Annotated in this window: 114 protein-coding genes and 2 pseudogenes; 78 read left to right on the top strand and 38 right to left on the bottom strand. The window is 37.2% G+C overall.

Annotation, left to right across the window (positions count from 1 at the left end; translation table 11 throughout):
- Positions 1-236 precede the first annotated feature (236 nt).
- The 4 genes from BKP35_RS01200 to BKP35_RS01185 form a co-directional block, all read right to left on the bottom strand.
- Complete coding sequence (locus BKP35_RS01200; RefSeq protein WP_071311565.1) at positions 237-446, bottom strand: hypothetical protein; 210 nt, start codon at positions 444-446, stop codon at positions 237-239.
- Between the two features lie 72 nt (positions 447-518).
- On the bottom strand, positions 519-737 hold the full coding sequence (locus tag BKP35_RS01195) for a DUF1450 domain-containing protein (protein ID WP_071311564.1): 219 nt from the start codon (positions 735-737) through the stop codon (positions 519-521).
- A gap of 140 nt (positions 738-877) precedes the next feature.
- Positions 878-1,711, bottom strand: coding sequence for a deoxyribonuclease IV (locus BKP35_RS01190; RefSeq protein ID WP_071311563.1), 834 nt, complete (start codon positions 1,709-1,711; stop codon positions 878-880).
- Positions 1,712-1,740: 29 nt separating this feature from the next.
- Positions 1,741-3,060 (bottom strand): DUF2254 domain-containing protein, encoded by a 1,320-nt coding sequence (locus BKP35_RS01185; RefSeq protein WP_071311562.1) that lies wholly within the window; start codon positions 3,058-3,060, stop codon positions 1,741-1,743.
- A gap of 421 nt (positions 3,061-3,481) precedes the next feature.
- Between BKP35_RS01185 and BKP35_RS01180 the strand changes: the two genes are divergently transcribed.
- The 6 genes from BKP35_RS01180 (at position 3,482) to BKP35_RS01155 (ending at position 10,533) form a co-directional block, all read left to right on the top strand.
- Positions 3,482-4,168, top strand: coding sequence for a hypothetical protein (locus tag BKP35_RS01180; RefSeq protein ID WP_071311561.1), 687 nt, complete (start codon positions 3,482-3,484; stop codon positions 4,166-4,168).
- A 353-nt stretch (positions 4,169-4,521) separates the two neighbouring features.
- Positions 4,522-6,252, top strand: a complete 1,731-nt coding sequence (locus BKP35_RS01175) for an ABC transporter ATP-binding protein (protein ID WP_071311560.1) — start codon at positions 4,522-4,524, stop codon at positions 6,250-6,252.
- On the top strand, positions 6,245-8,035 hold the full coding sequence (locus BKP35_RS01170) for an ABC transporter ATP-binding protein (protein WP_071311559.1): 1,791 nt from the start codon (positions 6,245-6,247) through the stop codon (positions 8,033-8,035). Before BKP35_RS01175 ends, BKP35_RS01170 begins: the two co-directional genes overlap by 8 nt.
- 103 nt (positions 8,036-8,138) lie before the next feature.
- Complete coding sequence (locus tag BKP35_RS01165) at positions 8,139-8,609, top strand: GNAT family N-acetyltransferase (RefSeq protein WP_071311558.1); 471 nt, start codon at positions 8,139-8,141, stop codon at positions 8,607-8,609.
- Positions 8,590-9,654 carry a DmpA family aminopeptidase gene (locus BKP35_RS01160; protein ID WP_071311557.1) on the top strand — a complete coding sequence of 355 codons (1,065 nt, stop codon included), beginning with the start codon at positions 8,590-8,592 and terminating at the stop codon, positions 9,652-9,654. Before BKP35_RS01165 ends, BKP35_RS01160 begins: the two co-directional genes overlap by 20 nt.
- A 255-nt stretch (positions 9,655-9,909) precedes the next feature.
- Positions 9,910-10,533, top strand: coding sequence for an NAD(P)-binding protein (locus tag BKP35_RS01155; protein WP_071311556.1), 624 nt, complete (start codon positions 9,910-9,912; stop codon positions 10,531-10,533).
- Positions 10,534-10,611: 78 nt separating this feature from the next.
- On the opposite strand, the gene BKP35_RS01150 is transcribed toward BKP35_RS01155, so the two are convergent.
- Complete coding sequence (locus BKP35_RS01150) at positions 10,612-11,766, bottom strand: glycosyltransferase family 2 protein (protein WP_084031392.1); 1,155 nt, start codon at positions 11,764-11,766, stop codon at positions 10,612-10,614.
- A gap of 342 nt (positions 11,767-12,108) precedes the next feature.
- On the opposite strand from BKP35_RS01150, the gene BKP35_RS01145 reads away from it, so the two are divergent.
- Together BKP35_RS01145 and BKP35_RS01140 are read left to right on the top strand one after the other, a co-directional pair.
- On the top strand, positions 12,109-12,735 hold the full coding sequence (locus BKP35_RS01145) for a CAP domain-containing protein (RefSeq protein WP_071311554.1): 627 nt from the start codon (positions 12,109-12,111) through the stop codon (positions 12,733-12,735).
- A 138-nt stretch (positions 12,736-12,873) separates the two neighbouring features.
- On the top strand, positions 12,874-13,437 hold the full coding sequence (locus tag BKP35_RS01140; protein ID WP_071311553.1) for a DUF2179 domain-containing protein: 564 nt from the start codon (positions 12,874-12,876) through the stop codon (positions 13,435-13,437).
- A gap of 222 nt (positions 13,438-13,659) precedes the next feature.
- Here BKP35_RS01140 and gdhA read toward each other — a convergent pair whose 3' ends face one another.
- Positions 13,660-15,042, bottom strand: a complete 1,383-nt coding sequence (gene gdhA, locus BKP35_RS01135) for an NADP-specific glutamate dehydrogenase (protein WP_071311552.1) — start codon at positions 15,040-15,042, stop codon at positions 13,660-13,662.
- Positions 15,043-15,381: 339 nt separating this feature from the next.
- Between gdhA and gltC the strand changes: the two genes are divergently transcribed.
- Positions 15,382-16,287, top strand: coding sequence for a glutamate biosynthesis transcriptional regulator GltC (gltC, locus tag BKP35_RS01130; protein WP_071311551.1), 906 nt, complete (start codon positions 15,382-15,384; stop codon positions 16,285-16,287).
- 158 nt (positions 16,288-16,445) lie between these two features.
- Here gltC and BKP35_RS01125 read toward each other — a convergent pair whose 3' ends face one another.
- The gene (locus BKP35_RS01125; RefSeq protein WP_071311550.1) at positions 16,446-16,928 is read right to left on the bottom strand and encodes a CarD family transcriptional regulator; all 483 of its coding nucleotides are present in this window, start codon (positions 16,926-16,928) and stop codon (positions 16,446-16,448) included.
- Positions 16,929-17,148: 220 nt separating this feature from the next.
- On the opposite strand from BKP35_RS01125, the gene BKP35_RS01120 reads away from it, so the two are divergent.
- Together BKP35_RS01120 and BKP35_RS01115 are read left to right on the top strand one after the other, a co-directional pair.
- Entirely contained in the window at positions 17,149-17,343 is a 195-nt protein-coding gene (locus BKP35_RS01120) for a hypothetical protein (protein ID WP_071311549.1), read from the top strand.
- Positions 17,344-17,671: 328 nt separating this feature from the next.
- Positions 17,672-19,234, top strand: coding sequence for an outer membrane protein assembly factor BamB family protein (locus BKP35_RS01115; RefSeq protein ID WP_071311548.1), 1,563 nt, complete (start codon positions 17,672-17,674; stop codon positions 19,232-19,234).
- 989 nt (positions 19,235-20,223) lie between these two features.
- Here BKP35_RS01115 and BKP35_RS01110 read toward each other — a convergent pair.
- Entirely contained in the window at positions 20,224-20,796 is a 573-nt protein-coding gene (locus BKP35_RS01110; RefSeq protein ID WP_071311547.1) for a cell wall hydrolase, read from the bottom strand.
- Between the two features lie 305 nt (positions 20,797-21,101).
- Between BKP35_RS01110 and BKP35_RS01105 the strand changes: the two genes are divergently transcribed.
- The 3 genes from BKP35_RS01105 to BKP35_RS01095 are packed head-to-tail and all read left to right on the top strand — an operon-like array spanning position 21,102 to position 24,098.
- Complete coding sequence (locus BKP35_RS01105; RefSeq protein ID WP_071311546.1) at positions 21,102-22,367, top strand: ammonium transporter; 1,266 nt, start codon at positions 21,102-21,104, stop codon at positions 22,365-22,367.
- A 31-nt stretch (positions 22,368-22,398) separates the two neighbouring features.
- Positions 22,399-23,367 carry a DUF294 nucleotidyltransferase-like domain-containing protein gene (locus BKP35_RS01100; protein ID WP_071311545.1) on the top strand — a complete coding sequence of 323 codons (969 nt, stop codon included), beginning with the start codon at positions 22,399-22,401 and terminating at the stop codon, positions 23,365-23,367.
- Positions 23,364-24,098, top strand: a complete 735-nt coding sequence (locus BKP35_RS01095) for an exonuclease domain-containing protein (protein WP_071311544.1) — start codon at positions 23,364-23,366, stop codon at positions 24,096-24,098. The genes BKP35_RS01100 and BKP35_RS01095 overlap by 4 nt, the downstream gene beginning before the upstream one ends.
- Positions 24,099-24,199: 101 nt before the next feature.
- Here BKP35_RS01095 and BKP35_RS01090 read toward each other — a convergent pair whose 3' ends face one another.
- Positions 24,200-24,919 (bottom strand): YwaF family protein, encoded by a 720-nt coding sequence (locus BKP35_RS01090; protein ID WP_071311543.1) that lies wholly within the window; start codon positions 24,917-24,919, stop codon positions 24,200-24,202.
- A gap of 99 nt (positions 24,920-25,018) precedes the next feature.
- Between BKP35_RS01090 and BKP35_RS01085 the strand changes: the two genes are divergently transcribed.
- Positions 25,019-25,540: a type 1 glutamine amidotransferase domain-containing protein gene (locus BKP35_RS01085; protein WP_071311542.1), complete on the top strand. Its 522-nt coding sequence runs from the start codon at positions 25,019-25,021 to the stop codon at positions 25,538-25,540.
- A 37-nt stretch (positions 25,541-25,577) separates the two neighbouring features.
- Entirely contained in the window at positions 25,578-26,204 is a 627-nt protein-coding gene (locus tag BKP35_RS01080) for a flavin reductase family protein (protein ID WP_211274588.1), read from the top strand.
- Positions 26,205-26,389: 185 nt separating this feature from the next.
- On the opposite strand, the gene BKP35_RS01075 is transcribed toward BKP35_RS01080, so the two are convergent.
- The gene (locus BKP35_RS01075) at positions 26,390-27,208 is read right to left on the bottom strand and encodes a DNA (cytosine-5-)-methyltransferase (protein ID WP_071311540.1); all 819 of its coding nucleotides are present in this window, start codon (positions 27,206-27,208) and stop codon (positions 26,390-26,392) included.
- 1,136 nt (positions 27,209-28,344) lie between these two features.
- Between BKP35_RS01075 and BKP35_RS01070 the strand changes: the two genes are divergently transcribed.
- The gene (locus BKP35_RS01070; RefSeq protein WP_071311539.1) at positions 28,345-29,499 is read left to right on the top strand and encodes an acyl-CoA dehydrogenase family protein; all 1,155 of its coding nucleotides are present in this window, start codon (positions 28,345-28,347) and stop codon (positions 29,497-29,499) included.
- A gap of 101 nt (positions 29,500-29,600) precedes the next feature.
- Positions 29,601-30,734, top strand: a complete 1,134-nt coding sequence (locus tag BKP35_RS01065) for a zinc-dependent alcohol dehydrogenase (RefSeq protein WP_071311538.1) — start codon at positions 29,601-29,603, stop codon at positions 30,732-30,734.
- Positions 30,735-30,973: 239 nt separating this feature from the next.
- Here the strand turns inward: BKP35_RS01065 and BKP35_RS01060 are convergent, their stop codons facing one another.
- Together BKP35_RS01060 and BKP35_RS01055 are read right to left on the bottom strand one after the other, a co-directional pair.
- Complete coding sequence (locus tag BKP35_RS01060) at positions 30,974-31,186, bottom strand: hypothetical protein (protein ID WP_071311537.1); 213 nt, start codon at positions 31,184-31,186, stop codon at positions 30,974-30,976.
- A gap of 68 nt (positions 31,187-31,254) precedes the next feature.
- Entirely contained in the window at positions 31,255-31,470 is a 216-nt protein-coding gene (locus tag BKP35_RS01055) for a hypothetical protein (RefSeq protein ID WP_071311536.1), read from the bottom strand.
- A 465-nt stretch (positions 31,471-31,935) separates the two neighbouring features.
- Here BKP35_RS01055 and iadA point away from each other — a divergent pair, with 465 nt between their 5' ends.
- The 5 genes from iadA to BKP35_RS01030 all read left to right on the top strand — a co-directional run bounded on the left by iadA (position 31,936) and on the right by BKP35_RS01030 (position 35,418).
- Positions 31,936-33,084 (top strand): beta-aspartyl-peptidase, encoded by a 1,149-nt coding sequence (gene iadA / locus BKP35_RS01050; RefSeq protein ID WP_071311535.1) that lies wholly within the window; start codon positions 31,936-31,938, stop codon positions 33,082-33,084.
- 203 nt (positions 33,085-33,287) lie between these two features.
- The gene (locus tag BKP35_RS01045) at positions 33,288-33,647 is read left to right on the top strand and encodes a hypothetical protein (protein ID WP_071311534.1); all 360 of its coding nucleotides are present in this window, start codon (positions 33,288-33,290) and stop codon (positions 33,645-33,647) included.
- Positions 33,589-34,422 (top strand): uroporphyrinogen-III synthase, encoded by an 834-nt coding sequence (locus tag BKP35_RS01040; RefSeq protein ID WP_071311533.1) that lies wholly within the window; start codon positions 33,589-33,591, stop codon positions 34,420-34,422. The genes BKP35_RS01045 and BKP35_RS01040 overlap by 59 nt, the downstream gene beginning before the upstream one ends.
- The gene (locus BKP35_RS01035) at positions 34,403-34,597 is read left to right on the top strand and encodes a YwbE family protein (protein ID WP_071311532.1); all 195 of its coding nucleotides are present in this window, start codon (positions 34,403-34,405) and stop codon (positions 34,595-34,597) included. Before BKP35_RS01040 ends, BKP35_RS01035 begins: the two co-directional genes overlap by 20 nt.
- 77 nt (positions 34,598-34,674) lie before the next feature.
- Positions 34,675-35,418 carry a hypothetical protein gene (locus BKP35_RS01030; RefSeq protein ID WP_071311531.1) on the top strand — a complete coding sequence of 248 codons (744 nt, stop codon included), beginning with the start codon at positions 34,675-34,677 and terminating at the stop codon, positions 35,416-35,418.
- Between the two features lie 162 nt (positions 35,419-35,580).
- On the opposite strand, the gene BKP35_RS01025 is transcribed toward BKP35_RS01030, so the two are convergent.
- Positions 35,581-36,003, bottom strand: a complete 423-nt coding sequence (locus BKP35_RS01025) for a hypothetical protein (RefSeq protein WP_071311530.1) — start codon at positions 36,001-36,003, stop codon at positions 35,581-35,583.
- Between the two features lie 134 nt (positions 36,004-36,137).
- Here BKP35_RS01025 and BKP35_RS01020 point away from each other — a divergent pair, with 134 nt between their 5' ends.
- The 3 genes from BKP35_RS01020 (at position 36,138) to BKP35_RS01010 (ending at position 39,327) form a co-directional block, all read left to right on the top strand.
- Positions 36,138-37,478 carry a flavin monoamine oxidase family protein gene (locus tag BKP35_RS01020; protein WP_071311529.1) on the top strand — a complete coding sequence of 447 codons (1,341 nt, stop codon included), beginning with the start codon at positions 36,138-36,140 and terminating at the stop codon, positions 37,476-37,478.
- Positions 37,479-37,497: 19 nt separating this feature from the next.
- Positions 37,498-38,358 carry a nitroreductase family protein gene (locus BKP35_RS01015; protein WP_071311528.1) on the top strand — a complete coding sequence of 287 codons (861 nt, stop codon included), beginning with the start codon at positions 37,498-37,500 and terminating at the stop codon, positions 38,356-38,358.
- Between the two features lie 180 nt (positions 38,359-38,538).
- Complete coding sequence (locus BKP35_RS01010; RefSeq protein WP_139192787.1) at positions 38,539-39,327, top strand: CsxC family protein; 789 nt, start codon at positions 38,539-38,541, stop codon at positions 39,325-39,327.
- A 275-nt stretch (positions 39,328-39,602) separates the two neighbouring features.
- Here the strand turns inward: BKP35_RS01010 and BKP35_RS01005 are convergent, their stop codons facing one another.
- The gene (locus BKP35_RS01005; protein ID WP_071311527.1) at positions 39,603-40,766 is read right to left on the bottom strand and encodes a M20 family metallopeptidase; all 1,164 of its coding nucleotides are present in this window, start codon (positions 40,764-40,766) and stop codon (positions 39,603-39,605) included.
- A 271-nt stretch (positions 40,767-41,037) separates the two neighbouring features.
- Between BKP35_RS01005 and BKP35_RS01000 the strand changes: the two genes are divergently transcribed.
- The 4 genes from BKP35_RS01000 (at position 41,038) to BKP35_RS00985 (ending at position 44,200) form a co-directional block, all read left to right on the top strand.
- Positions 41,038-41,874, top strand: a complete 837-nt coding sequence (locus tag BKP35_RS01000; RefSeq protein ID WP_071311526.1) for an aldo/keto reductase — start codon at positions 41,038-41,040, stop codon at positions 41,872-41,874.
- A 164-nt stretch (positions 41,875-42,038) separates the two neighbouring features.
- Positions 42,039-42,782 (top strand): class I SAM-dependent methyltransferase, encoded by a 744-nt coding sequence (locus BKP35_RS00995; RefSeq protein WP_071311525.1) that lies wholly within the window; start codon positions 42,039-42,041, stop codon positions 42,780-42,782.
- A gap of 54 nt (positions 42,783-42,836) precedes the next feature.
- Positions 42,837-43,592 (top strand): SAM-dependent methyltransferase, encoded by a 756-nt coding sequence (locus BKP35_RS00990; protein WP_071312199.1) that lies wholly within the window; start codon positions 42,837-42,839, stop codon positions 43,590-43,592.
- Positions 43,593-43,912: 320 nt separating this feature from the next.
- Positions 43,913-44,200 carry a CD3324 family protein gene (locus BKP35_RS00985; RefSeq protein ID WP_071311524.1) on the top strand — a complete coding sequence of 96 codons (288 nt, stop codon included), beginning with the start codon at positions 43,913-43,915 and terminating at the stop codon, positions 44,198-44,200.
- A 117-nt stretch (positions 44,201-44,317) separates the two neighbouring features.
- Here BKP35_RS00985 and BKP35_RS00980 read toward each other — a convergent pair whose 3' ends face one another.
- The 6 genes from BKP35_RS00980 to BKP35_RS00960 form a co-directional block, all read right to left on the bottom strand.
- Positions 44,318-44,872 (bottom strand): CBO0543 family protein, encoded by a 555-nt coding sequence (locus BKP35_RS00980; RefSeq protein ID WP_071311523.1) that lies wholly within the window; start codon positions 44,870-44,872, stop codon positions 44,318-44,320.
- Positions 44,873-44,916: 44 nt separating this feature from the next.
- Entirely contained in the window at positions 44,917-45,414 is a 498-nt protein-coding gene (locus tag BKP35_RS00975; RefSeq protein WP_071311522.1) for a hypothetical protein, read from the bottom strand.
- A gap of 12 nt (positions 45,415-45,426) precedes the next feature.
- Positions 45,427-46,221: a hypothetical protein gene (locus BKP35_RS00970; RefSeq protein ID WP_071311521.1), complete on the bottom strand. Its 795-nt coding sequence runs from the start codon at positions 46,219-46,221 to the stop codon at positions 45,427-45,429.
- 150 nt (positions 46,222-46,371) lie between these two features.
- A complete protein-coding gene (locus BKP35_RS18815; RefSeq protein ID WP_084031390.1) occupies positions 46,372-46,503 on the bottom strand; it encodes a YjcZ family sporulation protein in 132 nt (43 codons plus the stop codon).
- A 103-nt stretch (positions 46,504-46,606) separates the two neighbouring features.
- Positions 46,607-47,659 carry an iron-containing alcohol dehydrogenase family protein gene (locus BKP35_RS00965; RefSeq protein ID WP_071311520.1) on the bottom strand — a complete coding sequence of 351 codons (1,053 nt, stop codon included), beginning with the start codon at positions 47,657-47,659 and terminating at the stop codon, positions 46,607-46,609.
- Positions 47,653-48,309: an MtnX-like HAD-IB family phosphatase gene (locus BKP35_RS00960; RefSeq protein ID WP_071311519.1), complete on the bottom strand. Its 657-nt coding sequence runs from the start codon at positions 48,307-48,309 to the stop codon at positions 47,653-47,655. Before BKP35_RS00960 ends, BKP35_RS00965 begins: the two co-directional genes overlap by 7 nt.
- Before the next feature lie 118 nt (positions 48,310-48,427).
- Between BKP35_RS00960 and BKP35_RS19290 the strand changes: the two genes are divergently transcribed.
- Positions 48,428-48,598: a hypothetical protein gene (locus tag BKP35_RS19290; protein WP_169819112.1), complete on the top strand. Its 171-nt coding sequence runs from the start codon at positions 48,428-48,430 to the stop codon at positions 48,596-48,598.
- An 85-nt stretch (positions 48,599-48,683) separates the two neighbouring features.
- Positions 48,684-49,130 (top strand): hypothetical protein, encoded by a 447-nt coding sequence (locus BKP35_RS00950; RefSeq protein ID WP_071311517.1) that lies wholly within the window; start codon positions 48,684-48,686, stop codon positions 49,128-49,130.
- Between the two features lie 93 nt (positions 49,131-49,223).
- Here BKP35_RS00950 and kapB read toward each other — a convergent pair whose 3' ends face one another.
- Positions 49,224-49,604 carry a kinase-associated lipoprotein KapB gene (gene kapB / locus BKP35_RS00945; RefSeq protein ID WP_071311516.1) on the bottom strand — a complete coding sequence of 127 codons (381 nt, stop codon included), beginning with the start codon at positions 49,602-49,604 and terminating at the stop codon, positions 49,224-49,226.
- A 409-nt stretch (positions 49,605-50,013) separates the two neighbouring features.
- On the opposite strand from kapB, the pseudogene BKP35_RS19895 reads away from it, so the two are divergent.
- From BKP35_RS19895 to BKP35_RS00930, 4 genes and pseudogenes are all read left to right on the top strand, one after another.
- Positions 50,014-50,103, top strand: a pseudogene (locus tag BKP35_RS19895) (exodeoxyribonuclease III); the annotation flags it as partial.
- A gap of 138 nt (positions 50,104-50,241) precedes the next feature.
- Complete coding sequence (locus BKP35_RS00940; protein WP_071311515.1) at positions 50,242-51,315, top strand: branched-chain amino acid aminotransferase; 1,074 nt, start codon at positions 50,242-50,244, stop codon at positions 51,313-51,315.
- Between the two features lie 45 nt (positions 51,316-51,360).
- Positions 51,361-52,281 carry a DMT family transporter gene (locus tag BKP35_RS00935; protein ID WP_071311514.1) on the top strand — a complete coding sequence of 307 codons (921 nt, stop codon included), beginning with the start codon at positions 51,361-51,363 and terminating at the stop codon, positions 52,279-52,281.
- Positions 52,282-52,312: 31 nt separating this feature from the next.
- A complete protein-coding gene (locus tag BKP35_RS00930; RefSeq protein ID WP_071311513.1) occupies positions 52,313-54,349 on the top strand; it encodes a molybdopterin-containing oxidoreductase family protein in 2,037 nt (678 codons plus the stop codon).
- Between the two features lie 301 nt (positions 54,350-54,650).
- Here BKP35_RS00930 and BKP35_RS00925 read toward each other — a convergent pair whose 3' ends face one another.
- Positions 54,651-55,853, bottom strand: coding sequence for an MFS transporter (locus BKP35_RS00925; protein WP_071311512.1), 1,203 nt, complete (start codon positions 55,851-55,853; stop codon positions 54,651-54,653).
- 159 nt (positions 55,854-56,012) lie between these two features.
- Between BKP35_RS00925 and BKP35_RS19100 the strand changes: the two are divergent.
- Positions 56,013-56,129 (top strand): annotated as a pseudogene (locus BKP35_RS19100) (EamA family transporter); the annotation flags it as partial.
- A gap of 123 nt (positions 56,130-56,252) precedes the next feature.
- A complete protein-coding gene (locus tag BKP35_RS00920; RefSeq protein WP_071311511.1) occupies positions 56,253-57,560 on the top strand; it encodes a Zn-dependent hydrolase in 1,308 nt (435 codons plus the stop codon).
- Positions 57,561-58,006: 446 nt separating this feature from the next.
- Here BKP35_RS00920 and BKP35_RS00915 read toward each other — a convergent pair whose 3' ends face one another.
- Positions 58,007-58,513, bottom strand: a complete 507-nt coding sequence (locus tag BKP35_RS00915) for a BsuPI-related putative proteinase inhibitor (RefSeq protein ID WP_071311510.1) — start codon at positions 58,511-58,513, stop codon at positions 58,007-58,009.
- Positions 58,514-58,775: 262 nt separating this feature from the next.
- On the opposite strand from BKP35_RS00915, the gene BKP35_RS00910 reads away from it, so the two are divergent.
- The 12 genes from BKP35_RS00910 (at position 58,776) to BKP35_RS00860 (ending at position 74,570) form a co-directional block, all read left to right on the top strand.
- Positions 58,776-60,236 (top strand): amidase family protein, encoded by a 1,461-nt coding sequence (locus tag BKP35_RS00910; protein ID WP_071312198.1) that lies wholly within the window; start codon positions 58,776-58,778, stop codon positions 60,234-60,236.
- Positions 60,237-61,416: 1,180 nt separating this feature from the next.
- Positions 61,417-62,019 (top strand): trimeric intracellular cation channel family protein, encoded by a 603-nt coding sequence (locus BKP35_RS00905; protein WP_071311509.1) that lies wholly within the window; start codon positions 61,417-61,419, stop codon positions 62,017-62,019.
- Between the two features lie 14 nt (positions 62,020-62,033).
- Complete coding sequence (locus BKP35_RS19285) at positions 62,034-62,180, top strand: hypothetical protein (protein WP_169819111.1); 147 nt, start codon at positions 62,034-62,036, stop codon at positions 62,178-62,180.
- A gap of 197 nt (positions 62,181-62,377) precedes the next feature.
- Positions 62,378-63,661: an ATP-binding protein gene (locus BKP35_RS00900; protein ID WP_071311508.1), complete on the top strand. Its 1,284-nt coding sequence runs from the start codon at positions 62,378-62,380 to the stop codon at positions 63,659-63,661.
- 231 nt (positions 63,662-63,892) lie between these two features.
- Positions 63,893-65,521, top strand: coding sequence for a PucR family transcriptional regulator (locus BKP35_RS00895; RefSeq protein ID WP_245741819.1), 1,629 nt, complete (start codon positions 63,893-63,895; stop codon positions 65,519-65,521).
- A 480-nt stretch (positions 65,522-66,001) separates the two neighbouring features.
- Positions 66,002-67,210 (top strand): M24 family metallopeptidase, encoded by a 1,209-nt coding sequence (locus tag BKP35_RS00890; protein ID WP_084031387.1) that lies wholly within the window; start codon positions 66,002-66,004, stop codon positions 67,208-67,210.
- 190 nt (positions 67,211-67,400) lie between these two features.
- Complete coding sequence (locus BKP35_RS00885) at positions 67,401-68,588, top strand: cystathionine gamma-synthase family protein (RefSeq protein WP_071311506.1); 1,188 nt, start codon at positions 67,401-67,403, stop codon at positions 68,586-68,588.
- 12 nt (positions 68,589-68,600) lie between these two features.
- Complete coding sequence (locus BKP35_RS00880; RefSeq protein WP_071312196.1) at positions 68,601-69,785, top strand: M20 metallopeptidase family protein; 1,185 nt, start codon at positions 68,601-68,603, stop codon at positions 69,783-69,785.
- 78 nt (positions 69,786-69,863) lie between these two features.
- Positions 69,864-70,898 carry a homoserine dehydrogenase gene (locus BKP35_RS00875; RefSeq protein ID WP_071312195.1) on the top strand — a complete coding sequence of 345 codons (1,035 nt, stop codon included), beginning with the start codon at positions 69,864-69,866 and terminating at the stop codon, positions 70,896-70,898.
- 29 nt (positions 70,899-70,927) lie between these two features.
- Complete coding sequence (locus tag BKP35_RS00870) at positions 70,928-72,373, top strand: aldehyde dehydrogenase family protein (protein WP_071311505.1); 1,446 nt, start codon at positions 70,928-70,930, stop codon at positions 72,371-72,373.
- A 462-nt stretch (positions 72,374-72,835) separates the two neighbouring features.
- Positions 72,836-73,810, top strand: coding sequence for an ABC transporter ATP-binding protein (locus BKP35_RS00865; protein ID WP_071311504.1), 975 nt, complete (start codon positions 72,836-72,838; stop codon positions 73,808-73,810).
- Positions 73,797-74,570, top strand: coding sequence for an ABC transporter permease (locus BKP35_RS00860; RefSeq protein ID WP_071311503.1), 774 nt, complete (start codon positions 73,797-73,799; stop codon positions 74,568-74,570). The genes BKP35_RS00865 and BKP35_RS00860 overlap by 14 nt, the downstream gene beginning before the upstream one ends.
- A gap of 144 nt (positions 74,571-74,714) precedes the next feature.
- On the opposite strand, the gene BKP35_RS00855 is transcribed toward BKP35_RS00860, so the two are convergent.
- Both BKP35_RS00855 and BKP35_RS00850 read right to left on the bottom strand, forming a co-directional pair.
- Positions 74,715-75,905 carry a hypothetical protein gene (locus tag BKP35_RS00855; protein WP_071311502.1) on the bottom strand — a complete coding sequence of 397 codons (1,191 nt, stop codon included), beginning with the start codon at positions 75,903-75,905 and terminating at the stop codon, positions 74,715-74,717.
- A 658-nt stretch (positions 75,906-76,563) separates the two neighbouring features.
- The gene (locus BKP35_RS00850) at positions 76,564-77,316 is read right to left on the bottom strand and encodes a hypothetical protein (RefSeq protein WP_071311501.1); all 753 of its coding nucleotides are present in this window, start codon (positions 77,314-77,316) and stop codon (positions 76,564-76,566) included.
- A gap of 192 nt (positions 77,317-77,508) precedes the next feature.
- On the opposite strand from BKP35_RS00850, the gene BKP35_RS00845 reads away from it, so the two are divergent.
- From BKP35_RS00845 to BKP35_RS00835, 3 genes are all read left to right on the top strand, one after another.
- Entirely contained in the window at positions 77,509-77,709 is a 201-nt protein-coding gene (locus BKP35_RS00845; RefSeq protein ID WP_071311500.1) for a hypothetical protein, read from the top strand.
- Positions 77,710-78,025: 316 nt separating this feature from the next.
- Positions 78,026-78,985, top strand: coding sequence for a DUF4181 domain-containing protein (locus BKP35_RS00840; protein WP_071311499.1), 960 nt, complete (start codon positions 78,026-78,028; stop codon positions 78,983-78,985).
- A gap of 38 nt (positions 78,986-79,023) precedes the next feature.
- Positions 79,024-79,476, top strand: coding sequence for a hypothetical protein (locus tag BKP35_RS00835; RefSeq protein ID WP_071311498.1), 453 nt, complete (start codon positions 79,024-79,026; stop codon positions 79,474-79,476).
- Between the two features lie 167 nt (positions 79,477-79,643).
- Here the strand turns inward: BKP35_RS00835 and BKP35_RS00830 are convergent, their stop codons facing one another.
- Positions 79,644-81,059 carry a serine hydrolase domain-containing protein gene (locus tag BKP35_RS00830; protein ID WP_071311497.1) on the bottom strand — a complete coding sequence of 472 codons (1,416 nt, stop codon included), beginning with the start codon at positions 81,057-81,059 and terminating at the stop codon, positions 79,644-79,646.
- 337 nt (positions 81,060-81,396) lie between these two features.
- Here BKP35_RS00830 and BKP35_RS00825 point away from each other — a divergent pair, with 337 nt between their 5' ends.
- From BKP35_RS00825 to BKP35_RS00800, 6 genes are all read left to right on the top strand, one after another.
- A complete protein-coding gene (locus BKP35_RS00825; RefSeq protein WP_071311496.1) occupies positions 81,397-82,299 on the top strand; it encodes an ABC transporter ATP-binding protein in 903 nt (300 codons plus the stop codon).
- On the top strand, positions 82,292-83,551 hold the full coding sequence (locus BKP35_RS00820; protein WP_071311495.1) for an ABC transporter permease: 1,260 nt from the start codon (positions 82,292-82,294) through the stop codon (positions 83,549-83,551). The genes BKP35_RS00825 and BKP35_RS00820 overlap by 8 nt, the downstream gene beginning before the upstream one ends.
- 456 nt (positions 83,552-84,007) lie before the next feature.
- Entirely contained in the window at positions 84,008-84,343 is a 336-nt protein-coding gene (locus tag BKP35_RS00815) for a PadR family transcriptional regulator (RefSeq protein WP_071311494.1), read from the top strand.
- Positions 84,336-84,974, top strand: coding sequence for a hypothetical protein (locus BKP35_RS00810; protein ID WP_071311493.1), 639 nt, complete (start codon positions 84,336-84,338; stop codon positions 84,972-84,974). The genes BKP35_RS00815 and BKP35_RS00810 overlap by 8 nt, the downstream gene beginning before the upstream one ends.
- 80 nt (positions 84,975-85,054) lie before the next feature.
- Complete coding sequence (locus tag BKP35_RS00805) at positions 85,055-85,651, top strand: hypothetical protein (RefSeq protein ID WP_071311492.1); 597 nt, start codon at positions 85,055-85,057, stop codon at positions 85,649-85,651.
- A gap of 20 nt (positions 85,652-85,671) precedes the next feature.
- Positions 85,672-86,229: a hypothetical protein gene (locus BKP35_RS00800; protein ID WP_071311491.1), complete on the top strand. Its 558-nt coding sequence runs from the start codon at positions 85,672-85,674 to the stop codon at positions 86,227-86,229.
- 82 nt (positions 86,230-86,311) lie between these two features.
- Here the strand turns inward: BKP35_RS00800 and BKP35_RS00795 are convergent, their stop codons facing one another.
- Positions 86,312-86,839, bottom strand: coding sequence for a hypothetical protein (locus BKP35_RS00795; protein ID WP_071311490.1), 528 nt, complete (start codon positions 86,837-86,839; stop codon positions 86,312-86,314).
- Between the two features lie 306 nt (positions 86,840-87,145).
- Here BKP35_RS00795 and BKP35_RS00790 point away from each other — a divergent pair, with 306 nt between their 5' ends.
- Together BKP35_RS00790 and BKP35_RS00785 are read left to right on the top strand one after the other, a co-directional pair.
- Positions 87,146-87,712 (top strand): NAD(P)/FAD-dependent oxidoreductase, encoded by a 567-nt coding sequence (locus BKP35_RS00790; protein ID WP_071311489.1) that lies wholly within the window; start codon positions 87,146-87,148, stop codon positions 87,710-87,712.
- Positions 87,713-87,847: 135 nt separating this feature from the next.
- Positions 87,848-88,201 (top strand): LysM peptidoglycan-binding domain-containing protein, encoded by a 354-nt coding sequence (locus BKP35_RS00785; protein ID WP_071311488.1) that lies wholly within the window; start codon positions 87,848-87,850, stop codon positions 88,199-88,201.
- Positions 88,202-88,505: 304 nt separating this feature from the next.
- Here the strand turns inward: BKP35_RS00785 and BKP35_RS00780 are convergent, their stop codons facing one another.
- Positions 88,506-88,943 (bottom strand): RDD family protein, encoded by a 438-nt coding sequence (locus BKP35_RS00780; RefSeq protein WP_071311487.1) that lies wholly within the window; start codon positions 88,941-88,943, stop codon positions 88,506-88,508.
- Positions 88,944-89,230: 287 nt separating this feature from the next.
- The gene (locus tag BKP35_RS00775; protein WP_071311486.1) at positions 89,231-90,469 is read right to left on the bottom strand and encodes a DUF418 domain-containing protein; all 1,239 of its coding nucleotides are present in this window, start codon (positions 90,467-90,469) and stop codon (positions 89,231-89,233) included.
- Positions 90,470-90,717: 248 nt separating this feature from the next.
- Between BKP35_RS00775 and BKP35_RS00770 the strand changes: the two genes are divergently transcribed.
- The 3 genes from BKP35_RS00770 to BKP35_RS00760 all read left to right on the top strand — a co-directional run bounded on the left by BKP35_RS00770 (position 90,718) and on the right by BKP35_RS00760 (position 92,530).
- Positions 90,718-91,254, top strand: a complete 537-nt coding sequence (locus tag BKP35_RS00770; RefSeq protein WP_071311485.1) for a hypothetical protein — start codon at positions 90,718-90,720, stop codon at positions 91,252-91,254.
- 202 nt (positions 91,255-91,456) lie between these two features.
- The gene (locus tag BKP35_RS00765) at positions 91,457-92,173 is read left to right on the top strand and encodes a YebC/PmpR family DNA-binding transcriptional regulator (protein WP_071311484.1); all 717 of its coding nucleotides are present in this window, start codon (positions 91,457-91,459) and stop codon (positions 92,171-92,173) included.
- 162 nt (positions 92,174-92,335) lie between these two features.
- Entirely contained in the window at positions 92,336-92,530 is a 195-nt protein-coding gene (locus BKP35_RS00760; RefSeq protein ID WP_071311483.1) for a hypothetical protein, read from the top strand.
- A gap of 65 nt (positions 92,531-92,595) precedes the next feature.
- Here BKP35_RS00760 and BKP35_RS00755 read toward each other — a convergent pair whose 3' ends face one another.
- Positions 92,596-93,273 carry a hypothetical protein gene (locus BKP35_RS00755; protein ID WP_071311482.1) on the bottom strand — a complete coding sequence of 226 codons (678 nt, stop codon included), beginning with the start codon at positions 93,271-93,273 and terminating at the stop codon, positions 92,596-92,598.
- A 421-nt stretch (positions 93,274-93,694) separates the two neighbouring features.
- Here BKP35_RS00755 and BKP35_RS00750 point away from each other — a divergent pair, with 421 nt between their 5' ends.
- Complete coding sequence (locus tag BKP35_RS00750; RefSeq protein ID WP_169819110.1) at positions 93,695-94,114, top strand: hypothetical protein; 420 nt, start codon at positions 93,695-93,697, stop codon at positions 94,112-94,114.
- 125 nt (positions 94,115-94,239) lie between these two features.
- Here the strand turns inward: BKP35_RS00750 and brnQ are convergent, their stop codons facing one another.
- The gene (brnQ, locus tag BKP35_RS00745; protein WP_071311480.1) at positions 94,240-95,559 is read right to left on the bottom strand and encodes a branched-chain amino acid transport system II carrier protein; all 1,320 of its coding nucleotides are present in this window, start codon (positions 95,557-95,559) and stop codon (positions 94,240-94,242) included.
- Between the two features lie 951 nt (positions 95,560-96,510).
- On the opposite strand from brnQ, the gene BKP35_RS00740 reads away from it, so the two are divergent.
- The 5 genes from BKP35_RS00740 to BKP35_RS00720 all read left to right on the top strand — a co-directional run bounded on the left by BKP35_RS00740 (position 96,511) and on the right by BKP35_RS00720 (position 102,591).
- Entirely contained in the window at positions 96,511-96,996 is a 486-nt protein-coding gene (locus BKP35_RS00740) for an NUDIX hydrolase (protein WP_245741816.1), read from the top strand.
- A 942-nt stretch (positions 96,997-97,938) separates the two neighbouring features.
- Complete coding sequence (locus BKP35_RS00735) at positions 97,939-98,160, top strand: hypothetical protein (RefSeq protein WP_071311478.1); 222 nt, start codon at positions 97,939-97,941, stop codon at positions 98,158-98,160.
- A 152-nt stretch (positions 98,161-98,312) separates the two neighbouring features.
- The gene (locus tag BKP35_RS00730) at positions 98,313-98,546 is read left to right on the top strand and encodes a hypothetical protein (protein ID WP_071311477.1); all 234 of its coding nucleotides are present in this window, start codon (positions 98,313-98,315) and stop codon (positions 98,544-98,546) included.
- Between the two features lie 559 nt (positions 98,547-99,105).
- The gene (locus BKP35_RS00725; RefSeq protein WP_071311476.1) at positions 99,106-100,566 is read left to right on the top strand and encodes an aminotransferase class V-fold PLP-dependent enzyme; all 1,461 of its coding nucleotides are present in this window, start codon (positions 99,106-99,108) and stop codon (positions 100,564-100,566) included.
- A gap of 510 nt (positions 100,567-101,076) precedes the next feature.
- The gene (locus tag BKP35_RS00720; protein WP_071311475.1) at positions 101,077-102,591 is read left to right on the top strand and encodes a glycine betaine uptake BCCT transporter; all 1,515 of its coding nucleotides are present in this window, start codon (positions 101,077-101,079) and stop codon (positions 102,589-102,591) included.
- A 180-nt stretch (positions 102,592-102,771) separates the two neighbouring features.
- On the opposite strand, the gene BKP35_RS00715 is transcribed toward BKP35_RS00720, so the two are convergent.
- Positions 102,772-103,071: a DUF3892 domain-containing protein gene (locus tag BKP35_RS00715; protein WP_071311474.1), complete on the bottom strand. Its 300-nt coding sequence runs from the start codon at positions 103,069-103,071 to the stop codon at positions 102,772-102,774.
- 111 nt (positions 103,072-103,182) lie between these two features.
- On the opposite strand from BKP35_RS00715, the gene BKP35_RS00710 reads away from it, so the two are divergent.
- The 3 genes from BKP35_RS00710 (at position 103,183) to BKP35_RS00700 (ending at position 105,159) form a co-directional block, all read left to right on the top strand.
- Positions 103,183-103,461 carry a hypothetical protein gene (locus BKP35_RS00710; RefSeq protein ID WP_071311473.1) on the top strand — a complete coding sequence of 93 codons (279 nt, stop codon included), beginning with the start codon at positions 103,183-103,185 and terminating at the stop codon, positions 103,459-103,461.
- Between the two features lie 97 nt (positions 103,462-103,558).
- Positions 103,559-104,296 carry a tRNA pseudouridine(38-40) synthase TruA gene (truA, locus tag BKP35_RS00705; protein ID WP_071311472.1) on the top strand — a complete coding sequence of 246 codons (738 nt, stop codon included), beginning with the start codon at positions 103,559-103,561 and terminating at the stop codon, positions 104,294-104,296.
- Between the two features lie 230 nt (positions 104,297-104,526).
- A complete protein-coding gene (locus tag BKP35_RS00700) occupies positions 104,527-105,159 on the top strand; it encodes a LysE family transporter (RefSeq protein ID WP_071311471.1) in 633 nt (210 codons plus the stop codon).
- A gap of 36 nt (positions 105,160-105,195) precedes the next feature.
- Here BKP35_RS00700 and BKP35_RS00695 read toward each other — a convergent pair whose 3' ends face one another.
- Positions 105,196-106,563 carry an amino acid permease gene (locus tag BKP35_RS00695; protein ID WP_071311470.1) on the bottom strand — a complete coding sequence of 456 codons (1,368 nt, stop codon included), beginning with the start codon at positions 106,561-106,563 and terminating at the stop codon, positions 105,196-105,198.
- A gap of 220 nt (positions 106,564-106,783) precedes the next feature.
- Complete coding sequence (locus tag BKP35_RS00690; protein WP_071311469.1) at positions 106,784-107,416, bottom strand: SIMPL domain-containing protein; 633 nt, start codon at positions 107,414-107,416, stop codon at positions 106,784-106,786.
- Between the two features lie 187 nt (positions 107,417-107,603).
- On the opposite strand from BKP35_RS00690, the gene BKP35_RS00685 reads away from it, so the two are divergent.
- Positions 107,604-108,929: a serine hydrolase domain-containing protein gene (locus BKP35_RS00685; protein WP_071311468.1), complete on the top strand. Its 1,326-nt coding sequence runs from the start codon at positions 107,604-107,606 to the stop codon at positions 108,927-108,929.
- A 74-nt stretch (positions 108,930-109,003) separates the two neighbouring features.
- Here the strand turns inward: BKP35_RS00685 and BKP35_RS00680 are convergent, their stop codons facing one another.
- The gene (locus BKP35_RS00680) at positions 109,004-109,204 is read right to left on the bottom strand and encodes a cold-shock protein (RefSeq protein WP_071311467.1); all 201 of its coding nucleotides are present in this window, start codon (positions 109,202-109,204) and stop codon (positions 109,004-109,006) included.
- A 299-nt stretch (positions 109,205-109,503) separates the two neighbouring features.
- Positions 109,504-109,665: a YjcZ family sporulation protein gene (locus tag BKP35_RS18810; protein ID WP_084031385.1), complete on the bottom strand. Its 162-nt coding sequence runs from the start codon at positions 109,663-109,665 to the stop codon at positions 109,504-109,506.
- 205 nt (positions 109,666-109,870) lie between these two features.
- Here BKP35_RS18810 and BKP35_RS00675 point away from each other — a divergent pair, with 205 nt between their 5' ends.
- Positions 109,871-112,438 carry a helicase-related protein gene (locus tag BKP35_RS00675; protein WP_071311466.1) on the top strand — a complete coding sequence of 856 codons (2,568 nt, stop codon included), beginning with the start codon at positions 109,871-109,873 and terminating at the stop codon, positions 112,436-112,438.
- Between the two features lie 154 nt (positions 112,439-112,592).
- Here BKP35_RS00675 and BKP35_RS00670 read toward each other — a convergent pair whose 3' ends face one another.
- Positions 112,593-112,817, bottom strand: a complete 225-nt coding sequence (locus BKP35_RS00670) for a YjcZ family sporulation protein (protein WP_071311465.1) — start codon at positions 112,815-112,817, stop codon at positions 112,593-112,595.
- A gap of 221 nt (positions 112,818-113,038) precedes the next feature.
- Here BKP35_RS00670 and BKP35_RS19095 point away from each other — a divergent pair, with 221 nt between their 5' ends.
- From BKP35_RS19095 to BKP35_RS00660, 3 genes are all read left to right on the top strand, one after another.
- Entirely contained in the window at positions 113,039-113,179 is a 141-nt protein-coding gene (locus BKP35_RS19095; RefSeq protein WP_337959624.1) for an OsmC family protein, read from the top strand.
- A gap of 423 nt (positions 113,180-113,602) precedes the next feature.
- The gene (locus BKP35_RS00665; protein ID WP_071311464.1) at positions 113,603-113,836 is read left to right on the top strand and encodes a hypothetical protein; all 234 of its coding nucleotides are present in this window, start codon (positions 113,603-113,605) and stop codon (positions 113,834-113,836) included.
- Between the two features lie 191 nt (positions 113,837-114,027).
- Entirely contained in the window at positions 114,028-114,492 is a 465-nt protein-coding gene (locus tag BKP35_RS00660) for a DUF6232 family protein (protein ID WP_071311463.1), read from the top strand.
- A gap of 141 nt (positions 114,493-114,633) precedes the next feature.
- On the opposite strand, the gene BKP35_RS00655 is transcribed toward BKP35_RS00660, so the two are convergent.
- Positions 114,634-115,029, bottom strand: coding sequence for a (deoxy)nucleoside triphosphate pyrophosphohydrolase (locus BKP35_RS00655; protein WP_071311462.1), 396 nt, complete (start codon positions 115,027-115,029; stop codon positions 114,634-114,636).
- Positions 115,030-115,343: the final 314 nt, after the last annotated feature.

Raw genomic sequence — 115,343 nt, 5'->3', positions numbered from 1 at the left:
CCATGATGTGATTGAGGTCAGTAGCTTCGTTAGAAGTTCAAGGTGAAGTGAGGGAAAGCACCCGTCTTTTCATATTAGATGGTGGCGGGATATCCGCCATTGCGGTTTTGTATGAAAAAAGAACGAGTAATTTCGTGAACGAGCCTCTAAAATTCGCTAGAAGTTTACAGCGAAGAGAAGGGAATTGCTCGTTCTTTTCCATATTAGTGGGGACGGTTACCGTCATGAAGTTTTACTTAAATAAAATTATTTTTAATAAATACCCACCCCATGTATACAACATAAACAACAACGGTTAAAATTCCGAAACGTTTAAATTTTGCTTTAAAATTAGCTTTTTGTTCTTGCGAAGATAATAGCATTCGCAGGATATAATATATGGTTAATATAATTAATAAAGATAGCGTACTTCCAAGTATTATGTGAACTAAAATAGCTGGTTCCATGAAATATCACCTCTCAACGCTTTTGATAAAACTTCATCTGAACTAATGAAACGTTAGGTATAATTTTGTTTATTAATTAACTTTTTTGTAAATTTCCTTGTACAACTCTTTCGAAGTTTCACATTTTAATACGTTTCCGTCAACGACTGAAAAAGGGCTATGTTTGCACGTTTTACATTTTCCGATACAACCTTTTAGTTTAACTTTAATATTGAGATCAAGGGACTTAAGTTTCTTATAAACTTTTTTAGATTTAAATTTATTTTCTTTACAAAAATATATTTTTTCCATGTGTCTATCCCCTTCGTTAATGAAAATGATTATCATTACTATAATTATATCAAAATTTATAAAGTTTACGTGTGTAAATTCTCACATATTGTCATGTGACTTTTTGAATAAAATGTGACTAGTTCCAGTGATAAGAAAAATTAATTTAGCCACTGTTTGACAAGCTGTATTTCATCCTTATGTGAGTGCTTCGCCTCATCAATAGGTGTCTCTAAAATAAGAGGGACATTGTTGACAACTGAGGAGTGTATAAATTGCTCTAATTGTGTTTTAGTTATATAGCCGTTCAATAAGTTAGCGTGACGATCTTTTCTTTTTCCGCTTGCATATTTTGAATTATTTAAATGAATGACTTTTAAATGTTGAAAATACCCGAGTTCTAATCCTTTTTCGACTAGACTATCCCAATTGTCTCCATCCCATAACCCGCTAGCGAACGAATGGCATGTATCAAAGCAGAAACCGATCTTTTCTGGTGCATCTGTTAGTTTTCGAATTTGTACCATTTCCTCTAATGTAGTCCCCATATTAGTTCCTGCACCAGCATTGTTTTCAATAAGTATTAGCGCATTTCCACTCCATTTATGTAACACTGAATTTAATAAGGAAATCATCTTTTTATAACCTTCGAGAGGGTCACCACTTTTCATTGAACCGAAATGTACAACAACGCCAAGCGAGCCACAAGCCTCGGCAATTTCTAAATCATTTAAAAGTGAAGAAATGATTTGTTTTTCTAGGTCACGATTTTCCGAAATGAGCTTTGTAGGATAAGGTGTGTGCGCGACAGAAACAAGTTCATTCAATTGGCAAAATTGTTTGCAAAGTGATGCTGTCTTTTTATCAAAATCTTTAATTGAAATACTTCTTGGATTTTTCGGGAAGTATTGAAAAGCATTAGCACCAAGGGCATGTGCCGTTTTCGCAGCTTGGTCGTAACCGTTTCTAATACTCACATGGCAACCGATGTACATCATTTCACCTACTTTGTCTGCAAAACGAACTACATTGGTTTATACTCATTCTTTTTGTTGGAGGCTTTGGCGAGTCGCTGTAGTTCGTCGTTAATGTATTTTTTGTCTAGGGTAAGTAAATCTTTCGGGTCAATTCCTTCAATAATATGTTCAGTAAATTCCCAGATCGTATCTTTAATCTGTTTTGAGTTCCGTTCGCAAATTAAAGTAAAAGCTTTTAACGCTGATTGAAGGACTGAAATGTCATCAAAGCCGTACTTACGAATTTGGTAAAAGCATTTAAATAAGTAATCGTAAAAACAAGGGTGTTCGAAGATGACACGTAAATTTCGATTAGCATCATTATGATAAGATCTTGGTAAATGTTTTTGGCCGAGTTTAGTTAAGATCTTTCCTAAGTTTTCGATACAATTAATCGCGGTATTCGGATCGTTCACACCTGGGGATAAGGCTCTAAGTGCAATTTCAACAATTTTAGTTAACCCGAACTCTATATCATCGACAGGAGCTTTTTCTTTAGCTACTGAAATATACTTTTCGTAATGATCGATACTATGGTGGCCTCCTATAGCCCAAATCGAGAGAATGTCACTATCCTGGTCTACGTATTCACCAACTTTTTTTTCAATTTTTATAATGTAATCATCTATTGTTGCTTGTTTAATGATTCCGTATAAATCAATATGTTTAATATAGCCAGAAGTGTTTAGTTTCATTTTTTTTGGATTGAGATGAGTTAGTTCATCGCTTTCCCAATCTTCCCATGGCGCATCTTCGTGAACTTTATTTTTATCTTCAAACTTTTGATCGATACGTTTCATGATTTTTAACGTAATATTGTGAATTAAATTACTCACTTGCATCCACTTCGATACGTGGTTGATAAAAAAAACGAACATAATCAGGCAAAAAATTGCTAATAGAACTGCAAAACTCGGTACGATAAACGTTGTTGAAAGATCATCTCTTAAAAAAAGTAATAAAAGAATAGAGTAGGTGAAACCACCAACAAAAACGCCTAATACACGCTGAGTACTATGGTCGGTAATAAAGTTTTGCAATGTTCTAGGTGAAAACTCAGATAGGAAAGTAGTTAACACGACTAAAATCGTCGAAAACGTAATCGTCGTCATCGTTAGGAGTGAAGCTGAAATCGTACTTAAGATCGTACGGGCTAAATCGATGTCAGTAAGAAAAATTGCTGGAATAAGATTCGAAATATCAGAATCTGTCACATAGTAATCCAATCTAAGGCTAGCAAGAGCAAGAAAAATTGAGATAATCCCATATAGCGAAGGAATATACCAAAAACTCGAACGAATATTGATGAGCAACCTTTTTGATGACATCCGCAAACTCCTTCCTTTCTTTCTTTCTTCCTTTCTTATGTAGGTATAGTTTTAAGTAAGAGCAGGTATTTTATGTAAGATGGTTAGTTGGCTAGTTGGTTTGTTAGTTTGTTGGTTAGGGGATAGTTGGAAAGAAAGGCTCGTTTTTTACAAAATTGAAAGTGATTTAATGACGTCATGTTGGTTTTGTATGAAAAAAGGAGGGGGACTTTCCTGAACGAGCCTCTAAAACTAGATAGAGGTTTACAGCGAAGAGAAGGAAATCGCTCTCCTTTTACAATTTAGGTGGTGACAGTGTTGTATGAAAAAGGAAAGCTCCCGACATTTTGAATACTATAAAAATTGGATATATGTGGAATGAACAACTGTTGCTAATCAAGGCATAATAAGTATGTAAACTTTAAAAAGGTGGGATGTACTGATGTCATTAGAATGGTTTGATCGAGTATGTAGTGAAATGCAAGATTCTTTAGAGTCAATTTGCGAAGATTATGATGAACTAGGTCATATGAGAATTGACAGAGCAGCAAAGCACCCGAAACTAGAATTTTTTGTCGAGTATGAAGGTGATGAACGAGAAGATTTCTGTACTTTATTTTTTGATCCACATAATGAAGAATTTTATATGGAGGAATTTGATTTTACCGCTGGAGATACATATCGGCAAATTCTTCCCGATATTGAAGAAATTCTAGATGCTGTTCACGAATCTTTTCACAACTTCATGGACACAGAAGTTGAAGAGGTTGATGAAGATGAATTCTTCGAAGATCATATAGATGAGAGTGAAGAAACCTATGATGAAGATGGTGAGGTTGACGAAGCTTACGTAGACGGAGGGGCGTATGATGTCGTTGTCGATGTCGAGTGGACGACTCCTGAAGTTTTAGCTTATTCTTACCTAGATGAGGTTGAAGTGACATACAAATTTGGTGTTTTAAAAGAAACAGGTGATGGCATCTTGCATCGAGTGAACCGAATTTTTACTGAAGATGATGGAACGATTGAAGATGAAACGAACTTCATTTTTAGTAAAGAAGAAGCAGGAGCTATTATCGAACTAATTGAAGGAAATATGGACGTAATGGAAGGGTTTGATCCGTCTTAAAAGTTGTGAGGGAAGAGTGTTGAGTGAAGAGTTTTGAGTTATTAGTTGTGAGAGTGAATTCAATGATGATTTAAAGAAGCCTCTGTTCAAGGAGGCTTTTTTCAAATAGGAATATAATGAAGAACTTACGCCGTAAAAGCAAAAGAGAAGTTGGAATTTACAGTTGAATGTTTATCATTGCTACTTTTACTAACGAACTTCCTCCAGATGCTTCGCAGCATTACCCACAATAACTCAAAACTCAAAATTAAAAACTATATTAATTGAATATTTTCACCTTTCGATTTACACTAAATACAATGATTTTTATACATAATTTGATTGGTCAGCAACGTATAAACTGGGGGACGTATATGTTAAAAGTACTATCGTTTTTGAAATCTTATAAAAAGCCAATTTATATTGCGCTCTTGCTAATGTTTGTTGAGTTATTTGTTGAACTTCTATCTCCGCTCTTTATTGCTAAAATTATTGATGAAGGAATTTTGAAAAATGACCTTTCTGTCGTCCTTATTTGGGGTGGTATAATGGTCGGGTTGTCTTTAGTAGGGTTTGCAGCAGGAATTATAAATTCATTTTATTCAGCACATGTTAGTCAAAGTTTTGGATATGACGTTCGAAAAAGCTTATTTGATAAAGTGCAATCATTTTCTTTTGCTAATTTAAACCGTTTTCCTACATCTTCATTAATTACGAGATTAACGAATGATGTGACACAAATTCAAGTATTAGTATTTATGGCGTTAAGAATTGCTGCTAGAGCACCGCTACTCGTCATCGGTGGGGTCGTTATGGCTTTAATCGTTAATTGGCGATTAGCTCTAATTTTAGTTGTCGCTATGCCATTGTTACTGCTATTTATGGTGTGGTTAATGTCCAAAGGTGTGAAGCTTTTCCGCGCGGTTCAAGAAAAGTTAGATGCAGTCAATAGCGTCATGCGTGAAAACTTATCTGGGATGCGTTTAATTAAAGCTTTTCTACGAAAAAAACATGAGCAAGAACGGTTTGCGAAAACAAATCATGAATTAAAAGATGAAACGGTTACGGCACTTAGGTTAATTGAATTAACGATGCCAGTACTGTTACTTGTAATGAATTTAAGTATTTTAGTGATTTTATGGTTTGGAAGTGCTCAAGTGAATGCCAATCAAGCTAATGTAGGGGAAATTGTCGCTTTAATTAACTATGCGACAAGAATTATGTTCGCTTTTTCTGTTTTTTCCTTTATTTTAATGGGATTTGCAAGAGCAAAAGCATCGTCAGCGCGGATTTCTGAAGTGTTAGACGTTGAGGTCGATCTTACTGATGGAGAAGGGTCATTACTAAAGGAATCTACAGTTCGTGGGAATATTCAGTTTGATCAAGTGTCATTTAAATACCCTAATACCGACGAAAAAGTGTTAAAAGAGATTAGTTTTGATGTGAGGGCGTCAGAAACGGTCGCTATTTTAGGTGCAACAGGCTCAGGAAAGTCGTCACTATTTCAGTTGATACCACGTTTGTATGATGTAAATAGTGGTGCTATTTATCTTGATCATCAAAATGTGAAGACGATGAAGCTTGAATTTTTACGAAAGCAAATTGGTTATGTACCACAAGAAGCACGTCTTTTTTCAGGAACAGTGAAAGAAAATATTTGTTGGGGAAAAGAAAATGCAACGATGGATGAAATTGTAGAAGCTGCAAAAGCAGCACAAATTCATGAGACGATTGTAAACTTACCACAACAATATGAAACAATTCTAGGTCAAAGAGGAGTCAATCTTTCTGGAGGTCAAAAACAACGCTTATCGATTGCCAGAGCACTTATTAGAAAACCGAAAATATTATTATTAGACGACAGTACGAGTGCGTTAGATTTACAAACGGAAGCGAAAATATTGGAAGCGATTAAAAAACAATCATGCACGACGTTTATTATTACGCAAAAAATCAGTACAGTGATGGTTGCTGATAATATTTTACTTTTAGAAGATGGTATGATCGTTGCAAATGGAAAACATAATGATTTAATGAAAAAAAGCCCTTTATATCAAAAGATTTATGCTTCACAGCATCATGAGGAGGTAGTAGGCCATGGCTAAACATCCGCATTCCGCATCAGGTGGACCTCCACCGAAAACGAAAAATATTTGGGGAACGGTGAAAAGAATTTGGCTTTATTTAGCAGAACAAAAAGGCTTACTTACCTTTATTTTATTTTTAATTACAATAAGTGTTATATTGACGCTATTAGGACCGTATTTAATCGGGGTCGCTGTAGACGATTATATCGTATTAAGAAATACAGAAGGGTTGCTATGGTTACTTATTTTTCTTGGAATTATTTATGTCGTTAATTCGCTTGCGATATGGTTACAAAATTATTTGATGATCGGCATTGCTCAAAATACGGTATACTCGTTGCGGCGACATTTGTTTAGACATCTCCACCGCTTACCGATTAGTTTTTTTGATCGAAAGCAGCACGGCGAACTAATGAGCCGACTGACAAATGATATTGAAAATGTAAGTAGGACATTGAATACTTCAGTTATTCAAATTTTTTCAAGTGTGCTTACACTTGTCGGTACTGTAGCTTTTATGATTTATCTAAGTCCTTTATTAACATTGATTACGTTAACCGTTATTCCTCTTCTTTATTTCGGGATGAAATGGATTACGACGAGAACGAGGAAGTTTTTTCGTGAGCAACAGCGAAATTTAGGGGACCTAAATGGATATATTGAAGAAACAGTCTCAGGACAAAGTGTCGTTAAAACATTTTCACAAGAAGAAAAAGTTATCAAAGAGTTTAATGAAAAAAATGAGCGCCTGAAAACGTCAGGTTATTGGGCACAGGCCTACTCGGGGTTTATTCCGAAGTTGATGAATGTGTTGAACAATTTAAGTTTTGCGATTATCGCACTGGCAGGTGGGGTTCTTGCTTTATACGATCTTGTTTCTATCGGTATCATTGTAACGTTTACTCAATACTCGAGGCAGTTTACGCGTCCATTAAATGACTTAGCAAATCAATATAATACACTTCTTTCGGCAGTTGCTGGAGCTGAGCGAGTTTTTGATGTGTTGGACGAGGAAAAAGAAAAAGAGGCCAAGGATCATATGGAGTTACCAACGGTTAAAGGTAATGTCGACTTTCGGAATGTTTCGTTTTCTTATGATGAAAATGAAGATGGTCAGACGATTTTCGATGTTTCATTTCGAGCAAATGCTGGAGAAACGGTTGCTCTCGTTGGACCGACCGGTGCAGGGAAAACGACGATCATTAATTTGCTTAGCCGCTTTTATGACTGTGATAAGGGATCTATTTTGATTGATGGTAATGATATTTCAAGCGTTACTAGGGAAAGTTTAAGGCAGCATATGGGCTTTGTTTTGCAAGATCCATTTCTTTTTCAAGGGACGATTCGCGAAAATATTCGTTACGGTAAACTCGATGCCTCAGATGAGGAAGTGATTGAAGCAGCAAAATTAGCAAATGCTTATTCTTTTATTAAGAAGTTTCCGAACGGGTTTGATACAGTGTTAACGCAAGAAGGCGGTGGCATTAGTCAAGGTCAAAAGCAACTTCTTTCGATTTCTAGAGCGATTTTGGCTCGACCGAAAATTTTAATATTAGATGAGGCTACGAGTAGTATTGATACAGTAACAGAAATCAAAATACAAGAGGCGTTATCAAGGTTAATGTCAGGGAGAACGAGCTTTGTTATTGCTCATCGACTTAATACGATTCAACAAGCAGATCAAATTATCGTTTTAAATGACGGACAGGTGCTTGAAAAAGGAGATCACCAATCGTTATTAAAACAAAAAGGCTTTTATTATGAGCTTTACAACGGGCACTTAAAAAATGACGTTGTGTAATTAAGAAAACCTAGGTTTTTGTAATGTGAGCCTTTGGTTTTCTTTCACATTACAGCATAAAGTGGATTGTAATATAAAAAAGATTAGTTAGAGGGGAATTCAGATGAGTTGGCAATTAAAAACTTTTGAGGAATTAACGAACGAACAGCTTTACAATATTATTAAAGAGCGGTTGAACATCTTTGTCGTTGAGCAAGATTGTCCGTATCCTGAACTCGATGATATTGATCAACACTGTTTTCATTTGTTTACAGAAGAAGAAGGAGAGATTAAGGCTTATTGCCGGATTTTAGAGGCCGGTCTTAAGTATGAAGAAGCGTCGATTGGGCGTGTGATTGTGAAAGAAAAATATCGTCGTAACGGCTTAGCGACTGAATTATTAAATAATGCGATTGACTTTACAAAAAATGGTTTGAACGAAACGAAAATAAAAATACAAGCACAAGATTATTTAAAAGAGTTTTACGGCTCATTCGGTTTTCAACCGGTTTCTGAAGTTTATTTAGAGGATGGCATTCCCCATGTCGATATGATACTAAACGGAGTGGTGTCAAATGAAGCGGCAAAAGCTTAGAGATCTAGGCGTGAAAATTGGAAAATTGCCAACTGGAGAAAAAAACTGTATTACTGACGTTGGTGATGTTCGTGTCGGGCATGTGACATTGAAAGAAGAGGGGGGAAAAGTTGAGGCGGTCCGTACTGGTGTTACGGCAATATTACCACATGGGGGTAATTTATTTCGTCAAAAAGTGCCTGCTGCAAGTTTTGTCATTAATGGCTTTGGAAAAACAACGGGTCTCGTTCAACTCGATGAGTTAGGTCAAATCGAATCTCCGATTATGTTAACGAATACGTTTGGTGTTCCTGCAGTTACTGAAGGAACGTTACTACATATGCTTGAGAAAACTCCAGAAATTGGTGACACAACAGGGACGATTAACATTGTTGTTGGTGAATGTAATGATAGCTATTTAAATTCGATTAGACAACTACCTGTTAAGCGTGAGCATGCGATTGAAGCGATTGAAGGTGCGAGTCGTGAGGCTATTGAAGAAGGTGCTGTTGGTGCTGGAACAGGTATGGTTTGTTTCGGTTATAAAGGGGGCATTGGCAGCTCTTCACGTATTGTAAAAGATGAAAATGAAGCCTTTATGGTAGGGTGTTTAGTGTTATCGAACTTTGGAAAGCGAGAGGACTTTCGCGGTTGGCAATATATAATAGAAGAGGGGAAAGCTGAAATCCCAGAACCTGACTATACAACTGACGGTTCGATTATGATGATTATTGCAACAGACGCCCCTTTAAGTGAGCGACAATTAAAAAGAGTTGCTAAACGAACGGCGATGGGCTTAGGTAGAGCAGGGGGGCATGCAAGTCACGGTAGTGGAGATATAGCGATTGCTTTTTCTACAGCGATGACTTCTGAACATGTTACTGAAAAGGTTTGCGAATCAAAATCACACTTGAGAGAGGACACTGCGTTAATGAATCAGCTTTTTCAAGCAACGGCTGAAGTGACTGAAGAAGCAATTTTAAACTCGTTAACGAAAGCAACAACGACAGACGGGCGTAACGGCCGTGTCGTTGAAGAGATGCCTTATCATATTTTTAAAAAGTAGTTTAATGAATTTCATAATTCAATATTATCGCCATTAAGTATCTATATGTAGTTGCATTAAACTGCCCGCAACTACATATAGTTTGATATGGCTTAATGTAGGTAATTATGAAATTCATTCAGTTAGGGAAAGATTAATGACGAGTGCATTAATGGCAATGACAAAATTTTTTTAATTCATACCGATTGATATGGTTGCTCAATCCAATTATTCTAATGTGCTAGCGGCACCCCCGCTGTAATAAGGAGATTTTTTATGAAACACTATCCTATAAATTTAAATTTATTAAATAAGAAAGTTGCTATTATCGGTGGCGGGAAAGTAGCTGAGCGGAAGCTTCTTAACCTTTTGGAAACAGGTGCAGTTATTACAGTTGTTAGCCCTGAAGTCACAGAAAAGATTGTTGAGGTAGTGGAAGAAGGGTTAGTTAAATGGAAACGAGGGAAATTTTCTAAAGGGGATATAGGTGAGGCTTTTCTCGTCATTGCCGCAACGAATTGCAAACAAGTTAATTGTGAAGTATATAATTGTTGTCAGGACCATCAATTAGTGAATCTCGTTGATGATCCTACTCGTAGTAATTTTATAGTCCCGTCGACCTTACATAGAGGGAAATTGATGCTATCAGTTTCAACATCAGGAGCAAGTCCTGGCCTATCTAAAAAAATTGCGAAAGAACTGGCCACGCAATTTGATTCTTCGTATGAGGAATACGTAGAGTTTTTATCGCAATGTCGGCTAAAAGTTCTTGAACAAATAGAAGATAGAGAAAAACGAAGACGAATTTTTCAACAGCTACTTGATCCGACTTTTTTAGAATTGACAAAACAACATAACTTTTCGCAAAGACAAAAGTTATTTGCGGATCTTTTAGAGTAAGAATAGATATAAAATAAGTAGTGCAATAAAGTAAAGAGCGGTTTAATATGAGGTATCCCTCAAAACAGAACTAGTTGACTATTTGTGAAGGTCTTTTTTTAGTTGGTGTAATGGATAAAAAGTACCGCGCCAGACGATTCCACCTCGTATTGTCGTTAATATTGTCGCGCGAGCTATACAATACATAAAAATCAACGATGAAATTGGAAACACGACAAAATATTTAAGCGCTCCTTTTGCCATAACGTTTGCCGTTTGCTGGTAAACGAAAAATAGTAATAATATTACGACGCCGTACAAGAAACGTGTCGCACCTTCAGTCACAAACAGCGCTACAAATGGCCAAATTTGAGAAATAAATATCCCGCTAATGGAAAATAACACCATGAAATAACTATAAAAAAGCCCAGCGAACGTGTTTTTTTCTAATCCGATTATCGCCTCTTTTAACGAACGGTACCATGCTACCTCTAAGTACGGTATCGCATTGGCAACTCGTTGTTTTCTACCGTTTTGTTTAATCGTTACTCCAAGCATTAGATCGTCGTCAGGGCGCATCGCAATTTTTCTATGCGTTCCGATTGCTTCATAAGCCTCACGAGATAAAAGGTTAAAAGCGCCGATCCCAATAGCGACTTTACTTTTATCATCATTTGCTTTCCACGGACGTTTAAAATACGAAAATCCAAACAGAAAAAAGGTCACAAACGCTTTCGTCCAAAATGAAGTGACGTTCATATTTGGAGTTAATGTTAAATGATCGATTTTATTGTTCTGAAAAAACGTTAATGATTTCGCGATTACATCTTTATGAAAATAAATATCTCCATCCGTAAATAACAAATAGTCGCCTTTAGCTTTTCGATACCCTGTATAGAGGGCGTGATTTTTTCCTAACCAAGCGTCTGGTAAGTCTTTAATATGAACGGGTGTGATTCGGTCATCCTCTTTGGCTAAGTTATCAATGATTGCCCCTGTTTTATCCGTAGAACGGTCGTTTACTACGATCCATTCAATATTTTTATAAGTTTGTTTAAGTTGAGAACGAAGGCTTGCTTCAATATCTGTTTCTTCATTTTTAGCCGCCACGATGATTGATATTAATGGCCCTTTTTTTATAAGTACATCGTCTTCGACTACTTTTTGCAGCATTGGGAGTCTTCTCATCCCTAGAGTAGCGTCGACAAGGACAAAAAGCCAAAAAAGGCATGTAATAATTGCAAGGGTAAACATTAATAATCCCCCCATAAGTTTTCTTTATTTTATCCAGTGAATTTCATAATTACCAAAAATGAGCCACATCACGCAATATATAGTTTGCGAATGGTTTTGACGCAACTATATATTGATCTTAGTGGTGAGAATAATGAATTATGAAATTCATTGTATCAGGAAAATAAAAAAGCTGCATACGTAATGCTCAAAGAAGGAAATCATCCGCCTTTACAATATTAGACGGTGACGTGCACTTTCAATATTAATTTGTATATTATTTCTACACATAGAAACAAAATGAGAATCCACACTATGAATACTAGGGTATATACCTAAAAAATATAGATGGAGGATTTTCTTATGATCAAAAGAATAATTTTAGCAACAATGATTTTTACGTTTTGTCTACCGATCGTATCAAATGCTCAAGATATACAGTTTTTCAATGAACCACCGTTTGAACATTATAAAGTCTCACCAGGTGATTCTTTTTGGTTTATTGCTAAGCGTTACGGTCTTGATTACCGTGAGTTGATGAGGCTCAATCCGGAAATTGAACCGACAAATATGCATGTCGGTGAAGTTATCCGCTTAAAGGAATCTGCAGAACATTCAAGTACTTTTGAAGATCAAGTTGTTACATTAGTCAATCAACAACGACGACAGAACGGTTTAAGTCCACTTACACATAGGGCTGACTTGAAAAATGTAGCACATAAAAAAGCTGAGGATATGATCAACTCAAATTATTTTTCACATAACAGTCCTAACTACGGTTCACCGTTTGACATGTTAAGAACTTATGGTATAAGTTATCAAACGGCTGGGGAAAATATTGCCAAAGGACAAAATTCACCTGAAGCAGTTATGAACTCATGGATGAACTCGCCAGGTCATCGACAAAACATATTAAATGATCAATATGATGCCATTGGTGTAGGTTTCTATCACGGAGCTTGGGTACAAATGTTTATTAAATCTAGATAATAAATATATTGGGCTAGTTCTACGCTGTTAAATATTACGATTGCTAATGTGCTTTCGTATAGCTATTTTTGAACGGCGTTTTGAGACTAGCTCTTCTTTTGCTATAATGAGCATGAAATAAATGTAAGAGGTGACAGAATGTTACAACCGATGATGATTTTCTTTGCACAACTGTTACTCGTTCCGATTTTAACGATGCGCACAATATTAGTAGTGAAAGGTATGAAAAAGCAAGCTTGTGGTATTGGGATGCTTGAAGGGTTTATCTATGTGTTTGCGATAGGGTTAGTTTTTAGTGATTTATCAAACTATATGAACATAATTGCTTATGCAGCTGGTTTTGGTACCGGGGTTTATTTAGGTGGTACTTTAGAAGAAAAACTAGCGATTGGCTATGTGACGGTCGAAGCGAATGTTGAAAGGTACAATGATGATTTATTGAATAAACTTCGTGATGTGGGATTTAGTGTTTCGACAAACGAAGTAAAAGGTATGAATTCTGTACGTTATTTATTGTATTGTACAGCAAGAAGGGACCGGGAAAACGAATTTTACAAAATTATTTATAAATATGAACCAACAGCGTTTGTTGTTTCTTATGAGCCGAGAAAGTTTGAAGGTGGTTACATAACAAAGTCATTAAAAAATAGAAGAGAATTATTTTTAGAAAAGACGAAGGAAACTTTTCAATTTAAGCCGTAGAAAAGTGGCTTTTAATCCATATGGATCGTGATACACAATGAAGCCAACTTAATAAGGTAATGATTTTCTAAAAAAGAAAGAGGTTGGGACAAAATAAAGTGTCAGACACCGCTAGGCACCAAATATAGACATTCGATTAATCTTTCTTGTCTATATTTAGTACGATCCGCGTGGTGTCAGACACTTTTGTCCCAACCTCTTTCTACTTCAATTATGTTTTAATTAAATCACACCTTGGGAGATCATGGCGTTAGCTACTTTTTTAAAGCCAGCAATGTTGGAACCTACAACTAAGTTTCCAGGGTGTCCGTACTCTACAGATGCCTCAACACTGTCTTTATAAATATTCTTCATGATTTCGTGTAGCTTCGCATCTACTTCAGCAAATGTCCAAGAAAGTCTCATGCTATTTTGGGCCATTTCTAATGCGGATACCGCAACACCACCGGCATTTGCAGCTTTTGCTGGACCGAATAGTACGTCATTTTTTATAAAGATATCAATTGCTTCAAGTGTAGATGGCATGTTTGCACCTTCTCCAACTGCTTTTACACCGTTAGCGACTAAGATTTTTGCAGATACATCATTAATTTCGTTTTGAGTTGCACAAGGAAGAGCGATGTCGCAAGGAACTAACCAAATATCAGTACTTCCTTCATGGTACGTAGCTTCTGGATGATGATTTACATATTCACTAATACGTTTTCTCTCAACTTCTTTCAGCTGTTTCACTGTTGCTAAGTCAATTCCATTTTTATCATAAATATATCCACCAGAGTCACTACAAGCGACAACTTTAGCGCCAAGTTCGTGCGCTTTTTCGATTGCATATATTGATACGTTACCAGATCCAGAAACGACAACTGTTTTACCTTTAAAGCTATCGCCGTTATCTTTTAACATTTCTTCTACGAAGTAAACTGTTCCATAACCAGTAGCTTCAGTTCGAGCTAAACTTCCACCATAACCTACACCTTTTCCTGTTAAAACTCCTGCTTCATAAGCTCCTTTTAAGCGCTTATATTGTCCGAACATAAAGCCAACTTCGCGTGCACCAACACCAATATCTCCTGCTGGTACGTCAACATCAGGACCGATGTGATTAACAAGCTCATTCATAAAGCTTTGACAGAAGCGCATAATTTCACGATCAGATTTTCCTTTAGGATCAAAGTCAGATCCACCTTTTCCGCCGCCAATCGGTTGACCTGTAAGTGAATTTTTGAAAATTTGTTCAAAGCCTAAAAATTTAATAATACTAGCGTTTACGGATGGATGAAATCTTAATCCGCCTTTGTATGGACCAATTGCACTATTGAATTGTACACGGAAACCGCGATTGACTTGAACTTTTCCTTCGTCATCTACCCAAGGAACTCTAAATGAAATAATTCTTTCTGGTTCAACAACTTGCTCGAGAATGTTATGTTCGATGTATTCTGGATGTTTTGCGAAAACTGGAACTAATGAGTCAAAAACTTCCTTAACCGCCTGATGAAATTCCTCTTCACCTTGATTTCTTTTCTTAACGACCTCATATACATCATCTACGTATTTTTTTGCGTCTAATAATTGATCTTGTTTAATCTCTTGTACAGTAGCCATAGTTAGATTCGCTCCCCTTTATTCATTAAAATTTGGTATTATAGAATTAATTAACGAATTTTATGAATTTCATAATTCAATATTATCGCCAGTAAGTATCTCTAAGTAGTTGCGTTAAAACGCTCGCAACTACTTAGAGTTTGATCGGGCTCATTTTAGATAATTTATGAAATTCACTCAATTAAATTTAAAATTCGTAAAAATTTCCCCAGTCTCTTTGTCAGATTATGTGACGTTTTCCACAATCTTATTTTATAATTTTAGAATGATCTAGAACAATATGTATTTGAGATAAAATCAATGCCGCAATTAGATGAAACGAAAAAGAGGATGATTTTCATGGAATTAAGACAAATACAATATTTCATTGAAGTAGCGAAAAGAGAGCATGTTACAGATGCAGCACATGCGCTCCATGTCGCTCAGTCTGCTGTTAGTCGGCAAATTTTTAACTTAGAAGCAGAGCTAGGTGTCGAGCTTTTTATTCGCGAAGGACGAAATGTAAAATTAACTCCGATCGGCAGAATGTTTTTAGAACAAATGAAAGAAGCGATGAACGTCATCGATAGTGCGAAACGTGAAGTTGAAGAATACTTAGATCCAGAAAAAGGGACGATACGAATAGGATTCCCTAGTAGTATGGCGAACTATACATTACCAACTGCAATTTCAGCATTTCGCGATGAGTATCCTCAAGTGAAGTTTAAATTAATCCAAGGGACGTATCGTTATTTAATCGATGCGGTCATAAGCGGTGAGATAGACTTAGCGGTTTTAGGTCCAGTTCCGAAAGAAGAGAAGAAAGTGAAAGCGAAAGTGTTATTTGAAGAAAAGCTAGTGGCATTGTTACCTTTAAACCATGAATTAGCGGACTTTTCTACTATTAATCTTAATCAGTTACGAGACGACCAATTTGTATTGTTTCCTAACGGTTTTATTTTAAGAGAAATCGTCGTGAATGCATGTAAACGTTTGGGGTTTGAGCCAATTGTTTCATTTGAAGGAAATGATATTGACGCGATCAAAGGATTGGTTTCAGCGGGGTTAGGAGTGACTCTTATTCCGGAAGTTACGTTAATTGATAACCTCCCAAGAGCAACAATCAAAGTACCTATTGATCAGCCGCAAGTTACAAGGTCGGTCGGAGTAATCATTCCAAAAGAGCGCGACTTATTACCGACAGAGCAGCTGTTTTATGAATTTCTTTCGAAGTTTTTTGCTAGACTAGGGGGCTTTAGTAGCTAATTAAGTAGTGGAAGAATTAAATCATCGTAAAAAAGACTGCAGCCTTGAGGGGGCTGCAGCCTTTTTGGTTGGTTAGTTGAATTGTGGTGGCGAGTGTGTCGTTTATGTTAGATGATGATGCTTAATTGATGAGGCATCTCTTTTTATTTAAGTTGCTTTTATTGATTTATAATTGTATTTAAATAGTCAGTAGCTTCGTCATGTTTCAAATCATTGACTAGGACAAGTTCACTGATTAAAATTTTTCTAGCGTTGTTTAATAACGTTTTGTCACTAGTACCAAGAGGCTTCTTTTTACTACTTTTTGTTAATTCGCGAATTATTTTTGCCCCTTCAAATATATCACCTGTTTTCATTTTATCCATATTGTTACGGTAGCGCTGATTCGGATGTACCGTTGCTTCTGTTTCGTCTTCACTAGTAAATATTGATAAAACGTTTTCCATAATGGTTGGTTGAACTATGTCTCTAATTCCTAAATTACTTGTTTTTTGAGTAGGAATCATAACCTGTATTTTCCCAAGAGATAGATTCATGATGTAGTACAGTTGTTTCTCCCCTAAGATTTCCTTTTCTTCAATCGCTTCGATAACGCCTGCACCATGCATTGGGTAAAAAATTTTGTCTCCAACTTGATACATAATTCCACCTCCAGAGTTAATGTTACCTATTAAGTATACCATTGTAATTGAAAAATGCAAAATAATATAATATAACATGCATGTAATTATCGTGTCAATGATTTTGTTAGCGTTTTCATTTTTTTATAACATTTAGGGGTTGGGATTAAAATAAATGCCGAGTAGCAATTAACATAACGATTTAAATTCGCTCATATTTTTTAATAAGGGGGGAGTAGCTATGGCGGTAAAACGTTGTGTTGATTGCGGAAAGGCGGATAAAGGAGTAGCAAGGCAAATGAAAGTTAGTTGGAAAGAATGCCCGTATTGTGAGCGTGCGTTATGTTCTAATTGTGCCTACACCCAACAACAAGTATTTAATTGGAACGGTTGTAAAAAGTGGAACGTTGATTATCAATTTTTGAATGCTAATTGAGTGAATTTCATAATCACAAAAACTAGCCACTGGGACGCTATACTAGTTGAGATTAATTAAGCTCAACTAGATGTAGTGTCCTAGTGGCGTTTAAATAAGGATTAAGTAATTTAATTCAATAGAGTAAATCTTTTTATAGTAAGAAGAATCTTCATCAACCAATGATTTTTTCTAAGGTCACGCCATACATATAGAAGGTGACATAGAAAATATACTGGATGGTGTGGTGGAAAAGTGAATACGAAAGCCTTAGTAAAAACAACAATGTGTTTCACACTTCTTTTGGCTGGGTGTAACGAATGAAAGTTCAAATAGTGGTAAAAAAATAGTGGATGTGTCAATTATAGAGCGGAAGCAAGTAGCTAACGATGCTTCGGACGTGGAATTTTTAAAAATTTCACCGTCATTTCAAAGGCTTGTTGAAGTTGAAGAAAATGATTTGTCGTTAGTAAGCGGTGATTTATTTGAAAATGATGAAATTGTTGATCGGTATTTGGCTGATGAAAAACAGTCGTTTCCTGAGGTTTACACGGAAATGGAAGGGGTTTTAACGTTTCGTGGTAACCATTTAAGGGATGGGCCATCATTCGGTGCCATTCCTATCGCCGATAATTATCAGTTGAACTCGCAGTGGAGTTTTTCAACAGGGTTTAGTCAAAGGTGGGGTGGCGGTGCCGGATGGACCGGACAGCCGAGCATTATTAAGTGGGATCAACAGGTTCGTGGAATGATGAATCTTAAAGATGAATTTAAAGTTAAGGATGACTTTGTTGAAGTCATATATGGATCATTAGATGGTCGGGTATATTTTTTAGATTTGAACAGTGGGGAAAAAACTCGGGAGCCGATTTATATCGGAAATCCGGTTAAAGGGAGTGTATCGATTGATCCAAGAGGTTATCCGTTATTATATGTAGGAGACGGTGTTCCGCAAAACGCAAAATTCGGTCATCGAATATTTAGTTTAATTGACCAATCCAAGCTTTATTTCTTAAACGGCAATGATCCTTTTGCTTATCGTAATTGGGGAGCATTTGATAGTTCTCCGTTAATTAATCGGCTGACCGATACACTTGTGGTAGGAGGAGAAAATGGGCTGTTTTATAAGCTTAAACTTAATACGGAATTTAACGTTGAAGAAGCGAAGATCAATGTTACTCCGAAACCGATTAAATATCGTTATCAAGTGCAAGGAAATTTCTATCAAGGAATAGAAAATTCTGTGGCGGCTTATGCAAATTTAGCTTATTTTGCTGATAACGGTGGAAGTATTCAAGGTATCGATTTAATGACGATGGAACCTTTTTTTGCACTACCTCCGTTAGATGATACAGATTCAACCATTGTTATTGAGGTAGTCGATGAGCATCCATATTTATATACAGGAACAGAAGTAGATAATATTGGGCGAGATGGTAATGCTCATATAAGAAAAATAGATGGATTAACAGGAGAAATCATTTGGCATAAAGAGTATACAGCTTTTTATTATCCGGGAGTTGTTGGTGGTGTGTTGGCTACACCGGTGTTAGGGAAAAAAAGTATCGATGATCTCGTTATTTTTACAGTTGCTAGGTATAAGCAACGTTATGCAGGCTTAATGGTTGCTTTGAACAAACAAACTGGCGAAGAGGTGTGGCGTTGGGAGATGCCTCATTATGCCTGGTCTTCTCCGGTAGATGTTTACGATGAGGACGGAAAAGCTTTTTTAGTTCAAGGAGATTCGATAGGGAATCTGCACTTACTTGAGGCGAGGAGTGGGACGATCATTGATACAGTGAACCTAGGAGCGAATATCGAAGCGACACCGGCTGTTTATGAAAATATGATCATCGTAGGAACACGTGGCGGCAAGTTTTATGGGGTAGAGATTCAAGGTTTCGATGATTAATAATTGTACTGTTATGATCTCCTCGGTTTTATTCAGCGAGATTGTTTTATATGATTTCGCTGATGGGGGCGTTCTAAATAAGTAGAATTTTTCATGGTTTGGGGGAGTGCGAATGGGTGGACTATTCAAAATTTTGAGGTGCGTATTATGGGGGGAGTGTGCAGTAGAGCGTGGGTTGATGCAACGGAATTACATCATCTGTAAAATACATATATATAAAACCACGTATGACGCGTGCGAATTCCAGTATTTGTAAATCGCGCCGGTCAAAACCAGTGATAAGCGAGTGTGAATTCCAGTATCTGTTAAACGCGCTCGTCAAAAGCATAGATAAACAAGCGTGAATTCCAGTATCTGTTAAACGCACTCGTCAAATCCATTGTATGGTCTAGGGTGACGCAAAATGATTACTCTCCTCGACTCAAAACCAGAGAAGAGTAATCCAAATGCTTGAATGATTACTCTTCTGAGTTCAAAACGTGAGAAGAGTAACCAAAACGCCAGAATGATTTCTCTTCTGAGTTCAGAACAAGAGAAGAGAAATCCAGTGTTAGAAAGGGCGCATTTCTACTGCATAGCCTCCCGTGCCCGAACAAGCGTCACATCACCCAAAAGGTAACGCGAGACCTTCTCCCGTGCCCGAACAAGCGTCACATCACCCAAAAGGTAACGCGAGACCTTCTCCCGTGCCCGAACAAAGTGTCACATCACCCAAAAGGTAACGCGAGACCTTCTCCCGTGCCCGAACAAAGTGTCACATCACCCAAAAGGTAACGCGAGACCTTCTCCCGTGCCCGAACGAAGCGCCACACTCACCAAAAGGTAACGCAAGATTTTCTCGCGCGCCCGACCCTATAAGGAACCCAACTACAGCACACTCTCCCCATAAATGCATACTACCGAGCGAGTGCGAATTACGGCGCACTCGCCCGATTATGCACACTAAAAAACTGAGCTTGAGTCAACGACTCAAAGCTCAGTTTTTTTCTTTATTTGGCAAATACGTGGTTACCAATAGTGATTGTGTGCGTTCTTGTTGCATTCCAGTTATTTGTTGCAATCGCTGGATTGTAGAAGAATAATGAGCCAGCGCCTTGTCCTCTAAAAGCAATCGCTTCTTCAACGGCACGAACGGCTGAAGCTGTTGCAGGTTGATTAATAGATCCTGTAGTTACTGGTGTAAATTGTCTTGGTTCGTGAATAACACCGTGAACAGTGTTAGGAAACAGATCACTATCAACACGGTTTAGAACAACAGTAGCTACAGCGACTTGACCGGCATAAGGCTCACCTTTTGCTTCCGCTGTTACTAGTTGTGCTAGTAATCTCTTTTCATAAGCTGTTAATGAAGAAGGAATTGATAATCTCTCTCCAATGAAAATAGTATCACTAGTTCTATTATTTAAAGATTTGATCGCATTTACCGATACCCCATATTGCTGTCCTAATGCCCATAATGTATCTCCACTACGAACTGAATGAACAGTTGACGCCTCGACAGCACTATTTCCAACAAAAATTAACGACATCGCTAATGTAAAAGTCATAAATAATTTTTTCATGTTTTAATACCTCCGCTGAAATTTAATAGTTATCTCTAGCACGCTTACAAGACTAACAGAATACTAGAGTTGATTCATTAGGTAAACGGTGGAGCGATTTCCAACGAATTTCAGTGGAATTTAGTAAAAATCAAAAAATAGCTTTATACCAGTTTTTTAAGCGTTTACAAAATTATTGTAAAAAAAGTTGTTTGTTAGAAAACATTCCAAGTTTGTTGTAGTGAAAATTCAGAAGTATATAATCTTACATATCAACGATGTTAACAAAAAGTTAACTCGTTAAATTAAAAAAAGGAGTGTTGGGAATGGATCCGATTTTCTTAATGAACAATGTTTGGATCATCATTTGTTTTACGTTAGTACTATTAATGCAAGGTGGATTTATTTTACTTGAAGCAGGGTCAACTAGGATGAAAAATGCGGGTCACATTGCCGGCAAAACAATTTTCACAGTAGGAGCAGCCTCATTAGTTTTCTGGGCAGTAGGGTATGGCTTTATTTATGGAGAAAGTATTGGAATTGTAGGTTTTTCAGATTTCTTTTACGGTGATTTTACGAGTGTAGTTGATGGATTAGCAGGTTCAGTGGACTTTATCTTCCAATTAGCGTTTGCTGCGATTGCCTTAACGATTGCCTTTGGTGGTTTTGCAGAAAGAGGAAAACTTTCAGCGTATGTTGTTTTCGCGATTTTATTTTCAGCGGTCGTTTATCCGGTAGTTGCTCATTGGATTTGGGGTGATGGTTGGTTAGGAGGTCTAGGTAAACAAGACTTTGCCGGCTCGACGGTAGTTCACTTAACAGGTGCGATGGCGGCTCTAGCGGCAACGATTATTTTAAAACCACGTATTGGAAAATACAATAAAGACGGGTCAGCGAATGATCTAGCAGGTCACAATCAAGTATATACAGCCTTAGGTGTCTTAATTCTTTGGGTAGGTTGGTTTGGATTTAATGGTGGTAGTACGTTAGAAGTTGACGGAGCATTTTTCGGATATGTTGCATTAACAACTCAATTAGCAGCAGCGGCAGGGGCAGTAGCAGCGATGTTTATCGTCTGGGCAATTTCAGGAAAAGCCGATATCCCAACGACGTTAAACGGCGCGTTAGCAGGACTAGTAGCCATTACGGCTTCAACAGCTTTTGTAGCACCATGGGCTGCTGTTATCATCGGTTTAGTTGCTGGTTTTATTGTTTACTTTAGTATGAAGTTTTTTGATAAAGCCAAGATTGACGATCCAATTTTTGCCCTTTCCGTTCATGGTATGGCTGGCATTTGGGGAACATTATCAACTGGATTTTTCGCCACACCTGAGCTTGCTGCCATGAATGGTGGATTACCCGGATTACTCTATGGTGGAGGATTAACTCAGTTAGGTGTTCAAACATTAGGGGTTGTCGCATCAGGATTATACGCATTCATTGCTTCATTTATCATTCTAAAAATTATGGATAAAGTCATGGGTGGAATACGAGTGACAGAAGAGGAAGAAATTATTGGTCTTGACTTAAGTGAACATGGAAGCTACGGTTATCCTGAAAGCATGCCAGAAGAAAAGAAACAAGGAGCTTAAGCGAGAGTTACGAGTGAGAGGATTGATTTCCTTGGAAAATTATCAACAATTAAAAGAGTGGCGCGACCAAAAAATAAAATCGGTGTCTTGGGATCATCACGAGCTAAATAAATTTCATGATAAATTGATGAGGAGAACGGTTCAAATTGCCTTAAAGGAAGTTGAAAGTGAGTGGGGAAGCCCCCCTACTCACTTCGCTTTCTTTGTCATGGGAAGTGCAGGCCGTAGTGAACAATCAGTTTGGAGTGATCAAGATCATGGCATCGTATATGACGGTGAGAACCCTCTCTTTCATGATTATTTTTTAAAAGTGGGTCAAGAAATAACAAAGGGTTTTGCGGTTACCGGTTACGAAAAATGCGATGGTAATGTGATGGCCTCGAACCCATATTGGTGCAAATCTACGATTGAATGGGAAAAGCAAATTTTAGCGTGGCTTGATGAAGCCGATTGGGAATCGTTACGCTATTTTTCTACTTTTTTTGATGCTCGTGTATTAGTCGGGAAAGAAGATTTATTACAGAGAGTAAAGCAAGTTGCATTTTTGAAGTTAGCTGAAGTCCCCTCTTTGTATCAACGATTATATGAAAATGTCGGCTTTATTAAGAAGGGGCTTGGCATATTCGGACAGCTTCTCCCTAAAGAAAAAGGAGAGGACGCTGGTAATATCAATATTAAGCAAACGATTTTATTTCCATATGTAAACGCACTTAGATTATTAGCTCTTCTCGAAAAAATACCCGAATCTTCAACACTTAAACGATTTCAACGTTTACCTGAGGAATACGCATCTATTAAAAAATATCAAACTGATTTTTTAAAGCTGTTAAATTACCGACTGTATTTTCAAAAAGAAACCGTTAATTACGAAAAGGTTCATTTGTTACACGTGAAGTCCATGTCTGCAAATGAAAAAGAGAGTTTAAAAGAGTTGATAAAAAATGGGCGAAAGTTATTTAAGGAGACAAAAAAAATGATTGATCAAAGGTGTTTGCGATGAATATGAACACAATGATGCAATTTTTACGACAAATACCAGAGAAGCTTAGATCAAATTCATATTCTTCCCTAGCTAATCAAAATGTACCTCGTAATGTTGCTTTCGTGAGGCATTTACAAAGGGAAATGAAAAAGCAAGATGTACTTGAAGTGCCTTTTGCCAATTTAAACGTAGTCGTTTTTGATATAGAAACAACAGGGTTTTACCCATATAATGGTGATCAAATTTTATCGATAGGGGCTGTGAAAGTACAGAAAGGAAAAGTTATAGAAGAGGATCCTTTTTATTCGCTTATATATAATGAAAAGGAGCCATCACACAAAATCCAAGCTTTAACACGGATTTTAGAAAAAGAACTATTAAAGGCTCCACCGATTGAGCAAGTATTAAATGATTTTTTTCAGTTTGTGAAAAGTGATCCGTTGATTGCCCACCATGCAAATCATGAACGAAGTTTTATGCAACATGTGACATGGTCAGTTTTAAAAAGCCGTTTTGAACACCGTGTGATCGATACGTCATTTTTAACAAAAATAAATGAAGCTAAGTTAAACCTAATCACATTAGATGATTGGTGTTATCATTACGGAATTCGGATTGAAAAAAGACATCATGCACTACACGATGCCATAGCTACAGCGAATTTGTGGGTAGAAAGTGTTCGACTCATCGAACAAAAAGGGTTTTACTGTTTGAAAGATGTTTATTCCTATTTAGCAGCACAAAGATAAAAAGAGGTAGAGGTGGCTTCGTTCATAATATTCCTCTATCCATGGTATCAAAGCAAATTTTTCTGAGTGAAAAATTGCGGTTGGTTTATCTGAACAAGCCCCTAAACCTTTCGAGCTGAAATAAAATCTTTTAAATAAAATGGAACCGTGAGCAATAAAAATAAAACAATCGCTATGATTTCAAGAGATAAAATATACCAAGGATAAGGGCCGAGCCAATCTAAAATGCTCGGTGTTGCAGGTTTCCTCGCTAAAAACATATAATTTGCTCCCGTCCAAATGTTCACGAAAAACACGAAAATAGCAATACAGTTTAATACTAGAAAAGATTTAACCGCTGACCGAAACGTAATTGTATATTTACATACCCAAATCATATATAAAACCGCTAAAATAATGGCAAAATGAGCAATAAAATAATGAAAAAAGCGAAAGTGTGGAAATGTGTAAAACAATTCTGGTGTAATAATCGCTTGAAAAGCCCCGCCAATCGCGAAAAAATAAATGACCTCAAATACTTTGTAAGAGTTTGTCACAAGCATATAAGAACTAGACAATAAACTGATTGTACATAGGTGTAACGGCAAATTGTAACGAATGTCCCAAATTCCTGTGACTACACTCCACAATATTAAACTAATTTCAGAGAGGACAAGTATGCCGAAAATGATCCATCTCACTTGCTTCATATAACTATGATGACGGTGTAAATAAAGCCAGACAACCGAACAGCCAAATAAATAAAGAGCGATAATATGCTGAAAAGAAAGAAATAGATTTCTTTCGATATGCTCACCGGGGTTAAAAATAAATGGTTTCATTACTTAGGTCACCTCATGCATAGTTTGCCTAATTTTTAAGCTTAATGACGACTTTTTTTGGGTATTATTAAACAGAGTCCAAACGAAGAGGTGACAAATATGCAATTGCAAGGAAAAAAGGTAATCCAAATCGTCAGTGACGACTTTGAAGATTTAGAACTTTGGTATCCAGTGCTTCGATTACGAGAAGAAGGAGCAGAAGTTCATATTGTCGGAGAAAATGCGGATGAAGAATATATCGGAAAGTACGGTGTGCCAATTGTCAGTGACCGTGCTTTTAAAGATATTAATCCTGACGAATATGACGCGCTTTTAGTACCAGGGGGATGGTCTCCAGATAAATTAAGAAGGTATGAAGATGTATTAAATATGACACGAGTGATGGATGAGCAAAAGAAGCCGATCGGTCAAATTTGTCATGCTGGTTGGGTACTAATTTCTGCAGGAATTTTAAAAGGAAAAAAAGTGACGAGTACTCCCGGTATTAAGGATGATATGACAAATGCTGGAGCGACATGGGTTCATGAGCCAGTTGTGGTCGATGGTCACCTCGTCTCTAGCCGACGTCCACCGGATTTGCCTGACTATATGCGAGAGTTCATTAAAGTTTTGGCAAAATAAAGGTAAGTTTTGTTAATATGGAGATGAGGTGATGAAAATGAACATCGATCCATCAAAGTTAACAAGGACGGAAAATTATCAAATGTTAATCGGAAGCGTGTTACCGAGGCCGATTGCCTTTGTGACGAGCCAAAACGAGGAAGGCATCGTGAATGCAGCGCCGTTCAGCTTTTACAATGTCATTACAGCCAACCCGCCGTTAATTAGTATTTCGGTCGGACGCAAGCCGGATGGCTCCTCAAAAGATACGGCTCGTAACATCATTAAAGGTAAGGAATTTGTGGTGCATGTCGTTGACGAATCAAATGTAGAACTCGTCAATGAAACTTCGGCAGATTTTCCACCAGAAGTGAGTGAAGTCACTGAAGTTGGCTTTACGTTAGAAAAAAGTGAGAAGGTTTCCGTTCCGAGTATTAAAGAAGCAAAAATTAAACTTGAATGCAAACTTTCACAAGCATTGACACTTGGAGGAACGGGAGATGAGCCAAGCTGTGATTTTATTATTGGCGAAGTTGTGAACTATCGAGTCGAGGACGACTTGTACTTAGAAGGGAAGATTGATGCCGAGAAATTAGCACCAGTCAGTCGCTTAGGAGGCTCAGATTACGAAAAGCTCGGTGAGACTTTCTCGATACCGCGGCCGGCTCCTCCGACAAAGGATTAATCTGGAAATTAAAATTAAAGCAAAAAATCAAAAATAGGGGTGGCATTTGCCATCCCGTTTTCATTAAATAATGTTTTCGTTTTTTTACAGAACTACCCAAATGTGAAGGTCAAACTCCTTTAGGTGAAGGAGTATCAGAATGATTTCAACTAGTACAATGTTCATAGAGATACCTTAACATGAGGTTAGACTTTTTTAGTTATTATTTTGCTCATCGCGTGTTGGTGTGGGATACCTGATGAATGACAATCAAAGATCACTTCTGGTGAACTTTCTATTAACCAATCGTGATAATGCGACAACAATTCACCTGACCTCCATATAAATGCATTTGGTTCTTTTTCAGGAGGCGGAGCAATAAAAGGCTTTTGAACAAACACATTAAAGAAATGCATGCCACCGTTGTTTGTATATTTCTTATAGTTATCAATTATTTCCTTTCGATAATTAGGATTAATGTAATGTAAAACACCACTTGAAAAAAGTATGTCGTATTGCGTACTTAATCTAAAATCTAAAATATCAGCCTTAAAAACTTTTACATTAACGCCAACTAAATCAGCTAATTTCTTTGTTTTTTCAATACCAGCATCAGAAATATCAAAAGCAGTTACATCATAACCATTCCTTGCAAAAAACACAGCATCCTTTCCTTCGCCACACCCGATATCTAATAATTTTAGGTGACTAGTAGGTGGCATAAACTCAAGAACTTTATAGCAATCCGAATTAGGTTTTATTCCCCAATAATAGTCTGGTGTAGTATATTCCTTTTCGTATATAGTAACTTGTTTATCGTAAGAAACATAACCTAGTAACTTATCTATACTAACCTCTAAAGCTTTTGATATTTCCGGAAGTAAGGTGATGTCAGGGAAAGCCTGTTCATTTTCCCATTTGGAAACTGCTTGATATGTAACTCCAAGAAGTTGTGCCAGTCCCTCCTGAGTAAGTCCTCTTGCCTTTCGATATCTGTTAATATTTTTTGCTAATTTATCTTTCATGTTTCACACTCCTCGTATACCAATTCTAATCCTTTGAATAACGAGTGAACAATAACTTATCAATTGATTTTTTTATTTATTCAACTGACGGTTGAATTAGTCAAACGAACTGGAAACTGGTGCGCCAGAATTAAAGTATTGCGATACGGCACATTGTAGTGATGATTCACAGTATGGGGGGAGTGCGCAGTAAAACAGGGGTTGATGTGCAAATTAGTGTAAGTGCCTGAATTCAGTGTTGGCACTCAAGTTCGGTCACTTAACCCTAGTGTAAGTGCCCTAATCGTACGCTACATCACCAAAAGGTAACGCGAGACCTTCTCGCGTGCCCGAACAAAGCGTCGCATTCACCAAAAGGTAACGCAAGACCTTCTCGCGTGCCCGAACAAAGCGTCGCATTCACCAAAAGGTAACGCAAGACCTTCTCGCGTGCCCGAACAAAGCGTCATCTCACACAAAAGGTAACGCGAGACCTTCTCGCGTGCCCGAACAAAGCGTCACCTCACACAAAAGGTAACGCAAGACCTTCTCGCGTGCCCGAACAAAGCGTCACCTCACACAAAAGGTAACGCGAGACCTTCTCGCGTGCCCGAACAAAGCGTCATCTCACACAAAAGGTAACGCGAGACCTTCTCGCGTGCCCGAACAAAGCGTCACACTCACCAAAAGGTAACGCGAGACCTTCTCGCGTGCCCAAACGAAGCGTCACTTCACACAAAAGGTAACGCGAGACCTTCTCGCGTGCCCGAACAAAGCGTCACACTCACCAAAAGGTAACGCGAGATATTCTCGCATGCCGGACGGATATAAGGAATCCAATTATTGCGCACTCTCCCCAAACTGCGACACACTCTTAGATTACTATTTCATCCTTAAATGGTTTAATGGGTTATAGACCCCCATCTCAACTCGTAGCGTAGGTGGGAACTTTTAATCAGGTGGAGTCGGAACTCATCTGATTTCTCGATGTTTCAGCTTGCTGAAACGAGTTCGCTTGCTCCAGTTTGCGGAACTCATTACTCCGTGTCGAGTTATTTTAATAATCCTTCTTTAAAGGAGCAAGGAACGTAAACTTTAGAGTTCGCTTCTTATTTATACTATAATGAGGTTAATTAATTTTAAGGGGTGGCGATAAGATGAATTTAACAACGGCAAATGGCTGTGAAGAGCGTCTAGAGATTATTCGAAAAGTCGTTAAGCCTTTTTCAGAAAGGGCTTGGCAACATGATCAAGGAGCGTCGTTCCCAGTGGGAAATATTGATGACCTTAAACGAGTTGGTTACCATACCCTCACAGTTCCATCGGAATACGGAGGCCAAGAAATTTCGTTATTAGAGCTTGTAAAATTACAAGAGACGATCGCACAAGCTGACGGATCAACCGCCTTATCGATCGGTTGGCACATGGGAATTGTTAAGCATTTAAGTGAAACGAGGCCGTGGGATGAAAAAATGTTTCAAACATTCTGTCGAGATGTCATCGAGCGGAGAGCACTACTAAACAATGCTGCCTCAGAAGTAGCGACGGGCAGCCCGACTAGAGGTGGTCGCCCGGAAACGACGGCGGTTTTAAGAGACGATAAATGGATAATTACAGGGCGAAAAACATTTACAACACTTTCGCCAGTACTTGATTATTTTGTTGTCAGTGCTTCGATTCATCATAGTGACGAAATTGGGAATTTTTTAATACATCGGAGTTGTGCGGGCTTACATATTGAGGAAACTTGGGACTCTGTCGCAATGAGAAGTACGGGTAGCCACGATTTAGTTCTTACAGAAGTTACAGTTCCAAATGAACATTTAGTTGAATATATAACTCCTGGAAAAAAACAAGCAGCTGGGTGGCTCTTGCATATACCTGCTTGTTACTTAGGGATTGCAAAAGCAGCCCAACATTATGCAGTCTCATTTGCTCAAAGTTATTCGCCGAATAGTATCGAAGGTACCATTGCAGACCTTCCATTTGTGAAACAAAAAATCGGTGAAATGGAACTTCGAATTCAAGAAAGCGAACACTTTTTATACGCAGTGGCAAATGCGTGGGATGAAAATGACGTTGAGAAGCGACAAATGATGCGAGCACAATTAGGCGCAGTGAAACATTCAGTGACTAATAAAGCCATCGATGTTGTTGACTTAGCGATGCGAGTAACCGGTGCGAGGAGTCTATCTGAGCGAAATCCGTTACAGCGATATTATCGTGATGTCCGCGCTGGTCTTCATAATCCGCCAATGGATGACGCTACGATTCTGTTACTTGCTGAAGACGCAATGAAAAGAACAAAATGATTTCTAAAATAGTACAATAATTACCATAGTAAAATTGAATGGTTCATCTTTTGTGACCAAATAATAAAGTGATGATTAAATTGGTCAAAGGATGATGTGAAATGAAGGCTGTAACATATCAAGGGAAAAACTCGGTAGCTGTAAAAGAAGTAGAAGATCCAAAAATTCAGGATCATGAAGATATTATTGTGAAAATTACGTCAACGGCAATTTGCGGTTCTGATTTGCATCTTTATCAAGGAAACTTTCCGTTGCCGATCGGTTATGTCATTGGCCATGAGCCGATGGGCATTGTTGAAGAAGTTGGTTCAAGTGTAAATCAAGTGAAAAAAGGCGATCGTGTCGTCATTCCGTTTACGGTCTCTTGTGGACGATGTTATTATTGTGATCATGAACTCGAGAGTCAATGTGATAACTCTAACCCGCACTACGATTCTGGAGGTTATTTTGGCTATTCAGAGAAATTCGGAAATCACCCAGGTGGGCAGGCTGAATATTTGCGAGTACCGTTTGGGAATTTTACCCCGTTTGTCGTGCCTCAAGATTGTGAACTTGAAGATGAAAAGTTATTATTTTTATCAGATGTATTACCTACAGCATATTGGAGTGTTGTTAATGCTGGTGTGAAAAAAGGAGATACGGTCATTGTTTTAGGGTGCGGACCAGTCGGCTTATTCGCGCAAAAGTTTGCATGGATGAAAGGTGCCTCACGAGTCATTGCGATCGATTATATTCCATTTCGTCTTGAGCATGCAAAAAGAGTAAACAAGGTAGAGGTTTTTGATTTTACGGATCACGAAGATATGGGCGAAGTATTAAAAGAAATTACGAGTGGTGGAGCAGAAGTCGTCATTGATTGTGTAGGAATGGATGGAAAAAAATCTCCAGTAGAATATGTAGAGCAAAAATTAAAACTCCAAGGTGGAACATTAGGACCTATTCAAATTGCGACAAAGGCGATAAAAAAAGGTGGAACATTACAAATAACTGGAGTGTATGGTGGATTGTACAATATGTTTCCGCTAGGCCCATTCTTTGCTAGAAATATAAATATTAAAATGGGACAAGCACCAGCGAGGCATTTTATGCCGCACTTATATGACCTAATAAAAAACGACGAAATTGACCCGACAACGATCATTACTCATTCACTCCCATTAGATCAAGCGAGTGAAGGTTATGAAAAATTTAATAAGCGAACCGATGACTGTATAAAAGTTGTTTTAAAACCGTAATTATTTCACAAAAAAAGGCTAACCCGGACATAAGTGATTGTTAGGAGATAAATTAGTGTAGCCTCGTACCACTAATGTTCCACTCCAATTAGCATTATCACTTATTAGGTTAGCCTTTTTTCTTTTTTAACTTTTCTTAGTACTGGGTCTACTCATTGTAGTTAAAATTACAATGAAAAATAATGTGAGGTAGAGAGTTGTCGTAAGCTAAGTTTTTCTAATGAGGGATTTACTGCCTTTTAGCTTTTATAGTTTCCGGCCTTCGTTTTACTTACTAAGCCTTTTTCTACAAATCGATCTAAAATGTTTTTAATGCCCATCGTATTTTTTGATGTGTCTTGTAGTTGGGGATTTGCCTTTTTCAGATTCTTAGCAGCCACCTCATAAGACATTGCTCTTTTAGAACCTTTGACAATCTGTAATAGCTGGGTTGCGTAAGTTTTTTTACTCATTTATCATCACCCTTTCGCTTAATCTTTTTATTATAACATATTTTTATCTAAATAGATACGAGTGACTTTTAGTGAGTAATGTTTTCCCAGTCAGAAAAAGCACCAGATCCATTGCAACTATAACAACGATAATGATAAGAAGGTAGATATACGTAAGCATTAGCAGCAGTTGCGCTGTGACCTCTACCACGACAATCAGGACAAAGCCCTTGTTCCTTCATTTTCGCAACTTTTTTTTCATAGTTGGCAGACTGCCAGTCGAGAAATGCTTTGATAATTCCCATTTACACCACTCCAAATCTCTTTTGTTAATAGCTTGTGGAAAAATTAGGATTTTATACATTTTTTCAAAAAAACAGTTAAATTTGATTTGTAGTAGAAGAGTTTCGAATTGCTAAATAATTTACTACCATTTAAAATGATTAAATAGAAAGAATTTTTATTTATATGAGTGAATTTCATAATTACCAAAAATGAGCCACATCACGCAATATATAGTTTGCGAAAGGTTTTGACGCAACTATATATTGATCTTCGTGGCGCTAAATATGAATTATGAAATTCATTAATATGGTTTTAAGTGAGTGAATTTCATAATTACCTAAATTGAGCCATATCAAACCTATATGTAGTTGCGAGCGGTTTAACGCAACTCCATATAGATACTTAGTGGCGAAAATAATGAATTCTGAAATTCATTAAAGTTTGTATAATATAGTTTACGAATTTTCAAATTGGAAGGTGATCAAATGTTAAAACTAATTAAAAATGCAGAAGTTTATGCGCCACAATATTTAGGACAGCAATCGGTTCTCCTTATAGATAACAAAATCGCTCAAATAGGAGAAGTCAATGAGAACATAGTAGATGTCGGTTTAGAAGTGGAGGTCATTGATGGGACAGGCTCGATTGTGATGCCAGGAATCATTGATCCTCATGTTCACCTCATTGGTGGTGGTGGTGAAGGAGGCTTTGCGACAAGAACGCCAGAAATTCAGATATCAGATATCGTGCGTTCGGGGATTACGACCGTTGTTGGCTGTTTAGGGACTGACGGTACAACGAGACATATGACATCGTTACTAGCGAAAGCTCGTGGCCTTGAAATAGAAGGGATTTCAACTTACATATATACAGGCAATTATCATGTTCCTACGCCGACAATTACTTCTTCTGTTAAAGACGATATTATTAATATTGATAAAATCATTGGAGCTGGTGAAATCGCTTTGTCTGATTCGCGTGGCGCTCAACCGTCGATTCATGAAGTGGCAAAGTTAGTTGCTGAAGCAAGGATTGGCGGCCTTTTAAGTGGAAAAGCTGGAGTGACTCATTTTCATATCGGGCCTGGAAAGCTGCGCCTGCAAATACTACATCAAATTATGGAAGACTATGAAATTCCAGCATCGAAAATTTACTGTACCCATATTACGAGAAGTAAAGAATTAGTGGACGATGCGATTGCACTTGCTAGTAAAGGGGCGTTCGTTGATATGACGGCATCATCTTCAACATCGAAGTGGCTAGCTTACTATAAAGAGCAAGGTGGAGATATGGACCAGCTGACGTTTTCCTCTGACGGGAATGGAAGTCTCCCTAAATTTGATATAAACGGAAAGCTGACTGGGATTGGAGTTGCTAGTACGTATACGTTATATGAGCAATTTGTAGCATCGGTTCGAGATTTCGGTATTAGTTTAGAAGAAGCCATCCCTGTGGTAACGTCAAATACCGCGACGGCATTAGAGTTAAAACAAAAAGGTAGACTAGAAAAAGGTCATGATGCTGATATTCTTATTTTAAATAAAGAAGATTTAGCGATAAAACACGTTTTTGCAAAAGGAAAGCAAATGGTCAACGACGGAGAAGTAGTCGTAAAAGGAACGTTTGAAAACTAGAATTGACACTAAAAAAGGGCTGTCCCCAAAAAGTGTCAGACACCATGCAGAATTCCAAAATATAGACGTATAAATTTATTACCCCGTCTATATTTGGTGTCTGACGGTGTCTAGCACTTTCTTTTTGGACAGCCCTTTTTCGATCATGAAATTAAAATCGAAGCGGTTTATATGGTAATATACTTAAAGAGGTGAGATGCAACATGGCTTTTGGTATAAAACGTGATGAACTGGTCGCATGGAAAGAAAAAGTGAGGCAAGGAGAAATAGCTTTTCTTACTCATTATTGGTACGACGAACGATTTCCAACTATGAAAACTGTCACTAAAGTAGGCTGTTCAAACAGAGCGAAATTAATTCGTTGGGGCGAGAAATATAATATCCCTGCAAAATATATTGATAACCGTTCTGACTATCCGCATTTTGATTTGTTTGGTGAACGGCAAATAGAAATATTGAGAGAAGAAAATATGATCGATCAATTAAATAGATTTAAAAGAAAGGATGAATTGCGTGAGTTTAAAGGGGAAAAAAGTTGTACTAGCAGCATCGAGAAAGCTTGAAGAAATGAGCCTTTTAGTTGAAAAACAAGGCGGGGTTCCAGTGGTCCGTTCATTACAAGGAACCGTTCTTTTAGCTGGAGACGAAGTCGAACTAGGATTACGAAAGCTCATCACTGAAGGAGCGGATGTATTCATTTTTACAACGGGAATCGGTTTTGATACTCTTGTCAATATTTCGGAAAAGCTAGGTGTGAAAAATCAATTTTTACAAACGATCGAAAAGTCAGATGTTGCAGCAAGGGGCTACAAAACGGTTGCTGCTTTAAAAAAGATCGGGGTCAATCCGCTCGCTGTTGATGAAGACGGAACAACGGCTGGACTAATTCGGGCGTTAAACGATTACGACTTTGAAGGGAAAAAAGTGGTTGTGCAGCTTCATGGAGATCGTGTTCCTAAGTTGATCGAATTTCTTCAATGTAAAGGAGCGATTGTTGAACAAATCCTTCCTTATCAACATATTGCGCCAAACACAGAAACGGTCGAAATGTTATGTAAAGAAATCATTGCACTTGAGGTGCAAGCGGTTTGTTTTACGACAGCCATTCAAGTTCGTTCTCTTTTTGATTTTGCAAAAAGAAATAATTTCAAAGAGGGAATCGATCGAGCTTTTCAACAAGATGTGTTAGCAGTCGCCGTTGGAAAAGTTACTGCTGAAGCATTAAGGGAAGAAGGGGTCGTTAATTATATCGCTCCCCAACTTGAGCGAATGGGAGCAATGATTATCGAATTATCACAGCATTTTAAGGAGGGAAAATATGAACGGTCAAACACGTAGTCAACTACAACAAGGAATGGAAGTTGATATTGTATTAAAGCAAGATCAGCGGACTGGGAAAACGACTCGGGGCATTGTCAAGGATATTTTAACAAAATCACCTAATCATCCTCATGGGATTAAAGTTCGACTTCAGGACGGTCAAGTTGGTCGAGTGAAGAATATATTGAAATAGTTTTCCTGGAATTTACAGAGTAACTATAAAGAAAATGAGGTATAGATAAATATATCATTTGATTAGGAGGTCCCAATATGAGATTACGTCGATTACTACTTGCACTAGGTGCATTTTTACTAATTTTTGGCTGTGCGAATGGTGAAGAGTTGAATGGTGGACAAGTAGGCGAAACTGAAAATGGAACTTCACAGGACGAGCCAAAAACTTCAGATCCTAACGATGAACAATTAGGGGATACTGAAGAAACAACAAAAGAGGAATCCGAGGAAGAGAAAAAGGAAGAGGAAAAAGCAAAGGACGAGAAAGAGGAGCCTAAATTTGCAACCCCTAAAGAAGCTGCAAACGAAATCGTAACAGCTTTCTCTGAAATGGACATGGAGAAGGTTGCATCTTTTGTTCATCCAACGAAAGGGGTACGTTTTTCACCGTACGCTTATGTGTACGTCGAAGATGATGTCGTTTTAACTGCGGAACAAATCAAAGGGGCAATGAGCGATGATACCGTTTATACTTGGGGTGTATTTGACGGTAAAGGAAATCCGATAGAAAAAACATTTGCAGAGTACTATGAACGTTTTATATATGACGAAGATTTTGCCAATGCAGAACAAGTCGCTGTAGATGAAAGGTTAGGGCATGGCAACACGATTGATAATACTGGGGAAGTTTATCCTGAAGCGACGGTTGTTGAATACCATTTTTCAGGATTTGATCCAGACTTTGTCGGGATGGACTGGCGTAGCCTTCGCCTCGTTTTAGAAAAGGAAGACGAGCAATGGTACTTAGTTGGTGTTGTTCACGACGAATGGACAATTTAATAGTTTTAAAATGCGAATCGCATGGATTTTCGTAACGAAATTTCATGCGATTTTTTGTTGATCTGATAATTAGAAAGAATACTGTATTATGAAAAGATGTACCAAAAGTAATACACAGGTTACTTCAAAAGCGATATAAGAAAAAAGACCAATAACGGTCTTTTAAAGGGGAAATTCTAAAGTGTTTAATAATGTAGCAATTTTTGTTTGGAATGTAAAAAAATAAGACTTATTTTCATCATCGAATATAAGTAAATATGGCTCCTCACCCTCAGGGATAATGATGATAACTTCATCAATTAAATCGTTTATCCAATTGTTTTCTAATCGATAAGGTGGATTTAAAGGGATTTTAACCATATAGCCTTTGTCTGGGATAGGGTTGAATTTTTTTACAACACAATCAATTTCTTTAATTATTCTTTCAGCTTCTAGCTGTACGTTAGAATTTATTGGTGTCGTTTTTATTATCTCATTTTTTTCAATATGAAAAATTTCAATATTTATATTGCTATGAGCGTTAACCATAGATAAATTAAATAGGAAAATTACAAGAACAAATGAAAGTAGTGTCTTACGAAACATGTGAATCACCCCTACTGATAGCGTTGCCCTATTTTTTACATTGCATTATTGGAAAGGTATTCACGTAACTGAATGACAAATCATGATTCTACAAATAATAAATTAATATTTTCGAGCGAAAGTAGGAATTTATTTTGTCGAATTATCATGAAGTAGATGTCGTTATTATCGGGGCTGGTCTAGCTGGGTTAACTGCAGCTTTACAACTGAATAAAACGAATCTAACGTTTATCGTTGTAGAAGCTAGAACTCGACCAGGTGGAAGAATTTATAGTCATAGGACAAGTGAAAATGTTACGATAGACTTAGGAGCGCAATGGTTTAGTCGAAAACATCATCGCGTTCAAAAGTTAATATCACAATTTGGCTTACATACCGTTTCAACATTTCGTAAAGGAAAATCCATTTACGAGCTTAATGGAACGATGAATTACCAAAAAAGTGCTCCGGTATCGAGTATGGCTCTTATTGATATTTTCCAATTTTCTAGAAAGTTGAATAAAATAAGTCGTGAATTAGATGAACGTACGCCTTGGCACGGTCCTGCAGCTGATTATGACAAAATTACAATGGAGCAACTTCTTGAATCGAAAATGCATACAAAACTTGGGAAGAAGTATTTAACGCAATTACTTGAAGAACTTTTATGTGCAAATTTATATGAAGTTTCAGCTCTTGATGTATTATGGTGCCTTAAAACAGCTGGTGGTGTCACTAATGTTCGAAACTCTGAACAAATGTGGGTACGCGAAGGGATGGGAGCGTTAACAGATGCAATCTCTAACTTTTTAAAGGAAAAAATACGATATGATCGCCAAGTAGAAAAAATTTACGATGAAAATCACTGTAGTTTTATATATACTAGTAATGATTGTTGGAAGGCAAAGAAAGTGATTATCGCGATACCGCCCAATTTGCAGACGAGAATTCATTTTCAGCCACCGTTACCAGCGTCAAAAGCACAATTAAATGAGCGCTCTGGTTTACCATCGGTGATAAAAATGATCTTCGTTTATAAAACTCCTTTTTGGCGTGAGTTCGGTCTAAATGGAAACGCTTTATTAGAGGATGGACCATTGGTACAAACCTTTGATAGTTCTCCTGAAAAAGCATCAAGAGGTGTTTTAACCGTTTTAATAAACGGAACACGTGCTCGAAATATAGAACGACTTTCAATTGAAGCAAGAAAAAGAGAGGTACTCGTAGCATTAGTGCGCTGTTTTGGGGAAGAGGCAGAGGAACCTCTGTATATATATGAAAATAATTGGTCTGAAGAATTATGGACAAGAGGCGGCTACGGTGTTCATTATGCTCCGGGTATCATTACGAATTTCGGATCCGCTTTGTTTGAACCGATCTCTTCAATACATTGGGCTGGAAGTGAAACGGCAACAGAGTGGAGATTGTATATGGAAGGTGCAGTTCAATCAGGAGAAAGAGCTGCCAAAGAAGTTATAGATTGCTTGGCAAATTAGCTTTATGAGGTGAGGGGTCATGAGGAAATCAATCTTAGAAACGATAAAAAAACGTAAGTCGATCAGAACTTATGAACAAACACCTGTTACAGATCATGATTATTTACTTATTCAAGACTACATAACTAAAGAAGAGAACTTAATTGGGCCACTAGGGAGAAAAGCGAGATTTGAAATCATTGATGTCGCAAATAACGTCTCAGATAAAGGGGTTAAGTTAGGAACATATGGTTTTATAAAAAATCATCAAGGCTATATTGTAGGAATTATAGAAAATTCAAAAATGGGTTTAGTTGAATTCGGTTATATTTTTGAGAAGGTGATCTTATTTGCCACTCAATTAGGAGTTGGAACATGCTGGATTGGTGGAACATTTAACCGCAATTCATTTGAACAAGAAATCAATTTAAATAATGACGAATTCATTCCTTGTATTTCACCAATTGGCTATGCGAAGGGAAGACAACGTCTCTTTGAAAAAACACTTCGATATGTGACGAAGGCTGATAATAAAAAAACGTGGGTTGAGTTGTTCTTTGATGGAAGTTTCGAAAAAACTCTGAAGGAAACCGAAGCAGAAGCGTTTGCCGTCCCGATTGAGATGGTGAGGTTAGGTCCATCCGCTTCTAACAAACAACCTTGGCGACTCGTATTATCTTCGGACAAAAAGCAATGCCATTTTTATATAGCACATACGCCTAATTACAGTGGAAATAAATTAGGATTTGATATGCAGCTTATCGATATCGGTATTGCAATGTGTCACTTTGAACTGGCCTGTAACGAAAAAAATATTGAAGGAAAGTGGATTGTGAATGATCCACAAATTCATGTTCCCGATGAACATACAGAATATATGATTAGCTGGCAGGCGACATAGGAACAGCGAGAAGTAAGCTTTTACCTTGGACTTTAGTAGGTTCACCTATTTTAATAGACGAATGCTACTAGTGAGTTTATATCATTTTTTACAAAATGGTGCATTTAACTAATTGAAGTGTCCACCCTTCTTGGTTTTAGCTACATAAGCTATTAACAAATACCAAGGAGGTGAATGAAAGTGTCAGATAAAAACAAGAAAGTCAATAAGCCAGCACCACCATACTTTAACTATAAACCTATGAAATCCAAAAATGCATTATCGCCAAAGGTTACTAATACTCCACAAGAGCCAGATGTAATCTTAGGCAAAGCTACGGTGAAAGTACCAGTAGTACTCGCGGAAACCGTTGTTCAAATCGATTTAAATCCAACGATTAAGTTTCCAGAGCCTGTTTTAGAAATTAAAGATATTAAGAAAAATTTAAAAATCACGCAATGCCGTCTATTACTACCAACGAATAAACTATTTATTAGTGGTTTTGTTCGAAAAAATATTCAGTATGCAACGCCTAAGTATGGTACGAAAGATTCTGTCATTTCTAGCATCCGTTCCCTCACAATTGATGTACCTTTTAAAGCAGTAACTGAAGTAGATTATATTAGAAAGCCTCAGTTTGCATTTGGACCTGATAGCAAAGAGTTCACATTCTTTACAGAATCTAAACTACCAGATGGCTTTTCTTCAAAAGAAAAACTACTAGCTGGCGATTTATCACAATTCGATCAGTTTAGCGGAGAAGAGTTCAATGAACTGCCATACTGCCAGTTGCTATCTAGTCGCTTTATCGAGTATGATGAGGCTTTAGATCGTAAAATGGGTAGAGTTCATGACGAACATGGTAAGTTAATTGATGCACCATTTGAGGAAGGCACATTTAAAGAAATAGAGGAAAAAATGGTTGTTGAAGTAAAATTAAAAGTTTTACAAAAGCAACAACTGAATGTCGACTCTAGAAAGAAATATTAATAGGATTGATCTGCTAGTGTCAGTTCACCTTAATAGATGGAGGTATATATCTATTACGGTGTCTGACACTTTTTTTGATTGTGTAATTGTTAAATACATATGATAAATTATGGAGTTAAACTACTTTGAAAGATGTTAGTGGCTTATACGAAAATTAAATAATGGTATTATGGTACAAATATTGTTAGAAACCAAATATCCATAAAAAAAGGCATTAAAAATAAGTAGTTTTAATGCCTTGAATGGTAATGCTAATAATATTATTGACAACTAAATTATCGTCTCTTTTCAAATTCTTCCTTAATTTTACTAAGGAGTTCAGGTTTTGTAATAACATCTAAAGCGGTATTTGCCATCGATTTTGCACCTAAAATCAACCCTTCAAAACCTTGATCGCTCATTGCTGCTTCACGGAAACCATGAGTATGACATGCATGAGGTTCATCACAAATTTTGATATAAGGGTGAATGGATGGCACTACTTGACTGACATTCCCCATGTCGAGAGAACCTCCACTACCTTTTTCGTGAATTTCTGCACGGTCAATTCCTAATGCCACAAGGTTATCTGTGAATACTTCTGACAACACTTCGTTTGTAATCATATCGTCGTAAGATAGCTCATAAAAAGAAGTTTCTAATTTTGCTCCGGTAGCAAGAGCAGCACCTTGAGCACACCCTTTTACTTTTTCAAGAAGTTCATTTAAATAGCTGCGGTGTTGAGCCCGAACGTAAAATTGGGCGATAGCATGATCTGGAACGATATTTGCAGCTTTCCCGCCTTCAGGGATAATTCCATGAATTCTTACGTCAGGAGTAACGTGTTGTCTAAGTGCATTAATACCGTTAAATGTTTGGATGACTGCATCTAATGCATTGATCCCTTCGTGAGGGGCTGCAGCTGCATGGGCAGACTTCCCGAAAAACTCAAATTGAATGGCATCCATCGCCAGTGATGAGCCACTTTCTTCATGACGGTATAATGGATGGACCATCATCGCGACATCTAGATGGTTAAAAATACCTTCATCGGCCATCGTTACTTTTCCACCGCGAGTTTCCTCTGCTGGTGTACCATAAACGTAAATTTTTCCACCACATTGTTTCATGACTTTGCTAAGTCCTATAGCTGCAGCAATTGCCATTGTACCAATTAAATTATGCCCGCAAGCATGTCCAATTTCAGGTAAAGCGTCGTATTCGGCCATAAACCCGATTGATGGACCTGGAGCACCACTGTCGAAAACTGCTTCAAAGGCAGTCGTTAAATCGCAAGTTCCCATGTCTACTTGAAAGTCATGATCGGTAAGAGTTTCGGCTAAGATTTTAGAAGCTTTAAATTCTTCATGACCTAATTCAGGATTTTCACCAATATATTGGCTAATTTTATAAAAGTCTGAACGCAACTGTTCAATTTCATGATTGATTGTATTTTTCATGAGAAAACCTCCGTTATGTATAATCTAACTTATTTTAACAAAAGACATAGATGTTTAGTAGGAAAGTTAATGAATTTCATCATTCAATATTATCGCCATTAAGTATCGATATGTAGTTGTGTTAAACCGTTCGCAACTACATATCGTTTGATATGGCTAAATCTAGGTAATTATGAAATTCGCACAAGTGAAATGTTTTTATGTACACCTATCATTTTGTTATACTTTACCATGAATACATATTAAGTAAAAACTGAAGGAGCGATTCGATTTGAAAAATTTACAAAGTACAACGACATTACATAACGGTGTGAAAATGCCATGGTTTGGATTAGGTGTTTTTAAAATGAAAGAGGGTGAAGAAGCTGTTAGTTCAGTAAAGGAAGCGATCGATGCAGGGTATCGCAGTATTGATACGGCCGCTATTTATGGAAATGAAGAAGGAGTAGGCCGAGCAATTAAAGAAGCGAGCGTTCCTCGTGAAGAGTTATTTATAACGACGAAAGTGTGGAACTCAAACCAAGGTTATGAAACGACTCTTGCTGCATTCGAAGAGAGTATGACGAAGCTCGGTTTAGATTATTTAGATCTTTATTTAATCCACTGGCCAATGCCGGCTAAAGGGAAGTATAAAGAAACGTGGAAGGCGCTTGAAAAGCTTTATAAAGATGGGCGCATTCGGGCGATCGGTGTAAGTAATTTCCATGTAACTCATTTAGAAGATTTAATCGCTGATTGTGAAGTTGTGCCGATGGTAAACCAAGTGGAATATCATCCGCGTTTAACGCAAGTTGAGCTTCATGAGTTTTGTAAGCAAAATAAGATTCAGCTTGAAGCATGGTCACCACTTGCCCAAGGTAAATTACTTGATGAGCCAACGTTGGCAAAAATCGGTGAGAAGTATGGAAAGTCTGTTGCTCAAGTTATTTTACGCTGGGATCTGCAAAACGAGGTCGTAACGATTCCGAAGTCGGTAAAGCCAGAGAGAATGAAAGAGAATGCCGACATCTTTGATTTTGAGCTAACAACAGAAGAAATGACGTTGATTAATGGACTAAACGAAGATCGTCGCGTTGGTCCGAATCCGGATGAATTTAATGTAGAATAACTTTAGGCGTGCACATGTTGATGTGCACGTTTTTTGTATGGAAAAGGAGGGAATAGCAAAAGTTCATTGAAGATCGGATTATTTAATTATAATTATTTTTTCACTGTAAGAAATTACTAGTACCTGTAATAATGAAATAAAGATATATACAGGAGGTTGGAAAATTGAACATATTTTTTGAGATTCATAAAGATATTCCGAGAGAGGGTCCAGGAGATAATGCTTCAACGAAAAAAGCATTCCAATCGCTAGAAGGATTACCGAAGCAACCTGCGATTTTAGATATTGGCTGTGGTCCGGGAATGCAGACGTTAAAATTGGCGAGAAATACAAACGGTAAGATTGTTGCTTTAGACATGCACCAACCATTTTTAGATCGATTACAGCAAAGCGTCAATGACGAGAAACTTTCGCATAAGGTTGAAGTGATGAAAGGGTCGATGTTTTCTTTAGAAGATTATTTTAAGGAGTCTAGCTTTGATGTAATTTGGTCTGAAGGCGCAATTTTTATTATGGGATTTGAACATGGGGTGAATTCATGGTTTCCGTTTGTAAAAAAGGGTGGTTTTATCGCATTGTCAGAGTTAACTTGGTTAAAACCAAAACGACCAAAAGAGATTAATGATTTTTGGGCAAAGAACTATCCAGGCATGAAAACTGTAGAGGAGAATTTACAGTTAGTGGAGAATGCTCGATATGAACTGATCGACCATTTTACTTTACCTGAATCTAGCTGGTGGGATCATTATTATGGTCCACTAGAAAAGCGAGTTGCCATGCTACGGGAAGAGCACAAAAATAGCGATGAATGGCAGGGAAAGCTAGATGAATCCCTTAGAGAGATTGAGATGTATCGAAAATATAGTGAGTACTATGGATATGTGTTTTATATCATGCAAAAGATTTAATGGAAAACAACGATTTTTACAAGAAGATAAAATTGTGGGGGCGTTCCTATATTGATGACTAAAGGCGAATTAAAAGAAGCGTTGATGGTTGAACAATTTCCGCTTTCAGCAAAATATGATCCTCAATGGATGATAAGAAATGATATGGGACCGAACTCTGTATGGCTTACTGAGTATTTAGCAAAAGCGATGGATTTTAAACCTGGCATGAAGATTTTAGATATGGGCTGTGGAAAAGCGATGAGCTCAATTTTTTTAGCAAAAGAATTTGGTGTTCAAGTATGGGCCAATGACCTTTGGATCACAGCAACTGATAATTGGAGGCGAATTAAAGAAGCAGGGGTAGAAGATCTCGTTTTTCCAATTCGTGCTGAAGCACATGCACTTCCTTACGCCAAAGAATTTTTTGATGCAATTATTAGTATAGATTCATATCACTATTATGGTACGAATGAACTTTACTTATTTAATTTTGTTGAACTATTAAAACCAAATGGTCAAATTGGTATCGTTGTACCTGGATTAATGAAGGAGTTCGAAGATGAAGTGCCTGTAAAACTGAAGCCTTACTGGGACAGTGAGTGGTATACTTACCATTCTCCTAACTGGTGGTCGAAGCTATGGAGACGAAGTGGTCTTGTCGATATTGAAGTTTCTGATACCATGCCAAACGGATGGAACCTATGGCTGAAGTGGGAAACGACCGCTAAACAATCAGGGTTTTGGGGCAGAAATGGAGATATCGAACTTTTAACTGCTGATGGGGGCGAGTACTTTACCTTTACTAGATTAGTCGCTCGTAGAAGGTAATCGAAAGTTATGAGGTGGCTGAATCTTATAAGTTTGATTTAAATAGATTTATATTATTTAGGTAGAATTGTGGTTATTTTTTGAAATTAATATGTTTGAAATAAAAATTATGTGATAATATGGAAATTGAAGAAAAATTATAAAAATAAGGGGGCTTCGCGTATGTTTGTCGATATTGGTTTAAACAAATGTAATAAGCAAGGAAGTGAGAGGTCTTTATTTTGTTAATTTTTTAATTTATCATAGAGATGAGTGACAAAATGAGATCAGTCCTTGTTTATTCGTAAAAAATCGAATAAAACAAACAGGAGGACTTACTTTTGTCTTATAAAAATGGAAAAGATATATTACCTGAGAAGCTTTTAAATGAATTACAAAAATATATTCAAGGCGAATTAATTTACATTCCTAAGCATAAAGAAAGGGCACGGTGGGGTGCTAAAAATGGAACTCGTAGCACTTTAAGAATTCGAAACGAAGAAATTTATCGAGCATTTGAAAATGGTTGTAGTATTAGATCACTTATGAAAATGCACAATCTCTCAGAGGACAGTATTCGAAAAATTATCGTAAAAATAAGGCGGGAATTAGTGTTAAACGCGCAATAAATTCCTAATAAAAATGATGAACATAGATGAACGCATGAATTTTTCAGATGGAATTCATGCGTTTTTTGTTGGTGTCCGCCTCCAGTGGACATTTTAGCGATTTGTCCACGAGTGGTGTCAGACACCGCTATGGTTTGTTTGGATGGATTTAATTTTCGCTATTACCCACTTCAAGGATAAGCCGATGGCGATATAAACGGGAAAAGAGTAAAAATACTTCCAGTTATGTTCTTCATAAATACCTGCCCAAACATAGAACGGTTCGAATATAAGGCTGAATATCGCTGATAAGATGATTAACGTCCACGTAAACCTTTTCCAGTCACTAAAATATTGATAATGCAACATCATCAGAATGGGTAAAGAAGATAAATGGACAGTAAATAATGAAGGTAAGACAGGTAATAACTTATTAGGATAGCCCCATAAAACGAATGAAACTCCCGTCAAATCAAGTAAAGTTCCAACCAGCATAACCATTAAACCGTAAGTGATAATTTCCATAATTCGTTTCTTATCAACTAACTTACAAAAAATCGCAAATCCGATAATCACAGTAAACAGAATAAACCACCATTGAGTTGTAAATACGTTTTCATTAAGCCAAAATTTCAAAAGGTTATCGGCTAATTGTTTTCTCTGTACGGTTAGTTCATCCCAAGTGATTGCCATTTTATTTGTCCTTTCTATCGATGTTAGTGTTCTCTAACGTTTAGTTATATACGAAACGAGGAACCACTATTCCTTGGGGTGCTGACCTTGCAAAGGCCTAAAGCAGCGTGCGACCATAAAATTTTTTCGGTTTTTTCAAGTTCGTGGTCTTTGCATTCAATGATAATCACGACTTCCGAGATTTTTTCTTTCTTATTTTGTTTAATTTTCTTACCGAGTTTTCGTTTATAAATTGTATAATCAATTAAAAATCCTAACAACAAGCCGAAGATTAATCCGAAAAGCCCCCATAAAATTGGTCCTAATTTTAGAACGTATCCGTAAATGGTTCCTAAAAGCATGAATATCGCCCCGAAAACTGCCGCTAAATCGAATAAACTAATTCCATCGGATTGGTGCATCGAATCAAATAACTTTCCTGGTTCGACACGTTTATCTAATGGGAAAGCGGTAATTTTTTTCTTGGGTATTCCAGTATTTTCTAATTCAGATAAAGCCAATTCTAATGATGTCGAGTATTCAAACGTTGCAATGATATGCATGATGAAACCACCTTAAAATTCATTTAAATTTGTAAGAGTTTCTGAAGGGTTGCATTGATAAAATTTTTGCAAGTAATTCGCTTGTTCTTTTTCGAACACTTTGTTTAATTCAACAGTGTATGAATAACTGTCAAACATAGAAAATACATAAAGCGACGGAATAAAAAGAAGCCATTGGGGATCTAGAATAGCGATAGCACCTGAATAATCTCCAATCATTGTGTAAAGTACCGCTTCATTAAATCTTGAAAAATACACTATAATTACCCACCAAATGATTGTAAAGAAAGCACTTGGTAACCGATTTATGTATAGATACCCTAAACCAGGGGCGAACGCCGAAAATATTACTGTGACCCAAGGTTTTCGTTTATTTAAGTAATTAATTTCTAAAGAACTTATTTTAAACGGAGCGAGGGGACTATTCTCTCTGTATGCTAATACATATAAGCGATTTAAATCCACTGTTCTTCGATAAGAGTCCCAAATGGCAAATACATAAACACCAGCATAAAAAAATAACCAATTGGGATCAAGTATTTCTTTTGCAGCTTCAAAATCCCCAATCATCGAATATACGATGGCCGCATTTATTCCTGCATTAACATTGACGAAAACTTCCCAAGCAAAGAGGATAAATCCAGTTATATATTTGCATAACATTAAGTGTCCAAAACCAGGGAGAGCAGCTGTCCACCAAGCGACTACCCACGGATTTCTATATGTAATTAAATTGTCGTGATAAGAGGCCGAGTGATGAATCGTACGACGCTGTGAGTAGTTCGTTACTAAACGTTTAGTTTTCATTAACATAAACTCCAACTATTTTTTTATTAATATTCCCATTTGTAATTCCTACATGAACTGTTTTTTTTCGAAATGTAAAAATCTAGATTTTCTTTGGGTGGAATAAAATAAAAAAGCAAGGGAAAAGTTCCCTTGCTTCTGTCGACCTAATTATTTAATATAAGCTGACCCTACAACGACTAGTAGGATAAACAGAACAACAATTAGCGTAAAGCCTCCTGTGCCATGAGCACTAGGAAAAGGTTGGCAATGTTGTGGTGCGCCATATTGATAACCCATCATGGAAAAAACCTCCTTTTGATTGGCTACACTATATAGCTATGTGGTCAGCTTAGATTCGAGTGGGCATTTGTAATGTAATTCGCAAGATTAGTTAGTTGCCTAGTTATTTTAATATCTTTTGTAATGTAGGATCTTCACTGAGGAGGCGCAATGCTTTCTCTTTATACGTATCATCGTGAAGAAATGTATAACGATTCGGTTTTATACTTGGAGCGAGTTTGATCGCCTCTGAAAATTCCTCTTTATTTAGGTTGAGTTGCTTTACGTAATCAAAAAAACCAGTTCGTTCAAACACTTTTTTTATGCGCTCAACACGGTGCTCTTGAACGTGAGCGATAATATAAGTTGCGACGCCGACTTGAAGGCCGTGCATTTGTGGTTGTTTTGAAATTTTGTCTAAAGCATGGGAAATTAGATGTTCTGAGCCACTAATCGGAGCGCTATTGCCACTGATTGCCGTTGCAACGCCACCCATTGTTGCTGAACTGATCAGCTCTTTTAAGAAAAGCGGGCTTTGGATATCGTTCATAGGCGTGCGGATAAAGCTATTAACTGCTTTTTTACTTAACATCGCCGCAAAGGCATTGACGTGACTCGTTCCATTTTTTTCCTCAAACTCCCAATCATAAAGGGCGGTAATGTTGCTCATTAAGTCTCCAATTCCAGCTAGGACAAACCGCTTTGGTGCGTGTTGGATAATATCCAGATCTGCGAGTATCCCAAAAGGCACTTTCGCTGGCACGGTCGTTTTTTTGCCATCGACGTGAATTGAACAGTTACTACTAGCAAAGCCGTCATTGGAGGCTGACGTTGGAATACTTATGAACGGACTTCGCCTTGAGTAAGCAATATATTTTCCGTAATCAATAATCGAGCCGCCGCCGATGGCGATGACAACATCGTAACGAGGCATCGCAAACGCTTTTTTTATAAGGTCTTGAATGTCTAGGTTTGAACCGAGGATCACGTTTTCTACTTCAATTGTTTCTATTGATTTTTCGGTAATGTCATGAAAAGCTTCATATGTAAAGTCATCAAAAATAATTACAGCGTTATTGAATTGGTGTTTTTTTAAAATGTCACCTAGACGTGAAAGCCCGCCATTACTAATATTTAAAATGGCGGGGATCGGTACGCTCGTGACAGGAGTTAACATGGTTGAATCACTCCCTTGTTGATGAAATATTGCTCAACTTCTTTGAATGTACTGACAGGAATAAAAGGAGTATTTTGCTTCTTTAGAATATGTTGCAACGCTCCTTTAGCAAAAGTAATGTCAGCGTGTTTGGCAGGATGGCTGTCAGGTTCACTATCACCAATGAAATAGATGTGTTCATATTGATCTTTTAATTGTGTGATCACTTTCGATTTGTCTATTCCATATCTTTTTGAAAAATGCTCATGTTCTTTGTCAATATTTAAATGAATGTTTTTCTCATGAAAGTAGCCTTCATTTGAAAATACTTTGACGTTTTGAATATGATATCTTTTTAAAAAGTGATGGATATAATAGTCTGTTCCAGCACTTAAAATAAAGAAATCTCCGCCATTTTTTTGAACTGTTTTAATAAAGTTGGGTACATAATCATCGATGGGCATCGATGTAATCTCGTTAATAATTTGTTCTTCGTCTTGATTGATCGATAAGAAGACCTTTTGTAAAAAGTCTATATCGAGGATTTCTTCTGCTTTCCATCTTTTAAATAATTCTCGACCTTCTGGAAAATACTTTTCTATAACTAAAGAGTAAAAATCAACTTCAGAGATAGTACCGTCAAAATCAGAAACAAATGCCCACTTCTTCATGTTTTCAACTCCTATATCATTGTACTGAACTATTGTTCCACAAATAATTAGCTGTTAGTAAATTTTGTGTATTTTGTTGGTTAGATGGTTCGTGGTTAGGACCCTCGCCGATTCTTTTATGTTTAATGTTGGCGGCAAGGACGACCGCCATGCTGGTTTTGTATGGAAAAAGGATGGCGATTTTCCTGAACGAGCCTCTAAAACTCAGCCACATCAAGCAATATATAGTTTGCGAATGATTTTAACGCAACTATATATTGATCTTAGTGGCGAGAATAATGAATTATGAAATTCATTGAATTAGCTACGTTTTTAAAATAATATTACTAATTAACATAATAAATGCTCATATTACAATAAGGGAGGGATTTTCGTTGATTTCATTTCGTGGGGATGCTTGGAAGTTTTATTTAAAATTAAAAAGAACGCAACGTAGCGGTATTCATATAGAGAAGTTAGACGAAATTACGGAAATTGAGGAAATTCAAAAGTTTTATGAAGCACTTGATGACCGTCTGTTAATGAAAATTCGCTATCGGATGGTCAAGGAAAAAAAGGGTTCAGGGATGATCCCGATTTTGGTTTCAACAATACCTTGGTTATTGTTTATTTTTTCTAAGCAATTACAAGGGGTGCTGTTTCGAGAGGGAAGCTATTTATGGGCGATTTTTGCATTTCTTTATTTGACAATTTTAATTTCAGGCGTCATTGTTCATTTTCGTGAAAATGCTTGGGCGAATGTACATACTGAAATCATTGATGATATATTATCTGAGCGCCGTGAACGAAGAGGTGAAAATGCAAAAGAGGAAGGAACTTGAGTGTTAAAAAAACTAAGGCTTAGTCAAAGCCTTAGTTTTTTGTTGGTGTGTCCGTCTCCAGTGAACATTTTAGCAATTTGTCCACGAGCGGTGTCAGACACCGAAATAGTCCAATGAACGGAGCATCTCTAATGATTTCAGGGCGAAGGGGCTGCCATCTTCGTTAAGTCTTTGGATTTGTTCGTCTAACGCTTTTCTTAGTGATTCTTCATAGGAAGGAACGTCATCGGTATACGGCTTTACGTAAACGGGTTGAATATTTACTTGCTCGCGATGTGCTAAAGCACGGCGTTCATGAAAAAATCCGACATCAACACTTTTCGGGTTGTGTAGATCTCCCTGCTCGGGGTGTTTTAAAACTGCTAAAACACGCATTACGACATTAGCCTCTTTTACCACGGTAATTTCTCCTATGTATTTACCAGTTTTATATATCCCTGTTACTAATTGACCCACTTCTAAATTTTGACTCAACCTAATCATCCTTTCAGTTATTTTCATTAATGATAACACGTTTTGCTGCTTTTTCACTATGTGAATGGTATCAATGTTGACATTTTAACAGCTTCAAGGTCTTATATTCCCCTATACAAAACGCTCATGCCGGTGTATCGTCACCATCTTGCATGTAAAATTGGTGATGGATTTTCCTTTCCCTTCGCTGTAAACTTCTATCGAATTTTAGAGGCTCGTGAAAGAAAATCCATCACCAAGTATCTATTTACATACAAAACTCTCATTGCGGAATTCTGTCATGATTTAGTATGTAAAAATCAATCGACAAATATTTTTTCCACAAAAGTACTTTAAAGTTTTTCCTCGTTAAAGTATAATCAATTAAATATAGAAATAATCTTCTTCAGCAAGGGGCAAGCACAATAATATGAAACTTATTTCTTGGAATGTAAATGGGATTAGAGCTTGTGTAAAAAAAGGGTTTCTCGATTATTTTAACTTAGTCGATGCGGATATGGAGTTAAAGTTGTAAACTTAGCAAACTAATTTTCCTAAAATAGTAAAATCGCCCTTGTGCTATAACGAAAGGTCGATTTACAATATAAATTAACTGAATATTTAAACAAAAGAACAATTGAAAAGGGGATTTAATCTTATGAGTGCGACAGTTGTTGAAGTGGAAAAAGTGGAAAAAATGAAGAACAAGCCAGAGGATGATCAGCTAGGCTTCGGAAAGTATTTTACAGATCATATGTTTGTTATGGAGTATTGTGATGAAACAGGTTGGGGCAATCCTCGGATTTCACCTTATGAACCAATTACATTAGACCCAGCAGCCGTTATTTTCCATTACGGTCAAACCGTTTTTGAAGGGCTAAAAGCCTATCGTACAAACGATGAGCGAATTTTATTATTTAGACCGGACATGAATATGAAAAGAATGAATAAGTCTTGCGAACGACTAAGCATGCCTCCAATTGATGAAGCAGAAGTTCTCGACTATTTAAAGCAACTTATTAGTTTAGAAAAAGATTGGGTTCCATCCTCTGAAGGAACGTCTTTATATATTCGACCGTTTATTATTGCTACAGAGCCGTTTTTAGGCTTAGCACCTTCAAAGCAATACAAGTTAGTGATCATTTTAAGCCCGGTAGGATCTTATTATCCTCAAGGGATTCAACCAGTAGATATTAAAGTCGAAGAACAATATACGAGAGCTGTACGTGGGGGAACAGGTATGGCAAAAACAGCGGGAAACTACTGTGCAACGTTTAATGCACAATCGACAGCTTCAAAACAAGGGTTTTCACAAGTGTTATGGTTAGATGCCATTGAGAAAAAATATATTGAAGAAGTCGGTACGAGTAACGTCTTCTTTAAAGTGAACGGTGAGGTTATTACACCAGAGTTAACTGGAAGTATCCTCCCAGGAATTACGCGAATGTCAGTGATCGAAATGCTTAGAAGTTGGGGAATTCCAGTTTCAGAAAGAAAAATTTCGATTGATGAAGTTTACGAGTATCATCAAGAAGGAGCTTTAGAAGAAGTTTTCTGTACAGGGACTGCAGCGGTGATTTCACCGGTAGGCGCTTTCGAATGGCGTGGAACTTCAATCAACATTAATGATAAACAAATCGGTGATGTCTCAAGGCGCTTATATGACACATTAACTGGTATTCAAACTGGAAAAATTGCTGATCCTTTCCACTGGACAACAGAAGTAAAATAAAGTTAGTCTTGTAGGTAGCATGTTTTATAGAAAGAAGGGTTTAGACTGTCTCGCACCTTTACGTATTTTTTATTAATATTTGTGATGTTTATTTGGGGTTTAAACGTTGTAGCAATAAAGTTCCTCGTCACCGAGTTGCCACCTCTAGTTATGCAAGGAGCGCGGACGTTCGTTGCCGGGGTCATAGCTACAACCGTTTTATTTTTTCTAAACGACTTACGAAAGTTATCGAAAAAGGAGTGGCTGTATGTTGGTGTTGCGGCTATTTTTGGCCAGTTAGGTCATCACGCTTTGCTAGCGATCGGTCTTGTGCAAACAACAGCATCTAATGCAGGTTTGATCCTCGGATTAATTCCACTGGCAACGGTTATTTTTACGATTATCTTTTTCCGGGAGCGCGTAACATTTTTGCGAATGATCGGTATTTTTATCGGTTTTGCTGGGGTTGCCATCATTGTTTTACAAAATGATGGACTAGGCGCAATTTCTAGAGGAGATTTATTCGTTTTTATTTCGATGGTATCACAAGCTTTTTCGTTTATTATTATTAAAAAGGCAACAACAACCATTTCGGCTAGGCAATTGACAGCAGTAATGTTGCTCATTGGCTCGCTTTCTTTACTAGCGATAAGCTTCTTCGTTGAGCCACAAGCTGTAACACATTTTGCAACAGTACCAACGCTTGTATGGGTGGTCTTTTTTGCTTCAGCTATTATAGCAACTGGGTTAGGACATATCTTGTACAATGTTGCGATCCAAGAAATCGGTGCAGGTGAAACGGCGATATTTAATAACCTAGTACCTTTTTTTGCTTTAATAGGTTCATTCATGTTTTTAGGTGAAACGATTGTTTTTCTACAAATTATTGGCTTTCTTTTAATCGCGACGGGTGTTATTTTAGGAACTGGTTACTTAGAACTGAAACTAAATAAGGTTAAAAAACAAACGATTAAAGAAACTGCATAAATACGAGATAAAGAGAGAAGGGGTTTTTTACATGCAAGATTTTATTAATGAGATGGACGGGGTTTTCCCATCGGTTTGTTCGCTCGACTGTCCTGATCAGTGTGGACTACTCGTTCATAAAAAGGATGGTAAAATTGTAAAAATTGATGGTGACCCCGCTCACCCTGTAACAAAAGGGAACATTTGTAATAAAGTTCGTCATATGACAGAACGTATTTATGACGAAAAGCGCCTTCAATATCCGCTTAAGAGGGTTGGTAAAAAAGGAGAAGGAAAATTTGAGCGTATCTCTTGGGAAGAGGCGATTGAAACAATTCACTTGCGTTGGGTAGAATTAATCGAAAAAGAAGGTCCTGAGGCGATCCTCCCGTACAGTTTTTACGGAAACATGGGTAAGCTGAATTCTGAAGGATTAGATCGCCGCTTTTTTCATCGTTTAGGGACAAGCCGCCTTGCTCGAACGATTTGTAATTCAGCAGGCTCAACGGGTTACAGGTATACGATGGGTGGCGGGTTTGGAACAGACCCAGAAGAAACGATCGATACGAAATTATTTATTTTTTGGGGCGTAAATGCGGTTAGCACGAACATGCATCAAGTCGCACTTGCTCAAAAAGCTCGTAAAAATGGGGCGAAGATTGTTGTGATTGATGTTCATAAAAACCAAACCGGGCGCTTAGCCGATTGGTTTATTCCCATTTTACCAGGAACCGATAGTGCACTTGCGTTAGGGTTGATGCATATCTTATTTGCTGAAAATATGGTAGATGAGAGCTTTTTAGAAACGTATACTGTCGGTAGTGAAGAGCTTCGCGAACATGTGAAGCAGTATGATCCTAGAACTGTTTCTGAGATTTGCGGTGTACCGGTGGAAGATATTTATAAATTAGCGAGAATGTACGGCGCTACATCACCGTCATTCATTCGAATTGGAAATGGAATGCAGCACCATGATAACGGTGGTATGTGCATTCGTACGGTCGCTTGTCTTCCGGCATTAACGGGGCAATGGTCTGTTAAAGGTGGCGGAGCGATTAAAAGTAATAGTAGTTTCCTAGATCATAATAGTGAAGCCCTAGAGCGTCCTGATTTACTGGAGAAAGAGACGCGGATTATTAACATGAACTTAATTGGTAAAGCGTTGCTCGAAAAAGAAAATCCTATTCGTTCAATGTTCGTCTACAATTGTAATCCAGCTCTTGTCACACCGGAAGTAAATAAAGTTCGTCAAGGTTTAGCACGTGAGGACTTATTTTTAGTCGTTCATGATTTATTTTTAACAGAAACAGCAATGTATGCGGATCTCGTTCTTCCGGCGACATCTTCATTTGAAAATGAGGATTTCTATACATCTTACTGGCATCATTATACGCAAATTCAAAAGCCAGTAATTGAAGCGTATGGCGAGAGTAAATCAAATACAGATGTGTTTCGAATCTTAGCTAATGCATTTGGCTTTGAAGAGGAATGTTTATATGATAGTGACGTTGACTTGATCCGCCAAGCGTTGGATTACCCTGAAAACCCTCATCTAGATGGACTAAACTATGAAACTTTAAGTGAAAAACAATATGTGAAAGCTACTAGAAAACCGTTAATGGAAACAAAGCTTCAGACTCCGAGTGGGAAAATCGAACTTTATTCAGAGACGTTAGCTTCAGTTGGCTTTTCACCATTACCAACGTATACACCGATCGTTAAAGATAATGAGTTACCATTTTTATTCATACCGGCACCGAACCATAACTTTTTAAACTCAACGTTTTCGAACAACGAAAAACATATTCGTTTAGAGAAGGTACCACGACTGCATTTAAATAGTAGCGACGCTGAAAAGTTAGCGATCGAAGACGGCGATAAAGTTCGCGTATCGAACGAACGCGGTGAATGTGAGTTAGTCGCTGCCGTCGGTGAAAATGTTCTTCCCGGGGTCGTTGTTAGTCAAGGTTTATGGGCTGACCTACCAGGGGAAAAATACTTTGTCAACGTACTAACTCCTGATCGCGAAGCCGACATGGGCGGAGGAGCAACATTCTTTTCTGGTCGAGTTAATGTTGAAAAAGTATAAATTTTATCGGAGCAGACACTTCAATGGAGTGTCTGCTTTTTTTGGTGATGAACAAGGATTAAAAGTATTTTTCACGAATAATACATTAATAGCTAGAGAAAGGAATGAGTTACGTTATGCGCAGACACGTCCTAGCTGTACTGAAAACGAAAAAAGGCGCTGGCGCTGTTGATGTGATTATTACGCCTTAATGAGCATGGATCAGGTAATCAAAAAGCGGTAATGATTTTTGTGGCTTTATTGCCTTAAAATCATTACCGCTTCAGGCCGCTGTACAGTAAATAATAGTAGTAAAGCAAACTTAGTTCTCAATTGTCTCTTTTAGCTCAAATCGTCTTAGTTTTAACATCGATAGGATCCCGAAGAAGGGACCGATGCTCAGTAAGCTGAAAACCCATTGCCAGCCAATGTAGCTGGCTAGCAAAGGTATGATTTGGATAGTAACTATCGTTACAGCAAAGCCGATACACATTTGAAACGTTAAGGCAGTACCGATATATTCTCCTTCTGCAAAGTCTGTGACAGCTGCAGAGAATTGCGCGGAGTCTGCAATAACAAAAACACCCCAAACCATGGCAACAACAATTGTTATCCAAGTCGCTTGGCCAAATGTAAACCCGATCAAAATTGCACACAGCCCACTAACAAACATCGCGATCACCGTTAAGCGGGATCGGCCGATTTTATCAGCATAATAGCCACCGACGATGCAACCAATTGCACCTGCAACACCTATGGATAAAAATGAGGATAAAGCAATTAGTGCTGGATTTACTTCATTAGAAAAAGCGAAAAAACTTGCAGTAAAAAAGGCTGGTAGCCATGTCCACATCGCATAAAGCTCCCACATATGGCCGAAATAACCGTAGTTGGCGAGCATAACTGGCTTATTTTTTACTACTTCTTTTAGCAGTTTCAATGAAACGACCGTTTTCTTTGCTTTCGTTGGGGCATCTTTAACAATAAAGTACATAATAACACTAGCGAAAATGGCCATTAAGGAACTTGTAATGATCACCGACTGCCAATGAAAGTTAGCAAAAAATATGACGATAAAATGTGGTAGTGCTGAACCTAATGTTAAAGCAGCGATTAAGATGCCGATTGCTAAACCTCTTTTTTTCGGAAACCATAAGGCTAATAGTTTTACGGCGATTGGATAAACGCCAGCTAGAGTGACTCCTGTGAAAAAACGAAGCAAAATAGCGATCAGTGCACTACTAGAAAAGATTAATAGGCCATTAATAGCAGCACCGATGATTGCTGATAGTGCAAAGATTTTTCGAGCGTTAAAACGGTCTGCAAGTCCGAAATACGCACTGAAAAATGCACCGAAAATAAATCCAAGTGGTACTGAGGCAGTAATGAGCGCTTCAGAAATCGGGCTAAGCGTCCAATTAAGTTTTAAGTCTGGAATAATGACTGTCGCACTAAACCACAGTGAAAGTGCAAAAAGTTGTGCAATTGAAATCCAAAATAAAGCATAACAACGATTGTTTTTCACATTCTATCTCCTTGTATGACTATAAAGTAATCCAATCATATCACATTCAAGACAAGTGGTTAATATATTCGAGTAGAGAAGTTTAATATGGTAAAATGATAAATAAAAAGTTCACTTATAATGATATGTATGGCAGTTAACAAAAAGAGGAGAAACATAATGACTTCAAGTGACCGAAAATTAAGAATAATAGGAATGGCGCTAGTTCTTTTTGGAGCAACTTTATGGGGAGTTTCTGGAAAGGTTGCACAATATTTATTTCAGGAGTGGCATTATTTTGGGGTATTGCTTCACCGGTTGCTTTAGCATTTTATAAACTTCAGCCTATTAAACTTTTAAAACAATTAATGAAGGGAAAGTGAAATCACCCCCATTAAAAATGAAAGCGAGGAAAGAAGCATGAGTTTAACGAAAGACTTTTCAAAGCAATTATATGATCGACTAATGACTGACTATGATAACAGTTTAAGTGAATCTGGCATTAATGGAGAAAGGTTGGCAATGCGATTAGCGATGCTATCAGAGGTTGGATTGACGGCAGAAGGTGGCTCTAGTAGGATGGGCTTTTCAAAAGAAGAGCGTGCTGCTAAGGAGTTGGTCAAAACTTGGATGAAAGAAGCAGGTCTCGATGTTCGTGAAGATGGTGCAGGTAATATATTTGGACGGTTACAAGGGCAAGAAAAAGACTCACAAGTCGTCATGTCAGGCTCACATGTCGATACCGTTCCAAACGGAGGTCACTTCGACGGTACGTTAGGTGTTTTAACGGCACTTGAAGTTGTCGAAGCGTGGAGGGAAACAGGATATCAACCGAACAAGACGTTTGAAGTGGCGATTTTCACGGACGAAGAAGGTTCACGTTTTAACGGGGGCTTCAGTGGTAGTGCTGCAATGCTAGGTGATGTCGAACGTGATGAGCAGGTAGCTTTAAAAGATGTTTACGGACAATCATTTCAACAAGTGTTAGAAGATGATGGCTTAACGGTAGACGGGTATTTTTCATCAACAAGGAACAAAGAAGAAATTGCTGCTTTTGTTGAAGTACATATTGAACAAGGAAAACAGCTAGAGAAGAAAGACCTTCCTGTTGGTGTTGTGACAGGGATTGCTGGTCCTAGCTGGCTTGAAGTGACGTTTCTTGGAGAAGCAGGGCATGCCGGCAATACACCGATGAATGATCGAAGTGATGCATTAATTGCGGCGAGTCAATTTATTGCTCAAATTGAAAGTTTACCTCGGGAAACAAGTCCGACTGCAGTAGCTACCATTGGAAAAATGCAAGTTCATCCAAATGGGATTAACGTCATTCCAGGAAAAGTTACGCTTACTGTTGATATTCGTGATATTCACGAAGAGACTCGCGATTTATTAATTGATAAAATTGTTGAGTTAGGAAAGAGGATTGCTGAAGAAAGAAGTGTCGGTATAAATTTTCACGAAAACATTCGCATTAAACCAGTACCAATTTCGTTTAAGATGCAAGGAAAAGTAATGAAAGCAGTGGAAGAGGAAGCACTCAGTGCCCACCTATTACCGAGTGGGGCAGGACATGATTCGATGATTATCGGTCGTCATATACCTGTCGCGATGTTATTTGCACGCAGTAAAGACGGCATTAGTCATAATCCAAAAGAGTGGACGGCGTTAAATGACTGCGTCGTTGCTGCGAAAGTTTTGAAAAATTTAATTGAGGATTTGACAAGGTAGGATTGTTTTTCTTAAAAGATTTATGCAGAGGTAAAAAACGTAGAAATTATTTATAGCGTTTATAGGTGAATAGTAACGATCAATGTGCAATGCGGACATACGCAAAAAATAATTCAGGAACGATAAGTGTTAATGCAATAAGCAATTAGATATAAAAGGGGCGATCAAAACCGAAGTATCAGACACTTTGGTTTTGATCGCCCTTCTTTACTGACCTTTATTGTGTGTATACTTTTGAAAAGGTGTTATTTGCATGTTCACTATGGTTTGATTTACCTTTTCGTATTTTTCAATTAAACCCGTAAATTTTAGGATATGCTTCTTTTAATTTAATGAATTTCATAATTCAATATTTTCGCCATTAAGTAGCCATATGTAGTTGCGTTATACCGCTCGCAACTACATATGGTTTGTTATGCCGCAATTAAGGTAATTATGAAATTCACTCAATCAACGACAATTTCAATTGTTGACGTTAACCCTTCTGTTTCTGCTGCAACCGGCCAAATTTCGAGTGTGTAGACCCCTTTTTCGAGTGTTGCTAAAACTTCTTTAACATCAATGTTGATATTGTATTCTTCTTCTGGTGCTAGAGTTTTCATTTTCATCATCATAGCAAACATTTTATCCATTGAGTACGTATAAATATGATTTCCTTCGCTGTCGTTTATCACATATTCATATTCCTGTGAACTACTAAAGGTTAATTCGATTTCTTTGTCACTATTATTTTTTAATGAAAAGATATAATCCCCGTCTTTAAGCTGAATGGTTGTTGATAACATTTCGTTTGCGATTTCGTCCTTATCCTCTCCATTGTCAGTCGAGGTTTCATAACCAGTGTCTATATTTCCCCCGACATTATTATCTATTTGTTCATCTGCAGTGCCACAACCAGAAATGGTCATAGCAGCGATCATTCCAATTAATAAAATTAGCCAAAGCTTTTTCATTTTATTCACCTCTTATAGGTTTGTTACAATGTTAGTCGTTTTATAACTTAAAAGGTTACATTAATATTGTTTGCGGTTAGAAGTTTAAAGAGAAGATCGAAAAGCGACCCCATGAGAGTTTTGTAGGTGAAAATTGGCTTGTTATAAAGTTTAAATATTAGCAACAATCTTTATTTTAGTTTAAAATGGGTAAAAAAACTAGTTTTCACATAAGTACAAATATTAATGAATAAAAAGTGAAAGTAGTGGTGGTTAATTTATGATGGAAAATCCGAAATTACAGAAACTTCAAGAAACTTGGTTGCAAGAAGCAACGATTGACGGTATTCAAGAAAAACTATCATCTAGCGAACTAACATCAAAGGAACTTGTTCTTCTTTATTTAGATAGAATTGCGAACAACGATCATATTCAATCTGTTTTAGAGGTAAATCCTGATGCTCTACATATTGCTGCAGCACTTGATGCTGAAAGAAAACAGAAAGGGCCACGTAGCAAACTTCATGGTATCCCGATTCTTTTAAAAGATAATATTAACACCGCGGACAAAATGCATACGAGCGCAGGTTCTCTCGCTCTACAAAACTCTATCGCCCAAAAAGATTCTGCAGTTGCTACACAGCTAAGAGAAGCAGGGGCGATTATTCTCGGAAAAACGAATATGACAGAATGGGCAAACTTCATGACACAAGGGATGCCAAGTGGATACAGTTCAAGAGGGGGACAAGTTCTTAATCCATATGGGCCAGGAAAATTCGATGTTGGTGGTTCAAGTTCTGGGTCAGGAGCAGCGATTGCTGCTAATTTTGCGACAGCTGCGATTGGCACAGAAACTTCGGGATCGATCTTAAGCCCTGCAAGTCAAAATTCACTTGTTGGGATCAAACCGACCGTAGGATTAGTGAGTAGATCTGGGATCATCCCGATTTCAAACAGTCAAGATACGGCAGGACCGATGGCAAGAACCGTAACAGATGCAGTACACGTTTTAAATGCAATTACAGTGATTGATCATGAAGATCCTATTACAAATACAAACACGTTGGCCGATACTGACTTTACACAGTTTTTAAATAGGAAGGATTTAAAAGGGGTTCGCATCGGTATCGCTCGAGTAACGTACTTTGATTATTTGAAAGAAGATAAATTAGCGGTCATGAATGAGGCGGTTCGCCAATTAGAGAGGCTAGGTGCTGAGGTAATCGATGTGACGATCCCTTCCACGAAAGCAAAGTGGAGCTACGATGTATTAACGTATGAATTCAAAACGTCATTAAATGCTTATTTAAATTCTCTGGATCAGAGTATCAACGTTCGCTCATTGAAAGATGTGATCGATTTTAACAGTAATGATCGTGAAAAAATGCTCCGTTACGGGCAAACGCTGTTAGAGGGCGCAGAAGCAACAAGTGGTACGTTGACTGAAGCAGAATATATAAATGCCCGTGAAAAAGATATATACTTGTCTACTGAACAAGGGGTTGATGTTACCTTAACAGAACATAACTTAGAAGCAATCGTATTCCCTAACAATATCGGTGCAGCCATTCCGGCTAAAGCTGGTTATCCGTCAATCACCGTTCCAGCTGGATACACTGAAGAAGGAGAGCCTGTCGGAATTACGTTTACGAGCACGGCTTATAGTGAACCTACATTGATCCAATTAGCTTATGCATATGAACAAGCGACTAAGCATCGCAAAGCTCCTGTCATACAAGACTAGCATGAAGGTCTACCGTCATCATTTAGATGAAAAAGGGGTGGAATTTCCTAAGGGTTCCGTATCCTATCGCAAAATCGTAACTACAATTGAAAATGCAGGCTAATATGTACTTGCATTTGCAACTAAAAGGCATGCGAGACCCTCTCGCGTGCCCGACCAAAGCGTCACACTTACTAAAAGGTAACGCGAGACCTTCTCGCGTGCCCGACCAAAGCGTCACACTCACCAAAAGGTAACGCGAGACCTTCTCGCGTGCCCGACCAAAGCGTCACACTTACTAAAAGGTAACGCGAGACCTTCTCGCGTGCCCGACCAAAGCGTCACACTTACTAAAAGGTAACGCGAGACCTTCTCGCGTGCCCGACCAAAGCGTCACACTTACTAAAAGGTAACGCGAGACCTTCTCGCGTGCCCGACCAAAGCGTCACACTCACCAAAAGGTAACGCGAGATCTTTTCGCGTGACCCAGCCGAGTGCTACACCGATCAAAAGGTAACGCAAAATCCTCATCATGCCCCACTATACATGTCCGCCCAACTGCTGCACACTCTCCCCAAACTGTTCACCTTGTTATGCTTTATGCATCGAAATTTTAAATGAATTTCTTCACAAAACACATTGAAGATAAATCATTTCTTTTAAATTTACGCAAGTTTATTTTTGTTGCAAAATCTAGCACATTTAGTCTAAGATATTATCTGTGCTAGAATATTAGTTTTCATGATTAGGCACACTTTTGTGTCTTTTTTCTATGTAAAAGTTAGATAGTTGGTTAGTGGACAGTTGGTTAGGCTACGCTCCTACCTTAACTTTCCATTTTAGATGGTGACGGGGGTGCCGTCATGAAGGTTTTGTATGTAAAAGTTTGACAGATGGTTGGTAAGTTCGAAGGAAAAACCTGATTTTTTCATATTAATAGTGATGATTGACCTTCATGAACGCTTTGTTTAAAAATGTCCGGCTGAAATCTCGAGCGAGCCTATAAAATTCGTTAGAAGGTGCTCCTGCGGTTACTCGTCGCAAAGCTACACGATGATTCCACATAGAATTATCTCATGATGTGATTGAGGTCAGTAGCTTTACAGCGAAGCGAGAGAATTACGCCGGCATTTACATCTTACATGGTGACGATATATTACCAGCTGATTAGCTTGAACTTTAAAATAGAGGAGTATGCGGTATGACTTGGGAAATTTTAACGATAATCGGCACCATTGCTTTTGCATTAAGTGGAGTGATCGTGGCGATGGAAGAAGACTATGATTTAATGGGAGTATATATATTAGGTTTAGTGACCGCATTTGGTGGTGGGGCGATTCGAAATTTGCTCGTTGGCTTACCAATTTCTGCTCTATGGGAGCAAGGACATCTTTTTACGATTGCTCTCATAGTGATGACAATAGCCTTTTTCTTTCCGAAGTTGTGGGTAACAAAATGGATGAAATGGGGCTTGATTTTTGATGCGCTCGGTTTAGCGGCTTTTGCTATTCAAGGGGCTTTATATGCGACAAGTATGGGCCATTCTTTAAGTGCCATTATTGTTGCAGCGATGTTAACCGGTACGGGCGGTGGCATGATACGCGACGTTTTAGCAGGTCGGAAACCAATATTTTTACGCAATGAAATTTATATCGTGTGGGCGATGCTTGCTGGAATAGTGATTGGTCTAGAGCTTGTGACAGGTACTGTCGGAATTATGATTTTATTTGTAGTCATTGTTGTTCTTAGAATGCTTTCCGTTTATATGCGCTGGAGCTTACCACATCGGACGTTAAGTCAATAAAGAGTTGTATGCTAGTGTTGATCAAATTTGATGACACTAGCTTTTTGTATGAAAATAAAATGACGGTCGACTTTTCCGAACAAGCCTCTAAAGCCGGAACGGATTTACAGCGCAGTGAGGGAAATCGACCGGATTTTTTCATGTTAGATGGTGACGATTAATCGTCATGGGCGTTTTGTATGTAAATGAATAGGAGAAAAAAATTTTTTTTGAGAGAGTTAGAATGTTTGATACTTTCCAAGTGGTAAGTTCATTAAGAGAATTTTGTATAAAAATTCAGATTTTACTGAAAATACTTTTAATTTTATATGAAGTATATTATTTTAATAGAGAGGTCTATTTTAAGGGGGACATAATATTGTTCACTAATATTGAACCACTATTATTAAATGTACTTTTTTTACTAACTTTTCTTATATTTATTCCGATGCTTGTTGAACGTAGTCATGATAAGTTCTCAGAAAAACAAAAATATTGGACAAAAGTTAGCGCTTCTTTTATTGCTATTGTTAGTTGTATGTCATTTCCGCTCATATTGCAAGAAGGCTTTGTGTTTGATTTAAGAAATGTTGCTGTCATCATATCTAGTATGTATGGAGGAATTCCAGCAGCATTTTTTGCTTGGCTTGTTGTCAATGCTTATCGTTTATATTTAGGAGGATATGGATTTTATTCGAACTTAATGATCTCAACATTTGTGCTTATTTCTTGTTTGTTTTTATATCCAAAGTTTCACCATGGTTCAAAAAATAGAAAGTTATTAATTACATCGCTATTTTCAACTGTACTTGGGTTGTTAGTAATTGTTGTATTATCATTATTTTTTTCAGTTAGCATTAGTTTTTTTATTGGCTTCATTTATTTACTTATTCTAGTAATCACTACTGTTGGATCAGTTTATGTTATTGAAATTTTACGGGAGGATGCTTCATTAAAGCGAAGAGTTGTTAAAGCTGAAAAAATGGAAGTTGTTAGTCATTTAGCTTCTTCAATTTCTCATGAAGTCCGTAATCCATTGGCTGTGGTGAAAGGTTTTTTACAATTAATGGATAAGACTGAATTGCCAAGAGAAAAGCAAAGAGAGTTTATAAATTTATCTATCAACGAAATTAACCGAGCAAATGATATTATTAAAAATTATTTAACGTTTGCAAAACCAGCATTAGAAAATGTTCGGATGGTTGATATAAAAGAAGAGCTCCAAACGACGATTGAAATGATCACCCCGTTAGCTAATATGAATTGTGTAGCCATTGAGTCAAGGTTAGATACATATATGATTAACGGTGATCCGCAACTGTTACAACAATCGTTTTTAAATATTACCAAAAATTGTATTGAGGCCATGCCCAATTCGGGAAGATTAATAATTAATACGTTACAAGGTGATAATGAAGTTGTTGTTAAAATTGCCGACAATGGAAAGGGAATGTCAGAACAACAGCTTGCTAGAATTGGTGAACCGTATTTTACAACGAAAGGTCGAGAAGGAACGGGATTAGGAATGATGGTAGTTTTCCAAATTATTGAGATGTTAAAAGGAAAGATAACTGTTACAAGTAAGCTAGATGAAGGAACGACGTTTTTGATCCGATTCCCGTTGGCAAATTTAGGTCGTAAAGTTCCATCAACCCAAGAATAATTAAAATATGCTATAAACGCTAAAATTTGACTAATTATTGATTACCTTATTACTATTTGTTTGGTTTAGATTTTTAACAAATAATAACATTGAAACAAATACCACCTCCTTTTGTTTTAAAGCTCAATACGAAGGGAATATGTCTAGGACAAAGCACCTTTTCATAAACTAATAAATAACTAGCTTTCGTAAAGCTGAGGTGATGAAGTGGGATTATCTGTTAAGGATGTTGTGCAGTTACCGATTTTTGAGACGGCCAAAGTGAAAACGGGTAAAAACATGTTAAATGAGACCTTCGTTGAACGGATTACAGTGATAGAGTTACCGGTTGAAAACTTTGTGAAAAAAAATGAAATGGTCCTCAGCACTGGTATTGGGTGTGAAGACGACCCTATCTTGTTAAAGCAATTTGTGAAGGACGTTATTGATTCTGGAGCTTCTGTACTAGCTTTTTCAATCGGACGTTACATTCATCGAATACCAGAACAAGTGATACAATTAGCAAAATATCATGATTTCATTATTGTCGAAATTCCTTGGGAAACTCGTTTTGGTGATATTTTAGAAATCGTGCTTCACAAAATAAATGAAGAGAAAAAGGGAGAACGGCAACAAGGGGAGGTAGTGCGCCAAGAACTTATTAATTGCGTACTTCACGGCAAAGGACTTCAAGATATTGCAAATGCTATTTACAAGTATTGCCAAATTCCAGTTGCTATTACCGATCATAGTAGAATAATTCGGGCAAGTTGCCATTTTGATCATAAAATTTTAAAGATTTTTTATGGCGATGGTCGTGGTCAAATGCAACAAATCCCACAGACTCATATACTATTTAATGAACACCCACTTTATCATTACATCGAAGAATACAGGATAGAAGGTCAGATGTATCTTTACCTTTCGATTTTAAATAATGAAAAAAAACAAGGGAGCCTCTTTTTTCAACTAAAAGATCGTGGGCAACTAACGACATTTGTAATGACCGTTTTCGATCATGCCCTTACTGCTTGTGCTCTTTATTTTGTAAAAGAAAATGCGGTTGAAATGACAGAAATTCGACTGAAAGAGAACTTTATTTTAAGTCTTGCTAAAAATAATACCGAGGTGAATGACCGCCTCATTTCAAAAGCACAACTGCTTGGCTATGATTTAAGACGTCCGTATATTTGCATACTAGGTGAGGCACAAGAAAAAAAAGATGACATAAGCTCAATGCCGTCATTACAAAGTATGAACTACTATGTCCAAAAAGAAATTACAAGTGCTGGGAAACTGCTTCACCGGAGGACGATGACGACCTTTGAAGAAGGGGAGTTCATTATTTTTTTAGAGGCCGATCACCACCCGTACATGGAAACGGCGAATCAATTTTTAGATATCATCGAACGTCGTTTGTACGACCTTCTCTCAGGAGTCGTTTTATCATGGGGGATCGCAACGCATAAAGACGGTCAGTACGTCTTCCATGAAAGTTATCAAGAAGCAAAAACGGCTTTGGATATCGGAAAAAAACAAAAGGGGTTAGGAGAACGGACTTTTTTTAGTGATACAAAAATAAATCGACTGTTAATGGCGATATCGAACGAAGATGAAATTGCTAACATTGTTAAAGACACACTGCAGCCTTTAATAGAATATGACCGTAAGCGGCAAACCGACTTACTTTATACGTTCATGATTTATAACAAATATAAAGGCAATGTAAGCCAGACCGCAAGAGCACTTAATTTACATCGACAGTCGTTGTTACATCGTTTAAGAAATATTGAGTCACTGACGCAATTATCTTTAGTCAATTCTGACGACTTATTTTTACTAGAGTTAAGTGTGAGGCTTTGGATGTTGAAGAAAATTTAAAGAGGATGTTCCAAAAGTCCGGTAATACAAACTTGCGAATCTCTTCGTTGGCTCGCTTTTCGACCGCCTCGGCTCTAATTATCCTCTTTTTTGAACACGCACTTAGAGTGAATAATGGCTTTTAATTTAGTGAGGGTTGTCCCAAAACGAAGTGTCAGACACTTATGGGACAGCCCTTTTTTGAAAATAAGAAAGCATAACTTTTTTTACTTTGAATCCTGACTAGCTCCAGCGCCTAGCTTCTCGAGCGTTTCGGTCCATCAAGATTTGCCTATTCATGAGGGGAAATCAAACTTTCAAGTGCGCTCCCCCCTCCCCATACTTACGCCTAACAACATTGTATAAAGCCCTCATAAAAAACTTCATACAGTTTTGACATTCCGTATAGATGCTGAATTTAATATGATAATAGTACCTAATATTCAAATATTCTAAATTAATTGTGATTTTAATTCTCATCTAAATAAGGAGGGGATCCGCGTGCTTCCATTTGATATTTTAGAATATCAAAATCGTTTAAGTGAAACAAAGCAACGAATGGCCGAAAGGGGTATTGAGGTTTTACTTGTTACGGATCCTGCAAATATTAATTATCTTTCAGGTTATGATGCCTGGTCCTTTTACGTGCATCAAATGTTAGTCATTGTCATAGATGAACCACAGCCGATTTGGATTGGTCGCAACCAAGATGCCAATGGAGCGAAAGTGACGACGTGGTTGAGTGAAGAAAATATTATTCCGTATCCAGATTACTACATTCATTCGACCATTAATCATCCGATGGAGTTTATAGCCGGCAAGTTAAAGCAAATCGGGCATGGAAAACGGTATGTTGGTGTTGAGATGGATAATTATTATTTCAGTGCAAAAGCATATGAACAACTTAAAAAGCATTTATGCTACGCAACATTTAAAGATGCTGGTTTACTAGTGAACTACGTTCGCATTGTTAAATCAGATCAAGAAATTGAATATATGCGCCGAGCAGGAAAAATTGCTGAAGCAGCTATGAAAAGAGGAATTGAGAATGTTCGCACAGACAAACGCGAATGTGATGCAGCTGCTAATATTTATTATCAAATTGTTAGCGGGACAGAACAATTTGGAGGTGATTATCCAGCGATTGCGCCGTTACTTCCTACAGGAGAAAATACATCGAGTCCTCACTTAACGTGGACAGATCGCTCTTTTCAACATGGTGATTCAGTCATTATTGAATTAGCAGGATGCTATAAACGTTATCACGTACCACTCGCTCGAACAATCTCAGTAGGCGCACCAAATAAAGAGCTTAAGAGAATTACGCCGATTGTCGTTGAAGGGTTAAACGAAGTATTAGAAAGTGTGAAGCCAGGGAAAACTTGCGGGGACTTAGAGGCGGTTTGGCGAAAATGTCTGCAAAAACATGGCATAGAAAAAGAATCTCGTCTCGGTTATTCCGTCGGTTTGAATTATCCACCAGATTGGGGAGAGCATACAGCGAGTATTCGCGATGGTGATCATACGATTTTAAGACCGAATATGACGTTCCACTTAATTCCTGGGCTCTGGTTTGATAATTACGGCATTGAAATTAGTGAAACATTCAGAGTCACTGAAAAAGGTTGTGAAACATTTACAAATTTTCCACGTGACTTAATTGTTCAGGATCCTTTTTCTTTTAATAAACAAGATGGAAAGATAAGTTGAAAAAGATGTGAGGCTAACAAAAAGTATGAAATCACCACGATAGGTTACTTTGGCGTTAACTGACTTTAGGCAGGGTAGTTAAAAGACAAAGTACGCTTCAATCATTTGTGATGAACGACTTTTTGTGAAGCCTCAATCTATTTTAAGCAGTAGAAAATACATTTATTACTATTAAAAGGAGGTTTTTGTGATGAAAAAATCAAAAATCGGTACAGATGTCGTTTGGGCTGGTGAGGCAGACTATTTAGCTTTTGGTGCAACACAAGTGCCTGTCGTTCATAGTGTATCTTTTGGCTATAAAGACATGGATGAATGGTATGACGTTGCCACCGGTAAAAAAGAAGGTCATATTTACGGACGAAACACGAATCCGACCGTGCAAGCTTTTGAAGAAAAACTCCGATTGTTAGAAGGAGCAGAGGCTGCTACAAGTTTTTCAACGGGAATGGCGGCAATTAGTAATACGTTGGCGACGTTATTGTTCCCGGGGGACCGCGTTGTTTCGATTAAAGATACGTACGGTGGGACGAATAAAATTTTTACTGAGTTCTTACCGAAACAAAAAATTGACGTACAACTTTGTGAGACAGGAAATCATGAAGAAATCGAAAAAGAAATTGCGAAAGGCTGTAAAGTTGTTTATTTAGAAACACCTACGAACCCAACTGTAAAAATTACTGATATTGAGCGCATGGTGAAAGCGGCGAAAAAGCAAGGCGCGATCACGGTGATTGATAATACGTTTGCAACGCCGATTAACCAAAATCCGATCGAATATGGCGTAGACTTAGTAATACACAGTGCAACGAAATTTTTAGGTGGGCATGCTGATGCGTTAGGTGGAATTGTTTGTGGAGATAAAAAGTTAGTTGAAGAGGTCTTTCATTATCGTGAAATCAATGGGGCAACGTTAGATCCGATGGCTGCCTATTTGTTGTTACGTAGTATGAAGACGTTAAAATTAAGAGTGGAGCGCCAAAATGAAAATGCAATGAAGATTGCACAATTTTTAAAAACGATTGATATCGTTGAGGATGTATTTTATCCAGGACTTGAAGAACACCCTGGTCACGACATTGCGAAAAAACAAATGTCTGGATTCGGTGGAATGTTAAGTTTCTCAGTCAAAGGTGGAGTTGATACAGTACGAAACTTATTACCGAAATTGAAATATGCTAACCGTGCTGCCAACTTAGGGGCTGTTGAAACGATCGTCGGTCCCGCTCGAACGACAAGTCATGTTGAATGTACACCTGAAGAACGTGCAGCAATGGGTATACCAGAAGGTTTAATCCGCTATTCAGCGGGAATTGAAGATGTAGATGATCTTATCGAAGACTTAACACAAGCATTTCAATCATTACCAAAAGAGAGTTGATCGCCCTTGAAAATGCTCGACATTGTCAGCCGATCTGAATTAATCAAGCAAGATTTGATAGGCTGGCGCCGTCATTTGCACAGTCAGCCTGAATTAAGTTTTAAAGAAGAAAAGACGAGTGCTTATATTAAAGAGCAACTTTTAAAAATGGGTATCAATGATTTGCAAACGGATATTGCTGGGCACGGCATCGTAGCGACGTTAAGAGGAATGGAAGGGCCTGTCATCGGATTACGATCAGACATTGATGCGTTACCGATTGAAGAGAAAACAAGTGCAACGTATGCTTCTCAAAATAAAGGCGTAATGCACGCTTGTGGACATGATGCCCACACTGCGATGCTCCTCGGTGCTGCAAAACTATTAAAAGAAGAACAAAAAGCTGGTAAATTACGAGGAACGGTTAAGTTTATTTTTCAACCCGCGGAGGAAAATACCGATGAACATGGCTTAACAGGTGCCCCTTACTTGCTTCGGTCGGGTGCCATTGAAGATGTGAGTAAAGCGCTTGCCCTCCACGTTTGTCCGTGGCGAAAAACAGGAGAAATTCAAGTTCATTCCGGTCCAAGTATGGCGAACATTGATAATTTCTCGTTAACGATTAAAGGAACAGGAGGGCATGGTGGCTATCCTCATCAAGGAAAAGACCCGATTTGGCTAGTGAGTTTCGTTCTACAAGGAATTTATAGTCTTATAAGTCGTAAAGTTAACCCTTTAGATGTTGGAACGATTAGTGTCGGAGAAATTCATGGTGGGAAAGCTGCCAATGTAATTCCAAACTCTGTAAAGCTTTCAGGAACAATGCGCTCTTATACGAAAGAAGTTCGTTCCCAATTAATTCGTGAGCTTCATACCGTCGCTTCGATGGTTGAAACTTTAGGTGGTGAATATGAGCTCGAAATTGAGCACGGTGAGCCGGCTCTTTATAACGACCCTAATTTAACTGAAGTTATTAAACAATCAGCTAAGTCGTTGTATAAAAACATTGCTATCTACGAGGATCCTTTCGGCATGGGAGGCGAAGATTTCGGTCACATCGCTGAAAAAATACCGAGTAGTATGTTTTTCTTAGGTTGCGGTTTTGAAGGAGAAAATGAAAGAAAGCTTCATACGGACAATTTCGAAATTGATGAAGAAGCACTTCCGATTGGAGTAGCTATTTTCGTAGATTGTGTGAGGAGAATGTTGATTTTATAGAGTTGGTTAGTGGTTGGTTATTTAGCTTGTTGGTTAGAAAGTAGGAAAGTAGAAAGAGAAATGCTTGGAGGTGAACAAATGAAAATTGCATTTATCGGGTTTGGTGGAGTCGGCCAAGCGCTAGCAAAACTTTTTATCAGAAATAAAGAACAACTAAAAAAGCAGTATGGTTTCGAACCGACGGTTGTTGCTGTCACAGATGTGATGAAAGGCGCTGTCTACCACCCGGAAGGATTGGATGTTGCTAAATTGCTCGATCTCGTTCAAAAAACAGGTAATGTTGAAGATTATCCTGATCAAGCAGGGCTCGTTAAAGGCTGGGATAGTTTAAAAACGATTAAAGAAGCGAATGCCGATATGATTGTAGAAGTCACGTATACCGATGTGAAAACAGGTCAACCGGCGATCGACCATTGTCGCGCTGCTTTTGAACATCAAAAAAGTGTCGTTACGACAAACAAAGGTCCGGTAGCGTTAGCTTATAAGGAACTATCGGAACTAGCCAAAAATAATGGCGTATATTGGGGTTTTGAAGGAACAGTTATGAGTGGCACACCTGCATTACGGATGCCGGAGACGGCACTCGCCGGAAATGAAATCACAGAAATTAAAGGGATTTTGAATGGAACGACTAATTATATTTTAACCGAAATGGAAAAAGGCTCAAGTTATGAAGTCGCATTAAAACAAGCGCAAAAACTCGGGTATGCAGAAGCAGATCCGACGAGTGATGTCGAAGGTTACGATGCACGCTATAAAGCAGTTATTCTTGCAAACTATTTAATGGGTGAACAATTAAACGCTGAGGATGTTACATGTAAAGGAATTAGTCACTTTACAAGTGAGATCGTTGACGATGCTTTGCAAGAAAAGAAGAAGTGGCGTTTAATTGCCCGAATAAAAAAGAATGACAAAGGAGTAGAAGCAAAAGTTCAACCAGAAATGGTCGAAGAAAGTGACCCATTAGCTGGAGTAAGTGGCGCGACGAATGCGATTGTTTATGAATGTGATTTAGCTGGACCAATTATGCTCACTGGTGCTGGCGCAGGGTTAGTAGAAACAGGATATTCCCTATTAATTGATATTATCAACTTTCAAAGGCAAAACATTTAAATTTAATTAGAAGGGGAAGGTGGTGCGTGATGCGTACAAAAGTGAAAACGAAAAAAATGCTTTTAGCAGGAAATTGGGTTCTTTCTAATAAATGGATTGATGTCGTTAACCCACAAAACAACTCGCTCATTGCAAAAGTACCTTCAGCCTCAAGAGAGGAAATGCTACTAGCCATTGAAAAAGCAGATGAAGCATTTAAAAAAACGAAAACGTGGTCAACGCACGAACGAATTGAAATTTTAACTAAAGCAGCAGATTATATGGCAGATAACGCAGAAAAATACGCAAAAACGATTAGTTTAGAAGGAAGTAAAACAATTACAGAGGCTCGTGGCGAAGTGAAAAGAGCGATACAAACGATAAAAATTAGCGCTGAAGAAGCGAGGAGAATCAATGGTGAAACGATTAGTTTTGATCAAAGGGAAGGTAGTGAAAATCGATTAGGTTATTATTATCGTTTTCCGATTGGCGTCGTCGCTGCCATCACCCCTTTTAATGACCCGTTAAATCTTGTTGCCCATAAAATAGGTCCAGCGATTGCTTCAGGAAACGCTATTGTTGTAAAACCAGCATCTGTCACCCCGTTAAGTGCATTATTATTAGCAGAGGCTTTTGTGGAAGCGGGGTTACCAAAGGGATTTTTGTCAGTGATAACAGGATCGGGTCGGGAAGTAGGAGACGTTCTTGTGACCCACCCAAAGATAAAAATGGTTTCATTCACTGGCGGCTTAGAAACAGGTGAGAAAATTGCACACCAAGCAGGATTGAAAAAAGTTAATATGGAGCTAGGCTCGAACTCTCCGGTGATTGTATTAGGAGATGCTAATATTGATGAAGCAGTGAGTGCTTCAGTCTCAGGTGCTTTCTCGGCCGTCGGTCAAAATTGTATCGGTGTACAACGAATTTTCGTTGAAAAAGACATGTATGATCCGTTTTTAAAGAAGTTTATTACAGAAGCAGACAAATTAGTTGTCGGAGATAAAATGGATGAACGTACAGACGTAGGACCGTTAATTAATGAAAAAGAAGCAAGACGTGTGGAGGATTGGGTAGAAGAAGCGTTAGATCAAGGTGCGAAGTTACAGTTAGGTGGTAAACGTGAAGGAGCTTATTATGAACCAACGGTGTTAACGGAAGTTCCAGAAAGCGCGAAAATTGCTAAAGAAGAAATTTTCGGTCCTGTCGTTTTAATCACACCCGTGAACGATTTGTCTGAGGCGATCGACCGATCTAATGATGTCAACTTCGGTTTGCAAGCAGGGATTTTTACGAACGATATCAACAAAGCCTTTTACACGATTAAAAATATTGAAGTAGGTGGTATTATCGTTAATGATAGTAGTGACTATCGAATCGATGCGATGCCATTTGGAGGAATTAAAGGTTCAGGATTAGGTAGAGAAGGTGTGCGCTCAGCTATTGAATCAATGACAGAGCCGAAAGTGGTTTGCTTTAATTTGGATGCTAGATTTTAGTAGAGTGGCGTATGAAGTAGTTTCTTTCGACGGCTTTATCGGCGAAGGTTATTAGGAGAGGCTGGGACAAAAGTGTCTGACACCACGCGGATCCTACTAAATATAGACGTAAAGATTTACCATATGTCTATATTCGGTGTCTAGCGGTGTCTGACACTTTGTTTTGTCCCAGCCTCTTCTTTTGGTGCGCCGGGCGGGGTGAGAAGTACATTCTGGTGAAAAGCTACATATTGAAGGGTAGAACAGTACTCGATAAGCAAATTGATACAGAAAAATTCCACAAACTAATAAATCTCCTCACCTAAAAAACGCACCATACACTCCTGTTATCTAGAAACAATACCCCAATATCTCCACCTTCAGACGGAGGAAAGTTCAACCTTACGTACGTTTAATCCGTCTTCTTCTCAACTTATAATGTAGTTATAGTAATCAATAAGGTTTATGAGAGGAAGGGTGTCATTGGAAAAAATTATAGAGGTTCGTGGTATAAACAAGCAGTATGTAAAAAGAAAAACGAAAGAAGTCATTACCGCTGTTAATGATGTGTCTTTTGATGTACATCGTGGTGAGGTGCTAGGGTTATTAGGTCCAAATGGGGCTGGAAAAACTTCAACGATAAAAATGATTTGTGGGCTTTTGCAGGCGGATGCTGGGTCAATTCATATTAATGGATTAGATATAAAGAAAAAGAGATTAAAAGCTTTAAAACATATTAGTGCTGTACTCGAAGGAAACCGTAACTTGTATTGGCGATTAACGGTTCGAGAAAATTTAGAATATTTTGCGGGGAACCGAGGGCTTTCTCGAAAAGACGTAAAAGAGCAAGTAGAAAAATTATTAAAACAGTTTCGTTTAAAAGAAAAAGAAAATGAGCTTGTTAACGGTTTATCTCGTGGGATGCAGCAAAAGCTTGCGATCGCTGTCGCATTACTCGCAAACACTGAAGTCATTTTATTAGATGAACCTACATTAGGGTTAGATGTTGAAATTAGTTATGAACTACGAGAAATTTTAAAAATGATCGTTAAGGAAGAAAAACGGACAATTATCATTAGTTCACACGATATGCCTGTTGTTCAAGAATTATGTGATCGCACAATTATCATCAATAAAGGAACGGTTGTCGTTGATGAGAAGGTGGAGAATTTACTAAAGTTGTTTGAAACGAGAGCCTATTCCATTAAACTCGGTGGTACTTTAAGTGTAGCTCAAGAACAACAGCTTTTAGTGAAGTTTCCTTTATGTACGTATGAAGGGAGCTCACATGAAACAGTCGTAAATATAAACTTAGAAAAAAGCGAAGATATATATGATCTTTTCGATATTTTTAAAGCTGAGGGTACGGTCGTTGAAAGCATTGATCGAACGACGATTGATTTTGAGCAAGTGTTCATGGAAATCGTGAAAGGGGAAAAAGCTTATGCAATGGCTTAATTTATTAAACGCAAACTTTCGAAAAGAATATATAGAAATGAAACGATATTTACCGAATACACTTGCTTTACTCCTTACGTTTTACATCATTTTTCTAGCAGCCTTCTTTGGCATAATGTTTGTCGGTGATCCAGCAAGTTTTGAAGCTAATGTGCAATATTCGATTGTAAGTGTAGCTTTTTGGAGTTTAACATTAATGACGATGAATTTTATCGGTTTTTCTGTTGTCACTGAAGCGATGCGAGGGACGTTAGAGCAACTGTACATGTCACCGATGGGCGTGTGGAAAATTATGCTTACTCGAATCGTTGGTCAATTTTCACTGCAACTAGTCATGATGGTTATTTTACTTTTTGCGGCGATGTTAACGTCAGGTCAATGGCTAAGCCTTAATCCGATGACGACGATCCCGATTTTAACTTTAACGATGATTAGTATCGTTGGTGTGTCTTTTATGATTGCCGGTTTAGCAATTATCGTTAAACAAATTCAAGCATTTTTACAAATTTTTCAATTCGTATTAATGGCACTCGTATTTATTCCATTATCAGTAGCTCCGTTTCTTGCGTTCGCCCCGTTTGTAAAAGGGGTGGATATGGTTCGCATGGTAATGATGGAAAACTTAACATTAAGTGCGATTCCGTTAGCTGACTTTGGGTTTTTATTGATTAATTCGATGATCTATTTTATTTTAGGACTGTTTGTCTTTCATCGCTGTGAGAAATTGGCGATGAAAAAAGGTTTGTTAGGACAGTATTAGATTTAGGTTCTTTTGCAAAATTTGATTAGTAGATACGTATACTTTAAAAAGGAAGGACGGATTCGCCTATTAGGTGAATCCGTCCTTGTTTATTGTTTTAGATATAATATCTTTTCTCGAATTAGCTACACTTTTTTACTTCGGTTATTTCTTTTTCTTACCGCTCGTCTTTCTAATGATCATGATCAGCGTTGATACTGCTATAACTACTATTGAACCACCTAACACAATCCATATATTGTTCATGTACTCATAACCCATTAATAGAACAATCGCTAAGAAGCCCATTAACATTCCTGAGATTAATTTTAAGTTTTCACCTAAATGTTGGCCCATAAATGCTTTTCTCATTGTCCAAACCATAAAGATTACGATGATTAGTTCCATTAAAATGTACATAAACAAGTAAATCATTAAGTAAAAACCGTATTCCGCAAATCCGACTCCATAACTTGAAACTAAACCATTCCAGATGACTGGGAAACCAGCCGTACATGGTAATTCAATGAATGAAGCGAAAGCGGCAATCGTCACCGATGCTAAAATTAATCCAGATACTGATTCGACTTGGAAAAGTTTGTCTCTTACTTTTTTAACAAAGCTCTTTTTGTTATCGTTACTAATTGTAAATGACAATGGAGAAGTTTTTCCGAAACCTTCTCGGATATTGATAATGGCAACTAACATTGCCAGTAAAAACAGTGCGAGTCTAAACCAAAAATAATCAATGATATTGACGACAATCGTAAATGTTCCTAACATAAATAATCCGTAGATGAGTGAAATCGTTAGGATAAATGATCCACCGACGATCGCCATCTTTTTTCTTGAGTTAAAACGAATAACCATACTAACTAAAAACATCAACGCCCATAATGAACATGGATTAAACCCATCCACTGTTCCGATGAGGACTGTTGCTAAAATTAAAGGGACACTTTCTAAATCGGTGTTAAATATTCCGAGGTTAGTGCTACTTTCTCCTGTTAAACGTTCTTCAAGTTCGCTTTGAAAAATTTGATTGAAACCAAGAATATGCTCGTCATCTTCAAAGATAAATAAAGGAACTAACCTTTCTTGAGGAGGAATATTATACTTTTCAAATAACGGATCAACTTCTTCGCGATCCCTACTTATTTCTAACCGAATAATTTGATATTCTAAATCTTTTTGATCCTCGAGCTCATCTAAAAATTCAGTGGCTTGTTGACAAACAGGACAAGTATCACTTAGTATGTAATACATTTTTTTCATATCTTCTTCAGCAAAAGCTATGTGACTAGCTGTGAAGACAAGGAAAACCAATAAAAATACTTTCATTAATTTTTCAACCATGTTAAACACTCTCCTAGTTATGTCGCGTGAATTAAGTATCTTCAAGCAACTTCAAATGTCAAATTTATAATTGTTTCTTAATCCATCGGAAAGCGTTCATTTAAATAGTAATGAACCCTCCTTATCTTATATTTATTATTACATATAAAACTATCAAGATAGTTATTTAATTATTAAAATATCGTGAACATATAACTTTAGTTGGTTATTAAAATCGCCGGCTTTTTTTCCTATAAAGCCCGGTTGACGATAACCGTCACAAATCTATTATGTAAAAGAACGAGCAATTTCCTTCTCTTCGCTTTAAACTTCTAGCGAATTTTAGAGGCACGTTCAGGAAATTACTCGTTCTTTTTTTCATACAAAACCGGAATGACGCTGAACGTCACCAAAGCTACTGACCTCAATTACACCATGAGATACATCTTAGAATATACTCCATGCAGCTTTGCGACGAGTAACCACAGGAGTATCTCTTTCTAATATGGAAAAGGCTGGCGATCTCCTTTCCAACTTTCGGCTTTCCAATTAGCCATCTAACCAACTAACGCCAAACCAACAATCCAACTACTAAATACAAAAGCACCGCAAAATGCGGTGCGTAGTTGTGGTATTAAAAAGTTAGTCAATAATTTTTAAAAGAATTATAATCTATAAGTTATTTAAACCACTGCGTTAACCAGTTCAAAATTTTAGAGAAAAATCCTGGTTTGTCATCAGTTGCCGCGTCGTCTAGACTAATTGTTGTAACTTCTTTAGAAGTATCGGATGCTTCTTCGGTAGCCTCAGCTTCTTCAGTTGCAACATCCATTAATGTACGGACTTGTTGGCCTTCTTCGACTTTAATCATATTGCTATCAAAATAGTCGTAAATCACTTGGGCAGTTTCGGCGTTAAAAGGGGAAATGCCAATATTTATTCTGTTATTGATGACATCCGTACTTGTATGGTAAACCGATATTCCTTTAGCTTCGAAGACGGTCTCTTCAAAAGCAGCTAAATTGATTTCTCTTTGTTTTTCAATTAATTCATCTTCTGTGTAGTCAACGACTCGGAACGACACTTTTGCTGGCTCTTCCACTAATGCTTTGATTTCATCTTTTATGGTCGGTGAAAGTTCCTTCGTAAAAGAAAGGACGACGGTCCCTGTTAAGGCTTCTTCTCGGTCAATATGCAAGCTAGCAAAGCTACCATCATTGACATTGTCTTCTATATAGTTGCGAAGTTTCTCAATTGTTTCATAGTGGTTAATATCATCCCCTTCTTCGTTAATCTCTACTAGTAGTTTTTCCCTTTCCTCTTGATTAAGTTCGTTATTTGCTAATGCTTGTGCACTAAAAAGTATACTTGTGCTAACTAACGCCCCAGCTAAGATTACCTTACCGAATTTTTTATGTTTGTTTGTTTTCATGTTAATTTCATCTCCTTCTATTAGCTCTTCAATTAGTTAGACGAGGAGGGAAGAAAAAGGTTACATATTTATGAGTTGGCTTTTTAATCTGTAGTTAAAAGCCTAACAAAGTGTTCAAAAATTAATTGTTATTGCACTCACTTCGCTCTATTTCACGCATATTATACATTATCAAATGGAGGAGCGATGGCTATGGGAAAAAAAAGAAAAGCTACATTTAAAACAGCCGATGAAAAATATGCTTATACAACAAAAGTGGTAACATCGAGTACTTGCTTAAAATGTAAAAATAAATGTTCAAGAGGAGAGGCTTATTTAGAAAAAATGAGTAAGCCAGGTGCCGTTGGTAGAGGCGTACCATGTATTTTAACAAAGGGGAGAGCGTTTAAATAATACGAGTTTTTGTGTATGAAATAGAATTTGTGATGTTGCGGACATTTGTCTGTTAAGCGTAGAGAGGCTGGGACAAAACAAAGTGTCAGACACCGCTAGACACTGAATATAGACATATGATAAATCTTTACATCTATATTTAGTAGGATCCGCGTGGTGTCAGACACTTTTGTCCCACCCTCTTATTAATTTTGTCCCATAGACGTGGAATATAATGTTAAAATTAAGGGGTCTAAACGATGATTAGTGACGGTTTACAATAAGAATAAGAATTTTAAAAAGTTGTGCATAAAATGATAAGTCAAGGAGGGGTTTGGTGAATCTAGCAATTTTAGTTGTGTTTTTTATTATTTTTTATGCCAATTATTATTTAGGGAAACGTCTTGTGAAAGGAAGATACGAAGATGTATCAGAAACAGAAGGGAAAAATATTGATCGGCTCGGTAGTGTGATCATTGTTTCGATCTTTATTTTATTAGGTATAATGTTAGACATTCATAATACCGACGTTATGAAGTGGCTTTTAGTTTTCTTTTTCACTTCTATGTTTAGTTTTCAAGCATTCATGGAATGGAAGTATCTTGGTGGGACGAAACATATTGCTTCAATCGTACTTATGGCATTCTCAGTAATTGCTATTTTAAGTGTATTTCATCTCGATACATTATTGATCGATTCAACGTCAGGAGAATATCCTTCTACACCTTCTTATGTTGAATTCTTTTTGAGATACATAGACTACGAACTTTTCAGTATTTTAATATTTATTTTAATGATTTTATGGAGCATATTTTTAATAGTTAAAATAAAGTCATTGGTGATTGTAATGGTAGTAATTACAGTGATTTTTTTATTCGTCAACCATATGCAGTATACAACATTTCCAAAGCTTGTTTCTGATCAACTGAACGAGGAAGCCGTCATCAAGGAGCTCACTTTGAATATTAACGAATATCCAGACGGTCTTCGTGAGAGGGTAGCGAGTGTGACGATTGAAGATGAAGAAATTGTTGCTAGTATTTTAAAAGATTTACAACCTTTAAAATTAAAAAGAGATGTTAGTCGTACATTTAAAGAATTTAATTATGACATAAGTATTCTTGTCACGAATCAAACTGACAAGGGGGATTACCTTACAAATCATTTGTACTTAGGTATCGCTGAAAACTACGTTAATGGTTATCTTATACTCAATCAAACGAATCACTTAAAGACGATTAAGTCTCTCCTTGAAAACGAAGAAGTGGAGTGGATATATTACGATGAAAAAAATTAAAGAAGTGGATATTCACATAAGTTGGTGGTGCAGTGTTAATGGCTGAAACTTTAAGAAGTAAAGTCGTAAACTTTTTGAAATTAGTCGCTTTTATTATCGCAGCGTTTGTCATTGCTTATTTACTTGTAAAAACGGCACACTTTTTGCCAAATGGCTATTTAGTGGAAAATGTTACAGAACAAGATGCTACGGTTTTAGCTTTAAACTGGTTCGGCGAAGTAGAAGAAACGATTAATGTTTCTCCTCCTAAAGACGAAGTGTGGATTGCAGTAGAATTGATTTATAGTATAGAAAGACTTGCTGGCGTTTATATGTTACTCTTTTTTGCGATCTTTACTTCGATATACGTTTCAATGACAAAGCTAAGAACTACCGAGAAGCCAATCGGTTTTATCGTAAGCATGATCATAGGTATAGTAGGTTTAATTATTCCGCTTATCATGCAATTAAACAGAATTAGTGATTTACTTGAGATGATAAACCGTTGGTAATTGTGACAGCAAAAAAGATTAGAGAGAATTTAGAACGCCTCCACTGAAAATTTTTCAGGAGTGGCGCTTTTAAATCCTTTCACCATACCGATTTCCATCTGTACCGTAGATTCGTACATCCCTGCGGAACCTGTTTCGACTTGAACTGCTTAAATTAAAATGAAACCCTAATCTTTAGTGGTAGATGCTTTAAAATTAAAATAGTGTTTGAAAATAAAAGCAAAGTGAATAACAGATTGTATTAAATGGATCGCTAATGCTATAAATAGCCATGAGATCATGTCAGGCATTAATAAAAACGCTAGCTCCCATGTCATGCCTCTTTGCATAATCATTGCGGCTAAAATGGGTATAGCAATGAAGGTTGCTATAGGGATGACCAAATTAACGATCGCGGCAGTTAATCTTTGTTTAACGGACTTTTGTTCAGGGCGAGATATCATTTTCGCAATTTTAATTGTGTTGTAAACGATCGTAACAGCAAATAAGATGATGAGCAAACGGTATATCCAGAAATAATTCACATTTGAAGGGGGTTCTTGTTCCGTTAAAATGGAGACGATCCCCTTCGTTATAGCAGGATTAAAAATAAATCCATTTACTAAATGGTTTTTATTGATTAAGTAGGCGATACTGTATCCGTCTTCTGTGAGGATAACCGCATCAGATGTATATCCTGGTAGTGCTCCACCATGGAAAACCGCAGGGCGACCAGCGATTTCGCCGATCATTAAGCCCATTCCATAAAAGGATTTAGAGGATGTCATTTCGTCAATACCTTCAGGAGAAACTCCAACGACAGGATCTTTCATTTGAATAGCTTCGAGAAAACGGACAACATCTTCAGCAGTGGAGGTTATAAAACCAGCCGGAAGATCGTACTTGATGTGTGGTTCCGTCCGTTTAATAGAAAAACCAAAGAATGATAAATGACCATTCGTATCGACTTCTCCTATTAATGAAGTGTTCTGAAGCCCTAGAGGCTGAATGATATGATTTTCAACGTAATCTATATAGCTTTGTCCACTCGTATTCTCAATAATTGCGCCTAGTAAACTATAATTGGGGTTAAAGTAAGAAAATTGTTCTCCGGGCTGATACGTTAACGACATTTGATTCATATCTTGAAGTAAGTCTGAGAACTGTGCATCTTCAGGGAGGCTAGAAATGAACTCAAATTCAGTCATTCCACTGATGTGTTGTAAAAGGTGTCGAACGGTTATTTGATCAGATACAGTGAAATCCTGTAAATACGTTGTAACACTTTGATCAAGGTCAATGTTTCCTTGCTCAACTAGTTGCATGACAGCAAGTGCTGTAAAAGTTTTTGACGTTGAACCTATATAAAAGCGGGTATCTTGATGAACATCTTTACCGAAAGCTTCGCTATAAATCAGCTCACCGTTATGCGATATAGCAACGGTCATACCTGGAATCGCTAATTTCTTAGCTGTATTTTCAATGTATTGATCTAATTTTTCTTTTGTAGATAAATTGATAGACGAAGCTTCTGAAGTAAAAATTAAGAAACTAAAAATAATTAGTGCAATTGTAGCTATAGAAAATAATGTTTTTTTTTGCATAAAATTATATCCTCTCAAATTAATTTTATCTTCATAGTATCTTTGTAAAGTTTAAATTCACTACTGATAATCTAATTGTAAAATTACTACTAGCAAACGTAAAGTAAATTTTGGAATTATCTTATTAATAGCGTACCTTAAAGAACATAATTATGTTAAAATCAGTATGATTTTATGCGGTATCGCTACTTTATAAATGTTTTTGAAACTAATAATGATATAAAACGTATTAATTATAGAAAATAAAGAAGTGTTGAGCTGAATTAATGGTGTAATTGAGAAAACATAGGTTACTAAAATTTAAGGCTTACAACCCAAAGAAGGAAGGGGAACGAAGATGACACTAGAAATAAATAGCATTAAAAAGAAATTTGACGAGCATGTCGCTGTAGACGGTATTTCTCTTAAAGTGGGAAAGGGAGAGATGTTCGGTCTGCTTGGAGCGAATGGAGCAGGGAAGACGACTACTTTCCGGATGATACTAGGGTTGCTTGATCCAACAGAAGGTTCAGTAACTTGGGGTGGAGAGCGTATCACGTATAAGCGGACTCATTTAGTCGGATATTTACCAGAAGAACGTGGGTTATTTCCGAAACTGACTGTAAAGGAACAGTTATTGTATTTAATGAGGCTTAAAGGAATGAAGAAACCTGAAATTATAAAGGAGATGCGAACTTGGCTTGAGCGCTTTCAAGTGCCGGAATATGAAAATAAAAAAGTAGAAGAGCTTTCGAAAGGGAATCAACAAAAAATTCAATTTATGGCTGCTGTTTTACATAAACCAGAGTTACTCATTTTAGATGAGCCTTTTAGTGGACTTGACCCAGTCAATTCAGACATGTTAAAGAAAGCGGTACTCGACCTTCAGCAATCAGGAACGACGATTGTTTTTTCAAGTCATCAAATGAGTAATGTCGAGGCGTTGTGTGAGGACTTAATTATGTTGAAACGAGGTAGACCGGTATTACAAGGAAGTTTAAAAGAAATTAAGCGTTCCTATGGAATGAAAAGTATTAGTATTCGCGCAGATTATAAGTTAGATTTCCTACAATCGATTCCCGGTGTATTATCATTAGAAGAAACAAAAGATGGTGCGATCGTAAAAGTGGAAAATGAGAAGGTCGGTGAAGAGGTTTTCCGAATGATTTCCGAAAAAGGTTTTGTTCGTAAGTTCGAAATCGAAGAACCGTCACTACATGATATATTCATCGATAAGGTTGGGGGTGATGCAGATGAATAATTTTTGGATTACGGTTGCTCATACAGCGGGAAAAAGGCTTAAATCGAAAGCTTTTCTTTGGTCGACCATCATAATGTCTGTTATCGCGATAGGATTAATGAATGTCGAAAACATCGCCAATACGTTTACTGGCAGCGACAAAGACGATGAAAAAGCTCAATCAACGATTGCGGTTATAAGTGATATAGAAAACGCGGAAATTACCGAGTTGCTCTCATCTTATGATGAAGGTGAATTTAATTATGTGAAATACACTGACGGTAGTCTTGAAGACGCAAAGGAAGCAGTAGAATCTTCCGAGTATGACTACTTACTTGCATTATCAGGAGAAACTGTAAATTTAGAGGTAGAATTTTACGGGGCGGGTACCGATTTTATGTTAGCCCAGCAAGTGAGAACAGAAGTACAACGCATGAAGGAAACGGTTGTGACGAATGAACTAGGTTTAAATGAACAAGAACTTGCGATGATTTATAGCCCAATTAATTTTAGTGAGTTACCACTTAGTGAAAATGGCGCTGTACAAACAGAGGAAAGTCATATGCAATCATACTGGATGGTATATGGAATTGTTTTTGCAATCTATATGATTATAATTTTGTTTGGTTCAATGATTGCTACTGAAGTAGCGACAGAGAAATCTTCGAGGGTGATGGAGCTTATCGTATCAAGTGTAAATCCAGTTACACAAATGTTTGGAAAAATCACTGGGATCGGCCTTTCAGGCATCGTGAATATAGGGGTTATTTTAGTTGCAGCATATGTTGGTTATATCATTAGCGGGGCAACTTACTTAGATACGATGTTACGTGATGTAATTGACTTGTCCTTAATAGGTTATGCAGTGCTCCTTGTCGTTTTAGGTTATTTATTATACGGTGGCGTTGCTGCAATGCTAGGTGCGCTAGTTAGTCGAGCTGAAGAAGTAAACCAAGCACTTCAACCTTTAATTTTCCTGGCGATGATCGCATTCTTTATTTCAATGTTTGGTCTAAATGTACCTGATGCAACGTTTATTACAGTACTATCATATATACCTTTCTTTACACCGCAGCTGTTATTTTTGCGTATGGGTATGACTCCAGTGGCAACATGGGAAATTGTTGTCATTATAACGATTTTAGTGATTAGTGTCATTTTAATAAACCTTCTAGCAGCTCGAATATATAAAGGCGGCGTACTAATGTACGGTAAGTTTTCATTTAAAGGTGGAATAAAGCAGGCACTTCGATTTAGTAAAAAAGAAAATTGATGTACTACGCAATATGGGAGCGATAATAGGCAAGAGAGCTCTCAGGGCTCATAGCTCAGGTCTAAGCGGACATCAGAGCCGTTATTTCACCAAAAAAACGTGGTTTTATGAATTACCGGACATGAGGGATCTTATTTGGTAGAAATGGAAGTGAAATCTGTTGATTTTAAGGGAATAAGGTCCCTAGTGTCCGCCAAACTGCAAAAATTCAACAAATCTATGAAATAAGGTCTTTCATGTCCGCAAAATATGGGGAGTGGGCGAAGTGTTAGACAACTGTATTTTATGATTTTAGGTTTCATAATGATTTTTCTCTCTAAAAAAGATTGGCGATCGCTTAGTATCCTAGAAACTTTAGTGGATTCCTTTTTCAGATTTTTTAGCAGAAATTATTGACTTAATGAATGATTTTAAGTATTTTAAATATATACCTTGTAAAACTATGTAGGTGATAAAATGTTTAATCGTGAGCTTGTAAAAGGGAGTACATCACTTCTTTTACTACAATTCTTAAATGAACGACCGATGTATGGATATGAGTTAGTAAAGGAAATGGAAAAGAGAAGCGATAACGCATTAAGTATGAAGGAAGGAACAATGTACCCTTGCTTACATAAGCTTGAAGAAAAAATGTATATTGAGTCATATTGGCAAGAGCAACCGAAAGGACCTAGGCGGAAGTATTATAAAATCACTGCTGAAGGAATTGAAGTATTACAGCAAAAAAATAAAGAGTGGTCTGATTTTGTTAAAGTTATGAATCAAGTGTTAGGAAGAGATTCAAATGCTTAAAACAACAGATGAATATTTAGTGGCGTTGCAGAAAAATTTAAAAAAACATCCAGGGCAAGAAGATATCTTATTAGAATACGAAAGCTTTATTTATGATAAATTGCAAGACTATATGAAAAGCGGGTATACAAAGCAACAAGCTGAAGCAATCGTTGTTCAAGAGTTACCTTGTCCTGAGGATTTAGCAAAGTACTATAAAAGCTTCATCCCACCAAAATTTAAACAAATAATGCTTTTTTCATTCATAGTTAATTTTATTTTCTTTATAATTGGTGGAATTATAACTTTTCTATATCATCAGTTTTCAAATCCAACAGTGATCATTTTATGGTCTTATTTAATTGAGATGCAGTGGGTAATTTTATTTTTATACTCTGCTTTTGTCGTTTCGATCGGTTTTCTCATTGGAAAAGAGTTCGGTTCTAGGTTTAACCGATACATAAAAAAAATATTGTTTTTAACTTTTAGTCCAAACATCTTGTTTATGATCATGGTTCTCTATTCATGGGTTCCACAAAAGTTGTTTGAACCTATGTTGACCCCAGCATTTTTAATGTTTTGTGTCATTTTGACGCTGCTTTATTACCCTCTAAGTAAAGTTGCTTATAAAATAGGACAGTTACAATTATAAAATTACAATCCTCACTAATGGGGATTTATTTTTAAATACATACATAGAATTTCTATGTATGTAAAAAGGGGGAGTTAAGATTGAGTTTCATTCATATTTTATCGGACATGAAAAGTTTTCTACTAATTTTTCTTGGGCTATTTTCATGTGCGTTAATTTTGAATCGAGTAAATAAAAAAGTTTTTATTATTTTTTTATTACCAAGTATTTTATTTAGTACAGTTATAACACTATTAATTTTGCTCGATTATCAATATCATTTTGCCCGTCATACAGATTTAAGCAAAGTATCCTTAAATGGTATTCACGTCGGAATGAAAATCACGGATAGCGAGTTAGAGAAATATGGTGAGTATTCTACACTCGAGGGATCTTATTACAATGATTTAAAACGGTACAACAACTTTTCGATAGATCGGGATGACCAAGCAATCATTCGGTATTTGTCGACGAACTCTGAGGATTTTGTGACAGATCAAGACATTCGAGTTGGGGATCATTTTAAAAAAGTTAAAAGTGTATATGGCCCAAACTATTACTATAGAGATGAACAAAGCATGACGGTTCTCGGATACCGAGATCGGAAACGTGGCATTTCTCTTGAATTTTACAGTATTGATTATTTTTCTAAAGAGGAGATTACTGCGATTAAAATGATAGACTACCGGCATTATTAACAAAAAAGGGTGTGCAATTAATGAGTATTATTATGTTATTTTTATTTATTTTGTTTCCAATTGCTTTTGGGGTGTTTTATTATCGACATTCAAAAAAGATTGCCCTAATGATCATGGGTATTCCATTGTTGATCATTTTAAGTTTAGGTAGTTGGATCATTTATGAAATGAATCATCAATTTGTAAAAAGTACTTATTTAAATAATGAAGGTCTTGGAGAAATTTCGTTATTTGATACTGTAGATGAATACTTCAAAGCTGCACACGGTCCTTATACGACATCCGAAAATGTTTTCTACAAAGAATCACTTTATTTTTCAAATTTTCACGTTGGTACGAATGAGGAAAATAAGATTATTTATTTAAGAGCTATTGACGAAACTATGTCGACTCGAAAAGGGATCCGCGTTGGTGTCCCAATCCAAAAAGTGAAAGATGTTTATGGAGAAAATTTCTATTCTATAGTTGAACAAGGAATGGATGTTATCGGTTATATAGATCGAGAAAATCAAGTAAACATCCAATTTTGGCACTACGAAGGACATGTAATTGAAATACGAATGTTTTACGGCCGGTAGAAAAAAAGAGACTACCAGGTGGGCAATCTCTTTCTTTAAGTAGTTTTTTATTTAACATTGAAGCATAAGTAAATACTCAATTTTATATTGTATTAGCAATTTCCACGAGTATTTCAGCTGTTATTTTGTCAGAAATGGAGCTAGGATGACTTAAAAAGTATTGCCAGTTTCCTTTTTCAAAAATTAGACCGTTAAATGACTCAAATTCAAGATAGTTAGCTTTACTGCCATCCTTCAACTTAAAACTGTTGATCACATACTTAGCTGGAATATTAAGTTTGCGATCAATATGTTTTACATTAATCATATAATGATTTTTTCCCGTATGCTCATTTATAAATTCAACTTCAAAGCTGTCGTTCAATTCTCCTTCTAAGTTATTAAACCTGCCAAAATAATGTGTAAATTCAACCGGTGGTACACGTAACGGCAAAACTAATCTTTCACCAAAATGTTGTTCAAAGTCATCTAATGCTTCTCCTAATGTTTTATAGCCGATTTCGATATAACTATCTTCAAACGGTCGTGTTTGTTCAGGAGTATTTGCATAACTTGTTACAGCATTCGTAGAAATCAGTAGACATACTAATAGAAAAATTTTCATTTTCATACTAAACCCTCCAATATCCTCTGATTTTTAATTATAGGTTTCTCATTATATTTGTGAATATTCAATTTTTACTTTTATCGATGCATTCAAAAATGCGGGGAATTTCATAGATTAGGAAGCTATTTAAAAATCTGATAATAAGCGGGTGCTACTGAAAACTCGATAGAGATTTACAGCGAAGAGAAGGAAATCGCCCGACTTTTCATGTTAATTGGTGACGTGGAGGCTTATTTCTTTACAAATATATAAACTCTTTTTATAATTTTAGTTAAATAATAATTACTTTAATTCAAGGGGAGATTTAACATGTATGATGTTATTGTAATTGGTGGAGGTCCAACCGGTGGAAGTGCCGCGTTGTTGACTAGTAAAGCAGGTAAAAAAACGTTAGTCATAGATAATGAAAAGAGTATCACTAAAAAAGCTTGGATGGATAATCATTACGGTGTAGATGGTATTTCTGGACCTGATATGGTTGAAGTTGGGAAGAAGCAAGCGACGAAATTTGGTACAGAGTGGATTGCTGCTGAAGTGTCAGAAATTCAAACAGATAATGGGAAGCATATTGTTCTCACTGAAGATGGAAAATCATTTGAAGGCAAACACGTTATTTTAGCAACAGGAATGTCAGTCCAACTAGCAGAAAAAGCAGGTATTACAACGGCCCCAGGTACGGAGCCTAGAGTTAATAAAATTATTGATGTTGACAAAAACGGTAAAACAAACGTTAAAGGTATTTGGGCAGCAGGGACCGTTGCAGGTGTATCGATGCATACCATCATCACTGCAGGTGATGGTGCAAAAGTAGCGATCAACCTCATAAGTGAACTGAACGGTGAACGTTACGTTGACCACGATATATTTAAAGGATAAGTTAATTGTTTTTTCTCAATCACGGGCTGTATGCCTGTGATTTTCTCATTGAACTTAGTGATCTTGTATATGTTTATATGCATAAATGACCTCTTTTTCTTCATAAGTATATAAGAAGAAAGAGGGGTGGTTAAGTTGAATATTAGAGTACGCCGAGGCGATAACATGTGGTATTATAGTCAGCTTTTTAATATTCCGCTTCCTTTAATTTTAGATTCGAATCGAGATATTGAACCTAATGCTTTACAGATTGGGCAAACCGTACGTATCCCAGGGTTTTATGTGAATTTCTATATTATTCAACCGGGAGATACATTTTGGGGCATTTCTAAACAATTAGGAATAAATTTCGATGTCATCCAATTATTAAATCCAACGATTAACCCTTATCACTTGCAATTAGGCCAAAGAATTAATATACCCTTTCGCGTGCAAAACCCGATCGTTCAAGGTAGGAGAGCGTATGGCTATCGAGCGTTGTATATGTAATAAAATAATAGATGGGGCTGTCTCATAAGTGTTTGACACTTTGTTTTGGACAGTTCCATCTTCAAATTTCCCTATAATGAAAAGGAAATAATATTTTGTTTTCAACCGAGTGAATTTCATAATTACCAAAAAAGAGTCACATCAAACAATATATAGTTGCAAAGTGTTTTGGCGCAACTATATATTGTTTGATGTGAAGGTAATAATGAATTATGGAATTCATTAAACCGTGAAAATATGGTGATTCAATGACGAGCTGAACATTATAGTGTCAGTAACGCACTGCTTTTTGGAAATTAAATTTTCATTCTGGTTTATGAAATGTAACACAGGTTCCAGCAATGAAATCATGGATAGCACGTTTATCTTCTCTAAGCGCAACCATAAATATACTAACAATAACTAAGATCCCAAATGAAATTAAATAGATAAACCTCGAAACGAGGTCACGCATTAACATCGTACCAATCCCTACTTGTTCACCGTTAAATTTAACGATACGGATCCCCATGATTCTTTTTCCTACGGTATATCCATACCATACAACCGGGAGGATGATGCCATATAAAAACATAACGATATCTGAGAATATTTCTCTTTGTCCGAAAATAATTAAACTAATTAAAACAATAGGTAGGTGTACAATAAGTCCGTCTAAAAGTAATGCAAATAATCTTTCCCAAAACCCAGCTGGGTTCTCGTGGGCTGGGGTTTGATAATCAGTGCCTCGTTCAGTGTACATATGTAATCACCTCTAAGTTTTCTAGTTTTCAATAAATTTAACGAAACTATTAAACTGGATAAAAAGGAAAAGGATTTGGAATAACCAAAATCCTTTATGCTGTTATAGAAATTTCCCTTGTTATAATTGTATTATAAATAGTTTGGTTTATGTGCAACGTCTCATACTTTTATATATTATTACTCAATTCTAGTTTACTTCTCCCAGTTAACGGTAAAATCTCCTCTAGTACGATTTCCCTTAATGACCAGACGGTGTCTTCCCTTTTCTCCATAATTGTCCCTCGCTTATTGTGCTTTCTCAAACAAACTTTTGTTCACAGATTCTTTTCCGTACGTCAACCTTCTCCATAACCATTCCATAGGACCGTAGTTGAATTTTTTCATCCAGAAATAGCTGTAAACGATTTGGACGGCAAAGATTCCGAATGTAATTAACAGGCCGTAAAACGGACCGATTTGTCCGAATAAACCAAAACCGTAGCTATAATAAATAAAGGTAACCATGATCGATTGCATTAAATAGTTTGTAAGAGCCATTTTTCCGACAGGTTGTAAAAAACGAGCGACACGAGCAAGACGTTGTTTGTTTTCAAACAGTAGTAATAGACTCATAATGTAAAAGATACTTAAAGTAGGGCCACTCATAAAAAGTCCAGCATATTGCACAAAATACCAAGGTGACTCGCCACCATCAATCAATAATTTACCTATAGTTGCTAAAATAAGACCAGGTATTGCAATCATTAAAGAGGTTATAGCAATTTTTTTTACCCGAGCAATATTTTCCGTTGTATTCGTAAATATTTCCGTTTTCCATAAATACATTCCGAAGAAGAACATCGTTAAAATAACACCAATAAGAAAGAAGTTCCCGACAATCATAAACGCAATGTCGTTAATTCTTTGCACAAATATTTCGCCGTAACTACCTGTACTATAAACCTCAACAATTCTATTTACTTCGTTTTCAAAGGTTGCTTGCTGTTCAGGCGAAGGATTTTGTTCTACGGATGATAATAACAAAGCGATTATAAGAAAAAATGTAATTGGAACCGCCATTGTAATGAAAGATGCCTTTAATAAAAATTTCGGTTTCTTTGCCTTCGTTAAAAGTAATACAAATCCTAAAAGGGCATAAAAGGTAAGAATGTCACCGTGCCATATGAAAAAGATGTGGATTAGTCCGAAGCATAAAAGTACGAGCAGTCGTCGTTTAAATAGTTTCTTCACATTTACGCCTCGTCTTTCCCCACGTTCCATAAACAATAAAAAACCAATTCCAAATAACATCGAAAACATCGAAATAAACTTCACTTCAGCAAACAGAAATATGAACCATTGACTAATTTGATCTAGTAATGTGTTGGCATAAGTGATGCCGGCCATCTCTGCTTGAATTGCCGGTGTTGCAAAATACTTCATATTGACTGATAAAATCCCTAAAAGTGCAATTGCTCGAATAATGTCGAGTGTAACAATTCGTTCGTTTTTTGAAGTAGGTGCAAAATGATCATTCTGCTTCACAAAATTCCCCCTCCTTTTTTACCAAGGTTAATTTTACCATTAAAAAGGGGAGATTGGTGACGAAATATTGAAGTTTTTTAAAATTTCAATATTTGTTTTGGGTCTAATTTTTTTTAGAAATCAATGGTAAAATATGTACATACTTATTAAGTAGGATACGGATATAGGAACGATATGTGGAGAATAGAGTTACACTCGTAATATTAGTAGAATGCACTAAAATATTTTATAGTTTTGGAGGTTTGGAGATGGCTAGAAAAATAGCTTTTATAGGGTTAAGGTTGCTTGCTATTTATATTTTGTTGCAGTCGTTGCTTCATTTAGCGAGGGTGGCGAATTATTACGTTTTACCTTTATTTTATGATTCATTAATGCAATATAACGCTAACTCGGTAAATGCATGGTTTAACCTTGCTCCATTTTTTGTATTGCTGATGTTTAGTATTTTACTGTGGATTTTTGCTAAAAAAATAAGTTCGTTTCTTTTATTACCTGATCAAGAAAGCGATCAATCAGATATGCAAATCAGTGCTACCGAGATTCAGTCTATTGCTTTTTCAGCAATAGGGTTATTTCTCATTGTAAATACACTTCCACAACTTTTCTCAATGATCCCGGAGTACATACAAATAAAAGATGTAGCTAACCATTTGATCGACCCCCGACTAAAATACGGATTCTGGTTTGGGGTGATTGAAAAGATCGTTCAGTTAGTATTAGGGATCGCTTTATTTTTAGGGAGTAGAGGGCTTGTTGGGCTCGTAAGGAAGATAAGGTCGCTTTGATTAGCTTTGCGTTTGTAGTCCGCGGTTAAGAGTGATCGTTACATTTACGAAGTGGAGAGGACGCAATGTGTCTCTCTTTTTCGTTAAACCCACTTAACAAATACTGCAGTTGATGTATAATATTAACTAGTGAAGATTGCTCAAAATCGAGGGGCAATTGAAAAGAAACTTTAGATTCAGATTCGAAAGCGAGATGACCATAATGGGACGTAAGTGGAACAATATTAAAGAGAAAAAAGCAGCAAAAGACAAAAATACAAGTCGTATTTATTCGAAGTTCGGGCTCGAAATTTACGTAACAGCGAAGCGTGGTGAACCGGATCCAGAATCTAACCAAGCGTTGAAATTCGTGATCGAGCGTGCAAAAACATATAACGTACCGAAAGCAATTATAGACCGTGCACTAGAAAAAGCAAAAGGCGGATCAGAAGAAAGCTATGATGAACTTCGTTATGAAGGTTTTGGCCCGAACGGATCAATGATCATCGTCGATGCCTTAACGAATAATGTCAACCGTACCGCTGCAGAAGTTCGTTCTGCCTTTAATAAAAACGGCGGAAATATGGGCGTAAGTGGATCGGTATCTTATATGTTTGATGCAACAGCTGTAATCGGTGTAGAAGGAAAAAATGCAGATGAAACTCTTGAATTATTAATGGAAGCAGATATTGATGTACGAGACATTTTAGATGAAGAGGACACAGTGATCGTATATGCCGAACCTGATCAATTCCATGCTGTTCAAGAAGCATTCAGAAGTGTTGGTGTTACAGACTTTACAGTCGCAGAGTTAACGATGCTTGCACAATCGGATGTGACATTACCGGAAGATGCCCAAGAACAATTTGAAAAATTAATTGATGCCCTAGAAGATTTAGAAGACGTGCAGCAAGTTTATCATAATGTTGATTTAGGTTAAGAATATCTTGAAATTGAAAACTCACTTTACGTATGTAAATATTCATGCGTAAAGTGAGTTTTTGTATGAAATAAAGTGCCAAGGCCAAGCATATAATTTTACCGATAATTAATTTTAGTGTATTATATAGAAGATTTAGAAAATTCGATTAGGTGGGATCGTATGTCAAATTTGTACAAAAAATTACCAGATGAATTATTAGTTCAGTTTTATGAAGAAATTAATAAAAATATCAATGAGGGCATTTTGACAGAGGCGATGTGTATAGAGGTAGAATTGATTGACGAAATATTTAAAGATCGAGGACTCAAAATAGATTGTAACTATCTTAATATTTGTAACTCAGTAGTAGAGTAGAGCTCGCCATATTAATTGGCGAGCTTTTATTTTTTAGGAGGAAGGCTATTATTTTGTAGTCGGGCTTATAGCTTCTCTTCAATTCTACCGTGTGTCATTTCAAGTTTTGCAGGAAGAACATATAAGTATTCAATAAGTCCGTTTAATAAATCCATTAAAAGTTCTGCCATTTCATCATCAAGGTCATGTTCGAGGTCAAGCATTTGTTGCAAAGTGCTGTCACGATCAATAAGATGACTTAAGGATGATATTGGTTTTGATAAGTCGATGTGACTCGGCAACTGTTTAAAACGATCTGCTAAAGGTAAACCGTTCGTATCCTCACCGAGAAAATTTTTTAATACACTTTCAAGTACCCGCTTACTCATTACGGCTGTTGCGAGAGGGTCATTAGATTGGTGAACTTTTAAGGCTGAACGGTATGAGCGAATTAAATCACCTGGTATGTCTGGCTGTTTCTCGATTTGATGCAAAGGTTGCCGTTGATCATAAATAAACACATCAGCAGCTTCATTCGTTCCAGTATGATTCTCTTTTAACATAATAACAAATGAAGATGTCACTTTACAAAATGGACAATTTCCTTGTGAGAATAACCCAATTTTATTCGCTTGGTAATTTGATTTTAGAATAAAAGCAGTTGTCTTTCCGCACTCGGGACATTCACATTTTACAGCTTTCGGTATTTTTAAATGCCCATATTGATTAAAAGATAAAATTGAGCCTGGCAATATCCTTTTCATATGTTGTTAATCCTCCTACATCAATACAGCTAAAAAAATGGTCGTACATACACGATTTGTCTTCTTATCATTATTAGTACCCAAAAGGCGTAATTATTTACATGGCTACAAATGGAAAAACACCATCGTATTGATGTAACTGGCAGGTTTTAGTAAGATGATGATAAAGAAAGTCGGCCGACATTTACAACCTAGCTTGAGAAGATTAAAATATGCGTGAGCGAGTAGTAGAGGAAGGCGGAACGTTTGATATCATTAGCAAACCTTCCGTAGGGACCTCAATAATCGTAAAGTTTCCTCCAAAAGGCTGAATGAGAATTTCAGCCTTTTTATGTGCGGTAGATCAAGTGAGCTTTTCTGTTGATAAAGGTGAAATTTTCGGTTCGATGCATTAGTTATTTCACCACTTTCTTTACGGGAAGTGATTAGAGCAAAAGCTTCAGTCATTTTATTATTTTCACTACTGTCACAGCTGTTTGTGTACCTTTTAAACTTGGGCTTTACTAGCGATTTATTTGGAGTATTTGTGTTTATGGTCATCGGAGGAATATTATTTATTCAAGTTGGATTAGTGATCGGATTACTGTTGCACTCTTCGAAGACATCGGCAGCACTTTCATCGATCATTATGGTCGTTCTTTTCATGACGGCAACGTTTTATCCGCAATTACCGGAATGGCACAACGTACTTCAGTTTATTCCGAGCGTCGTTGTCGTTGAAAATATGAACGGTGTTTTTAATGGAGAGTTTTTAGGATTTGAATTAGTGTTACTTATTGGTTGGCTAGCGGTGTTTTATTTGATCATTCAATCTTTAGTGAAAAAAGAGTTAAGCAAGTAAGACAGGGTAGATTGACCTCGGTTTGATAGCTGGGAGAGGACATGATGTCTGTAACTAGTAGAATATTAACAAATCAAACCCCCATTGTCTCTATAATAAAGGAGAAATAATGGGGGGTTCTTTTTTTATGCAGCTTGTTTCGGATTATCCCCTTGGTTAGAGTTGTTTTTATTTTTATCAAGGATATATCCGCCGATACCACCGACAATTGCCGGTACTAACCAAGCTAAACCTATTGAAGCAAACGGCAATAGCTCCACTAATTGTGTGATGAAGTTCATTTGAATGCCAAAGGCAGTTAAACCGTCATATAAACTTACTAGACCAGTTAAAAGAATAGCGCCACGATACACCATTTGGGAACCTTTGAAAAAGCGGTGTAAAAATGCAAGTGCTATAAGGACGATCGTTATAGGATAGATCATCACTAATGCTGGCACTGAATATGAAATAATTTGATTTAAGCCGAGATTTGAAACAGCAAAACTAAACAAAATGATGGCTGTGACCATTGTTTTATAACTAATTTTTGTTGTATGTCTTGTAAAGTATTGACTACAAGCAATTGTTAACCCAACGACAGTAGAGAAACATGCTAGTAAAACAATAAGTCCTAACAACAATTTACCACCAGCACCGAAAAGGATTTCAGCACCGCTAGAAAGGATTTCACTTCCGTTTTCATACGTTCCGAAATGGGCCATTTTTACCCCCATCCAACCGATAGAAATGTATACGAAAGCTAATCCAATTCCAGCAATTGCACCGGCTGTAATTGATTTTTTCATTAATTGACGTTGGTCGGTAACTCCATTTTGCTTAAAGGCATTAATTACGATTATTCCAAAAGCAAGTGCCGCAATGGTATCCATCGTTAAATAGCCTTCAAGGAAGCCAGTGAAAAATGGAGTAGTTTCATATTTATCATTCGGCGTTAAACTAGTTTGATCGAAGTTGATAAAACTAGCAACTGCTAATGCGATAATTGTCAGTAGAAGAGCAGGTGTTAGCCACTGGCCGACACGCTCCACAATTTTTGAAGGATTTAAACTGACAAAATAAGCTAAGGTGAAAAAGATGATTGTAAAAATGAGTAGTACTGGGCCACCTTCAACAAAAGGTCTAACTCCCATTTCATAAGCAACATTCGCCCCACGAGGTATTGCGAAGAATGGGCCGATGGCAAGGTATACAGTCATAATAAAAACTAGGCCAAATAGCGGGTGAACACGATTTGCTAACCCTTCAGCACCACCTTTGACAATAGCGATTGCAGCAATAGCGATGATTGGTAAGCCGACTCCTGTAATTACAAAACCACTAATCGCCCACCAAAAAGATTCACCGGCCTCCATTCCTAAAAATGGTGGATAAATTAAATTCCCTGCACCAAAAAATAAAGCAAATAACATTAGTCCAACAAGTAAAGTGTCTTTTTTTCTCATTGTACTTCCTCCAAAGTGTGTCTTTTGTTTGGTAGCTTTTGTCCGGCTTTATAGATTGGTAGTTTTTCTTTTCGCAAAGGCTGTTGGCATATCGATTTAGGAGTACGTCGATTGAATAAAGCGCTTACAAAAGTATATTTCTGATAAAATGATGAGTTTAGTCGGAATACCATTCTACTTCCGCGTCATTAATTAAAAGTTTATCGTTCTTATACTACGTGAGTGAATTTCATAATTACCAAAAATGAGCCACATCATGCAATATATAGTTTGCGAATGGTTTTGACGCAACTATATATTGATCTTAGTGGCGAGAATCATGAATTATGAAATTCATTAACGTGAAAAACATATTCATTCTTTTATGGTATGGCGGATGTCCCGGCAAAAGCTTACTACTAATTTCGGCATTGCATCTTCAGAAAATATTTTAGGAAATGTTTAGGTAATGAGAGCGGTAAATATCAACTCTTTAAATTTTCTGTATATTTCCAACTGCGATCTCCATAGATACTATACTGAATTGCATAACAATTATGATTGTATAGTATTTTAAAATATTTTCAACCCTTTTAAGAAAAGATTAAAAAATCTGATTACTTGGTTTGTTATGGTAAAGTGGAGGGCATCGCATAATTTATTGTTAGTAATTATATCCTTTATATAGTTATATTCCAATAACTATATAATTTTATAATAAATGGAAAACACCATCGACTCAATAAGTGAGCGAAAATATAGACTTAGCGAGTTAAAGTGCTTAAATAAGAGGTGCGAACCTTTTACATTTTTGGATATGGGTCATACAATTCCTTGAAGAATAAAATACGTTAGAACTCTCTATAGATATAGGTTGGTATTTTTTTTTGAGGTTTTTGCAAACTCAGAAGAAGATAAAGTTAGTTATGTGGTTTAATGAATGTAAAAGAACATTTGGGAGGGATCGGTCCTGTGAAAAGGGAAAAATATCATCGTGCATTAGGAGTTTATGGAATATGTGAAAATAATGGAAAATTATTGGTCGTTAATAAGACCGTTGGACCTTATAAAAGTCGTTTTGATTTGCCAGGAGGAAGTCTCGAAGTTGGTGAGAGCCTGACGGAAGGGTTGGGTAGAGAATTTTTTGAAGAAACAGGATTCGCAATAAAAGTGAGGAGAAACTTAGGTGTCATTGATTTTATGTTACCGTGGCAGTGGCGAAATGTGACACACCTCCATCATATTGCTGCCTTTTATTCGGTCCAGCTTGTGAGTGGGGGGGTTAATGAACCGAATCAAGTGGAAGGCCAGGACGCGAACGGTGCATTATGGATTAGTAAAGAGGAAGTAACTAGTGACAACGTTTCTCCGTTAGTAGTTAAAGCTTTTCAATGGTTAGAAACTAGATCTTTAGGGTTAGAGGTTGAAAGATTTGAGAGTTGGGATGTACGAGAGTAGATTTAAGAGGGTAGTTTGATAACGGTTAAATGAACTGTGCAGTCTGGGGATGATGCGCAGTAATTGGGCGGACATGTACTGTGGGGCATGATGAGGATTTTGCGTTACCTTTTGATGAATGTGGCACTCGGTTCGGGCACGGGAGAAGGTCTTGCGTTACCTTTTGTGTGAAGTGACGCTTCGTTCGGGCATGGGAGAAGGTCTCGCGTTACCTTTTGTGTGAAGTGACGCTTCGTTCGGGCATGGGAGAAGGTCTCGCGTTACCTTTTGGTGAGTGAGACGCTTCGGTCGGAAGCGCGAGAAGATCTTGCGTTACCTTTTGGCGAGTGCGACGCTTCGTGCGGGCACGGGAGAAGGTCTCGCGTTACCTTTTGTGTGAAGTGACGCTTCGTACGGGCACGGGAGAAGGTCTTGCGTTACCTTTTGTGTGAAGTGACGCTTTGTACGGGCACGGGAGAAGGTCTCGCGTTACCTTTTGTGTGAAGTGACGCTTCGTACGGGCACGGGAGAAGGTCTTGTGTTCCCTTTTAGTTGATGTGAAACTCGGTTAGGTCACGCGAAAAATTCTTGCGTGCCCTTTAGCTGTATGCGTCAAATCACCCACACCTTCTAAAGGTAATCTGTTTATGCGAAAAAAACTGATTACTCTTCTCGGCTCAAAACCAGAGAAAAGTAATCGAAACACTCGAATGATTACTCTTCTCTGTATCAAAATAAGAGTAGAGAAATCTAGTGTTAGAAAGGGCGCATTTCTACTGCACAGTCTCCCGTAATTCGGAGCACCGTGATATTGCGCCACTCCCCCTATATTGCACACTATATTTCAAGGATGAATAAAACGTTTAAGATAAAACAAAAATCTGTAACAAAACTAGATTACTAACGTCTAATACATATAGTTGAATTTAAGAGCAATTTTATTTGATGTTAGGAGTGTAGTTCATGTTTTTGAAAAGGTTTTTACCTTTTGTCGTTATCGCAATGCTCATTTCGTCGTTCATTGTTGCTTGTGAGGAAGAAATTAGTCAAGAAAACTCAAAACCACAGTTAGATGAGGGTGCAGAAGAAATGGATGAACCGGTGCGGATTGGGACCGTACTACTGATCGTGAACCTTCTTCGGAGCGGGAGCGTTCACCAGAACCTGGTCCAAAGCGAACGTTAGATGCATCGTTACAGATACTATACAGTGACGGCATCGCTGAATTTATTGTTTCTGTAACAAATATTGGGGATGAAACCGAAGTTCTAAAATTTGATCCTGAACAAAACGTGGTCATAAGAAAAACATAGTATTTTTAACTGGAGGTATTAGTAATGGATAAACTTGGAAGAATTTGTTTGGTTAGCGCTATTATTTTCCAAGTCTTTATGTTTTATTTAATTGGAGCGGCAATTATCGCATCGAGCCAAGGAGTTTCAGGTGCGAGCTTACTATTGTTTGGATTTTCTAGAACGCATGAAATTATGACCATATTAAATGTGGCAACGGTGATTGCTATTGGATTGTGGCTTATGTGGGGGATTTCTTTTATTAGGAAAAATAAGTAGAGCTATCCGATAACAAAAGAATGTGAAAAACAAACAAAGCATATGTAAAATTTTTTAATAATCGAAGGGATACCTTTACCACCGTTAGCAGAACATAAATCAAATATTGATTCGGTCGCAGCGCCTTATGGAGTAAAATTGACTGATGCCGAAAAGAGAGGGTGGATAAAGGTTCCATCATATTTTACGCAGCCATCTAGGCCTAATTGATACTAATAAAAAAACTAAGGGTCCCTATAGGGATTCCTTAGTTTTTTCGCGTATTGCGGCGAGAGACAGCACTCCACATTGTGCTTTGCCGAAAGGCGCGTCAATCTCGTCTTATGCAATTTAGCTCATCGCTAGATTAATATAACACTTACGATGAATTTGTACAAGTAGAAATTTATGTAAATAGAAAAAAAGTGCATAAAATATCCCCGTCTTTATAAATGTCCTCAGATTATCTATGTTCCTCATTAAACATGTTCCAACGTACGAAAATACCATTCAATTTCATCACCAATTTTAAATCTTCTTTATACACTAGTTAGTAGGCCTTTATAAGGGGAGAAGTACGATGACGAAATTGGAGCGCCACTTTAATAAATTCCGAAAAAATATTGTCGGCTTGAATGAACGGTATCATTCTCCGTATGGTAAGAAAAAGTTACTTTATGCTGACTGGGTCGCCAGTGGGAGATTGTATAAACCGATTGAAGAAAAGTTGCTAAAAACGGTCGGGCCTTTTGTTGCGAATACACATACGGAAGCGAATATTACGGGGTCGACGATGACATCTGCTTATTTACATTCAAAACAAATAATTAAAGATCATGTTAATGCAGATGCCGACACAGATATCATTATTACCGATGGTTCCGGAATGACGGGGGTTGTCAATAAACTACAACGAATATTAGGATTGAGGCTTCCGGAAAAATATAAGGATAGAATTTTTATTAGAGAAGAAAATCGTCCTGTTGTTTTTGTAACCCATATGGAACATCATTCAAATCACACATCCTGGCTTGAAACGATTGCTGATGTTGTCGTTGTAGATCCAGGCAAAAACAATAAAATAAGTTTAGAAAATCTTCGCAAAACCATCGAGCGCTATAAGCGGCGTAAAATTAAAATAGGAGCTTTCACTGCTTGTTCAAATGTGACTGGAATTGAAACTCCTTATCATAAGATGGCGAAGGTAATGCATGAGTATGGTGGGTTATGCCTTGTTGACTTTGCATGCTCAGCTCCTTACGTTCGAATTAATATGCGACCTAAAGATGAATTGGAGCGCCTTGACGGCATTTATTTTTCACCACATAAATTTTTAGGCGGACCAGGTACGAGCGGCGTGTTAATTTTCAATGAAAATTTATATAAAAATAAGATTCCTGACCACCCAGGAGGCGGAACCGTAAAATGGACAAATCCATGGGGAGAGAAAAGTTACTATGAAGAAACAGAACAGCGAGAAGATGGTGGTACGCCAGGTTTTTTACAAGTGATTAAAACGGCGCTTTGTATTAAGTTAAAAGAAGAGATGGGCGTTGAAAATATTTTAAAAAAAGAAAAGCAATTATTGAAAATAGCGTTTGATGAGTTAACGAAGGTCAAAGGGTTGCATATTTTGCAAGAAGATGTTCGTCACCGTTTAGGAATTATTTCATTTTATATAGAGGATATTCATTATAATTTACTGACGAAAATGTTGTGTGATCGCTACGGGATACAAGTTCGTGGTGGTTGTGCTTGTGCTGGAACATACGGGCACTTTTTATTAGGCATTAGTAAAGAAAAGTCTAATGCGATTACGAGTCAAATTGAGCAAGGTGATTTATCTAAGAAACCAGGATGGGTGCGTTTGTCACTCCATCCAACCATGACAAATACAGAGGTTTATTATATTACCAACGCAATTAAAGAAATTACGTTAAATATAAGCAAGTGGAAACATGACTATCGATATGATAAAGCGAAAAATGAGTTTTTTCATAAGCATTTCACGGATATTCATGATGTTAAAAAGTGGTTTTAATATAAGTGGGGAGGACGATTTAATGGATCGTCCCTATTACATATGAGATGGTGACAGTTACCGTCATGAGAGTTTTGTATGAAAATAAAATGACGGTCGACTTTTCCGAACAAGCCTCTAAAGCCGGAACGGATTTACAGCGCAGTGAGTAAATCGACCGGATTTTTTCATGTTAGATGGTGACGATTAATCGTCATGCGGGTTTTGTATGAAAAAAGGCGAATGATTTCGTGAACGAGCCTCTGAGATTAGCAAGAAGGTCATGGGGAAGTGAGAGAAATCATTCGCCTTTTCCATATTAAATGGTGAAGGTAAATCGTCATGCTCGTTTTGTATGTAAAAGTTGGACAGTTGGTTATAGTTAACTTAAATAGCCTACATTATTTTATATTCAATAAATGTATGATGCTTTCTTTACAGGAGAAACTACCCCATATATATGGACAATCATGTCTGGGCTTAATGAGAGCTTAAAAACAAGAATGGATTGTGATAAGGGGGGACAACGAAATGGAAAGAAAGAGTATGATCGTTTTATACGTTTCAATAGCAATACTGTTGTTACTTGTAATTTTTGGCGCAACCATCCCAAATACGTTGGAGCGTTTTACAGCAGCAATGCAAGTATTCATTTCAACAGCTTTTGGCTGGTATTACTTAATTGTCGTAACTATCATTACGATTGTTTGTTTATACTTTTTAATTAGTCCAGTTGGTCGTCTAAAATTAGGAAAACCGGACGATAAGCCAGAATTTTCGAGGCCAACGTGGTTTGCAATGTTATTTAGTGCCGGGATGGGGATCGGTCTCGTCTTTTGGGGGACTGCTGAACCGATTAGTCACTACGCAGTTAGTTCACCGACCGGTAAAGTGGGGACGGACCAAGCGATAATAGATGCGTTGCGTTACACTTTTTTTCATTGGGGTATTCACGCCTGGGCCATTTATGGAATTATTGCTTTGGTGTTAGCTTATTTCCATTTTCGTCATGGTGAAAAGAGTTTAATTAGTGCAACTCTTAGACCTATTTTTGGAGACAGAGTTGATGGCGTATTAGGTAAAGTGATTGATATTTTTGCGGTATTGGCAACTGTAGTTGGGGTTGCGACGACATTGGGATTTGGTGCAGTTCAGATCAATGGTGGTTTATCTTATTTATTCGGAATTCCAGTAGGGATTATTGCGCAGTTTGTCATTATCGCAGTTGTAACGATTTTATTTATGATTTCGGCATCGACAGGGTTAAAAAGAGGGATAAAAATATTAAGTAATGTTAATATGATATTGGCTGTATTACTATTTTTAATTATGTTTATCGTGGGGCCAACACTATTTATATTAAATATTTTCACACATACGATAGGAACCTATATCCAAAACTTGGCGGCGATGAGCTTTCGAATTGCCCCATTAGATCAAGATTTAAGAGGATGGATTGATGGTTGGACCATCTTTTATTGGGCATGGTGGATTGCTTGGTCACCATTTGTAGGAATATTTATTGCTCGTGTTTCTAAAGGACGTACGATTCGAGAGTTTGTTCTCGGTGTGTTATTTGTTCCTTCGATTGTCGGTTTTTTATGGTTCTCAACGTTTGGCGGCTCGGCCATCATGTTAGAACATGAAGGGGTTGCTCCAATTTCTTCTTTTGCAGTGGAGGAAGCATTATTTAGTACGTTTTCACAATATCCGTTAGGGTATTTAGCTTCGATTATCGCGATGATTTTAATAGGTACCTTCTTTATTACATCGGCGGATTCGGGGACATATGTGTTAGGAATGATGACGACAAATGGTTCACTTTCTCCAGGGACTCGAATTAAACTGACGTGGGGCATTATGTTATCTTTAACATCGCTAGTGTTGTTATATTCTGGTGGACTTCAGGCACTTCAAAATACAATGATTGTTGCGGCCTTACCGTTTTCGGTGATTATGGCCTTGATGGCATTCAGCTTAATGAAATCTTTGCATAAAGAAGCGAAAGAATTAGGGATCGGTAAAATAAGAAAACCGAAAGCTTAAGCTTGTCATTAGGTGTAGTTGCTATTGGAAAGAGGTTCACCAAATAAGTGAGGGTGGTGCGACAAACAAAGTGTCAGACACCGCTAGACACCCAATATAGACATAATGATAAATCTTTACGTCTATATTTAGTAGGATCCGCGTGGTGTCAGACACTTTTGTCCCACCCTCATCTTTTAATTAAAACTCAGGTAAATTGTCTAAATTATTTTCTTTGATTCCATCTGGCTCACTTCGTAAAATGTCACGCCCATATTTATGAAAAACATCGACATGAGCTAAGTTTCCAGCTTTTGCTTCTTGGAGTGCGGTAATATAGTCTAGCTCGCGACCGTTATCGGTTTTAAAAGCAATCAAGTCACCGTCATCATTTTTTCGAACGGCTACGATTGCTTCTTGTCCTTCGTCGACTTCATAACCCTCGACTCTGCCTTCGTTGCGATATTGTTCATATATTTCTTCAAAACGATCTTTCATCATTAGATCCCTCCTTCGTTTTTAGTTTGTATTGTTGTAAAAAAGTTATGAAGTTTATTTCAACGGTGTTAGTGAAATAATTTAAATAAAGAGTTGAAAAAGGGGGAGCTTTATTTGCAAATTTATTTTTCACCGGAGTTTATTAATCAAAACGCTCAAGTGTTAAACATTGTTACTGATCGTAATGAAGCAATCGGTTACTTGTCTTTTTTGATGGAAGAAAGTAAAATGTATGTGTTTGCAAATTTGGAAGAAGAAGGTGTTTGTGAAGACTTTAAAGATTTATTAAAACCGTATTTGCAAGGGTTAACGAAAATAAAATCTGATTTAGAAGTGATGGCATACATATCTGTCGGTGGGAAAAAAATTGACATTGAATTAGACAAACAGTAGTCAATAGATGCTTATTGAAACTAAAGACAATACTTAGATAGTCGATACAAGTTTTAATGGTCGTACACAGACGTACAGTAATGATCGGGGGAAAGCAATGAACAATTATCAATTAGTCATTCAATACGATGGTGGACGTTATAAAGGCTGGCAACGGCTCGGTAATACAGAAAATACGATCCAAGGAAAAATAGAAAACGTTTTATCGCAATTAGTTGGGAGGGAAATTGAAATTATTGGTAGTTCTCGAACAGATGCAGGTGTCCATGCTTTTTCTCAAATTGCTAATTTTAAAGTAAAAGAAAAATTTTCAGAAACCGAAATTAAATCTTATTTAAATAAATATTTACCGCAAGATATTAGTATTACGAAGGTAATAAGTGTTCATGATCGTTTTCACGCTCGTTACAATGCAAAAGATAAAACGTACTTGTATAAAATTTGGAACGAGGAACATACCAATCCTTTTATGCGAAAGTACAGTATGCATGTTGAAGAAAAGTTAGATATTGAAAAAATGAAACGAGCTGCTCAGCACTTTATCGGTGAGCATGATTTTACGGCTTTTTCTAATGCGAAATCGAAGAAAAAATCGATGGTGCGAAAAATATTTGAAATTGAAATTGAAGCAGATGACGGATTCGTTCAAATTAGAGTGCGTGGGAACGGTTTTCTCTATAATATGGTACGAAAAATGGTCGGTACACTAATCGAAGTAGGATTAGGTGAAATAGAGGCAGATGCCATTCCAACGATTTTAGATAGAAAAGAACGAATTCAAACAGGGCGTATGGCTACAGCAGAAGGGCTTTATTTAGAAAGGATCGACTTTTAAAAAGGTCGTTCTTTTTTTGCATGAAGAATTTTCAGTTTTGAGTGAAGAGTGTTGAGGTGTATGTGGCTAAGGCTCCGTAGTGCTATCACTTATGGCGTTAGTATATTTCCTATTATAATTTATAAAAAAATTCATTCTCTAGTCGTAATTGCTTGTTTTACTGAATACAATGTACAAGCGGTCGGTTGTCCAACCGGCGAAAACGATGTTATTGACTGGGGGATCTTTAGATGAGTGTTTTTTTAGGTTATATTTTTTTAGGGTTGTCACTTGCAGCACCGATCGGTCCTGTTAATGCTGCGCAATTAGATAAAGGAATTAAAAACGGTTTTTTTCACGCATGGTTAGTGGGGTTAGGGGCGACGATTGCCGATGCCTTTTATATGTTTCTCGTATTTATCGGGATTGTTCATTTTCTAGAGCTTCCATACATACAAACGTTTCTTTGGTTGTTTGGCTTTTTTGTTCTCGTATATACGGGATTTGAGAGTTTACTCGGTGCTCGAGAGGTTGCGACACTTAATTACGAAGTACGAACGAAGGCATCTCATTTTAAATCTTTTTTATCTGGATTTTTCATATCGCTTTTCAATCCGTTAACGATTCTCTTTTGGTTAGGAATTTTTGGTTCAATTTTAGCAAAAACGGTAACCCAAAATGATACCGGAACAGTTATATTATACACTGCAGCGATATTCATCGGAATTACCGTTTGGGATATTACGATGGCATTACTCGCTAGTAATTTAAGGAAGTTTTTAACAAATCGCCTATTAGTAGCGATTTCAGTATTATCTGGACTTTCACTTATTGGTTTTGGTGTTTACTTTGGTATCCACGCCGCTACTGTCTTATTTTCATGATGTTTACAAGCGTGTAGCTATATTTATCCAACACTTCTACTTTTTTATTTTTGTAAAAACAGATGGCGTTGTTGGTTTCTTTGGCTTTTTCCACTGCTGTCGCATGAATAGTGTCACGATCGCAATAATGCCAACAAAAGCAATGCTAACAAAAAATCCTGGGCGACTAATGCTATGAAACAAAGTACCGAATACTGCTAACATAATGAACAAGAAGCCAAGAAGACGCTTTACATTGTCGCTCGTTTTCATCTCATGAATTTTTCCGTACGAACCAATGATAAATAACCAATTATATAAAAGCATTAACCCTGCTGCGGTCGTCACGTATTCGTATACTCGACCAGGCATGAGGATTGCTAATATAATCGAAGCGAGGATACCGGTCGATGTTAAAAGAATGGCATTTAAAGGGATTTTATTGTTTTTGACGCGCTTAGCCAACCCTTTAGGTGCATCTTCATCTTCCGCTAAAGTCGTTAGTATACGGAGGACTGCAAATAAAGACGCGACCATCGTTGAAAAACCTGCGATAATAAACACGCCATTAAAAATATGAGTCACATAAGGAACATTATAATTGTTTAACGCTGTCACAAACGGGCTTGTATCGTTTGTGATTTTATTTAATGTCACCATAAACAAAACTAGAGCGATCGATGCGACATAAAGCGTTGAAAGGATTATGAGCATCACTTTTCCTGCTTTCGGAGCATCTTCCATTTTGTTCAAACGAATGGCAAGAAGGCCGACAATTTCAATTCCGCCAAAGCCGTAAAAACCAAAAATAAATGAAGGCAATAACCCTCTAACCCCGTTCGGGAAAATTCCGTCATATGTTCTCGGAAAACCCACTTCTGTATCAGCACCACCAAATACGCCGAAAAGAGAAATGATCGCTAAAATGATAAACATAACGAGAGCACCAAGCTTCATGACGGCGAGAAGGTTTTCTACGCGGTCAAAGCCACTCGGACCGGCAATAATGACAAGTAGTCCTAGGACAGCGTATCCTGCTGCAAACATCCATAAAGGAATGTCAGGGAACCAAAATTGTGAGAAAATAGCTAAGGCAGTCATTTGACTCCCCATGATTAACAACTCAGATAAAAAGTACACCCAGCCGCTACTAAAACCTGCCCAACGACCGTAAGCGTTTTTGGCATATGTACGAAATGATCCTTTTTGTGGATCAGCAATCATCATTTTTGCTAGTGCTTCATAAACGAAATAAGTACCTAGGCCGGCTAGAGCATAAGATAACAATACAGACGGGCCGGCCATGTTGATCGCAATACTAGATCCTAAGAAAAAGCCTGTCCCAATTGTACAAGCAACCCCAAGTAATGAAAGTTGCCACCATGATAACGGCTTTTCTTGTTTTTCTTGAGAAGTCGATTTCACCTCAATCCCCCCTTATCTTTTTATTTTTCGATAAAAACAAACTGATTATGTAGCATAATTTATTTGTTTTTATAAAAGAGTGAATTTCATAATTACCAAAAAAGATCCACATTACGCAATATATAGTTTGCGAATGGTTTTGGCGCAACTATATATTGATCTTAGTGGCGAGAATAATGAATATGAAATTTCACTAAAAGAAGGGGGGGATATAGTTTTATTAACAATAAGTATACTGTGCAATCACTGTTGCTGAAATTTTTATTTCTCCAGGTTGTATTGGGGTTGCTTCTGCTTGTGCCATAAAAGTTTGTGTAAATGGTACTGGTGGAGAGCTTATTTGCGAGTATTCATCTAATTTTATCGGGATCGGGTTTAAGTTAACGTTTAATTGAGTGGTTAACGTATAAGCTTTCATATAAGCATCATTTAATGCTATTCTTAAAGCTTCATTGTAATGAAATTCAGGTTGAGAAACGGTAAATTGAATATTGGAGATCGTGTTTGCTCCTTGGCTAACCGCAAGATCTACGATTTGTCCTACAAGGTCCACATCCTCAATTTTAATTTGAAGTTGATGTGTGACTCGGTAACCACGGAATATTTGCCTACCATTTTCGTAGTCGTATAACGGTTCAATGCGATAAGTAACCGTTTGAATATTTTCGTTAGGAACTCCTAAATTTATTAAAGCATTAATTACGTCTGAAATTATTTTAGTGTTTTCTTGTTGGGCTTGTTGTAAACTTTCATGTTCTGTCATAACGCCGACTTTGATCTTTGCTTGATTGGGTGAAACAGAAATAGTCCCTTCACCGGAAACTTTCAAACAGTTTACTTTTGCATGGTACATGCTCTAACACTCCTTTATAATAAAGTGATTATTATATAACTATTTAAATGTAATAACTTTAAGAACAGGGGGGCCAGTCTAAGGGGGTAGTAGAAATATATTAGAACTAGGAATTCATTAAAATTAGAGGTTTTTTCTAATTTCTGTCGAATTTAGAATAGACAGAAAAATAAAAAGGGTGACACACATGAGTGAACAAAAATGGGTACAATTTGAAAGTTATTTGAAAGAAGCAATCCAAAAATATCATATACCCGGCTGTGCAGTAGCCGTATCTCAACACGGAAAAGTACTCTTTCAGAAAGGATTTGGCTTTTGTGATCAAATGACGAAGGCTCCGGTAACGGAAAATTCAATTTTTGGCATAGCTTCTGTAACGAAATCGTTTACAGCGTTAGCAATTATTATGTTAGAAGACAAAGGACTCCTTTCTGTCAATGATCCGGTGATTAAATATCTTCCTAATTTTAAATTAATTGGTGTTGAGGATATGAGTAGTATTAAAATTAATCACCTACTTACGCATACGACGGGGCTTGCACCGATGTTTAGAAGAGAAGAGTTAAATAAACTTAAAGACCATCTTACATATTTAGCGGAAAAAGATTATGAAATGTTAGGAAAACCTGGAGAGTATTTTAGCTATTGCAATGACACGTTTTTACTCTTAGGAGCAATTATCGAAAAGGTGGCTGGTAAGCTTTACCGTAGACATATCACGGAGAAGATCTTAAACCCATTAAAGATGTACCGTTCGACTTTTAGTATTGATGAGCTAGCAAAGTACGACGATGTAACCATTCCGTACGAACATAATAAACAAACGAATCAACTTGAAGAAAAGCTTTGGCCAAAGTTAGGAAATTATGAAGTCGGTGGTGGAGTCAGGTCTACGGTTATCGATTTGTTAAAATACGGAGAATTTTATGTAACGAATGAGAATAATGCGATTTCTCGAGAAACGTTAAAAAGAATGTGGGAGAATCCTTTTGAAGTTGCGAACGGAACGTTTTACGGCTATGCGTTTAAAGTAACGCCGAATTACAATAGTGTTACTTTAGTCGAGCATGGCGGCGGACAGCCAGGTGTATCTTCGAACTTCGGTTTTATCCCTGAAGAAGGAATTGTCGTATCTGTCTTATGTAATGTTTCCAACGTTCCTGCCGATGAAATTTGGTTAGCTGCCGTGAATACGGCATTAGGGTTGCCGATGGATATGTTAAGAAAAGTTGAACCAACCTATAATCATTCTGAAGCACAATTAGAAAAGTTGGTTGGTACATATGATTGTTCAGAAGGCGGAAAGGCTACAATCGTTGTAGAAAATAATCAACCTTTTCTCGAAGTGAATGGGGAAAGTTTCTCATTGAGGGGAAGTTCTGAAAATGCATTTGTCATTGAAAAAAGTGAAAAACCGATTACATTCTTTTTGAAGGGTGATGAAAAGGCGTGGGCCGTATTAGTAGGTAGTAGAATGCTCACTCGAAAGCAAAGTTGGGTTCCAAGTACGTGATAAACTCTATTTCCCAATAAGTGAATTGTATTTGAATAATAAAAAAGGACTCCAAAGAGTCCTTTCATTAATAATTATTTCTTTTCAACGTTAGCAGCTTGTGGTCCACGAGCGCCTTGCTCGATGTCAAATGTTACAGTTTGACCTTCTTCTAATGATTTGAAGCCGTCGCCTTGAATAGCTGAGAAGTGTACGAATACATCGTCGTTTCCTTCAACTTCGATAAATCCGAAACCTTTTTCTGCGTTAAACCATTTTACTGTACCTTGTGTCATTAAAAATTCCTCCATTGTGGCTTTTAACCACTAAAAATTATTACTACTCTTGCTCAAAATTCCATCAAGACGAAAACTACTTACTACAAGAAAGTCTTTTTTCTATCAGTAGATCCGAACAAAAATAAGTTAAGTTCATCATAACAGTATAAATATATAAATGCAAGGAAACCTCAAAAATAATTATTTGCATAGGAAGAAGGAATAATGCATCTATAATCGAACTACAAATTATACAAAAAAAGAAGAGTGCCTTTGATTGGCACCCTTACTTTTTTCTCATACGCTTAATGTGGTTGTTAAGCTGTTGGAGTTGCCCAAGAAGCTCCAATAATCACCAATAAAATGAATAGAACGACGATTAAAGCAAAACCGCGTCCAAATCCAGGTGCTGGAGCAGGAGCTACCATTGGAGCCGCCATTGTAGTGTGGCATCCAGCTCCGTATCCATATCCGTACATTAACTTACACCACCTTCCAGAGAAGATAATACATCATATGCGAAGTAGCCTTATGTGGGTTAGTTAAATGTGGAATCCATAATAAATGGGCGTATGTACTGTTTTTTTTATTAGAAGGGAAATATATAACTGGTTAAAATAATAAAATATAACTAATCTCCTCTCAACATAACTTTTAGATACTTAGAAAGGAGAGTTATGAGTGATGGACCGACTTAATGAACTATATAACCGTGCTGTTGAGCATACGAAATTGAAAGTTAATGAGGACATTGATCGTTTTTTAGAAACAAAAACGGAACTACCGAGTTTTGACGAATATTTAGAAGAACGAATTCAGTATCTTGAGCAAATTTGGATGAATGTTTGGCTCAATTTAACTAATAATGACGTTCCGCGAAAAGAGAAAAAGCGTTATTTAACCGAAAGAGGGTATGAGGTTGAAGGGATCGATAAAAAGCTGATCAATAAAATTTTCCGAAATGAAATGAGGACATTTCCACTCTTTCATGTTCTGCAATGGCTCACCGATCAATATGAGAGTATGGATGAAGCATGGAGCTTGAGATATCCGAAGGCGCGAGCAAATTATTTACAAAGGATCGAAGAACAACGAATTGCTGAAAAAAGGAGAAAAGTTTTTCGAGAAATTGAAAATGTGACCGAAGAAATCATTGATGCTGATTACGAAGTTTATTACTTATACGTGCGTTTTTATGTTGCAGGTTTGTTAGCTAATGACATCAAGAACAAACCGAAATATTCATCTGTCGACCCTTTTAGACTTGAAACGAAATTAATTCACCAAGGAAGTTTTGATCCGACGATATACACAACAATGGAAGTTTTTTTTAATGAGCTAACAGGGAAAGTTCATAAACGAGTGGGTTGGGAATACGAAACGTATGAATTGCGTTATGAAAAGAAGGTTAAAAAATATATTTCCGATTTAGTTTCAGCTTTAGTAATTGAGGAATTAGCCCCGAGTGTTTTTGAACTATACACAGAACTAGATGATGAAGAGTTAACAACGGAAGTGGTCCAAGAAGTTATTGTCGATTATATAAATGCTTTAAAAGTAAACTTTTTCGCAAGGATTCAAGATGAGTATGTAGAAGATCTTATGTCTCTATCTGAAATTCCTTTTAACGTTCAAGAACATGAAATGCTATATGAGCAAGATTTAGAGGAACGAGAACGTAAAAAGGATGAAGAATTAGCAGAGATCGAAAGAAAAAAAGCCGAAGAAGAACGGATGTTAGAAGACATTTTTGGTCGGGAATATACTCCGTCAACTGGCCGAAATATCCGCTATGTTTTACATATCGGTGAAACGAATACAGGAAAAACGCATCATGCTCTGGAACGAATGAAACAAGCACATAGTGGGTTGTATTTGGCGCCATTGAGACTGCTAGCTCTTGAAGTGTATGATAAGTTGAGCAAAGACGGGATGCGTTGCGGTCTGAAGACGGGAGAGGAAGAAAAAGACGTCGACGGTGCAAGTCATCTCGCCTGTACAGTAGAAATGTTTTATGAAAAATCCTTTTACGATATTATCGTTATCGATGAGGCGCAAATGGTTGCCGATCGTGATCGCGGTTTTTCTTGGTATAAAGCGATTACGAAAGCAAATGCAAAAGAAGTGCACATTATCGGAAGTCGTAATTGTAAAGAGATGATTGTTCAATTATTAGGTGATTCGGATATTGAAATTAATGAATATTACAGAGACATTCCTCTCGTTGTTGAGAAAAAAGAATTTAATATTAAACATACGAAAAGAGGAGATGCTCTCGTTTGTTTTTCACGAAGGCGTGTTCTTGAAACAGCTTCGAAGCTAGAAAATGACCGTCATTCAGTAAGTATGATTTATGGCAGTATGCCTCCTGAAACGAGAAAAAAGCAAATGGAACGTTTTATTAAAGGTGAGACAACAGTAATTGTTGCCACTGATGCGATCGGGATGGGCTTAAATTTACCGATCCGCCGTATCGTCTTTTTAGAAACTGAAAAATTTGACGGAGTTCGCAGGCGCAAGTTAACGTCTCAAGAAGTGAAGCAAATTGCAGGACGTGCCGGGAGAAAAGGAATTTTTGATGTCGGAAAAGTCGCTTTCACCAAAGACATTCGCTATATGACTCGTCTTTTGGAGCAAGAAGATGTATTGATTTCTAAATTTGCGATCGCCCCGACGAATGCGATATTCGAACGCTTTCAAAAATATTATCGTGATCTAAGTAAGTTTTTTGAACTGTGGCAGAAGTTTGAAAGTCCAAAAGGAACGCGTAAGGCTTCGTTGTCGGAGGAACGAGAGTTATACGCAACGATTCGCGATACAGAAGTCGAAGCAAGACTTTCGATGATGGATCTTTACGGATTTTTACATTTGCCGTTTTCGAAAAAGGACGCTGAGTTGATTAAACAGTGGCGTGAAACGATGTTTGCGATAATTAAAAGAAAAGAACTTCCTGAACCAGTCGTGAAGCGAGACTCTCTAGAAGAGTTGGAACTTTCTTATAAAGCAATCGGCCTTCATCTTTTGTTTTTATATCGCTTAGGACGTGGGACAGAGGCTGTTTATTGGGAGCGAATTCGTGAAGAGTTAAGTGGCGAAGTACACGAACGTTTAAAAACAGACGTTAAAACATTAACAAAGAAATGTAAACGTTGCGGAAAAATATTACCTTGGGATTTTAATTTTCAAATTTGTGATGTGTGCCATGCCGCTAGGAAAAGAAGGTACAGTCAAAGCTTTTATCACGAAAATTAAAGATAAATAAGGCTTGAGATATTAAGTAAGGAACTTCGTAGTGGAAAGAATAAGGAAAACCGCAAGAACAGGAGCCAATTGTCCTTGCGGTTTTTCGGTTTAGGTCATATTCTTTGTTGTTAGCCGATCACTTTAGGAGTGTTGGAACGTGTGGTTACGCACCTTGATAGTAGTATACAGCCCCTAAAATGATGAGTAAAATCACAACGACAATGATTAAAGCAGCTCCAAAACCTGAACCGTACCGTGGCGGTGGGGTATAAACAGGACCGTACGCTGGAACAGGCGTTGGAGTGTAAGTGTCAAAAGTAGGTTGTGAACAACAAGAACCATAACTAGGTGTGGCAGTAGGATAAACTGGCTCACCGTAATATCCCATACAAACACCCCTTTCATTGGTTATCCCTAATGGTAGTGCATTAGTTAGTAAGCTTTGTTACGATAATTAATTCGAGCACTACGATAGGTTATAGTACAAATTATGTAATGAGGTTAATAAGTGATACATAAAGAGGTGGTTTAAATGCGGAATGGGCGCAAAGCTCATAATAAGGGGCGATTTTAGGTAGTCAAAGCGGTGGTTTTAAAATTGCAGTGAAATTGAAAATTAATATTGAAGGAGTTTCTCAAGAAGATGCTGATATGTTAGCAGTTGCAGCACACGAGTTTTGTCCATATTCAAAAGCTATTAAAGGGAATGTCGAAGTTCAATTAGAGCCTGTCGCTGTTATGACTAACTGATCCTATGCGTTAGAAAGTTGAGGGTGGGACAAAAGTGTCTGACACCACGCGGAGCCTACTAAATATAGACGTAAAGATTTATCATATGTCTATATTCGGTGTCTAGCGGTGTCTGACACTTTGTTTTGTCCCACCCTCTTATTGTTTGATGCTGAGCAAAAATTTAAAAAAAGAAAGATTTTAAGGGTTGATACACCTTTGTGTAACTTTAATAACGTACAGCTAATACTTTAAACGAAATTTAAAAAGAGTTGCTATAGATAAAATGAGCAGAGATTTTATGATATTGTGAAGCAGTTCACAAAACAGACAACAAGCTGCAACGGTCTCGACACAAAATAGAGGATTTGCATTTATATGTTTGTGATATATTGAACATATAGAAAAACAAAAGCAGTTATTCATCAAAGGAGTGATGTTGTTATGAAAAAAGTGGCATTAGTAGGAGAAGCGATCTTTGGTTTTATTATTACATATCTTTCAGTGCTAGCAGCATTAGCAGTATTACCAACGTTTTTAGGAGTAGTAATTAATATTTATAGTGGAAACCACCAAAATATAGGAACATTAATTACTTTTCTCGTTTGCGCAAGTGTTTTAAGTTCAAGCATGATTATTAAACATTTCAAAAGTATTAATATTATACCTGCAAAATAAATTTTAAGTTAAAATGTGAAATGGTGAGCAAGGTGTCAGACACCTTAAAAAGACAAATAGCGAAAATGTCCACGGGAGGTGGACATTTTTTATGTGAAAAATTCAATAGTATATTATATGTGCAAATTAAGTCATATACTTGTCCCTTTTATCATAAAGATTTTAATGAATGGTAAAGGGGCGGTGGGAAAATGAGTGAAATTAGTTATTATGAAAGTGTAGATTCAAAGATTACGGTAACTGATCAATATATTCGTGTGTTCGGCATAATTTATAACCTAGAAGATTTGAAAAGTGGACAAGGTGTGTTAATTAAGCCAGATCAAACTGTAAATATAGCGATTGCCATCGTTGGAATTGTTTGTATTTTACTTGGGAAAATTCGTGCGGGTCAACTCACAGAAGTTTTTACAGATATAAGCCTTTTTTTTAGTGCCTCTAATTATTTTGACCTCACAGGACTTGTCCTTATATTGATGGCTCTATTAATCACTTTACCTCAAACTGAACAATATGCGATTAGGCTAACGCATTTGAATGGCAATCAAGTAGACATCATTTTAAGAGAGAAAAAATATTATCAAGAAATTCGGGAAATAGATCGGGCGATTAAACAAGCGATACGTTATGCGGAATATAAGCGAAAGATCTCTTGAGAGGGGTGTCTACCACGGACGTAGACATTTCCTCCGATTAGTGCGTGAGAGGGGACGAGTCCGTAAACTTGTGGTTGAATTACAAAAAAGGCAAAGTGTCCTCCAGACGTGGACATTTTGCCTTTTTGTCCACGAGCGGTGTCAGACACCGGTAAGTAATCGCTCCACCGTTGGGATGTCGGCTGGGGCCCACTTTAACGATCGTAGTTCGGCAAGGGGCTTCCATTCAAGTTTCGCATGTTCTTTTGCTTGTGGGGTTCCATTAATGACTTTCGCTTTATATGTCAATAAGCGAATATTGAAATCTGGTCTTTGTCGATGATCAACTTCTTTAATTAAATCAAACACTTCAATAGAGCAATCTAACTCTTCTTCAATTTCACGAATCAGTGCTTCTTTTGGTAGTTCACCTTCTTCAATTTTACCTCCTGGAAACTCCCACACGTTAGGGGAGGACATAGTCGGTGATCGTAGTGCACATAACACTTCATCTTTATCATTTTTTAAAACTGCAGCTACGACATTGATTTTTCTCATTAGCTTTTCCCCCTTTTAAGCATCGAACAGTATGCATGACTATGCTTTAAGTTTCTTTTAACGCGGTTTTTTAGTAGTGTTCCCCACCTTGGGTATGTCTTGCATAATATTAACATTAATAGATGATATTGTGGTATAATTTGCTCCTAACTATGTAAGTGAATTTCATAATTACCAAAGATGAGCCCCATCACGCAACTATATATTGATCTTAGTGGCGGAAATAATGGATTATGAAATTCATTAATGCGAGTGAATTTCATCCTTACATAAATTGAACCTATCAAACTATAAGTATTTGCGACCGATTTAAC

The sequence above is a fragment of the Anaerobacillus arseniciselenatis genome, assembly GCF_001865995.1.
Taxonomy (GTDB): domain Bacteria; phylum Bacillota; class Bacilli; order Bacillales; family Anaerobacillaceae; genus Anaerobacillus; species Anaerobacillus arseniciselenatis.
Note: the sequence above shows the minus strand (reverse complement) of the source record. Positions and strands in the feature narration are given on the sequence as shown.

Excerpts from the sequence above, each read along its gene's own strand:
- BKP35_RS00835 (WP_071311498.1), top strand. The coding sequence starts at position 79,024 with ATGGCTGAAACTTTAAGAAGTAAAGTCGTAAACTTTTTGAAATTAGTC.
- BKP35_RS01055 (WP_071311536.1), bottom strand. The coding sequence starts at position 31,470 with ATGGGAATTATCAAAGCATTTCTCGACTGGCAGTCTGCCAACTATGAA.
- BKP35_RS00965 (WP_071311520.1), bottom strand. The coding sequence starts at position 47,659 with ATGTTAACTCCTGTCACGAGCGTACCGATCCCCGCCATTTTAAATATT.
- BKP35_RS01005 (WP_071311527.1), bottom strand. The coding sequence starts at position 40,766 with ATGAAAAATACAATCAATCATGAAATTGAACAGTTGCGTTCAGACTTT.
- BKP35_RS00875 (WP_071312195.1), top strand. The coding sequence starts at position 69,864 with ATGAAAATTGCATTTATCGGGTTTGGTGGAGTCGGCCAAGCGCTAGCA.
- BKP35_RS00830 (WP_071311497.1), bottom strand. The coding sequence starts at position 81,059 with ATGCAAAAAAAAACATTATTTTCTATAGCTACAATTGCACTAATTATT.
- BKP35_RS00970 (WP_071311521.1), bottom strand. The coding sequence starts at position 46,221 with ATGAAAACTAAACGTTTAGTAACGAACTACTCACAGCGTCGTACGATT.
- BKP35_RS01030 (WP_071311531.1), top strand. The coding sequence starts at position 34,675 with ATGAGATTACGTCGATTACTACTTGCACTAGGTGCATTTTTACTAATT.
- BKP35_RS01080 (WP_211274588.1), top strand. The coding sequence starts at position 25,578 with ATGAACATCGATCCATCAAAGTTAACAAGGACGGAAAATTATCAAATG.
- BKP35_RS00980 (WP_071311523.1), bottom strand. The coding sequence starts at position 44,872 with ATGGCAATCACTTGGGATGAACTAACCGTACAGAGAAAACAATTAGCC.
- BKP35_RS01185 (WP_071311562.1), bottom strand. The coding sequence starts at position 3,060 with ATGTCATCAAAAAGGTTGCTCATCAATATTCGTTCGAGTTTTTGGTAT.
- BKP35_RS01090 (WP_071311543.1), bottom strand. The coding sequence starts at position 24,919 with ATGAAACCATTTATTTTTAACCCCGGTGAGCATATCGAAAGAAATCTA.
- BKP35_RS00855 (WP_071311502.1), bottom strand. The coding sequence starts at position 75,905 with ATGGTTGAAAAATTAATGAAAGTATTTTTATTGGTTTTCCTTGTCTTC.
- BKP35_RS00660 (WP_071311463.1), top strand. The coding sequence starts at position 114,028 with ATGAGTGAAATTAGTTATTATGAAAGTGTAGATTCAAAGATTACGGTA.
- BKP35_RS01015 (WP_071311528.1), top strand. The coding sequence starts at position 37,498 with ATGAGGAAATCAATCTTAGAAACGATAAAAAAACGTAAGTCGATCAGA.
- BKP35_RS00915 (WP_071311510.1), bottom strand. The coding sequence starts at position 58,513 with ATGAAAAAGCTTTGGCTAATTTTATTAATTGGAATGATCGCTGCTATG.
- BKP35_RS00700 (WP_071311471.1), top strand. The coding sequence starts at position 104,527 with ATGAGTGTTTTTTTAGGTTATATTTTTTTAGGGTTGTCACTTGCAGCA.
- BKP35_RS18815 (WP_084031390.1), bottom strand. The coding sequence starts at position 46,503 with ATGATGGGTTATCAATATGGCGCACCACAACATTGCCAACCTTTTCCT.
- BKP35_RS01140 (WP_071311553.1), top strand. The coding sequence starts at position 12,874 with ATGTTACAACCGATGATGATTTTCTTTGCACAACTGTTACTCGTTCCG.
- BKP35_RS01190 (WP_071311563.1), bottom strand. The coding sequence starts at position 1,711 with ATGTACATCGGTTGCCATGTGAGTATTAGAAACGGTTACGACCAAGCT.
- BKP35_RS00755 (WP_071311482.1), bottom strand. The coding sequence starts at position 93,273 with ATGAAAAGGATATTGCCAGGCTCAATTTTATCTTTTAATCAATATGGG.
- BKP35_RS00850 (WP_071311501.1), bottom strand. The coding sequence starts at position 77,316 with ATGAAAACAAACAAACATAAAAAATTCGGTAAGGTAATCTTAGCTGGG.
- BKP35_RS00815 (WP_071311494.1), top strand. The coding sequence starts at position 84,008 with ATGTTTAATCGTGAGCTTGTAAAAGGGAGTACATCACTTCTTTTACTA.
- BKP35_RS00735 (WP_071311478.1), top strand. The coding sequence starts at position 97,939 with ATGTTTTTGAAAAGGTTTTTACCTTTTGTCGTTATCGCAATGCTCATT.
- BKP35_RS00825 (WP_071311496.1), top strand. The coding sequence starts at position 81,397 with ATGACACTAGAAATAAATAGCATTAAAAAGAAATTTGACGAGCATGTC.
- BKP35_RS00960 (WP_071311519.1), bottom strand. The coding sequence starts at position 48,309 with ATGAAGAAGTGGGCATTTGTTTCTGATTTTGACGGTACTATCTCTGAA.
- BKP35_RS01155 (WP_071311556.1), top strand. The coding sequence starts at position 9,910 with ATGAAACACTATCCTATAAATTTAAATTTATTAAATAAGAAAGTTGCT.
- truA (WP_071311472.1), top strand. The coding sequence starts at position 103,559 with ATGAACAATTATCAATTAGTCATTCAATACGATGGTGGACGTTATAAA.
- BKP35_RS00795 (WP_071311490.1), bottom strand. The coding sequence starts at position 86,839 with ATGAAAATGAAAATTTTTCTATTAGTATGTCTACTGATTTCTACGAAT.
- BKP35_RS01180 (WP_071311561.1), top strand. The coding sequence starts at position 3,482 with ATGTCATTAGAATGGTTTGATCGAGTATGTAGTGAAATGCAAGATTCT.
- BKP35_RS01120 (WP_071311549.1), top strand. The coding sequence starts at position 17,149 with ATGGCGGTAAAACGTTGTGTTGATTGCGGAAAGGCGGATAAAGGAGTA.
- BKP35_RS00990 (WP_071312199.1), top strand. The coding sequence starts at position 42,837 with ATGACTAAAGGCGAATTAAAAGAAGCGTTGATGGTTGAACAATTTCCG.
- BKP35_RS01085 (WP_071311542.1), top strand. The coding sequence starts at position 25,019 with ATGCAATTGCAAGGAAAAAAGGTAATCCAAATCGTCAGTGACGACTTT.
- BKP35_RS01145 (WP_071311554.1), top strand. The coding sequence starts at position 12,109 with ATGATCAAAAGAATAATTTTAGCAACAATGATTTTTACGTTTTGTCTA.
- BKP35_RS01060 (WP_071311537.1), bottom strand. The coding sequence starts at position 31,186 with ATGAGTAAAAAAACTTACGCAACCCAGCTATTACAGATTGTCAAAGGT.
- BKP35_RS00730 (WP_071311477.1), top strand. The coding sequence starts at position 98,313 with ATGGATAAACTTGGAAGAATTTGTTTGGTTAGCGCTATTATTTTCCAA.
- gltC (WP_071311551.1), top strand. The coding sequence starts at position 15,382 with ATGGAATTAAGACAAATACAATATTTCATTGAAGTAGCGAAAAGAGAG.
- BKP35_RS18810 (WP_084031385.1), bottom strand. The coding sequence starts at position 109,665 with ATGTACGGATATGGATACGGAGCTGGATGCCACACTACAATGGCGGCT.
- BKP35_RS00800 (WP_071311491.1), top strand. The coding sequence starts at position 85,672 with ATGAGTATTATTATGTTATTTTTATTTATTTTGTTTCCAATTGCTTTT.
- BKP35_RS01195 (WP_071311564.1), bottom strand. The coding sequence starts at position 737 with ATGGAAAAAATATATTTTTGTAAAGAAAATAAATTTAAATCTAAAAAA.
- BKP35_RS01035 (WP_071311532.1), top strand. The coding sequence starts at position 34,403 with ATGAACGGTCAAACACGTAGTCAACTACAACAAGGAATGGAAGTTGAT.
- BKP35_RS01165 (WP_071311558.1), top strand. The coding sequence starts at position 8,139 with ATGAGTTGGCAATTAAAAACTTTTGAGGAATTAACGAACGAACAGCTT.
- BKP35_RS00810 (WP_071311493.1), top strand. The coding sequence starts at position 84,336 with ATGCTTAAAACAACAGATGAATATTTAGTGGCGTTGCAGAAAAATTTA.
- BKP35_RS01075 (WP_071311540.1), bottom strand. The coding sequence starts at position 27,208 with ATGAAAGATAAATTAGCAAAAAATATTAACAGATATCGAAAGGCAAGA.
- BKP35_RS01175 (WP_071311560.1), top strand. The coding sequence starts at position 4,522 with ATGTTAAAAGTACTATCGTTTTTGAAATCTTATAAAAAGCCAATTTAT.
- BKP35_RS00975 (WP_071311522.1), bottom strand. The coding sequence starts at position 45,414 with ATGCATATCATTGCAACGTTTGAATACTCGACATCATTAGAATTGGCT.
- BKP35_RS01025 (WP_071311530.1), bottom strand. The coding sequence starts at position 36,003 with ATGTTTCGTAAGACACTACTTTCATTTGTTCTTGTAATTTTCCTATTT.
- BKP35_RS00820 (WP_071311495.1), top strand. The coding sequence starts at position 82,292 with ATGAATAATTTTTGGATTACGGTTGCTCATACAGCGGGAAAAAGGCTT.
- BKP35_RS00770 (WP_071311485.1), top strand. The coding sequence starts at position 90,718 with ATGGCTAGAAAAATAGCTTTTATAGGGTTAAGGTTGCTTGCTATTTAT.
- BKP35_RS00880 (WP_071312196.1), top strand. The coding sequence starts at position 68,601 with ATGCTCGACATTGTCAGCCGATCTGAATTAATCAAGCAAGATTTGATA.
- BKP35_RS01070 (WP_071311539.1), top strand. The coding sequence starts at position 28,345 with ATGAATTTAACAACGGCAAATGGCTGTGAAGAGCGTCTAGAGATTATT.
- BKP35_RS01200 (WP_071311565.1), bottom strand. The coding sequence starts at position 446 with ATGGAACCAGCTATTTTAGTTCACATAATACTTGGAAGTACGCTATCT.
- BKP35_RS00760 (WP_071311483.1), top strand. The coding sequence starts at position 92,336 with ATGTCAAATTTGTACAAAAAATTACCAGATGAATTATTAGTTCAGTTT.
- brnQ (WP_071311480.1), bottom strand. The coding sequence starts at position 95,559 with ATGAGAAAAAAAGACACTTTACTTGTTGGACTAATGTTATTTGCTTTA.
- BKP35_RS00845 (WP_071311500.1), top strand. The coding sequence starts at position 77,509 with ATGGGAAAAAAAAGAAAAGCTACATTTAAAACAGCCGATGAAAAATAT.
- BKP35_RS00910 (WP_071312198.1), top strand. The coding sequence starts at position 58,776 with ATGGAAAATCCGAAATTACAGAAACTTCAAGAAACTTGGTTGCAAGAA.
- BKP35_RS01065 (WP_071311538.1), top strand. The coding sequence starts at position 29,601 with ATGAAGGCTGTAACATATCAAGGGAAAAACTCGGTAGCTGTAAAAGAA.
- BKP35_RS00765 (WP_071311484.1), top strand. The coding sequence starts at position 91,457 with ATGGGACGTAAGTGGAACAATATTAAAGAGAAAAAAGCAGCAAAAGAC.
- BKP35_RS00885 (WP_071311506.1), top strand. The coding sequence starts at position 67,401 with ATGAAAAAATCAAAAATCGGTACAGATGTCGTTTGGGCTGGTGAGGCA.
- iadA (WP_071311535.1), top strand. The coding sequence starts at position 31,936 with ATGTTAAAACTAATTAAAAATGCAGAAGTTTATGCGCCACAATATTTA.
- BKP35_RS00690 (WP_071311469.1), bottom strand. The coding sequence starts at position 107,416 with ATGTACCATGCAAAAGTAAACTGTTTGAAAGTTTCCGGTGAAGGGACT.
- BKP35_RS00860 (WP_071311503.1), top strand. The coding sequence starts at position 73,797 with ATGCAATGGCTTAATTTATTAAACGCAAACTTTCGAAAAGAATATATA.
- BKP35_RS01160 (WP_071311557.1), top strand. The coding sequence starts at position 8,590 with ATGAAGCGGCAAAAGCTTAGAGATCTAGGCGTGAAAATTGGAAAATTG.
- BKP35_RS00920 (WP_071311511.1), top strand. The coding sequence starts at position 56,253 with ATGAGTTTAACGAAAGACTTTTCAAAGCAATTATATGATCGACTAATG.
- BKP35_RS00780 (WP_071311487.1), bottom strand. The coding sequence starts at position 88,943 with ATGTACACTGAACGAGGCACTGATTATCAAACCCCAGCCCACGAGAAC.
- BKP35_RS00905 (WP_071311509.1), top strand. The coding sequence starts at position 61,417 with ATGACTTGGGAAATTTTAACGATAATCGGCACCATTGCTTTTGCATTA.
- BKP35_RS01040 (WP_071311533.1), top strand. The coding sequence starts at position 33,589 with ATGAATTGCGTGAGTTTAAAGGGGAAAAAAGTTGTACTAGCAGCATCG.
- BKP35_RS01045 (WP_071311534.1), top strand. The coding sequence starts at position 33,288 with ATGGCTTTTGGTATAAAACGTGATGAACTGGTCGCATGGAAAGAAAAA.
- BKP35_RS00790 (WP_071311489.1), top strand. The coding sequence starts at position 87,146 with ATGTATGATGTTATTGTAATTGGTGGAGGTCCAACCGGTGGAAGTGCC.
- BKP35_RS01170 (WP_071311559.1), top strand. The coding sequence starts at position 6,245 with ATGGCTAAACATCCGCATTCCGCATCAGGTGGACCTCCACCGAAAACG.
- BKP35_RS19290 (WP_169819112.1), top strand. The coding sequence starts at position 48,428 with ATGTTTAATGTTGGCGGCAAGGACGACCGCCATGCTGGTTTTGTATGG.
- BKP35_RS00940 (WP_071311515.1), top strand. The coding sequence starts at position 50,242 with ATGAGTGCGACAGTTGTTGAAGTGGAAAAAGTGGAAAAAATGAAGAAC.
- BKP35_RS00655 (WP_071311462.1), bottom strand. The coding sequence starts at position 115,029 with ATGAGAAAAATCAATGTCGTAGCTGCAGTTTTAAAAAATGATAAAGAT.
- BKP35_RS00680 (WP_071311467.1), bottom strand. The coding sequence starts at position 109,204 with ATGACACAAGGTACAGTAAAATGGTTTAACGCAGAAAAAGGTTTCGGA.
- BKP35_RS01095 (WP_071311544.1), top strand. The coding sequence starts at position 23,364 with ATGAATATGAACACAATGATGCAATTTTTACGACAAATACCAGAGAAG.
- BKP35_RS00670 (WP_071311465.1), bottom strand. The coding sequence starts at position 112,817 with ATGGGATATTACGGTGAGCCAGTTTATCCTACTGCCACACCTAGTTAT.
- BKP35_RS00725 (WP_071311476.1), top strand. The coding sequence starts at position 99,106 with ATGACGAAATTGGAGCGCCACTTTAATAAATTCCGAAAAAATATTGTC.
- BKP35_RS00720 (WP_071311475.1), top strand. The coding sequence starts at position 101,077 with ATGGAAAGAAAGAGTATGATCGTTTTATACGTTTCAATAGCAATACTG.
- BKP35_RS00675 (WP_071311466.1), top strand. The coding sequence starts at position 109,871 with ATGGACCGACTTAATGAACTATATAACCGTGCTGTTGAGCATACGAAA.
- BKP35_RS01110 (WP_071311547.1), bottom strand. The coding sequence starts at position 20,796 with ATGAAAAAATTATTTATGACTTTTACATTAGCGATGTCGTTAATTTTT.
- BKP35_RS01125 (WP_071311550.1), bottom strand. The coding sequence starts at position 16,928 with ATGTATCAAGTTGGAGACAAAATTTTTTACCCAATGCATGGTGCAGGC.
- BKP35_RS00930 (WP_071311513.1), top strand. The coding sequence starts at position 52,313 with ATGCAAGATTTTATTAATGAGATGGACGGGGTTTTCCCATCGGTTTGT.
- BKP35_RS01150 (WP_084031392.1), bottom strand. The coding sequence starts at position 11,766 with ATGTTTACCCTTGCAATTATTACATGCCTTTTTTGGCTTTTTGTCCTT.
- BKP35_RS00715 (WP_071311474.1), bottom strand. The coding sequence starts at position 103,071 with ATGATGAAAGATCGTTTTGAAGAAATATATGAACAATATCGCAACGAA.
- BKP35_RS00665 (WP_071311464.1), top strand. The coding sequence starts at position 113,603 with ATGAAAAAAGTGGCATTAGTAGGAGAAGCGATCTTTGGTTTTATTATT.
- BKP35_RS01105 (WP_071311546.1), top strand. The coding sequence starts at position 21,102 with ATGGATCCGATTTTCTTAATGAACAATGTTTGGATCATCATTTGTTTT.
- BKP35_RS00870 (WP_071311505.1), top strand. The coding sequence starts at position 70,928 with ATGCGTACAAAAGTGAAAACGAAAAAAATGCTTTTAGCAGGAAATTGG.
- BKP35_RS00685 (WP_071311468.1), top strand. The coding sequence starts at position 107,604 with ATGAGTGAACAAAAATGGGTACAATTTGAAAGTTATTTGAAAGAAGCA.
- gdhA (WP_071311552.1), bottom strand. The coding sequence starts at position 15,042 with ATGGCTACTGTACAAGAGATTAAACAAGATCAATTATTAGACGCAAAA.